The following is a 113,537-nucleotide window of genomic DNA, read 5'->3' as shown; positions in this document are numbered from 1 at the left end:
GTCGCCGGTGCGCGCCCGGGCGGGGCGTCTGGAGTGGTGACGGTTGCCACGGGTCCTCCGGGTCTAGCGGTTGCGGGCGGGGGATGGTGCGCGGGAGACGGTCGACGACCGGTGCGGGGGCTCGGGGGTCCGCGCCGGGGCGGCAGCCTGAGGTGCGGCGGGGGACCGCACCATGACGGGGCCCGGACGCGAGCACGCCGAGGCCGACGCCACGAACTCTAGGCACCGCCGGTGTCCGCGAGGGAGTCGCAAGGTGAACAGCGGGTGAACTGCGCCTGTCGTCTCGCTCACAGGCGTCCGCGATCGGGTACGTGACACTGTCCCCGGGCCTTCCTCAGGCCGCCCGGATCTGGTCGATCGCGGCCGTCACCCGGGTGCGCAGCGCGTCCGAGATGGGGGCCGAGCCGGCCACCCGCGGGTCGGCCACCCGCTCCTGGCCCTCCTCGGAGGCGATGTAGCTGAGCAGCGCCCTGACGTTCTCGGCGTCCTGCTCGGACTCGTAGACCGAGCAGGCCATCGTGTAGGAGATCAGCACGATCGGGTAGGTGCCGGCCTCGGTGGTGTCGCGGGCCAGGTCGATCGTCAGGCGCAGGTCGGTGGCGCCCTCGGCCGGCGGGGAGGCGTCGACGACGGCGGCCGCGGCCTCCGGCGAGAACGGCACGAACTCCTGCCCCACCCCGACGGCGACGGTCCCGAAGCTGTCCGGGACCTGGGCGGCGTCGAGGTAGCCGATGGTTCCCTCCGCGGCCTCCATCGTGGTCACGACACCGGAGGTCTGGGCACCGGACTGGGTTCCCGAGATCGGCCAGGTCTCGCTCGGCTCGTGCGGCCAGGCGTCCCCCGCCGCGGCGGCGAGGTACTCGGTGAAGTTCTCGGTGGTGCCGGAGTCGTCGGAGCGGTTCACCGGGATGATGTCGGCGTCCGGCAGCTCCACGTCGGGGTTCGTCGCGGCGATGGCCGGGTCGTCCCACCTGGTGATGTCGCCGTTGAAGATCGCGGCGAGGGTCTTCGGCTCGAGATCGAGGTGCTCGGCACCGAGGCCGGGCAGGTTGTACGCGACAGCGATCGGGGAGATGTACAGCGGCAGCTCGACCACCTCGCCGCCGTTGCAGCGCTCACGCCCCCGGGCGAGCTCCTCGGAGCTCATCGGGGCGTCGGAGCCGGCGAACGCCGTCGCCCCGTTGAGGAACATCTCACGTCCGCTGCCGGACCCCACCGGGTCGTAGGACACGAGGACGTGGGGGTGCAGGTCGTGCATCCCGGCGAGCCAGGCCGTCATCGCGATCTCCTGGGACGAGGCGCCGGCCCCGGGGAGCGGGCCGGAGAGCCCGTCACCGCCGTCGTCCGCCGAGCCACAACCCGCCAGGGTGAGCGCCAGGGCGAACGACGCCGCTGCGATCGTGGCCGTCCGGGATGGTGCCCGCACGTGGTCCCTCCTCCGGTCCAACCGCTTTGCCGCCCACACTCTAGGCGGACCGGAACCCCGCGACCATTCGGTGCCACGACGACGGACGGGGCCGTCCCACCGAGGAGTTACGGTGGCACGGCCCCGCCCGCGGCGGTCGCTTCGGAGCGTCAGGCGACGGAGATCTGCTCGATCGCGGCCTCGACCTTGGTGCGCAGGTCGTCGGAGATCGGGGCGGAGCCGGCGACCGACGGATCGGCCGCGCGCTGCTGCCCCTCCTCGGAGGCGATGTAGCTGAGCAGCGCCTTGACGTTCTCCGCGTCCTGCTCGGACTCGTAGACGGAGCAGGCCATCGTGTAGGAGACGAGGACGATCGGGTAGGCGCCCGACTCCTCGGTGTCGCGGGCCAGGTCGATCGTCAGGCGCAGGTCGGTGGCGTCCTCGGCGGCCGGGGAGGCGTCGACGACGGCCGCGGCGGCCTCCGGCGAGAACGGGACGAACTCCTCGCCCACGCCGACCGCGACGGTGCCGAAGCCGTCCGGCACCTGGGAGGCGTCGAGGTAGGCGATGGTGCCCTCGGCGGCCTGGAGCGTGGAGACGACGCCGGAGGTCTGCGCGCCGGACTGGGTGCCGGAGATCGGCCAGGTCTCGCTGGCCTCGTGCGGCCAGGCGTCGCCTGCCGCGGCGGCGAGGTACTCGGTGAAGTTCTCGGTGGTGCCGGAGTCGTCGGAGCGGTTCACCGGGACGATGTCGGTGTCGGGCAGCTCGATGTCCGGGTTGGCCTCGGCGATCGCCGGGTCGTTCCACTTCGTGATGTCGCCGTTGAAGATCGCGGCGAGCGTCTCGGGCTGGAGGTTGAGGTTCTCGGTGTCGAGGCCGGGCAGGTTGTAGGCCACGGCGATCGGGGAGATGTACAGCGGCAGCTCGACGACCTCACCGCCGTAGCAGCGCTCGGCGCCCGCCGTGAGCTCCTCCTCGTCGAACGTCGAGTCGGTGCCGCCGAAGAGCGTCGCCCCGTTGATGAACTGCTCACGGCCCGTGCCGGAGCCGACGGGGTCGTAGGAGGCCTGGACGTCGGGGTTCTGCTCGGTGAACCCGGCGAGCCAGCCGTTCATCGCGTTCTCCTGCGACGACGCGCCCGCGCCCGGAAGGGTGCCGGAGAGGGCCGCGCCCTCCTCGGTGGCCTCGGAGCCGCCGCCGCTCTCCTCCGCGTCAGTACCACCACAGGCCGCAAGGGTGAGCGCCAGGGCGCTGATCGCGGCGAGACCCGCCACACGGCGGTTAGCTGCAAGCTTCACGGTAGATCCATCCTCTTCTCGGGGGGCCGGGAGCTGGGGGCCCGACTAGAAGAGGACGCTAGGGAGCGCGGGTGTCGGCGATGCGGGCGGACGATGAACGCCCGGTGAACATGACTTGTTCTTTCGGTCACAGTTTCGCAACGCGGGTCCGGGCCTCACGGCCGAGGTCCCGGGCGTTCGGACCGCGGCGGTCGTCGCACCGGCCCGGCGGCTGCTGCCGGGCGGCGTCGACGACGGACGGTCAGGACGACACGCGGTGCTTCTCCAGCGCCGCCACCGCGGCGCTGCGTCCGGGCCGCTTGGCCACGTGGACGACGAGCATCTCGGCGGTCCTCAGCCACGGGTCGGACTCGGGCACCTGCTTCATGATCCGGTGCGGCGTACGGTCCGCGATCTCCGCCACGACGGTGGGCAGCACGGGGCGGTGGGTGCAGATGGCCACGGGAAGGTCCCGGGTGGTCAGCTCCCGCCGCACGAGGTTGCGCACCGGCTTCCAGCGGCGCTCGTGCGCCGCCTCGGTGAGCTCGGGACGAAGCTCGGCCCCGATGCCGGTGGCCTCGAGGTACGGGCGCACCGTGGCGGCGCAGCGCTCCCACGGCGACGTCATGATCTCCTCGACGCCGTACGCGGCCAGCAGCGGGACGAGGCGCTCCGACTGCACCTGCCCCACGGCCGTGAGCGGACGCGTGGCCTCCTCGCCGTTCCAGGCAGAGCGCTTCCGGGCGCGGGCGTGCCGCAGGACGACCATCGTCCACGTGCGCAGGCGCTCGTCCTTCCACTGGTCCACGAGCGCGCCGAGGGGGTCGCGGTCGTGGGGGTAGGTGAGCAGCTTCGCGGCCTTGCTCACCTCGACCCAGCGCACGTCGTCGATCTCCTGGGCGTCGGCGGGGCGGACGGCGTCGCGGCACGTCAGGGACTGGGCCGCGTCGTCGAGCGCCTGCGCCGCCCAGTAACGGGTGACCTTCACCCGCCCGTCCTTCAGCCGGTGCCGCACGGTGGGCAGCGGCTGGCCGAGCGCGACCGGCACGCCCGTCTCCTCCGCCGCCTCACGGGCGGCGCACTCGACGATGGTCTCCCCCTCCTCGAGCTTGCCCTTCGGCCAGGACCAGTCGTCGTACCGGGGGCGGTGGACCAGCAGCACCTCGAGCTTGCGCCCGCGCACGCGCCAGGTGAGCGTCCCCGCGGCCAGGACCTGTGGCCGCGACGTCACCGGGAGGCCGCCACGCGGCGCCGGGCGCGGGCCATGAGCATCTCCTGGATGTCCTCGAGCCGTTCGCCGTCCGGCCCCCGGTCCACCCGGTGCCAGCCGTCCCGCTCGAGGTGCCAGGTGGAGGTGGTGTCCGCCATCGAGACGTCGAGCAGCTCCACGAGGAAGTCGATCTGCCCCTGGTCCGCGATCCGGATGAGGGCCTCGACCCGGCGGTCCAGGTTGCGGTGCATGAGGTCCGCCGAGCCGATCCACACCTCGGGCTCCCCGCCGTTGCCGAAGGCGAACACCCGGGCGTGCTCGAGGAAGCGCCCGAGGATGGAGCGGACCCGGATGTTCTCGCTGAGCCCCGGCACCCCCGCCCGGAGCGCGCAGATCCCGCGGACGACGACGTCGACCGGCACCCCGGCCTGACTGGCCCGGTAGAGGGCGTCGATGACCTTCTCGTCGACGATCGAGTTCACCTTGAGCTTCACCCAGGCCGGCCGGCCCTCGCGGTGGTTGATGATCTCGCGCTCGATGCGCTCGATCAGGCCGGTGCGCACCGACCGCGGTGCGACGAGCAGCCGGTGGAAGCGCGTGCGCGGCGCGTAGCCGGAGAGCTGGTTGAACAGTCGGGTGAGGTCCTGGCCGACGTCGCGGTCGCAGGTGAGCAGCCCGAAGTCCTCGTAGCCACGGGCCGTCTTGGGGTGGTAGTTCCCGGTGCCGACGTGGCAGTAGCGGCGCAGGCCGTCCTGCTCCTGACGGACCACGAGGCAGAGCTTGGCGTGCGTCTTCAGCCCGACGATGCCGTAGACCACGTGCACACCGGCCTGCTCGAGCTTGCGTGCCCAGGTGATGTTGGCCTGCTCGTCGAACCGTGCCTTGATCTCCACGATGGCGAGGACCTGCTTGCCGGACTCCGCGGCGTCGATGAGGGCGTCGACGATCGGGGAGTCGCCCGAGGTGCGGTAGAGGGTCTGCTTGATCGCCAGCACCTTCGGGTCCGCGGCGGCCTGGGCGAGGAACTGCTGCACCGACGTCGAGAACGAGTCGTAGGGGTGGTGCAGGAGGATGTCGCGCTCGCGGATCGCGGCGAAGATGTCGGTCGGGCTGGCCGACTCCACCTCGGCCAGCCCCTGCGCCGTGACCGGCACGAACTTGGGGTACTTCAGGCCCGGGCGGTCGAGGTCGTGGATGACGTTCAGGCCCGTCAGGTCCAGCGGTGCCGGGAGGTGGAAGACCTCCTGGTCGACCACGCCGAGCTCGCGCTTGAGCAGGTCGAGCACGTGCGGGCTGATGCCCTCGGCGACCTCCAGCCGCACGGCGGGGCCGAAGCGGCGCCGCATGAGCTCCTTCTCGAGGGCCTTGAGGAGGTTCTCGGCGTCGTCCTCCTCGACCTCGACGTCCTCGTTGCGCGTGACCCGGAAGGTGTGGTGCTCGACGATCTCCATGCCGGGGAAGAGGGCGTCGAGGTGGTGGGCGATGATCTCCTCGAGCGGGACGAAGGAGGTCCGCCCGCCCGCGTCGGCGGGCACGTCCTCCGGGCGGTAGGGCCGCCCCTCGGAGTCGACGGCGATGAACCGGGGCAGCAGCGGCGGGACCTTGACCCGGGCGAAGTGCTCCTTGCCTGACACGGGGTTGCGCACCAGCACGGCGAGGTTCAGCGAGAGGCCGGAGATGTAGGGGAACGGGTGCGCCGGGTCCACCGCGAGGGGGGTCAGCACCGGGAAGATCTGCTTGCGGAAGAACTTGTGCAGACGTTCCTGCTCGCTCCCGCTCAGCGCCTCCCAGTGGAGCAGGTGGATGCCCTCGGCGGCGAGCTTGGGCTGGACGTCGTCGGCGAAGACGCGGGCGTGCCGCTCGGCGAGCTCCTTGGCGCGGTGGGAGATCGCCTCGAGCACCTGGCGCGGGGAGAGCCCGGACGCGGCCGTGACCGCCATCCCGGTGGCGATGCGCCGCTTCAGGCCGGCCACCCGGACCATGTAGAACTCGTCGAGGTTCGACGCGAAGATCGCCAGGAACCAGGCGCGCTCGAGGATCGGCACGTCCTGGTCCTCCGCCTGCTCGAGCACCCGCTCGTTGAAGGCGAGCCAGCTGAGCTCACGGTCGGCGAAGCGGCCCTCGGGCAGCTCGGCCTCCCACGGCGGTAGGTCCTCCTCCGCCGCCTCCGCCTCGGCCTCCTCGACCTGGCGGGTGAGCGACGCGGACGACGCCGAGACGCCGGAGAGGACCCTGGCCATGGAGCGCGCCTGCGCGGCCATCTCGTCCTCGTCGTCGTCCTCGAGGCGGGCGAGCTCGTCGTCGTCCTCGAGCTCGTCGAGGTCGGCCTCACGGGCCTCGCCGTCCGCCAGGCCGGCGAGGTTCGCCTCGCGGGCCACCTCGGCCGCCAGGGAGCTGGCCGGCGCTGCCGACACCGTGGTGGCAGGGCCGTCGGAGGCGGTGCCGGCGGGGTCGTCGGAGGCGGTGCCGGCGGGGTCGTCCGAGTCCGCGCCGTCCCGGGAGAGCAGCTCGGCGGCGTCCTCGGCGACGCTGCCGTCGCCGCGCTCGTCGTCGTCCACGTGGATCTCCTCCGTGTCGCTCATGAATGACATCGTTGCACCGGAAGGTGGCCGGCGGGTGACGGGCCCGCCGGTCGTCTCATCGGTACTGGACGTCGGTGGCGACGCGCCGGAACCCCTGCTTCTCGTAGGTCCGGCGGGCCGCCACGTTGTCGCCCTCGACGTACAGCGTGGCGCGGCGCAGGCCGCGGCGCGACATCTCGTCCAGCGCCCGGGTGGTGAGCGCGGAGCCGAGGCCGCGGCCCTGCGCCTCCGGGTCCACGCCGAGGACGTAGATCTCGCCGGAGTCCTCCCCGGGGACCACCTTGACCCACATGGACGCCAGGACGCGGGCGCCGTCGTCGGAGGGCACGAGCCACAGGAGGGACGGGTCGAACCAGTCCTCGGCCTCCCGGGCCCGCAGGTCCTCCACCGTCATGCGGCCCTGCTCGGGGTGGTCGGCGAAGGCGCGGGCGTTCTGGCGCACCCAGACCTCCTCGTCCTCCCCCACCCGGAACGTCCGCACCTGAGGACCGTCACCCCCGCCCACCGGGACGACGGCGGACCCGCCGCGACCAGCGTCGTGCTGCTCCGGCAGGTCGGCGTGCCGCTCCGGCAGGTCCAGGCCCAGCTGCAGCAGCTCGCGCACGCGATCCATCCCGGCCGCGGCCGCGAGCGCCCGGGCGGCCGGCAGGTCGCCGTGCGCCCACACCGCCACCCCGGGTGCGCCGGCTCGGACGGCGTCGAGCAGGGCGCGGCCGACTCCCCGGCGGCGGTGCTCGGGGTGGACGGCGAGCTCGGCGCTGGTGCCGTCCGCGTCGATCTGGGCGTACGCGCGCACGGGCCCCTCACCCCCGGGGCCGCGCACGAGCAGGTGACGGACCGGCCGCACCGGGCTGCGCAGGTCGAGCAGCGGCTGCTCGGACAGGGCCGCCACGCCGTCGGCGGCAGCCACCGCCTCGGCGAGGGCGAGCACCTGCTCGACCGTCCGGCTGTCCAGGTGGTCCGTGCCGATGACCGTTTCGTCCGCGAGTGCCATGGGCCCATCCTCGCCCGGGCCGCGCTTTCGCGCCTCGCTCGTCCGCCTGCCGCCGGTCCCGTGCTTGGTGCCGCCGAAGGGCCCCTTCGTCGCCGTCGGTGGGTCGCCGGGTCAGTCGCCCGGCGCGGTCGGGGGCAGCATCCGGCGGGAGACGTCGGGCGCGCGGGCCGGCCCGGCCGAGGAGTCCGCGATCCACGGGCCGGTGCCCTCGCTCAGGTCGATGACGCCCGCCTCCGCCCAGACGTGGTCGCCGTCGAGGACGTCCTTCGCCAGAGCCTCGTCGGCGGCGTCGGTGTTGGTCCACAGCGCGTCGAAGAGTCGCTCGACGGTCAGCCGCGAACGACGGCACGCGGCGTCGGCGAGCCGGACGGCCGCGCGGCCGGTGGCTGCGTCGTCGTCCTCGAGCTGCATCTGCGCACGGGCGCACATCGCGGCCATCGCGAAGAGCTCGGCGCCGATGTCGACCACGCGGCCGAGGAAGCCCTGCCGCTGCTCCAGGCCGCCCTGCCAACGCGCCATGCCGTAGAACGTCGCGCGGGCGAGCCGGCGCGAGCTGCGCTCGACGAAGCGCACGTGCGTGGCCAGCGGCCCGTACTCGCCGTAGGAGGTCGGGACCGCGCCAGGACCGGTGAGCAGCTGCGGCAACCACCTGGCGTAGAAGGCCCCCGCGCGTCCGGCGGCCCGAGCCTTGCCGACCATGCCGACGTCCGGGTCGATGATGTCGCCGGCGACGGCGAGGTGGGCGTCGACCGCCTCTCGGGCGATGAGCAGGTGCATGATCTCCGAGGAGCCCTCGAAGACCCGGTTGATCCGCAGGTCCCGCAGGATCTGCTCGGCCGGGACCGCCCGCTCGCCGCGGGCCGCGAGGGAGTCCGCCGTCTCGAAGCCGCGACCACCCCGGATCTGCAGAAGCTCGTCGGCCACCTGCCAGGCCCGCTCGGAGGCGAAGAGCTTGGCGAGGGCGGCCTCGATCCGGATGTCGGTGCGGCCGGCGTCGGCCAGGTGCCCGGCGAGCTCGACGACCGCCTCCTGCGCGTAGGTGGCCGTCGCCATGAAGGCGATCTTGTGGGCGACGGCGGCGTGCCGCCCGACCGGCCGACCCCACTGGACCCGTTCGCGCGCCCACTCGCGGGCGATCTTGAGGGACCACTTCGACGCCCCGACGCACAGTGCGGGGATGGAGAGCCGGCCCGTGTTGAGGGTGGTCAGGGCGATCTTTAGGCCCTGGCCCTCGCGGCCGAGCACGTTCGCGGCGGGGACGCGGACCTGGTCGAACCGGGTGACGCCGTTCTCCAGACCCCGCAGACCCATGAAGGCGTTGCGCCGCTCGACCGTGATGCCGGGCGAGTCCGCCTCGACGACGAAGGCCGTGATGCCGCCGCGGTGCCCCTCGGACTGCGGCACCCGGGCCATGACCACGAGGAGCTCGGCGACGACGCCGTTGGTGGACCACAGCTTGACGCCGTCGAGGAGGTAGTCGCCGTCGTCGGTGGGGGTCGCGGTCGCGTGCAGGCGGGCCGGGTCGGAACCGACGTCCGGCTCCGTGAGCAGGAAGGCCGAGATGGCGCCGGCGGCGCAGCGCGGCAGGTAGGCCCGCTTCTGCTCCTCGGTGCCGAACTGCTTGACCGGCTCCGGCACCCCGATCGACTGGTGCGCGGAGATCAGTGCCCCCATCGCCGGGTTGACGCTGCCGATCAGCATCAGCGCGCGGTTGTAGTGCACCTGGCCGAGCCCGAGGCCCCCGTACTCGGTGGGGATCTTGATGCCGAACGTGCCGATGCGCGCCAGCCCCGCGACCACCTCGTCCGGGATCCGGGCGTCCCGCTCGATGGCCTGGCCGTCGACCGTCCTGAGGAACTCGGTCAGCTGCCCCAGGTAGGCCTCACCGCGGGCGGCGAGCTCCGGCTCGGGCCGTGGGTGCGGGGTGATGAGCTCGGGCCGGAAGCGCCCGAGGTAGAGCTCCTTCGCGAAGGACGGCTGGGTCCAGCCGCTCTCCCGGGCGGCCTCGGCCACCCTCCGCGCCTCGCGCTCGGTGACCTCGTGAGTCCCGCTGGCGCGTACGTCGTCGGACTGCCTCGTCGCAGTCATGTCTGCCTCCCGCCGTCGTTGCCGGTACCGGCAGTATCACCTGTTTCGGCGCGCAGGCACAGACTTTCGGTTCGGTGCTGGCCGTTGACCTGCTGACCTCGGCCCGCGGCGGCACTTTTTGGGGGCGTCCGACGGCGCCCCCGCGGAGTCCGGTCAGTCCAGCCGGCCTCCGCGGTAGAGCCCCGCGGCCTCCTCGAGCTCCTCCGCCGTGGTGAGCAGCGCGCCGGCGCGGCGCGTGACGCGGAAGGCGAGGTCGTCGTCGTCCTCCTCGATCCAGTCGGCGTGCATGGCGGAGCCGGTGGCGAGCACGCGGAGGAAGGCTGCGGCGCGCTCGAGCGCGACGGCGAGGTCGCCGTCGTAGAGGCCGGAGAGCACCTTGTCGCAGACGGCGGAGACCTCCTCGGGCCCGGGCGGCTCCTCGACGCCGGCGACGGCGCCCGCGACCTCGGCCCGCTCGAGGCCGAGGCGGTACCGGTCGGACACCGCCGCGGGGTCGCGCCGCACCCACTCGCGCAGGAGGTAGAGGCGCCACAGCGTGCCCGGGAGGGTGGTGTGCGGGCTGCGGGACCACAGCGCGGCGATGGCGTCGAGCCCCTCCGTGTCGACGAGCTGGACGAGCCGCCTCACCAGCTCCGGGTCCTCGGCACCCTCGCGGCCCCCTCGCACCAGGGCCTGCGCGGAGGTGTGGGCGACCTCCGAGCGAAGGGCCGGGTCCTCGTCGCCCTGGATGGCCTCGGCCTGCGCCGGGTCCAGCATCGCCGGACGGCGGAAACGTCGTTCGCTCATGCCCCCTGCTCCCTCCCCCCTGGCGGGGCTCGGCCCGCACGGCGCCCTGCCGTCCGGTTCACGCTCAGACGCTACCCGCGTGCGGGAAGCCCGTGCAGTCCGAAGGTCACAGGTGCAGGTGGGCGGCTGGCGGCGCGGGTAACCTGATCCTCCGTCGTCCGGCAACGGACGGCCGGGGCCTCTAGCTCAATCGGCAGAGCAGCGGACTTTTAATCCGCGGGTTGTGGGTTCGATCCCCACGGGGCCCACTCTTCCTCCGCGCCTGCGGTGCCCGCCGTCAGCAGCAGTCTCCGGCGTTGGCGTGCCGCGTGGTCAGCACTCCGCCGAGCGCGTCGAGCGCAGCGGGGACGACCGCGTAGTAGGCCCATCTCCCGCGCTTCTCCCGGGTGACCAGGCCCGCTTCCACCAGCACCTTGAGGTGGTGGGAGACCGTCGGCTGGGAGAGGTCGAGGGGCTCGGTCAGGTCGCACACGCACGCCTCGCCGCCGTCGTGACTGGCGATGATCGACAGCAGCCGCAGTCGGGCCGGGTCGGCGACCGCCTTCAGGATGCCCGCCAGACGCTCGGCGTCCGCGATGCTCATCGGCTCGCGGGTGAGGGGGCTGCAGCACACCCCCGCCTCCGGGGACTGGGCGAGGGGAAGCGTGGCCATGGCACGAGTATGCCTCACTGATTGACAAACGTCGATGGGTAGCGCATGCTCCCAACGATCGACGTCAATCAATACGTTGTGCGTCATCCCGGGAGGCACCACCATGTCGAGAACACCCGCGTCGGACCTGCCGGTCGTCGTCATCGGCGCCGGTCCGGTCGGCCTGGCGGCCGCCGCGCACCTCCTCGAGCGGGGCCTGGACCCGCTCGTCCTCGAGGCGGGCCACGCCGTCGGCGCGGCGATCCGGGAGTGGGCGCACATCCGACTCTTCTCGCCGTGGCAGTACGACGTCGACGCCGCGGCCGCGCGCCTCCTCGAGCCCACCGGCTGGGAGCGACCGCGGGGGACGCGACTCCCCACGGGCGGGGACCTCGTGACGCAGTACCTCGAGCCCCTGGCCGCACACCCGCAGCTTCGCCACCGGATCGTCACCGGCGCGAAGGTGGTCGCGGTCAGCCGGGTCGGCATGGACAAGACCCAGGGCGCCGGCCGGGCGGATCGCCCCTTCCTGGTCCGCGCCGTCGTCGACGGCAGGGTCGTGGACCACCACGCCCGCGCGGTCGTGGACGCCTCGGGCATGTGGCCGCAGCGCAACCCGCTCGGTGTCTCCGGCCTGCCCGCGCCCGGCGAGGCGGAGGCGGCCCCGTTCCTCCTCGGCCCGCTCCCCGACGTGCTCGGCTCGGACCGCGAGCGCTGCGCCGGCAGGCACGTCCTCGTCGTCGGCGCCGGCCACTCCGCCGCCAACACGCTGCTGAACCTGGTCGAGCTCGCCCGCACCGAACCCGCCACGACCATCACCTGGGCGGTCCGCGGCGCGTCCGCGACCCGCACGTACGGCGGCGGGGACGCCGACGGGCTGCCCGCGCGCGGCCGGCTGGGCTCACACCTGCGCGAGGCCGTCGCGGCCGGGAAGATCCGGCTGCTCACCTCCGCCACCGTCGCCGCGCTCGCACCCGACGGCGACCAGGTCACCCTCACCCTCAACACCCCCACCGGCCCTCGGGAGCTGACCGTCGACGCCGTCGCCGCAGCGACGGGCTTCCGCCCCGACGTCGACATGCTGCGCGAGCTGCGCCTCGACCTCGACCCCGGCGTGGAGGCACCACGGGCGCTGGCGCCGCTCATCGACCCGGAGCACCACTCCTGCGGCACCGTGCCCGCGCACGGCGCCGAGACCCTGGCGCACCCGGAGCCCGGCTTCTTCATCGTCGGGATGAAGTCGTACGGCCGCGCGCCGACCTTCCTCCTCGCCACCGGCTACGAGCAGGTCCGCTCCGTCGCTGCCCACCTCGCCGGCGACGAGCGGGCCGCCCGCGAGCTGGAGCTCTCCCTGCCCGAGACCGGCGTGTGCTCGACCACGCTGCCCGTCCTCGACCTCGAGGGTCACGCTGTCGTCGCGCCCGACGACGCCGGCTGCTGCAGCGCACCGCGCCCCGAGCCGGCGTTCCTCGGCATCCCCACCGGGCTGAGACACGGCAGAGCCTGCGAGCCGGAGCCCATAGCCTCGGTCCAGCACACCCGCAGCACCCGTTCCGAGGAGTCCTCGTGCCAGTGACCGGCCGCCCCAGCGTCATGTTCGTCTGCGTCCACAACGCCGGCCGCTCCCAGATGGCCGCCGGCTACCTGACGGCGCTCTCGCACGGGGAGGTCGAGGTCCGCTCTGCCGGCTCGGCGCCCGCTGACCAGATCAACCCCGTCGCGGTGCAGGCGATGGCCGAGGAGGGCATCGACATCACCGCCGCCAGGCCGAAGATCCTCACCCCCGACGCCGTCCAGGCCTCCGACGTCGTCATCACCATGGGTTGCGGCGACGCCTGCCCGTTCTTCCCGGGCGTGCGCTACGAGGACTGGGAGCTCGAGGACCCCGCCGGCAAGGACCTCGGGACCGTACGACGGGTCCGCGACGACATCCGCGCCCGGGTCGAGACCCTGCTCGGGGAGCTGCTGCCCGGCCGGGCGTGACAGCTGCCCCGGGCACACCCCGCGGTCCCGCCGTTCGTAGGGGTCGCGGAGCGGGCACCCTTGCTGGCTGAGCGGACCGACAGGTCCGTTCAGGCTCCCTTCAGGTGGCCCCTCGCACAGTGGTGCGCGCAATGAGGCAACCACCATGAAGAGGGAGTCACCCGATGTCTCACAAGACCATTCTCGGCGGGTTCGCAGCTGCGGCCGTCGGCCTGTCGATGCTTGGCGGTGCGCTCCCGGCGTCCGCAGCCACCACGACCTCCTTCGCCCCGGCCGGGCAGAGCTCCTACGACCACAACCACCACCACAAGAACAAGTGTTGGGACGTGGACTTCTACCGGCACCACGGCCACTGGGACGTGACCTGGCGGGACCGTGACGGGTGGCACCGTGAGCACGCCCGCTCCTACCGCGACGCCGTGGACGAGCTGAAGGACCACTGCGACCGCTTCGACAACGGTCACCACTACGGCGACCGCAACCGTGACCGCGACCACGACAAGGACCACCGCGAGCACCACGGCGACCGCCACTACGGCGACAAGGACCGTGACCACCACGGCGACCGCCACCACGACTACAAGAAGGACCGTGACGACCACGGCGACCGCCACCACGACTACAAGAAGGACCGCGACGACCACGGCGACCGCCACCACGACTACAAGAAGGACCGCGACGACCACGGCGACCGCCACCACGACTACAAGAAGCACGACGACGACTAGCACGGCGCGGTAGCACCGCCACTTCAGCCGAGAGGACCTGAACGGATCCTCCTCGGAGCGGAGCACGTCCCCCCACGTTCGCTCGCCTCGGACGTGGGGGTCATCCCGCACCCAGCACGGGGGCGGCCGGGACTCCCGGCCGCCCCCGTCTCGTGCGTAGCCTGAAGACGCACACGAAGACCCATGAGGACGTGGGGAGAGCACGTGCGTGTTCTGGTTGTCGAGGACGAGCGCCCCCTGGCCACCGCGCTGCGGCGGACCCTCGAGGCCGAGGGCTTCAGCGTGGTGGTGGCGGACGACGGCATCGACGGCGAGTGGCACACCCGCGAGCAGGAGTTCGACGTCGTCGTCCTGGACGTGATGCTGCCGCACCTGTCCGGCTACGAGGTGTGCCGCCGGATGCGCGTACGCGGCGACAGCACCCCGGTGCTGTTCCTGACGGCCAAGAACGGCGAGTACGACGAGGCCGACGCCCTCGACATCGGGGGCGACGACTACATGTCCAAGCCGTTCTCGACGGTCGTCCTCTCGGCCCGGCTGCGGGCCCTGGCCCGTCGCGCGGCGACGAGCGACGGCCCGCCCCTCACCGTCGGGCCCCTCCGGCTCGACCCCGCCCTCCAGCGCGCCTGGTGCGGCGAGCGTGAGCTGCAGCTGACGGCCCGCGAGCTCGCGCTGCTGACCTTCCTCGTGCACCGCGCGGAGCACGTGGTCGGGAAGCACGAGATCCTCGAGCACGTGTGGGACCAGGCGTTCGACGGCGGTCCCAACGTGGTGGAGGTCTACATCGGCCGGCTCCGGCGCAAGCTCGGCCCCACACCTGGCATCTCGATCAGCACTGTGCGGGGACTGGGGTACCGCCTCAGCGGGAGGCACCCGTGACGGGCGGCCGGCTCAGCGTGCGGGCGACCACCACGCTCGCGGCGACGGCGGTGGTCGCCGTCATCCTGGCCGGGGCTGGCGCGGCACTGGTCCTGCTCGTGCGTCAGGAGCTCGTGGCCGGCGTCGACGCCATGGCCCAGGACCGCGCCCTCGACATCGCCGTCCTGCAGGACGGCCTGGTGACCACGCCGGGGGTCCGCCCGGTGCCGTACAGCGGCAGCCTCGTCCAGGTGCTGGACGACCAGGGCCACGTCATCGCCGCCAGCGAAGGACTGAAGATCGGCCCGATGTCGCGCCCGGTCGACGAGCCGCACGTCCGTACCCGCACGCTCCCCGTCACACCAGGCCGTCAGTACCGGGTGCTCGCGATGCCGGCCGGGACGTCGAACCACCCACGCACCGTCGTGGTCGCGCAGTCGCTCAGGGCCGCGAACCGGGCGGTCTCGGACACCGCCCGGATGGTGGCGGCCGTCTTCCCCGCCGTCCTGGTGCTGACGGGGCTCGTCACGTGGCTGAGCGTGGGCCGGGCCCTGGCCCCGGTGGAGGAGATCCGGCGCAAGGCGGCCACGATCGGCGCGGGTGACCTGTCGCAACGCGTGCCGCTGCCGCCCGCGCGCGATGAGCTCTACCGGCTCGCGGACACGATGAACTCGATGCTCGCCCGCATCCAGGCGGCGACCGAGCGGCGCCGCCACTTCGTCTCGGACGCCTCGCACGAGCTGCGCACGCCCCTGGCCAACATGCAGGCGATGCTGGAGGTCGCCGTCGCCCGGGACGAGCCTGACCTGTGGCAGGAGACCGCGGCTGCCCTGCACACCGAGCAGTCCCGCATGGCTCGGCTCGTCGACGACCTCCTGCTGCTCGCCCGGCTCGACGGCCGCGCCCCGCGGACGGAGCGGGAGGTCGACCTCGACGACGTGGTCCACGACGAGGCACAGTGGCTGCGCCGCACCACCGACCTGCAGGTCGAGGTCGAGCCTCTGCCGGCGCTCCGGGTGCTCGGGGACCCGTCACAGCTGGCGCGCGTCCTGCGGAACCTCACCGACAACGCCCGCCGCCACGCCCGCACGACCATCTCGTTGTCGTTGCGGCGGCATGGCGGCTCCGCCGTCGTCACGGTCCGGGACGACGGCGGGGGCATCGCCCCGGAGGACCGCGAGCGCGTCTTCGACCGCTTCGCCCGGCTCGACGAGGCCCGCGGCCGAGACCAGGGCGGCAGCGGGCTCGGCCTCGCCATCAGCCGCGAGATCGCCCGTGCTCACGGCGGGGAGCTCCTGGTCGCTGACGCCACGGGCCCGGGAGGGGCGGTTCTCGAGCTCCGGCTGCCGCTGCTCACCGAGGAGAGCGAGGCGGCGTCCGACGACGAGCACCAGGCCTCCCTGAGCTGACCGCTGGCCCTCGCCGCACAGACTAGCCGCGGTCTCGCGGCAGGACGTGTCAGCACACAGCAGAAGGGGCCGGCCGCACCGTGGTGCGACAGGCCACTTCTCGGCTCAGGCGTCAGCGCGTCGCGCGTCGACCCGTGGCAGCCATGTAGATCCCGATGAAGACCACCGCCGCGATGATCGAGATGATCCACCGGATCCAGTCGATCCCGCCCGTCTCACCGACCCCGAGGAGTCCCGAGAGCCAGTAGCCGACGGCGGCACCGAGGGCGCCGAGGACGATCGTCCAGATGACGCCGATGTTCTGGTCGCCCTTCATGACCAGACGGGCGAGGGCGCCGATCACGGCGCCGAAGATGATGAGACCGATGAGCTCACCAACCATGGGAGCACCTCCCTAATCTCGTCCGCACGGGCGTGCGGGCGTTGGTCCTACGAACAGAAGAAGCGTCGCAGGTACAGGGAGGACTCGCATCCTGAAACGAGTCACAGGTGCGTCACAAGTTGTTCAGCGCCCTGTGCGGCGGCCTCGACTCAGCGGTTCACGGCCCCGCGCGGCGGCCTCGACTCAGCGGTTCACGGCCCCGCGCGGCGCGCCCTGGGCGGCTCCTGCGCGACGACGACGTCCCGGCCGTGCCCGCCCGCCGGTCGACGCGGCCGGCGCGGCGGAGCCGGTGTTCACCGGGGCGCCGACCGATCGGCCGTTGACAGTGGTGCGGGCCGAGCCCGCCCCGCTCGTGCCGGTGCTCGCCCGTCCGGCGGCGGAGCCTCCGCGACGACGGCGCGAGCCCCCGGAGGCCCGTCCGGCCCCGGGCTGCTGCGGCGCTGGCTTGCGCGAGGCGGCCAGCGGCGCCCGCTGCGGGTCGACGACGGCGGCCACCTCGCCGACGAGCTCGGCCACCCGCGGGTCGTCCGCCGTCACGCTCACGGGCGCGGCGGAGATCTTCGCCGCCCGGGCCAGCGACCGGAAGTCGCTGCGCTGCTCGGGCAGGACGACGGTGACGACGTCGCCGCCGTGGCCGGCGCGCGCCGTGCGGCCGGAGCGGTGCAGGTACGCCTTGTGCTCGGCGGGCGGGTCCACGTGGACGACGAGGTCGACGTCGTCGACGTGGATGCCGCGGGCGGCGATGTCGGTGGCCACCATGACGCGCACCTCGCCGGACGAGAAGGCGTCGAGCCCGCGCTCGCGGGCGTTCTGCGAGAGGTTGCCGTGCAGCTCCACGGCGGGCACGCCGGACGAGGTGAGCTGGCGCGCGAGCTTCTTGGCCTGGTGCTTGGTGCGGGTGAACAGCAGCCGGCGGGCGCTGCCGGAGGCGAGCGTGCGGACGAGCTCGTTCTTCGCGTCGGTGGAGGGCACCAGGAAGACGTGGTGCTCCATGGCGGCGACGGGCGAGGACGCCGTGTCGACGCTGTGGTGCAGCGGGTTGTCGAGGAACTGGGTCACGAGCTTGTCAACGCCGTTGTCCAGGGTCGCCGAGAAGAGCAGACGCTGGGTGCCGCGCGGCGTCGCCCGCAGGATCCGGGTCACGCCGGGCAGGAAGCCGAGGTCGGCCATGTGGTCCGCCTCGTCCAGGACGGTGACGGCGATCCGGTCGAGGTGGATCAGGCGCTGGCCCATGAGGTCCTCGAGGCGGCCCGGGCAGGCCACGACGATGTCGACGCCGCGGTTGATGGCCTCGACCTGCCGGTTCTGGCTGACGCCGCCGAAGATCGTGGTCACGCTCAGGCCCGCGGCGGTTGCCAGCGGGGTGATCGTCTCGGCGATCTGGGTGGCGAGCTCGCGCGTCGGGGCCAGCACGAGCCCGCGCGGGTGCGCGGGCCTGGTGCGCCCGGCGATCGACTCGCCCGAGGGCACGAGGGCGGCGAGCCGGGCCACGAGGGGCAGCGAGAACGCGAGCGTCTTGCCGGAGCCCGTGCGGCCGCGGCCGAGCACGTCGCGGCCGGCGAGCGTGTCGGGCAGCGTCGCGGTCTGGATCGGGAAGGGCGCGGTGATGCCGCGCGTGGTCAGCGACCGCGACAGGAGGCCGGGGACGCCCAGGGCGTCGAACGAGGCGGTCGTGGGCGCAGGGGTGTTCTGGGGCACGAAGAGGTACTTCTCTCAGCAGAAGGTCACCGCAGGCATCTCCGCTCACTCGTCATCGGCGGGGCGAGTGCCCGCCGGCGCGGTGGCCGTGCAGTGCGATGTCGGGGCGCGGTTGACGCGCCACCTGCCGCCCAGTATCGCACGTGCCGGTCCGGAATGCCCAGGGTGCGCCCTCTGGGACATCGCTCACGGCCCGCTGGGATCCGGGACGCCCGGACCGCGCTGTGCTCCCCGGCTCAGCCGGGCGGAGGTGCGTCCGGCCGGTCCAGCCGCGGTTCGGGATCGCCCTCCCGGCTGGCCAGCAGCACCGCGACGGAGATGAGGACGAGGCCGACCGTCTCCCCCGCCGTCGGCACCTGCCCGAGGACCACCAGCCCGGCCGCGAGAGACGTCGCGGGCAGGAGCGAGGTCAGCAGCGCGAAGGTCGGTGCGGCGAGGCGGGTGAGGGCGACCTGCTCGATGGCGTACGGCACGAGCGAGGAGAGGATCCCCACGCCCACGACCGTGGCGAGGAGCGCGAGGTCCCTCAGCGCGATCCCGACGGTCGGCGCGGCGACCGGCGCGTAGACGACGGCGGCGACGGCCATCCCGGCGGCGAGGGACGTCAGGCCGTCCCGCCCGGCGGCGATCCGCCGCCCCAGCAGGATGTAGACCGCCCACGCGGCCCCCGCGAGGACCGCGAGCAGCACGCCGGGGGCGGTGCCCGGGTCCGACCAGTCCAGCCCGAGCCCGCTGATGGAGACCACGCCCAGCAGCGCCAGGCCGATCGCGACGCGCACCCGCAGGCCCCGTCCAGCGAGCGCCGCGACCGCCACCGGGCCGAGGTACTCCAGGGAGACCGCGGTCCCGAGCGGGAGGTAGTAGATGGCGCTGTAGAAGAGGAGGTTCATCGCCCCGAGGACGACCCCGAAGAGGGCGGAGGCCGCCAGCGTGCGACGGGTCCACGGCGCCCGCCACGGACGCCGCCAGACCAGCAGGAAGGCCCCCGCGACCAGCATCCGCCACCAGGCCACCGTCGTCGCCGGCATGTGGACGAAGAGGCCGACGGCCACGGCGGCGCCGAGGTACTGGCTGGCGCCGGAGACCATGAACATCGCCGGGGCCGGGACGGCAGGGCGGCGGCCCGGTCCGCGCGGCAGGCTCATCCCAGCACCCCCACGAGGGCCACCACGACCGGCACGCAGCCGATCGTGGTCACGAGGATGACGTCGCGCACCATCGGCACCGCCCGGCCGTACCGCATGGCGTAGACGAAGACGTTCTGCGCCGTCGGCAGGGCCGCGACGATCACGGGGGCGAGCAGCTCCTTCCCGGTCAGCCCGAACGCGTGGGCACCCAGGAGGTAGGCGAGCAGCGGCCCGCCGAGGTTCTTCAGCACGACGGCGGTCCACAGCGGCGCCCGCACCTCGCCGCGCCCGGGCAGGGGCGCGCCGTGCAGGGAGACGCCGAAGGTGATGAGCATGGCGGGGATCGCGAGGTCGGCGACCATGTCGACCGGCAGCGCGAGCACCTGCGGGACGCGCACGCCCGTGAGGGAGACGACGAGGCCCAGCAGCACCCCGATGACGAGCGGGTTGCGCACGGGCATGGTCACCGTCTGCGTGAGGGAGACGCCGCGCCGCCCCGTCTGGGCGTCGAGCAGGGAGAAGCTGACGGGCACCATGACGAGCAGCTGCAGCAGCAGCACGGGGGCGATCGCGGCGGCGTCACCGACGGCGAAGACGAGGAGCGGGATGCCGAGGTTGCCCGCGTTGACGTAGCTGGCCGTCAGGGCGCCCAGGGTCAGCTCCGCCCCCCGCTGCCGCAGCAGGACGGCGCAGACGAGCGTGTAGGCGGCCGCCAGGGCGAGCGCGGTGAGGACGTTGACCAGCGCGGCCGCCGAGAAGACGTCACCGACCTCCGCCGCCGCCACCGTGCGGAACATCAGCGCAGGTGTCGCCGCGAAGAACGTCAGGCGGCTCAGCACGGTGTCGGCGCCCTCGCCGAGGACTCCCCACCGGGCGAGCGCGTACCCGAGCGTCACGACGATCGCGAGGGTCGCGAAGCCGGTGAGCACACCTGCCACGCGTTCCCCCTCCTCCGGTCCGGTCCGGGCTCATCCTCCCACCGCCGGCCGGGGTGCCCGGCGCACGTCCAGGGGCGGGGCCGGCGCCGTCGCCGGCTCAGCTCCGGTGCACGTCCACGCTGAGCCCGGCGTGGTCGGAGACGGAGAGGTGGTGGACGACGGCGGGGCCCGTCGCCACGAGGCCGGAGGCGAGCAGGTGGTCGAGCTGGGTGCGCGGGCGGGCGTTGGTGAAGGTCAGGCCGGCCGCGAGCGGGGCCAGACGCCCGTCGGCGACCACCTCCGAGGACGCCACCGCGGCGGCGTCGAGGTTGAGGTCTCCGCCGAGCAGGTGCGGGCCGGGCAGGGTCAGCAGCGCTCCAGCCGCGGCGGTGAGCTGCCGGCGGGCGACGTCGGGCCTGACCGACAGGTGCGTGACGCCGACGCTCACCGGCCCCGCCCCCGTGCGCAGCACGGCGGCCAGGAGCACGCGCGTGGGGTCCCACGTCCAGCCGAGGGGCGACCAGGCCGGGCGCCCGGTGCGCCGTCGGGGGCCTCCACCGCGCAGCCGCATCACGTGCCAGGTGGCGACGGGCAGCCGCGTCAGCAGGGCCACGCCGTAGCCGCGCGCGGGCGTGGAGACACGGGCGGGCAGGGGGACGCCCACCCGCGTGCCGGCGATGTTCGCCGCGAACCGGTGGGCCATCCCCAACCGCTGCGCGAGGGTCGCGGCCTGGTCCAGGCCGCCGGAGCGGCGCAGGTTGCGGTCGACCTCCTGGAGCAGGACGACGTCGGCCCCCGTGGCCGCGATCTCCTCGGCCGCCCGGTCCAGCGTCGTCGCGCCGGCCGGGCCGCCGGCGTCGACTGCGGTCCGGGCGGGGGCGGCGTGCTGGAGGTTGAGGGTGAGGACGCGCACGGCGGGCGCCGTCAGGCCTGGCCCCCCTCGCCGTCGGCCTCGAAGGTGAGCGAGACCGAGTTCATGCAGAACCGGTCACCGGTGGGGGTCTGCGGCGCGTCGTCGAACACGTGACCCAGGTGGGAGCCGCAGCTGGCGCACAGGACCTCGGTGCGGACCATCCCGTGCGACCGGTCCTCGACGAGCTCGACGGCGTCGGACTCGGTCGGCGCGTAGAAGCTCGGCCACCCGCAGTGCGCCTCGAACTTGGTGTGCGAGCGGAACAGCTCGGCACCGCAGGCCCGGCACCGGTAGATGCCCTCACGGTCCTCGTTCAGGAGCTTGCCGGTGAACGGCCGCTCCGTGGCGGCCCGCCGCAGCACCTGGAACTCGAAGTCGTTGAGCTCTGCCCGCCACTCCTCGTCGGTCTTCTCGATCTTCGTCATGGCTCCATGGTGCGCCACCGAGGTCCGGACGCGCACGCGGCGGGGCCCGCACGCGCGGCATGGCGGCGCGCCCGTCGCCCCGGTCAGCCGTCGTCGGCGTCGTGCGTGGCGTCGCGGCCGAGGATCCGCGTGGGCGAGTCCTCCGCCGGCGCTCGCCGCTCCGCGTCGGCGGGGCGGCGCACCCGGTCGCCGTCGCCGTCACCGTCGTCGTCCGCGGCACGGCCCGCGTGCGTGGCGCGGTCGTCCGAGGCACGCTCGTCCGCGGCGCGACGCTCCGCCGTCTGCTCCCGCTCCTCGTAGACGTGCTCGCCGGGCCCGCTGAACGCCTGGGCGCGCTCCTCCGCCTCCGGCGAGCCGGTGAACAGCGACGACTCGTGGCCGGTGGTCGTCGTCGCACCGAGGACGGCGGTCCTCTCGCGGGCCTGCTCGGCCGAGGCCCGGCCGGTGCGCTCGCGCACCGGCGTCCGGCGCAGCGGGCGGCTGACCGGGATCTCGGGCTCCTCGGCCCCGTCCGGTCCGGCCACCCTGCCCTCGGACGCCTGCCGGGCGGCCTCGAGCTCCCCGAGGTCCATCACCTCGGTGGAGTCGCCGGAGGGCCGCGGCCGGTGGCCCGACGGCAGGCGGCCGCCGTGCTCGCGGGCGCGGCGACGGTCCTCGCGGTCCGCCCGGCGGCGGGCGCGGCGCGCGGCCACCGCCCGGGCCTTCCGGATGTCGGTGTCCTCGGGGAGCGGCGGGGCGAGCAGGGTGTCGTCCTGCGGGAGGTGCCCGGCGCCGTCGAGCGCGGCCAGCTCCGCGGCGTCCGAGGCGAGCTCGGCCACGTCGGAGGCCAGCTGCCCGCGGTCGAGCTCCGCCGCGTTGTCCATCAGCTCCACGACGTCGTGCTCGTAGCGGCTGCGCGGCAGGGCGTACGGGGCGTTCGTCTGGACCCAGTCCACGAGGGCCTCGCGCAGGTAGTACTTGAGGTCGGTGAGGCTCGTGGCGTCCTTGCCGGAGACGAGGGCGCGGATGCGGATGACGCCGTTGGTCGCGTCCTGCACCTGCAGGATGCCCACGCGGCCGTCCCACAGGTCGGTGGCGGCCAGGAGCCGGTCGAGCTCGGCGCGCATGGCCGGCACCGGGACGCGCCAGTCCAGGTCGAGCTCCACCCCGCCGAGCAGCGCGGGGGCGTGCCGGGTCCAGTTCTCGAACGGGTTCTCGGTGAAGTGCGTGGACGGCATGATCATGCGGCGGTCGTCCCAGAGCCGGACCACCACGTACGTCATGGTGATCTCCTCGATGTACCCGAACTCGCCCTCGACGATGACGATGTCGTCCACGCGGATGGCGTCGGTGAACGCGAGCTGCAGCCCGGCGAAGACGTTGCCGAGGGTGGTCTGGGCGGCCAGACCGGCGACGACGGAGATGACACCCGCGGAGGCCAGGATGGACGCGCCGGCCGCCCGGGCGCCGGGGAACGTCAGCAGGATGGCCGAGACGCCGAGGACGGCGACGACGGCGACCCCCACCCGGCGCATGACCTGGGACTGCGTCTGGACCCGGCGCGCGCGGGTGCTCACGGCCCCTTCGCCGACCTTGGCGAGGACCATGTCCTCCGCCACCCGGACCAGGCCCGCCACGAACCACGTCACGGCGGCGATCTCGACGATCAGCAGGCCGTGCTCGGCCACCCGGCGCCACAGCGGCGCCGCCGCCTCCTGCCCCTGGACCACCGGGTACGCGACGACCAGGCCGATCCAGGCCCCGACGGTGGCCAGCATGAGCTGCAGCGGCCGTCGGCAGCGCTGACGGATGAAGCCGGCGATGGGCCGGCCCCGCGCGACCACCCGGGTGACCGACGCCACCATGATGGCCGCGAGCAGGCCCGCGACGATCCCACCGCCGACCCACAGGACGATCGTCAGGAACTCGACGGTCTGCTCGACCGTCTCCCCCACCGTGTCACCAACCGTGTCCTGATCCATCCGACCAGGCTACGTTCGCAGCCTGGACGGTTCCTGGACGAAACCCGGGAGCGGTCGGCCGGGCCCCCGGGACGGCCCGGCGCGCGGCAGGAGCTAGAGCTCCTTGCCGAGGAAGAGATCGACGTACGGGTTCTCCTCGAAGGCGTCCACCGGCTCGTACCCGGCCGACTCGTACAGGGCGCGCGCCTCGGTGAGGGCGCGGTTGAGGCTGAGCACCACACGGCGCCCGCCGAGCGCCCGGGCACGGTTCTCGAGGGCGCGCAGCAGGAAGCGGCCGAGCCCCTGGCCGCGGACGTCCGGCACGAGCCACATGCGGCGCAGCTCCACGGTGCCCTCGTCGAGCACCCGCACCCCGCCGCAGCCGAGCACCTTGCCCGTGCCGAGCTCGGTGACGAGCAGGAAGTCCCCGTGCGGCGGGGTGACCTCCTCCGGCGGGACCCGCTCGAGGAGGTCCTGCTCGAACCCGCCCTCGAAGCGCTGGTCCAGCTCTGCGAAGTAGGCGGCCAGCGCACGCGCCGCCCGTTCGCTCGCCGCCTGCCCCTCGATGAGACGGACCGGCCGACCCGGGGCGCGGGTGCTCGACTCACTCGTCATCCCGTCATGGTGCACCGGGCGCCGCCTTCCTGCCAGACCCCGCCCGCCGGCACCGCTCGCCCCTCCCGCTCCGTCCGACGAACCCTCGCGCCCTGCGGCACCGACACCTAGGCTCGCCGCATGGACGTGACCAGCACCTTCGGGCCGGTCCCGGCAGGTGCCGACCCGGGCCGCGTGAGGTCCGCCGCGGAGGCTGCGTCGTCGTTCGTCCCCGACACCGTCCCCAGCGGCAGGCCCGCCCGGCCGCGGATCTGCGTCGTCGCGCCGACACCGCTGCTGGTGGTCGAGATCGCGTCCGCCCACGAGGAGTCCGGGCAGCCGAGCGACCATGCCGACATCCATCTCCACCCGGGCGGGCAGGGGCTGTGGGTGGCACGGATGGCGGTGTCGCTGGGGGCCGACGTGACGGTGTGCGCGCCCTTCGGCGGTGAGCTCGGCGCCGCCATCGCGCAGATGCTCAGCACCGACCAGCTCACGATCCACGGGGTCGCCTACAACGCGGGCAACGGCGCCTACGTGTTCGACCTGCGCGGGGAGGACCGCGAGACGGTGGCGCACATGCCGCCGCCGGCGCTGAACCGTCACGAGCTGGACGACCTGTACGGCACCGTGCTGGTGGACGCCCTCGAGTCCGACGTCCTGGTCGTCACCGGTGCGGAGCCGTCCTCCGTGGTGCCCTCGAACTTCTTCGGCCGGATCGTGCGCGACCTGCGCTCCGCGGGCAAGCCCGTGGTGGCCGACCTCTCCGCCTCCGCCGCCCGCGCGGCCGCCAGGGAGGGCCCCACCGTCCTGAAGATGAGCCACGAGGAGGTCGTCGCGGCCGGCTACGCCGAGCGGGACGACACCGCCTCTCTCCGCGCCGCGGCCGAGCACCTGGTGGCCGAGGGGGTGGGTGCGATGGTCGTCTCCCGCGCGGAGGCGCCCGCGCTCCTCGTCACGCCCGACGGCGCGAGCCGCGCCGTGGGACCGGTCGTCACCCCGCTCGACCACCGCGGCGCGGGCGACTCCATGACGGCCGGGATCGCCGTCGGCCTCGGCCGGGGCCTGGAGGTCATGGACGCCCTCCGGCTCGGTGCGGCGGCCGGTGCGCTCAACGTCACCCGGCGCGGGCTGGGGACCGGGCGACGGGACCAGATCGAACGTTTCGCAGGACGCATCACCATCGAGGAGCTGGACTGACGTGCGGGTACTGGTCACCAACGACGACGGGATCGAGTCGCCGGGCCTGACGGTCCTGGCGGAGGCGGCCCTGGACGCGGGGCACGAGGTCGTGGTGGCCGCCCCGCACCGGCAGTACTCCGGTGCGAGCGCCGCGCTGACCGCGCAGGAGTCGGACGGCCAGCTGGTCCTCGTGGACAAGCGCCCTCCCGGCCTTCCGGCGGAGGTGCGCGCTTTCGGCGTCAAGGCCGCACCCGGGCTTATCGGCTTCGTCGCCTCGTTCGGCGCGTTCGGGGACAAGCCCGACATCGTCATGAGCGGGATCAACCTCGGCGCCAACACCGGCAAGGCGATCCTGCACTCCGGCACGGTGGGGGCCGCGCTCTCCGCGTCCTCCCACGGCATCCGGGCGATGGCGGTCTCCATCGCCTCCGGCGACCCGCAGCACTGGGCCACCGCCCGCCGCGTCACGGACGAGGCGCTGGCCTGGCTGGTGGACCAGCCGGTCGGCGACCGGGTGCTCAACGTCAACGTGCCCGACATCGCCCCGGACCGTCTCCGCGGCATCCGGCCCGCAGGACTGGCCAGCTTCGGTGCGGTGCAGGCCCGCGTGAAGGAGCTCGGCACCGGCTACGTGCAGATGTCCTACACCGGCGTGGACGCGGAGGACGAGCCGGGCACCGACCACTATCTCCTGGCCCGCGGGTGGGCGACGCTGACGGTGCTGCGCGCACCGGTCGAGGACTCCTCCGGCCTCACGCTGCCCCGCATCGACGGCAGCCAGTCGGCCGCCGAGGGCCACGAGGGCGAGCCCCTGGTGGACGTCTCGACCGGGACGGTGATGTCGACCAGCACGGACCGCCCGTCGGGGGAGATCGACGACGGTGAGGGGGGCGCGCCGGTGTGACGGCGGCCGGGATGCGGGGCCCGGCCCCGTGCCCGACCTTGCCGCCCGCGCCCTCAGACCCAGGCGCCCCTCCGGCCCAGCCGCCCCTCAGGCCCAGCCGAGCTCGTGGAGCCGGGCGTCGTCGATGCCGAAGTGGTGGGCGATCTCGTGGACGACGGTCACGGCGACCTCCTCGACGACCTCCTCCTCGGTCTCGCACATGCGCAGGGTCGGCCCCCGGAAGATCGTGATCCGGTCCGGCAGGGAGCCGGCCGCCCACCACGAGTCCCGCTCGGTCAGCGGGGTGCCCTCGTAGATGCCGAGGAGGTCCTCCTCCCCCGCGAGCTGCTCGGCGGTGGGCTCGTCCTCGACGAGCACCACCACGTTGTCCATCTTCTCGGCCAGCTCCGGCGGGATGAGGTCGAGGGCCTCGGAGACGGCCTCCTCGAAGTCATCGCGCGACATGTCCACCACGGCTCCATCGTGCCCCGGCGGCGCCGTCGGCGGCGAGCGCGCCGAGTGACGAGCGGCACACCTCGCCGACTTTGCTCCGGAGCGCTTCTTCCCCGTATGCTGTCGGAGGTCTTGGGGCGCTCCGGCGTCACGGGCGTCCACAGCAGTAACGGGCCCCCATCGTCTAGTGGCCTAGGACCCCGCCCTTTCACGGCGGTAGCACGGGTTCGAATCCCGTTGGGGGTACGCACCACCAGCAGGACAAGCACCACAGCAGAACAGAACAGAGGTACCAGGCTCCACGCCTCACACGAGGCCCCGTAGCGCAGTTGGTTAGCGCGCCGCCCTGTCACGGCGGAGGTCGCGGGTTCAAGTCCCGTCGGGGTCGCCGGTACGGACGCCCGGTCGCAAGACCGGGCGTTCGTGTCAAGGCTCTGTAGCTCAGTTGGTAGAGCGTTCGACTGAAAATCGAAAGGTCACCGGATCGACGCCGGTCGGAGCCACATCGAGAAGGCCCCGCACCTGATGGTGCGGGGCCTTTGTCGTTCCCGCCGTCCACCGTGCGACGCGCGTCACCCACCGGCGGCGCCGGCCGGGCACGCCATGGGCGCCCCCGGTGCGACACAATCGGGGCCATGGGCAGGAACAGCGGCGACCTCCCCGTCGACCGCACCACAGTCGGCTCCGACGGCGCCGGGAGGTGGTGGAGGCGTGCGGGCACCTTGGTCAGCACGCGCGGCCGTGCGGCCGAGACCGTCTCCGAGGCGGGACCACGGCTGGTCGGTCCGGCAGACTTCTCGCCGGTCCCCGACCCGATCGTCACGGCCCGGGGTCTGAGCAAGGTCTACGGCTCGGGCAACACGCGCGTCCGCGCGCTCGACGGCGTGGACGTCGACCTCGCGCGCGGCGAGCTGACGGCGGTGATGGGCCCCTCGGGGTCCGGGAAGTCCACGCTCATGCACTGCCTCGCCGGCCTGGACTCCCCGAGCGAGGGCTCGATCGTCGTCGACGGCGTGGAGATCTCGCGGATGAGCCAGCGGCAGCTGACGAAGCTGCGCCGCACCCGCATCGGGTTCGTGTTCCAGGCGTACAACCTGGTGCCGACGCTGACGGCGGCGGAGAACATCACCCTGCCGATGGACATCGCCCGGCGTCCGGTGGACCGCGAACGGTTCGACACCATCGTCCGCACCCTCGAGCTCACCGACCGCCTCCACCACCGCCCGACCGAGCTCTCGGGCGGGCAGCAGCAGCGGGTGGCGTGCGCCCGCGCCCTGATCGCCGCGCCGTCCGTGGTGTTCGCCGACGAGCCGACCGGCAACCTCGACTCCACCGCCGCCGCCGAGGTGCTCGGGTTCCTGCGCACCAGCGTGGACGAGCTGGGTCAGTCCGTGGTCATGGTCACCCACGAGCCGACGGCGGCCGCGTACGCCCACCGGGTCCTCTTCCTCGCGGACGGTCGCCTCGAGGCGGAGCTGCGCGACCCCGACGCCGACTCCATCCTCGACGCCCTGCGCGAGCTCGGCGCCGCCCGGGAGGAACGCCGCGACCTCGCCCCGGCCGCGGCCCGGCGATGATCCGGGTCGCCCTCCGGGAGATCCGCGCGCACCTGGTGCGGTTCCTCCTGAGCGTGCTCGCGGTGACGCTCGGCATCGCGTTCGTCACCGGGACCTTCTCGCTGCGCGCGCTGCTCTCGGACACGTTCAGCTCGATCATCGCCTCGACCACCCAGGGCGACCTGTACGTGCGCGGACCGGTCGCCACGGCGGACCAGAGCGCCGACGAGCCCGCGCCGGGCAGCGCCGCCGAACCGACGGCGCAAGGACCGACGGCGCCTGAGCCGACAGCTGCCACGCCCACCGAGCCGGCCCAGACAACGCCGTCGGGCCAGACGGCGCCGTCGGGCGTGCCGACGGACGCGGTGCCGACGGCACCGGGCCAGGCAGCGCCGTCGGGCCTGCCGACGGACGCCACACCTCCCGCCGAGGCACCCACGGCCCCGCCGGACGAGACCGAGGGCGCGCGGGTGGAGACCCTCGGCCCGCAGCGCGACCCCGTCCCGCTCGACCTCGTCGACGAGATCCGGCCCGTCGAGGGCGTGGACCAGGCCGTCCCCGACCTGCTCGGCACCGTGGTGCTCATCGGGGCCGACGGGCAGGCGGTGGTCAACGGCCAGGCCCCGTCCCTCGGCAGCGTCCTCCGTGAGAACGACCCCTCCGGCACCCTCGTGCGCGGACGCGCGCCGCGCGACGCGAACGAGATCGCCCTCGAGACGACGGCGATGGAGACCTCGGGCCTCCACATCGGCGACCGCACCCAGGTGGTGGTGGGCGCCGGTGGGCTGACCGACGTGACGGTGGTCGGCGAGGCGACCTACGGCAACCCCATGGTCGGCACCACGCTCGTGCTGTTCGACGCCGCCACCGGCGAGGCGGCCTTCGCCCCCGACGGCCGCGTGCCGTCCATCGCCGTCTTTCTCAAGGACGGCGCCGACCGCGACGCCGTGGCTTCCGACATCAGGGCCGCCCTGGCCGACCACAAGGGCGTCTCCGTCGTCACGGGCGAGAAGGTGCGGCAGGAGGCCAACGAGGCGATCAACCAGCTGCTCGGCTTCCTCGGCACGTTCCTCCTCGTCTTCGCGCTCATCTCCCTGTTCGTCGGGGCCTTCATCATCAGCAACACGTTCGCCATGTCGGTGCGCCAGCGCCAGCGCGAGTTCGCGCTGCTGCGCGCCGTCGGCGCCTCGCCCGGCCAGGTCATGGTGACGGTGCTCGGCCAGGCCGCCGTCGTCGGGCTCCTGGGCTCCGCGGCGGGCATCGCGGGCGGCATCGGGCTCATCGCCGTCGTGCGGGCCTGGCTCGCACGGATGGGGATGGAGCTCGGCGGGCAGGTGGTCATCGGGCCGGCGCAGGCCGCCGCCGCCGTGGCCCTCGGCACCGGCATCTCGCTGGTGGCGGCCGCGATCCCGGCACGCCGCGCCGCGACCACCCCGCCGGTGGAGGCCATGCGCGACGACGTGGTGGTCGTCGAGCGGACGCTGCACGTGCGCGCCGCCGTCGGTGCGGTCCTGCTCCTCGGCGGGGTCGCCGCCGTCGTGCACTCCGTCCAGGAGGGCACGGACCGGGCCGGCACGTGGCTCGGGGTCGGCGCCGGGGCGGTCCTCCTCGGCGCGCTGGCCGTCTCCCCCGTGATCGCGCGCGCCGTGGTGCGCGTGCTCGCGTGGCCTTTCGTCGTGCTGCTGCGGCCGGTGGGCCGGCTGGCCCGCGGCAACGTCATGCGCAACCCGCGGCGCACCGCGAACACTGCCGGGGCGCTGATGATCGGGATGGCGCTGGTCGGGGCGTGCGCGGTGCTCGCCGAGTCCGCGCAGGCCTCCACCACCTCGATCGTCCGGTCCGAGTCCCGGGCGGACTTCTGGGTGCAGTCCGCCACCCGCGCCGTGCCGCCCGGGGCCGTGTCCCAGATCGAGCAGCTGGACGAGGTCGGCCGCGTGGACACCGTCACCGTCGGCCGCGCCCCGGTGACGGGACCGGACGGCACCGACGACACCTACCGGGTGGTCGGCCTGCCGTCCGACGCGTTCGGGCGGACGATCGAGGTCGACGTCGTCGACGGCTCGCTCGCGTCGCTGGCCGACGGCGACGTCGCCGTGAGCCGCACGTCCGCCGTCGAGCAGGGCTGGGCGGTGGGCGACAAGCTCACGATCAACGGCCCGGACGGGTCCCGCATCGCCCGGATCGCCGCCGTCGTGGCGTCGCAGCTGCTGGCGGCGCCGGTGATCATGGACGACGACACGTTCGCCACCGCCGTCCCCGACGGGCAGACCTCGGTGCTGGCCGTGCTCGTGAACGCCGCTCCCGGGGTTCCGGTGGACGAGCTGCGGGCTGCGCTCGACGAGACGGTGAAGCCTTACGTGGTGCTGACCGTCCAGGACGCCGAGGAGCTCACCGGCGCGCTGGCCGAGCAGGTGGACCAGGCCATGGTCATCCTCTACGCGCTGCTGGGCCTGAGCGTGATCATCGCGGTGCTCGGCATCGTCAACACCCTGGCGCTGGCCGTCATCGAGCGGACGCGGGAGATCGGCCTCATGCGTGCGGTGGGGCTTGGCCGGTTGCAGCTCGCGGCGACGATCACCGTCGAGTCGGTGCTCACCGCCGTCTTCGGCACCATCCTCGGCGTGCTGGTCGGCGTGGGCCTCGCGTCCGCCCTGCCGAGCGTCTTCGCCGACAAGGGGCTGACCGAGCTCGCGATCCCCTGGGACCTCCTCGGCGCGATGGTGCTGCTCTCGGGCGCCGTCGGGGTCCTGGCCGCCCTGTGGCCCGCCACGCGGGCCGCGTACCTGCCGGTGCTGGACGCCGTCACCCACGAGTGACGGAGCGGCTCCCCCGGGCCGTCGGACCGGTCGGGCACGAGATCGGCCCCGTCCGTAGGAACGGGGCCGATCTCAGGTCAGTCGGGCGTGCCGGGCGTGCCCGGCCCGAGCTCAGCGCCCGGCGTGGGCGGGACGCCCCTGCTGGTAGGAGTGGGCGGGACGGCCCTGCTCGTAGGAGTGGTCCGGCCGGTCGCCCGGCTTGCCGGACAGGTCCAGCCCGACCAGGACCGGGTCGTGGTCGGACGAGCGGTAGGCGTCGCCCGTCCAGTAGCCGGCCGAGCGGCCGAAGTCCAGGTTGTAGTCGAGGATGTCCGGCTCGTCGGCGTTGATGTGCCACTCGGCCGTACCCGTGACCTGGGCGGTGAGGGACTCGTTCGACAGCGCGTGGTCGAGGTAGCCGACCATGCCGTCGAAGACGTAGCCGTAGGCCTCGTCGCCGCCGAACTTCTTCACCAGGTCGGTGTACCCGGCGCTGGTGAAGGCGCGGATCGGGTCCTCGTGGTCGTAGGAGTTGAGGTCGCCGAGCACCAGGTGGTCGGGGTCCCCGCTGCCGGTGGGGTCACCGGCGAGGAAGTCGGCGACGGCCTCGGCGGCCGCGGTGCGGGTGAGGTTGCAGTTGCCCTGCCCGTCACCGGTGTCCGGGTCGCCCGTGCAGGCCGAGCCCTTGGACTTGAGGTGGTTGATCGACACGGTGAACACCTCGCCGGAGCCGATCTCGCGGAACGTCTGGGTGATCATCGGGCGGTTCTTGGTGTCGTCGAACCTGGGGTCCACCGAGGCGTCCAGCACGGCGAAGTCGCCGACCGGCGTCACCTCGCCGGGCTGGTAGAGGAAGCCGAGGCGGATGGCGTCGGTGCCGACCACGCCGGTGTCGATGAAGTCGTAGGTACCCGCGCCGAGGCGGTCGTTCAGGCCGGCGGCCAGGTCTGCGGCCGGCTCGACGCCCGGGGTGTTCTCCATCTCCATGAGTCCGACGACGTCGGCGTCGAGCTGGGCGATCGCCGTCACCGTCTTCTCGCGCTGGCGCTCGAGCTCCTCGGCGGAGTTGGCGCCGCGGCAGTCGACGTTGCGCTCCGGGCCGCAGATCGCCTCGCCCTCGTCGAGCGTGAGGAAGTAGTTGAGGACGTTGAAGCTCGCCACCTGCACCCGGCCGCCGACCTCGGGCGCCTCGGGCCGCGGGTTGACGGCTGCGTAGTCGCCGTACGTCGTCGGCTGGAGGCGGTAGACGCCGTGGGAGTTGTCGATGACGCCCTGGACCCCCGTGATGGTGTCGCCGCCGCGGAAGGTGTTCTCGGCGCTGAAAGGCTCACCGTTGCCGGGGTGCGGCACGGTCTGCGGGTTCTGCGCGCTGACGGCGTCGTCGAGCGTGATCGTGCGGCGGTCGTACTCCGCCAGCAGCGCCTGGGCCTCGGGGCCGGGCTCGACGACGGCGGTGGGCGTGTGGAGCCTGTCCTGCCCGTCGAGCGGCTTGGCCAGGACGATCTCGCCGAAGCGGTCGTAGTTGAAGTACTCGCTGACCACCAGGGTGTCGGTCAGCTCGACGAGCATGCCCTCGTACTGCTCCAGCGTCTCGGGCGTGGCGACGGGGAACGTCACGTCTGTGGGCACGATCGCCGCCGCGTCCCCGAGGACCTCGACGCGCGGACCGGTGAGCTGGGTCTGGGAGCTGCCGGAGCTGGTGTACTCGCTGACGGTGCCGGTCACGCGGACGAGCTTGCCGACCTCGACGCCGGCGGGGATCGACCGCGAGAAGACGAAGATGCCCTCGGACGTGGCGTCGTCGCCGTCGCTGTCCTCGGGCTCCTCCTGGACGTAGAAGCCGGACAGGCCCGGGGTGACGGCCGTGACGACCGCCTCGACGGTCTGCTCGCCCGAGCAGGCGGGGTCGAAGCGGGCACCCGCGCCCTGGATGTCGGAGACGAGCGCGACAGCCTCGTCAGGGTCCCCGCAGGTGTCCGTCCTCGGCGGGTCGACCTGGGTGCCCGAGTTCTGGGGGGTCACGACGGTGACGAACGTGAAGTCTGCGCTGTTGTCGTCGGTGTCCACGAATGTCGTGCGGGCCAGCGAGCCGACGGTGCCGGTGCCCCGCCCGGCGGGGGCGGCCGCGGTCTCGAACGTGTTCCCCGCGCCGTAGCCCAGGAGGTCGACCACTCGCTCGTCGCCGGCGACGTCGCCGACGGGCAGGGTCAGAGCCGCGGTTCCTTCGGCCAGAGCGAGCACCCCGTCGGTACCTCCGGGGTTGATGCCACCGGCGACCAGGTCGGGCGTCGGGAGGGCCGCGCCGTTGGACGCGTTGGAGCCGCCCTGGACCAGGTAGTACCCGCGCGCCGGGATCGTCCCGGTGAGCGGCGCCACTCCCGTGAAGCTGGCGCCCTTGGCCGACTTGTACTGCAGGCTCATGCCGGTGAGGTCCACGGGCTTGTCGGTGGGGTTGTAAAGCTCGACGAACTTGTGGGTGTACGGCTGGCTCGAGCTGCCTCCGACGAGATAGGCCTCGTTGATGATGACGCCGCTGCCGTCCGGGGCTGCGTGGGCCGGCACGACGGCGACCAGCGGGGCGAGGAGGACAGCGCCGACGGCCGCGGCAGCCACCTCCGCCTTCCTGGCCCTCGCACGACGGGGTGACGATTTCACGGTCGAACCTCCTGGATCCTCGCGGCACCGACCGAGGGTCGTTCCCGGACGGCAGTTTCCGCCTGACGTCGTCGTCATGGCGGGGACATCATCACAGGTCCCGCCGACACCGGGGTGACGAACCACGCACAGTTCACCGAGCATTCACCCGGGAGGTCGCCGCCCGCCTGCGCTCCCGCGGCCCGGGGACGTGGCACCCTTGGGCCTGAACGTGCACGTCAGGGTGAGGATCGAGATCATGGTCCGGACCCGGGCCGCTGCCCGTCAGTCGAACGAGGCGCCGAGGCGCCAGAGGAGGCGATAGCGGTGAGCACTGCCGCCGACAGCACCACCACGCCCGTCGTCGAGACGACGCGCGTCCCCGGTCCCGGCAAGGGCCGCAGCATCGGCGAGCTTGTGGCCTCGCTGTCCGAGCAGTTCTCCACGCTGGTGCGGGACGAGCTCCAGCTCGCGCAGGCGCAGCTCGCGGAGAAGGGCAAGCGCCTCGGGGCCGGCGCCGGTTTCCTGGGCGCCGCGGCGCTCGTGGCCTTCTACGGCGGCGGCGTCCTCCTGGCCGCGGCCGTGCTCGGCCTCGCGACGGTGCTGCCCGCCTGGCTCTCCGCCCTGATCGTCGGTGTGGTCCTGATGATCGTCGCCGGCATCGCCGCCCTGCTGGGCAAGAAGAAGATCGACGCCTCGAAGGAGTTCGCGCCGAAGCCTCAGGAGGGCTTCAAGGAGGACGTGGACGCGGTCAAGAAGGGGATCCAGAAGTGAGCGAGGACGCGAAGGAACGCAACGGGACCGCGCGGAAGCGCACCCCGGCGGAGATCGAGGCGGACCTCGCCAAGACCCGGATCGACCTGACCAACACCGTCAACGAGCTGAGCGACCGCCTGGACCCGCGGGCGCAGGTGGACGCCGCGAAGGAGAGCGCCAAGGCCGCGGCGAACGCCGCCTCCGCGCGTGCGAAGGGGTTCAAGGACGACGTCGCCGCCGGCGACCCGAAGACCCTCGGCGTCCTCGCCGCCGGGCTCGCCACCGCGGGCATCGCGATCCTGCTCAGACTGCGGGGACGCTGACCCCGACGGCTGGCACAGCACGGCTCGGCCGTCCGCACCGCTCCGGTGCGGACGGCCGAGCCGTTTCGTGCCCTGGCCGCTGCGGGACGGCCGGGGGGTGCGTCGGGTCAGCTGGCCGCGACGTGCCGGTGGGAGGCGTGCTCGGCGCTCCCGCTGGCGGCGAGCAGCTCCTCCACCTCCTCGCGGCGGAAGCGGCGGTGCCCGCCGAGCGTCCGGATCGACGAGAGCTTGCCGGCGTTCGCCCAGCGGGTCACCGTCTTGGGGTCGACCCGGAACCTGGCCGCCACCTCCGACGGCGTCAACAGCTGTTCATCGGCCCTTTCTGTCATCGCCATGAGTCCTCCTCGAGATGCGGCTTTCCGGCGCCTGCGTGGTGTGCGTCGTCCTTGTTGCAAGACAACCACCTCGAGGGCGCCGGAACCCGGGCCGATGGTCCCGACAATCTGGACGTAAGCGGCTTAAGGTGCCCACATCGAGGAGATGCTTCACACAGCCCCGTACGTGGTACGGAATGGCTGTGGAAGCCCTCGACCATGTACCGTGGGCGCACGACACAGATGACCACACACACGGGGCCGCACCGCACGGTGCCTGCCCCGGTTCTATTGGAGGGGGTCGACGCCATGGGGCGCGGCCGTCAAAAGGCCAAGCAGACGAAGGTCGCTCGCAAGCTGAAGTACTTCAGCCCCGAGACCGACTACCGGGCTCTCGAACGAGAGCTCGCGTCGCGTACTGACGACGTAGACGGAGACGACTACGACGACCAGATCCCTCCTGCTACGGACGACTGGGGCGACATCCGTTCGACCCGCTGATCCGTCGCGCCGGTCCTGGTGACCGGCGGGCTGTTCGTGTCATCTCTCCTGAAGGTCCGAGAGTTTCGCCGTGCCGTCATCTCGGTGACGGCACGGCGATGAGCTGCCGGCGCCGGACCGGCCCTGCCGACGGCGCTCCGAGCGTTGCCGGCAGGCACCTCCGGTGCCTGCGGGTCCCGAGCCTGCGCGCTCAGGACGTCCGGTAGGCCCCGTGGAGGCGGACGGCTCCGCCGTCGACCCCCTTGGTCCCGCGGACGGCCTCGCCGTCGGCGCCGGGGGCGCCGTCGTCCTCCTTCACGGTGCCCAGCACCCAGGAGTCGAACCCGTGCGCGCGCACGGCGGCGAGCGTGGCGTCGGCCGAGCCCGCCGGGACCACGGCGACCATGCCTACACCGAGGTTGAGCGTGCCCTGCAGGTCCGACCACGGCACCTGGCCGAGCTCGCGGACCATCTCGAAGACGGGCGGGACGGTCCAGCTGCTCCGGTCGACGTCGGCCACGAGCCCCTTGGGGAGCACCCGGGCGAGGTTGGCCGCGAGGCCGCCGCCGGTGACGTGGGTGAACGCGTGGACGTCGACGGCGGGGTCGTCGATGAGGTCGAGGCACGCGGGCGTGTACAGGCGCGTGGGCTCGAGCAGCTCCTCCCCCACCGTGCGGCCCAGCTCGGGCACGTGCCGCTCGAGGGACCAGCCCGCGACCTGGAGCACGCGGCGCACGAGCGAGTAGCCGTTGGAGTGCAGGCCGGACGCCGCCATGGCGACCAGCACGTCACCGGACCGGACGCGCTCGGGCCCGAGGACGGCGTCCGCCTCGACGACGCCGGTGGCGGCGCCGGCGACGTCGTACTCGTCCTCCGCGATGAGGCCCGGGTGCTCGGCGGTCTCGCCGCCGAGCAGCGGGGCGCCGACGATGGAGCAGGCCTCGGCGATGCCCCGGACGATGTCCGCCACGCGCTCGGGGACGACCTTGCCGGTGGCGATGTAGTCGGTCATGAGGAGCGGGCGGGCGCCCACGACGACGATGTCGTCGACGACCATGCCGACCAGGTCGTGGCCGATCGTGTCGTGGACGTCCATGGCCTGCGCGATGGCGACCTTCGTGCCGACGCCGTCGGTGGAGGTGGCCAGCAGGGGCCGGCGGTAGTCCTTGAGGGCGGAGACGTCGACCATGCCGGCGAAGCCCCCGAAACCGCCGACGACGGCGGAGGTGTGGGTGCCGCGGACGGCCGCCTTCATGAGCTCGACCGCGCGGTCCCCCGCCTCGGTGTCCACGCCGGCGTCGGCGTAGGTGATCGGCTGGTCGGGCGTGTCGGTCACGGGGCTGCTCCGGTCTGGGTCGCGGGACGGTAGGTGGCCGCGGCCTCGGCAGGCACACCCGGGATCTCTGGCCCGGCGACCGGCGAGTCGCCGGCGTCGGGGATGCTGGGGGCGTCGGCCCCCGAGACGGTGGCTCCGCCGCGGATGCGGATCGGGTAGTCGCCGGTGAAGCAGGCGGTGCACAGCCGCTGCTGGGGGAGCGTGGTGGCGGCGACCATGCCCTCCAGGGAGATGTACCCGAGGGAGTCCGCGCCCAGGTTGTCCCGGACCTCGTCCGTGGTCAGGCCGTTCGCGATGAGCTCGGCCCGGGTGGCGAAGTCGATGCCGTAGAAGCAGGGCCACTTCACCGGCGGGGACGAGATCCGCACGTGCACCTCGGCCGCCCCGGCCTCGCGGAGCATGCGCACGAGGGCCCGCTGGGTGTTGCCGCGGACGATGGAGTCGTCGACCACCACGAGGCGCTTGCCGGCGATGACCTCGCGCAGGGGGTTGAGCTTGAGGCGGATGCCGAGCTGCCGGATGGTGTCGGTGGGCTGGATGAAGGTCCGGCCCACGTAGGAGTTCTTGACCAGGCCCTGGGCGAACGGGATCCCGGACTCCTGGGCGTACCCGATCGCGGCCGGGGTCCCCGACTCGGGGGTGGGGATCACGAGGTCCGCCGCCACGGGGGTCTCGCGGGCGAGCATCCGGCCCATCTCGGTGCGGGCGGCGTTGACCGGCACGCCCGCGATCTTGGTGTCGGGGCGGGCCAGGTAGACGTACTCGAAGACGCAGCCGTGCGGCGTGGCCTCGGCGAAGCGGCGGGAACGCAGCCCGTCGGCGTCGATGATGATCAGCTCGCCCGGCTCGACCTCGCGGACGACGGAGGCGCCGACGATGTCGAGGGCGGCGGTCTCGGAGGCGACCGCCCAGCCGCGCTCCAGCCGCCCGAGGACGAGGGGGCGCACCCCGTGGGCGTCCCGTGCGGCGTAGAGCGTGTGCTCGTCCATGAATGCCAGGGAGAAGGCCCCCTCGAGGAGCGGCATCACGTCCATGGCGACGTCCTCGAGCCGGTCCCCGTCGGTGCTGGTGCCGCCGAGCAGCGCGGTGATGACGGCCGTGTCGGTGGAGGAGCCACGGCCGAGCTCGCCGCGCAGGTCCTTGCCGAACCGCTCCTGGACGATCTCCATCAGCTCGCGGGTGTTCGTGAGGTTGCCGTTGTGGCCGAGGGCGACGGTGCCGGAGGCCGTCGGCCCGAGGGTGGGCTGGGCGTTCTCCCACTCGGAGGCCCCGGTGGTGGAGTAACGGGTGTGGCCGATGGCGATGTGGCCCTTGAGGGGCTGGAGCGCCTGGTCGTCGAAGACCTGGGAGACCAGTCCCATGTCCTTGTAGACGAGGATCTGCTGACCGTTCGACGTGGCGATGCCCGCCGACTCCTGGCCGCGGTGCTGCAGCGCGTAGATGCCGAAGTACGTCAGTCGGGCGACGTCCTCGCCAGGGGCCCAGACACCGAAGACGCCGCACTCGTCCTGCGGCCCCTTCTCGCCCGGCAGCAGGTCATGGGAAAGCCGTCCGTCTCCGCGCGCCACCGGCCCATGGTCGCACACCGCGACAAGGCCCCGGGCGTGGCGTCCACGGGGCCGCGGCCCCGGAAGAACGGCCCGGGACGGCGGATCCGCGAGGTCGAGGCGGCGTCGACCGGCCTGTGTGAGCCCTCTCTCAGGCCAGCTCGAACCGCACCCGGCGCTCCGGCACGTCCACGTCCACGAGGCGTACCTGGACGGACGTACCCACCGGCAGGTCCGCGCCCTCCACCCGGCCCTCGACGGCGGGCGAGCTCAGGACCACGGTGCCGCGCTCGCGCCCGCCGTCCTTGCCGCCGTCGTCGCTCTCGACGATCACGCCGGCGAAGGTCTCGCCGACCCGGCCCTGCAGCACCAGCGCCTCGAGGGCGTCGACGGCTCCGCGCTCGTAGGCGCCTGCCCGTCGGGTGCTGCGGGCCATGGTCGCCGGCAGCCCGGGCAGCGCCGCGAGGACCCAGTCCGGCACCTCCTCGCCGGCACAGTGGGCGAGGCAGATCTCGAGCCCGTACCGGTCCACCAGCCGCCGGAGCGGCGCGGTGACGTGCGCGTACTCGGACGCGATGGCGGCATGCCGGGTGATCGTGCCGTCGTCGTCCGCGTCCTCGTCCGCTTCCTCGACGCCGAGCGCGAGGTAGCCGGCGCCGCGGAACAGGGCCGTGGCCTCGTTGAGGAACGCCGCGTGGGCCGGCACGGCGGAGTCGAGGGTGCGCAGCAGCTCCGCGTAGGACGTCCCGTCCGGCCAGTCCACCCCCAGTGCGGCACCGGCCCGGCGGAGGCGGCGCACGTCCCGGGGATCCGCGTCGGGCAGGGTGCGCAGGATGCCGACGCCCGCCTCGCGCATGAGGCCGGCGGCCGCGATGCCGGTGAGCAGCGAGATCTGCGCGTTCCAGCCCTCGACCGGCAGCGTCGCCCGGTACGACAGCGCGTAGCCGTGGCGGTTCCGCTCGACGTGCTGCTCGGGGATGTCGAGGGAGACGCCGCCCCGCTGCCGCTCGAGGTCCTGCCGCAGCTCACCGACCGTGCGCAGCAGCGCGGGCAGGTCGGCCGGGGTGCCGGCCGGCAGGGGACGTCCGCCGTCGGCGGCCGCCTGGACCTGCTCGTAGGTGAGCTGCGCGCGCGAGCGCACGACCGCCCGCTCCACGCGCACGTCCCGCAGCTCGCCGGCGCCGTCCAGGCGCAGGTGCCACAGGCACGCCGGGCGGTCCTCGCCCGGGAGCAGGCTCGCGATGCCGGCGCTCAGGACCGGGGGATGCAGCGGGATGGAGCCGGTCGGGCCGTAGACCGTCACGCCCCGCTCGTGGACCTCGCGGTCCAGCGCGCCGCCGGGCTCGACGAACGTCCCGAGCGACGCGATGGCGTAGCGCACGAGGTAGCCCTCGCCGTCGCGCTCGATGTGGAGGGCCTGGTCGAGGTCCCGCGAGCCGGGCGGGTCGACGGTGACGAACGGGACGTCCGTGGCGTCGGCGCCGGACAGCGGCACGTCGACCGCGGCCTCCGCCTCGGCGAGCGCCGCGGGCGGAAAGTCGGACTCGATCTCGAGCTCGTCCCGCAGGCGGGCGAGCGCGACGTAGAACTCGTCGGGCGCGGCGGTGTCGAGCGCGAACTGACGGCTGGGCACGGGTGCACCCTATGCCCCGTTACCGACGGTCGCCCCCTCGCGGACGGACGGGGCTCCGTGCGCGGTCCGGCGCACGGGGTGGCGGCTTCGCCGGACGGTCACGCCTCGGGCGGCGGGGTGCCCTCGGACGGCGGCGTACGACGTTCCGCGGCGCGGGCGTCACGCCGCTGGAGGGAGCGCCGGTCGAGCACGACGGCGAGCCCGGCCGCTGCGAGGCCGAGCACGAAGCCCAGGAGCAGGAAGAGGATCCAGAAGAGGTCGCCCGGCGAGTACTGGCTCGCCGGCGTCAGCAGGGCGAGGAGTCCCGCGACCACGGCGCCCAGGAGGACGCCCGCGAGGATGAAGCGGCCGTAGCGGGGGGCGTGGCGGACGGTGCTGCGGTCGACGACGTCGGCGACGCGGACCTCGGGCTCGGCCGGGGTGGCCTCGGACGCAGCAGGGACTGGCTCCTCAGCGGCGGCGGGCTCGATCGACGCCGGCTCGCTCGCAGCGGGCTCCACCGACGCCGGCTCAGTTGCAGTTGGCTCGACCGATGCAGGCGGGGCGTCGGCAGCGGGTGCAGGAGCCGCCACGGCTTGGGGTTCAGGCGCGGGTCCCGCCGTCGGCGGTTCCACCTCGGGCGTGCGGGGGGCGCGGGAGTCGTCGGGAGATGAGCCGGTCACGACGTGAACCTACCTGCCCGGGTGACGAGCGGGAGAACCGGGCTCAGGTCCGCGCGGGTGCCCGACGCGGTGACCTTGCCGGAGGCGACCGCCTCGTCCCACGTGAGGCGTCCGGTGGCGAGACCGAGCCACGTCGTCGTGTCGGTCTCGACGACGTTGGGCGGGGTGCCGCGGGTGTGCCGAGGGCCGGCGATCGCCTGGACGGCGCCGGCGGGCGGCACACGCACCTCGACCGAGTTCCCGGGCGAGCTCACGGCGAGCTCCTCGAGGGTGAAGCGCACCGCGGTCCGGACGACGGCGGCCGACGAGGCTGCGCCGTCGTCCTGAGAGCGCAGCCAGGTGCTGAGGGCTCTCATGCCGTCGGTGGGGTCGATTCGTCGGCGGGGTGGCACCCGTACACGGTATCCCCGCGCACCGGCAGCACACGCAGCGGGGCCCCGCCCACCGGCGGGTGGACGGGGCCCGGGAACTGCTGGCCTGCCCGGTCAGCCGATCGTGGCTCGGCGACGGGCCACTGCGATTGTCAGACCGCCGAGGAGCATCAGCGCCGCAGCGCCGAAGAGCGCGGCGTTGACGTCGGCGCCGGTGTTCGGCAGCGAGCCGGTGGCCGGGGCGGCCGCCGGGGTCACGACCGGAGCCTTCCCCGGGGCGGGCTGGGGAGCCGGCTGGGGCGTGACCTCCCCGTCGGTCGGCGGGAGAACGACGCCCGACTCGGTGACCTCGAACGCGAGCACGATGGACTGCTCACTCTCGGGCGTGGCACCGAAGGCCATCTCGAAGAAGATCACGTCACCCGCCTCGTAATCAGCGAGATCCGGGATGGTGAACGTCACCGTGGCCCGGCCGGTCTCGTCGGTCCCGGGGGTGATCGTGTTGTCGACCGCGAACTGCCCGGCCTCCTCGCCGTCGATGAACAGCGTGACGAACCCGGGCTTCGGCTCGTTGGTGGTGAAGGACAGCGAGGACAGCTCGATGACGACCTCCTCACCGCCGACGTACTCGACGGTCGTGTCGCTGACGAACGTCAGGCCGATGGAGCGCTGGGTGTAGTCGGGCGCCACGTCGGGGTTGGCCTGGAGGAAGTTGACCAGTCCCTGGAGGTCGACGATGCCGGTCTCCGTGAAATTGGTACCCGAGCCGAAGACGCTGAATCCATCCTGAACTTCCCCGTTGATGAGGAATGTGTTCGACGCGACGGTGTAGGTGGCCCCGAGGTCGATGGGCTCGCCCCCGATCAGCACGTCGGTGATGTGCGCGCCCTGGGGAGCGGTGGGGTCGTAGGTGTAGTCGACGTCGGCCGACAGGCCGAGACGCAGGACGGGTCGGCTCTTACCGGGCTGGAACTGCTGCTCCAGCATGGTGACGACCTGCTCGCCGGTGAGGTCGATGGTCCCGATCGTGTTGCCGAACGGCTGGACGGCGAAGGCCTCCGCATAGGTCACGACCCCGTTAGCGTTCGGATCAAGGTCGGCGCGGATACCGCCCGGGTTTATGATGCCGAAGTCCGGCGTGAGGCCGACGGACTCAGCCGTCCACTTTGCAACCTCTCCGAGCAGGTTGCCGAGCGGCGACTCGACACCCCGGTTGGATCCGTCGGACGTCCCCGTGTTGGTGCCGCGGTTGAAGGGCGCAGTGACGCTGCCGACCTGCTCCTCGCCGATCACCTTGGCCTGGGCGAGCGCGTCGACGACGATCTGCTGGACCTTGGGGTCGCGGGTGCCATCAGCCGGAACCGCGACGTTGGTGCCGGTGGCGGTCACCTCGCCGTCGGGTGCCACGGTCAGGGTGATGCGGCCGAGGTGCGAGCCGGAGGCGCCCGCCTGGACCACCGGCGCGCCGGAGGGCGTCTGGGCGGTCGTGGCGACGTGCGTGTGACCGGTGAACGCCGCGTCGACGTCCGCGCTCAGCGCGCTAGCGACGAGGTTTGTGCCCTCGTGGACAAGTGCCACGACGACGTCCGCCTCACCGTTGCCTGCGTCGCCGTCCGAGAGCTGGGCGGCGATCGCGTTGGTGCGGGCGACCGGGTCGGCGAATGTGATGCCGGCGATGCCGTCAGCGGAGACGATGCGCGGCGTCTCCTCGGTCACGGTGCCGACGAAGGCGACCTCGAGACCGGCGACCGTCTCGAAGTGGACGTCCTCGAGCTCCGGGTTCTCGTCGTCCACGTTCGCACCGAGGTACTGCCAGTCCGCGCGGTCGGCCACGCGGCCGGAGAGGTCGGCGTAGCCCTGGTCGAACTCGTGGTTCCCGACGGCGGAAGCCGCGAGGCCCATGGCGTTGAGGACGTCGATCGTGGGCGCGTCCTCCTGGATGGCGGACGCGTAGGTCGACCCGCCGATGTTGTCGCCGGCGGAGACGAAAACCGTGTCGACGTTCTCTTCGACACGGATCTGGTTGATCATTCCGGCGAGGATGGGCGCCTTCTCCAGCGCACCGTGGAAGTCCGTGATGCCGAGGAGGTCGATCGTGACCGTCCCGTCCGGGTTCACGCTCGTCGGGGCGACCGGCTCGGCAGTGTCTGCTTCGGTCCCACCTGCAGCCGGGTCCGCGGGGTTCTCCGCCGGCGCGGCGGGGGTCTCGGTCGCCGGCGCCTCGGGCGTCCCGACGACGGGAGCGTCCTCGGGCACCGGCGTCTCGGCGGGCGCCTCGCTCGGGGCGTCAGCCGTCGGCCCGGCTCCCTCGGAGACCGGGGCTGTCGGCTCGGCCCCGGGAGCGGCCGGTGCAGTGGTCGCCGTCTGGTCGTCGACGGGCGTCGTGACCTCGGCGGATGCCGGGACCGCGGTCAGCCCGAGGGCGGACAACGAAAGAACGCCCAGCGCTGCGGCTGGACGGGTGAGTCTGGACGCGCGACGACGCGCTGTGTCGTGGGACATCGGATCCTCATGCTTCCGGAAGGGACGGAACAGCCGAAGCGTAGCGACGGAACCCGTCTCGAACCGCGTTTCCGGACCAACACGCTCCAGATGTTCACGGACAGTTCTCGGCGCCGACACCTCGCGCGTGGCCGACGCCCGGCCGCTCGTCCGCCGGGGCGTCTGGAAGCCTGTGCGGGAAGCGCGCGGAACAGGGATGAGCCCGGCTGACATCGTCGGCCGGGCCCACCTCCTTGTGGCGCTTCGTCCCACTTGCTCGCTGCAGGCCCCGCGTCAGCCGGCGGCGACGAGGGCCAGCTCGTTGACGCGGTCCGTCCCCGGAGGTGCGAGGTTCGGCTGCGCACCCAGATAGGCGATGAGGGCGTCGAGGTCCTCGCCGGCGCCGATGCGCGCGCTCGCCGGGACCTCGCGGAACACGGTGAAGTTGTCTCCGCCGTCGGCGAGGAAGTTGTTCACGGTCACCATGTACGTGGCGTTCATGTCGATCGGGACGCCGTCGAGCTGCATGTTCGTCACCTCGATGCTGCCCGGGGTGCACACACGGCCATTGAGCTCACGAACGATGTCGTAGGTGAAGCCTTCCGACACCCCCAGGTGCAGGTACCGCGACTGGCACTGCTGCTCCAGCACCCGGCGGAGCTGGTCACCTGTCATCGGGATGGTGCTCAGCAGGTTCCCGAAGGGCTGGACGTCGAACGCCTCCCGGTAGGTGACGACCCCGTCGCCCTCCTCCCGGGACTGGGCGTAGAGCAGGTCCGCCCGCAGGCCGCCGGGGTTCATCAGCGCGAGCTGCGCGCCGTTGACTCGTGTGGCCGCCAGCTGGGCGTCGGCGATCATGTTCCCGAGGTCGGACTCGGCCCCGCGGTTGTCGGAGCCGCCCGCCTCGTACTGGCGCCTGATGTCGGCTGCGATCGTCCCGACCTGCCGGTTACCCACCTCGTCCGCGAGCGCGCTCCACCTCTCGATGATCGCGGTCTGCGCGGCCGCCTTGGGCACGTCCTGCGTGACGACGTGGTTCGTCGCGCTGACGGCGTCGCGGCGCACGTCCTTGGTGGTCCGGTCGATGGTCAGGTTGATCTCCGAGATGACCCGGCCGAACGAGAACGCGCTGGTGACCCGGCGCGGTTCGCCCGCCGGGTCGTCGATGACGCAGTTGTAGGCCTGGTGCGTGTGCCCGGTGATGACGGCGTCGATCTCGGGGTCCAGCTTCTGGGCGATCTCGACCACGGGTCCGGAGATGCCCTTGCACTCGTTGAAGGTGCCGGTCTGGGCGCCGCCCTCGTGGAGGAGGACGACCATCGCCTCGACGCCCTTGCGCCTCAGCTCGGGCACGAGCGCGTTGGCGGTCTCGACCTCGTCGTCGAAACGCCAGCCTTCGATGCCGGACTGCGCGACCAGGGCGGCGGTGCCCTCGAGGGTCATGCCGATGAAGGCGACCTCCGCGCCCTGGAACTTCTTGATCTCGTACGGCGGCAGCGGCGTCTCGTTCTGCGCGTTCTTGACGTTGGCCGCCAGCCACTGGAAGTCCGCGCCCGGGTACGGCTGGCCCTCGAAGTAGCACCCCTCGGCGTGACAGCCACCGTTCTGCATCCGGAGCAACTCGGTCACGCCCTCGTCGAACTCGTGGTTCCCGACGCTCGCGACATCGAGCTTCATCGCGTTGAGCGACTCCACCGACGGCTCGTCGTGGAAGAGCCCCGACAGGAAGGGCGTCCCGCCGATGAGGTCGCCCGCCGCGACGGTGACGCTGTTGCGGTGGCCCACCCTCAGGCGCTCGAGGTGGGTGGCGAGATACTCGCTGCCTCCGGCGGCCACTTCGCCCACCTTGCCCGGCGTCGTCGCCTCGAGGTGGCCGTGGTAGTCGTTGACGGCCAGGAGCTGGATCTCGACGTCGCCCGGTCGGGGCTTGCTCGCCGGTGACGCCGCCGTCGCGGACGAGGCGACCAGGCCGAGGCCGGCCAGCGCCGCAGCGGTCAGGACGGCCGTCCTCCTGACCGGGCGCACACTCCTAGGTACTGACATGACACTCCTTCGGGTCAGTCGTGCTCGGTAGCGCCGAACCTAGCGCTACGGACCGACGCCGTCTGCGGCTCGGCGCCCCGAGCGGCCGCAACTCGTCACAGATGTCGCCGACCCCCGCGTGCTGCTAGACCTGTAGCGGTGACCTCCCCCGCGGGTGCCGGAGCCGCCGACGCAGACCGGGCGCGGTGGCGTGCCTTCGCGGTGTGCCTCGGGGCCGGCTTCATGACGCTGCTCGACGTCTCGATCGTCAACGTCGCGCTGCCGTCCATCGAGGCCTCGCTCGGCGCGCGCCCGAGCGACCTGCAGTGGATCGTCGCCGGGTACACCCTCGCCTTCGGGCTCGCGCTCGTCCCGGCCGGCCGCGTGGGCGACGTGCTCGGCCGCCGGGGAGCCTTCGTCGCCGGACTCTGCGGGTTCGTCGTCTTCTCCGCGGCGTGCGGCCTGGCGACGTCCGCCGAGATGCTCGCGGTCATGCGCCTCCTCCAGGGGATCAGCGCCGGTGTGCTCAACCCTCAGGTGATCGGCCTGATCCAGCACCTGTTCCGCGGTCCCGAGCGCGGCCGCGCCTTCGGGTTCTACGGGGCCACGGTGGGGATCTCCACGGCCGCCGGGCCCCTGATCGGCGGGGTCCTCATCGCCCTGTTCGGGCCGGCGGAGGGCTGGCGCGCCGTCTTCCTCGTCAACGTCCCCATCGGGGCGGCGCTCGTGCCGCTGGCGCTGCGGTACCTGCCCCGGTCCGAACGCGGGCGTGGCGGCCGGCTCGCGATCGACGCCGTCGGCCTGGGGCTGATCGGCGCGAGCGTGCTCTGCGTCATGCTGCCCTTCATCTCCGCCGCCGGCGGTCCGGACGGGACGCCGTGGTGGCTGTTCGCCGTGGGCGCGCTGGTCCTGGTCCTCCTGGTGGCGTGGGAGCGCAGGACGGAGCGTGCCGGCGGCTCGCCCGTGGTGCCGTCCTCGCTGGTGCGGCCCCCGTCGTTCAGCTTCGGCGCGGTGGTCGGCACGGCGTACTTCGCCGGGTTCACCGGCATCTTCCTCGCCGGGACGCTGTACCTGCAGGCGGGCCTCGGGCTCACCGCCCTGCAGGCCGGCCTCGTCCAGACGCCGTTCGCGCTGCTCGGCGCGGTCTCCGCCGCCCGCAGCGGGCACCTGGTGCATCGGTTCGGCCGCTGGACCGTCGTGGCCGGGGTCGTCGTCATGGCCGTCGGGATCGTGGGGGTCGACGTGACCGTCGGCTCGGTGGAGGGACCGCACGCCGCCGTCCTGATGGCCGGCTGGATGGCGCTCGCCGGTGTGGGCAACGGCGTGGTCATCTCCCCCAACCAGACGCTCACGCTCGCGGACGTGCCGGTGGCCCAGGGCGGCACCGCGGGCGGGTTGCTGCAGACCACGCAGCGCATCGGCGCCTCGGTGGGGGTCGCCGTCGTCACGTCCGTCTTCTTCGCCACCCTGGCGGGCAGTCCCGGCGGTCTGGCGGGCGGCTACGGGCCCGCGCTGAGCGTCGGCCTGCGGGTGACGCTCGGGCTCCTGGCCGTGGCGTTCGTCGTGTCCGTGGTCGACGCCCTGCGACGGCGGCAGGAGGGTGTCAGCGCAGCCGGTCCTCCACCCGCCTGACCTTCTCCGCCAGCTGGCCGGTGAAGCCGGGTCGGATGTCCGCCTTGATCACCAGGCTCACCCGCGGACTGGTGGCCGCGACGGCGTCGGTGGCCCGCCTGATGACGTCCATGCACTCGTCCCAGTCACCCTCGATCGTGGTGAACATGGCGGTGGTCTCGTTCGGCAGCCCGGACTCGCGGACGATGCGCACGGCCTCGGCGACGGCGGCGCTCAGGGAGCCGTCCGGGGTGTCGGCGGTGGTGGGGGCGACGGAGAAGGCGAAGAGCATGCGCCCAGACTAGGACGTCGTCAGCCGGCCGCCGGGCCGCGCCTCAGTCCCCCAGGCCGGCGACGGCGGAGCGGACCGCTGCCACGAGGCTGGCGTCGGTCTGCGCGTAGCCGTCGGGCCCACCGCCCGGACCTGCCGGCCCGGCGTCGGTGACGACGGTCCGGGCGGAGAGGTGAACGGCGTCGACGCCGGCGGCGGCGAGGGCCGGCAGGTGCTCCGGCCGTACCCCTCCCCCGGCGGTGATCTCGATCCGGCCGTCCGCCGCGCGGGCGAGCGCGGCCAGCACGTCGAGGCCCTCCAGCGCGCGCGGGGCACCGCCGGAGGTCAGGATCCGGCCGACGCCGAGGCTCCCCAGCTCGTCCACCAGCGCGGCCGGGTCGCGGCGGTAGACCCCGAGCAGCACGTCCACGCACCGGTGCACCGTCACCGGCCGCCCCTCGGCCGCACGCACGAGGGCTTTCATCGCGTGCCGGTCCAGCGCGTCGCCGTCCACCTCGAGCGCCCCGATCACGACCCCGGCGGCGCCGGCGTCGACCAGCGCCTCGACGTCCCTCACCATGACGGAGACCTCCGTCGCGGAGAAGGAGAAGCCACCTTCCCGAGGGCGGACGAGCACGTGCACCTCCGGCCCCACCGCCGTCGCCAGCTCCGTGAGGCCGACGCTGGGCGTCAGGCCGCCCAGGCCCAGGGCCTGGCACAGCTCCACGCGCTGGGCCCCGCCCGTGTGCGCGACGCGCACGCCCTCGACGTCCTGCGCGGTGATCTCGAGTTTCATCGATGCCATGGTGGCTCAGCACCGCGCCCGAGGCGCTCCGGCGCGCCCGGGGGACGGCGAGGGGCGACCCTGGTCACGGGCCGCCCCTCGCTGCTGTCATGCGTTCCCGGCAGCGCCGGGCGTGCTCATGCTGCGGTCGTCAGTCGCGGGCTCCTGCGGTGACCGCGTCGAGGGCGTTGACGATGCCCTCGCCGTAGAACCCGTTGTCCTGCGCGTCCCCGACGCACAGGGCCACCCCTGCGGGGCAGTCCGTGTCGTCAGCCTGCTGCTCGAGCAGGGCGATGAGCTCGTCCGGGCCGGCGTCCGGGTGCGCGGACTTCAGCAGGGCGAGCACCCCGGCCACGTGCGGGGAGGCCATCGAGGTGCCGCTGGCGGTGGCGTAGCGACCGCCGGGCCAGGTGGAGAGGATCCGCGCTCCCGGCGCGGAGACGTCGATGACGCCGGCGCCGAAGTTGGAGAAGCCCGCCTTGTTGCCGTCCTGGCCGAGTGCTGACACGGTCACCACGCCGTCGAGCTCGGTGGGGATGTCCTTGCAGGTGCTGTTGATCTGACGCTCGACCGCGGTGCCGTCGTTGGGGCTGGAGGCGTTGGTCGTCTTGTTCGCCAGGTCGTAGGCCGAGTTGCCGGCTGCGGCCGCGTGGACCACCCCTCGCCCGGTGGCGTACTCCACCGCGCGGCGGACGGCCTCCATGGCGGGTGCCTGGAGCGGCTGGTCGCCGCACCAGAACTCGAACGGGTCGACGTAGTAGCTGTTGTTCGTCACGTCCATGCCGTGGTCGGCCGCCCAGACGAACCCGCAGATCGCGTACTCGGGGTAGATGTAGCCGTCCTCGTTGACCACCTTCACCGAGGCCATGCGGACGTTCGGCGCGACACCGACCACGCCGGCGCCGTTGCGTGCGGCGGCGATCGTGCCGGCCACGTGGGTGCCGTGGCCGCTGGTGGTGGCGGCCCACGCCTCCGGCGACGTGTCGGGCCGGCCGGCGGCGGTGCACCCCACCGAGGTGGCGGCGTCGACCTGCGGAGCGAGGTCGGGGTGGGCGGCGTCGATGCCGGAGTCGAGCACGCCGACCAGCACGCCGCTGCTGCCCTCGCTGATCTCGTGCGCCTCGTAGGCGTGGATCATGTCGAGGTTCCACAGGCCGCCCTCGCGGGCCTCCGTGGCGTTCGCGGCACTGGTCACGTCGCCCGCGTCGAAGCCGTTCACACGGATCTGACGCTTGTAGGGCGCGGCCCCCCGGTCACCGGGCGCCGTCTCGTCCTCGAGGCCCGGCGTCCCCTCGGACACCTCGGCCGTGCGGGTCGGACCAGCCGACTCGATCGGTGAGCCCTTGCCGGTGGGCAGGTCGGCCAGGAAGTCGGCGCGGCTCGAGTGCGCGACCACCACGCCGATCTGCGGCCAGGACTGGACGACGACGCCGCCCGCGTTCTCGACGGCACGCTCGGCGAGCCGGGTCTGGCCGGGGTTCGCCACCTTCAGGTTGACGACGTAGCTCATCAGCCTGCCGTCCGAGAGGTCGATCGGGACGGTGGTCGACGGCGGCTCGCCGGTGTCGGCCGCCTGAGCAAGCCCCATGGTCGAGGCGAGCAGCGCGGCCGAGGCCGCCAGTGTCACGCCGAGGCGCGACGGTGCGGAAAAGCGCATGGAATCCCCCTTGCATCCGGCCGGGACCCCCTGTCCCGATCCGTGCGCGAGACTCTAACGGCAGCCGCCCACATGGCAGGGGGAAAACGGACCGCCGTCATCGCACGGTGCCGCCGTCGCGCCGCCGTCGTCGGCACTGCGAGGGTTGCCCCCGCCCGCCGCCGCGCGGAGACTCGGGATGTCGAGCACGGACGCTCGACCCGTCCGAGCCGCACCTGGAGGACCGACCATGAGCAGCCCCAACCCCGACGAGGCCGTGGGCATGTCGGACGAGCCGGAGCAGGCGCAGAGCACCCGGGGGAGCACGCCCGAGGGCAAGGCCCCGAACCCGGAGACCGGCGTCGGCCTGGGGGCCGGCGAGCCGAACACCTTCGAGCCCGAGGAAGACCCCGAGGCCTAGCGTCCGGCACAGGCCGCCGGGACCTCAGACGACGCCCTGCTCCAGCATCGCGTCGGCGACCTTGCGGAACCCGGCGATGTTGGCGCCGAGGACGTAGTCGCCCGGGCAGCCGTACTCCTCGGCGGTGGTGGCGCACTTGAAGTGGATACGCTCCATGATGCCCTCGAGCTTGCTGGTCACCTCCGAGAAGGTGAGCGGCTCGCGCGAGGCGTTCTGCGCCATCTCCAGGGCCGAGGTGGCCACGCCGCCGGCGTTCGCGGCCTTGCCGGGGCCGAAGAGCACGTGCGAGTCCCGGAACACCTCGACCGCGTCGGGGGTGCTGGGCATGTTCGCGCCCTCGGCCACCACCGCGACCCCGTTCTTCACGAGCGTCTCGGCGGCGTGGTGGTCGAGCTCGTTCTGGGTCGCGCACGGCAGCGCGACCGTGCACGGCACGTCCCAGACGCGTCCGCCCTGCACGAGGCGTGAACCCGGGCGGCGCGCGACGTAGTCGGACACCCGGCCGCGCTCGACCTCCTTGACCTGCTTGAGCAGCTCGAGGTCGATGCCCGCCTCGTCGACGACGTAGCCGGAGGAGTCCGAGACGGTCAGCACGGTGGCGCCGAGCTCCTGGGCCTTCTCGACGGCGTAGATGGCCACGTTCCCGCTGCCGGAGATGACGACGCGCTGGCCCTCCATGGCCTGCCCGACGGTCTGCAGCATCCGGTCCGCGAAGATCACGACGCCGTAGCCGGTGGCCTCCGTGCGGCCGCGCGAACCGCCCCACGGCACACCCTTGCCGGTGAGCACGCCCATCTCGGCGCGGTCGGTGAGGCGCTTGTACTGGCCGTAGAGGTACCCGATCTCGCGGCCGCCGACGCCGATGTCACCGGCGGGGACGTCGGTGTGCTCGCCGATGTGGCGGTGCAGCTCGGTCATGAACGACTGGCAGAACCGCATGATCTCGCCGTCGCTGCGCCCGTGCGGGTCGAAGTCCGAGCCGCCCTTGCCGCCGCCGATGCCCCGGCCGGTGAGGGAGTTCTTGAAGATCTGCTCGAAGCCCAGGAACTTGATGATCCCGAGGTTCACGCTGGGGTGGAAGCGCAGGCCGCCCTTGTAGGGGCCGAGCGCGGAGTTGAACTGCACCCGGAAACCGCGGTTGACCTGGACCTTGCCGGAGTCGTCGACCCACGGCACCCGGAACATGATCTGGCGCTCGGGCTCGACGATCCGGCTGATGATCGCGTGCTCGCGGTACTCGGGGTGCTTCGCGATGACCGGGTCGAGAGACTCGAAGACCTCGCGGACGGCCTGGTGGAACTCCGGCTCGCCGTGGTTGCGGCGGATCACCTGGTCGTAGACATCCTGAAGATCGGACAGCATGGGGCGCTCTCTCTCGTGGCGACCGGCGGTCAGCCGAAGTACGCGGGCAGGGTGGCGGACGAGGCCTGCCGGAGCTCGTCCACGGGCAGGGTGAAGGTACCGGCGACGGCCAGCGCGGCCGAGCCCGTGGTGCCGATCCGGGCGGCCGGCACGCCGTGGCCGGCGGCGAGCGCCTCCAGGCGTCCCGCGTCCTCGGGGGCGACGGCGACGAGCGCCCTTGCCCCCGACTCGGCGAACAGCAGGGCGGCGAGGTCGACGCCGTCGCGCTCGGCGACCTCGGTCAGGTCGATCTCCGCGCCGACGCCGAAGCGCAGGACCGAGTCGACGAGGGCCTGCGCCAGCCCGCCGGTGGACAGGTCGTGCGCGGCGCGGGCGGTGCCGTCGGCCACCCCGACCAGCACCTCGCCGAGGGCGCGCTCGGCGTCGAGGTCCACCCGCGGCGGCAGGCCGCCGAGGTGGCCGTGGACGACGTCGGCCCACGCCGAGCCGTCCAGCTCGAGCGCCGTCGTGCCCAGCAGGTAGACGGCGAGCCCGTCCTCGGTCCAGCCCGACGGCGTGGCGCGGGCGACGTCGTCGAGGACCCCGAGCACCCCGACGACGGGGGTGGGGTTGATCGAGGAGTCGATCCTGCCCGGCTCGCCGGTGCCGTTGTACAGGGAGACGTTGCCGCCGGTGACCGGCACGCCGAGCTCCTGGCAGGCGTCCGCGAGGCCGGTGATGGCCTCGACGAGCTGCCACATGGCGTCCGGGTCCTCGGGTGAGCCGAAGTTGAGGCAGTCGGTCACCGCGAGCGGACGGGCGCCGACAGTGGCGACGTTGCGGTACGCCTCCGCGAGCGCCTGGCGGGCGCCGGTGCGCGGGTCCAGCTTGGTGAAGCGGCCGTTGGCGTCCGTGGCGAGCGCGACCCCGAGGCCGGTGGTCTCGTCGACGCGGACCACGCCCGCGTCGTCGGGCTGGGCGAGGGCGGTGTTGCCCTGGACGTACCGGTCGTACTGGTCGGTGACCCAGGACTTCGACGCCAGGTTCGGGGAGGCGACGAGGGCGAGGACCTGCTCGCGCAGGGTGGCGCCGTCGGAGGAGCGCGGCAGGTGGCGGGCGGAGGCGCCGTCGGCGTTGAGCTCGTCCTGCCAGGCGGGGCGCGCGTACGGACGGTCGTAGACCGGGCCGTCGTGGGCGACGGTGCGCGGGTCGACGTCGACGATGCGGTGCCCGTGGTGGTCGATGGTGAGCCGGCCGGTGCCGGTGACCTCGCCGATGACGGCGGTCTCGACCTCCCACCTCGCGGTGATCTCGAGGAAGCGGTCGAGCTTGTCGGGGGCGACGACGGCCATCATCCGCTCCTGCGACTCGCTCATGAGGATCTCGCCGGCGGTAAGGCTCGGGTCGCGCAGGAGCACGTTCTCGAGGTCGACGTGCATGCCGCCGTCCCCGTTGGAGGCGAGCTCGGAGGTGGCGCAGGAGATACCGGCGGCACCGAGGTCCTGGATGCCCTCGACGACGCCGGCGGCGAAGAGCTCGAGGCAGCACTCGATGAGCACCTTCTCCATGAAGGGGTCGCCCACCTGCACGCTCGGCCGCTTGCTGGGCATGCCGCCCTCGAAGGTCTCCGAGGCGAGGATGGAGGCACCGCCGATGCCGTCGCCGCCGGTGCGGGCGCCGAAGAGGACGACCTTGTTGCCGGCGCCGGAGGCGTTGGCGAGGTGGATGTCCTCGTGCCGCAGCACCCCCAGGCACAGCGCGTTGACGAGCGGGTTGCCCTGGTAGGAGGGGTCGAACTCGGTCTCGCCGCCGATGTTGGGCAGGCCCAGGCAGTTGCCGTAGCCGCCGACGCCCGCGACGACGCCGTGCACCACGCGGGCGGTGTCGGGGTGGTCGACCGCGCCGAAGCGGAGCTGGTCCATGACGGCGACCGGCCGGGCGCCCATCGAGATGATGTCGCGGACGATGCCGCCGACGCCGGTGGCGGCGCCCTGGTACGGCTCGACGTAGCTGGGGTGGTTGTGGGACTCCACCTTGAAAGTCACGGCCCAGCCCTGGCCGATGTCGACGACGCCGGCGTTCTCCCCGATGCCGACGAGCAGGTGCTCGCGCATCGCGTCGGTGGTCTTCTCCCCGAACTGGCGGAGGTGGACCTTGGACGACTTGTAGGAGCAGTGCTCCGACCACATGACGGAGTACATCGCCAGCTCGGCGGCCGTGGGACGGCGCCCGAGGAGGTCCACGATGCGCCGGTACTCGTCGGGCTTGAGCCCGAGCTCACGGAAGGGCAGATCGACGTCGGGGGTCGATGCCGCGTGCTCGACGGTGTCCGGCAGCTGCTCGGCCACGTCAGTCATGATTCCTCCGCGTTCTCGTCCGGCGTCTGCCCGCACAGGTTACCTACGTCGGGGACACGGCCATCCCGGCGTCCCCCCTGCTGGACGGACGGTGCCGACGGCGCACGGCCCGGTCGCAGCCGTTGCCAGCGGCTCCGTCGTCCGCGCGGGCGTCCGTGCGGAGTTGGTCACGTCGCCCGCGTCCTCCCGGAACTGTGGGCGACGTATCCGCCCAACCCGAACGCGATCTCGGACATGATGACGGGGTGCTGGCCGAGATCACCGACCCGGTGGACCTGTGCCTCCCGTCGGGGGCCCTCAACCCTGCGGCGGTGGGCTGGACGCGGACCCCGCTGCACCGGGCGAACCTGCGGGTCCTGGCGGACAAGCACGCGTTGCTGGGCGACCCGCTGGGCCGCGCGGCGATGTGGAGCCGCACCAAACGCTGGGAGTACTGGTGCGTCATCACCCCGACGCACATCGTCAGCCTCACCGTCTCGTCGTTGAACTACGCAGGCGTGCACCAGGTCTGGGCGCTGGACCGCGCCACCGGCGAGGAGGTCGACTGCTCGGCCACCGCGCCGCTGGGGCGCGACGTGCGCATGCCCAGCCGGTGCGGGGGCGGCCCGGTCCGCGCACGCGCCGGGCGTCTCGCGATCGCCGTCGACCCGGACTCCGGGGAAGGCCCGCGCCCCGGCGCCCGGCTGCGGGGCATCACCCCCCGGGTGCGGTTCGACCTCACCGTCGAGGTGCCGCCGGGCCACGAGTCCCTCGGCGTCGTCGTGCCGTGGAACGAGCGCCAGTTCCAGTACACCGTCAAGGACGTGGCGCTGCCCGTGTCCGGGTCGCTGTGGATCGACGGCGAGGAGATCGCCGTCGACGCGGACGCCCCCTCCTGGGCGGTGCAGGACTTCGGTCGCGGGCGCTGGCCCTACTCGGTGGTGTGGAACTGGGGCACGGGCTCGGGCGTCGTCGACGGTGTGGTCACCGGGCTCCAGCTCGGCGGGAAGTGGACGGACGGCACCGGGGCGACCGAGAACGCGCTCACCGTGGACGGCCGGGTCCACTACCTCGGCGAGGACCTCTCCTGGGCCTACGACGTCACCGACCGCAGCGCGCCGTGGTTCGTGACCGGCCCGCGGGTCCAGGTGCGGCTCGAGCCGTTCCACGAGCGCGTCTCGAGCATGCGGCTGGGCGTGATCTCGTCCCAGAACCACCAGTGCTTCGGGACCTGGTCGGGATGGGTGGTCGACGACGACGGCGCCCGCCGGTCCGTCGACGGCCTGGTCGGCTTCGCGGAGGACGTCGTCAACCGCTGGTGAGGTGCGTCGGGCTTCCGCGCGACGCCCCGGCGGGGTTGGATCGGGGCATGAGGACGATCGACGTCGATCCGACCCCGCTCGCGACGCTCGCCGGCGCGCTGGACGAGGTGTCCGCCCGCCGCCTGGAGAGCGGTGCCCAGCGCGCCCGCCGGGTGCTCGGCGGACGCACCGTGTGGAACGTCTCCGCGACGGACACGGGCGGTGTCGGGGTGCTGCTCCACGGCCTGCTCCCCTACGCCGCCGGGGCCGGGGTGCGGGTCGGGTGGTTCACGCTCGACGGCGACACCGACTTCTTCACCCTCGCGACCCGGCTGAACCACGCGCTGCACGGCCGCGCCCACGACGGCGACGGGATCGGGCCGGACGAGCGGGCCGACTACGAACGGTGCCTGGCGCTCAACCTCGCGGAGGTGGCGGAGCAGATCAGGCCCGGCGACGTCGTCGTCCTCCACGACCCCGCCGCCGCCGGTCTGGCGCCCGAGCTGCGGCGTCGCGGCGTGTACGTGGTCTGGCGCTGCCACGTCGGCGCGGACGTGCCGGACGAGGTGTCGGAGCGCGCGTGGGCGTTCGTCGAGCCGTACCTGGACGCCGTCGACCGTGTGGTCCTGACGCGGGCGGTCTACCGGCCGGGCTTCCTCGAGCCCGACGGCGTCCGGGTGATCGCGCCGTCGATCGACCCGCTCTCGCCGAAGAACCGCCCCCTCGAGCCGCAGGAGGTCGAGGACATCCTCCGCGCCTGCGGGATCGAGGCCGGCGGGGTAGAGGCGGCGGGCGGGCGACACGCCGCCGCGCGCCTGCCGGGGGACGGCGCACCGCAGCCGGACCCGGTCGTGCCCGGCCCGGGCCCCGTGCGCGTCGGCAGCGCCGGTTCGGACCCGGAGAGCGGCGTGATGCTGGCCGGCGGCCCGGTGCCGGCAGGGGCGCGCGTGATCCTCCAGCTCTCGCGGTGGGACCGCCTCAAGGACATGAACGGCCTGCTCGTGGCGTTCAGCGAGGCGTTCGACGAGCTTCCCCCGGACACGCACCTGCTCCTGGCCGGCGCGCAGGTGGACGAGCACGACGCCGAGGGCGCCGAGGTGCTCAGCCACTGCCTCCAGATCTGGCACGGCCTGGCGGACGAGGTGCGCGACCGCACGCACGTCGCGTGCCTGCCGACCCGGCTGCGGGACGACGCGCTGCTCGTGAACGCGGTGCAGCGCCGCGCGACGGTCGTGGTGCAGAAGAGCCTCGCGGAGGGCTTCGGGCTCAGCGTCGCCGAGGCGCTGTGGAAGGGTCGCCCGGTGGTGGCCACCGCCGTCGGTGGCATCCAGGACCAGATCACCCACGAGGAGAACGGGCTGCTGGTCGACGACCCCGCGGACCTCGAGGGGCTCATGCGGCACGTGGCGCGCCTGCTCGCGGAGCCCGCGTTCGCGGAGCAGCTGGGCACGGAGGCGCACGACCGGGTGCGCCGCGAGGGCCTGTCCGACCGTCACCTGCTCGACTGGGTGGACCTGCTCGCGGAGCTGCTGGGCTGAGTCCCGCGAGCTCGCTCGGCGCCCCCGGTCGGCAGGCGAGCGCTACCCGCGGAACAGGCGCGCTCGCGGTTTCGTGCAGCGGTCGCAGGAGGGCGAGGTGCGGGAGGACGGGGTCAGGCGCCGCTGGGCAGCTCCTCGCGCGCCGGCCCCGCCTGCCGGGCACGCTCGCTGCGGCGCGCCCGCTCGTTGATGACCAGCACGGAGACGAAGGGGACCACGCACCCGACGAGCATCGACAGCACCATGCCGACCGTGTCCGTGGCGACGAAGGGGGCGACGACGGCGGGCAGGTACGCGGTGGCCTCGGCGCCCGTGGCCCCCACCACCAGGCCGCCGAGGGTGGCGGAGCCCAGCGCGACGGCGAACACCTTCCGGTCCGCGAACATGAAGGGGTACGACGCCTCCACGAACGTGCCGAACCCGAAGTTCACCGCGGCCCCGGACGCCGCGAGCGCCCGCTCTCCCGAGGTCCGCGGGCGCACCACGTTGGCGAGGGTGATGCCCAGGCTCACCATCACCAGCGAGACCATGTCCACCGCACCGAAGAAGCTGTGCCCCTTCTCGCCCATCTCCAGCAGCACCAGCGGCAGGATCGCCGCGTGGTAGACGCCGCCCATGATCGCCGGCCACATCACCAGGCCGGCCAGGGCGCCGGCCAGCAGCGGGTTGAACGCCACGAGGGCCTCGATCGCGCTCTTGACGCCCTCACCGACGGCGTTCGTCACCGGCGCCAGCAGGAGGAAGACCACCAGGCCGCCGACGAGGCCGGAGATCCCGCCCGCCACGATGTTCGCCGTCGTGACGGGGAAGCGGTGCGCGAGCGTCCACCGCAGCAGGTAGGCCACCACGACGCCGGCGAGGATGCCGCCGACGAGGCCCCCGACGATCCCGCCCTCCGCGGAGAGCACGCCGGCGACGACGCCGGCCACGATCCCGACCTCGCCGAGACCGGAGACGCGCCGGGCGGCGACGGCGGCCACCACGACCGGCAGCCCGGCGATGAGCGCGTCGAAGACGGGTCCGAGCGCGTCGAGGCCGGGGATCTTCCCGACGGCGAGGACGAGCGCCAGCGCGATGAACGCCGGCAGGGAGCCGACCATGATGCCGCGCAGGGAGATGCGCCGCCAGGGTGAGCCTCCGCCGTCGGACGCCTCGGCGGTGCCCAGCACCGGCCGGTACCTCGTGCCCCAGTGGCGTGCGAGCCCGGCGACGTAGGACACCGCGCGCGTGGTGCTCGTGGAACCGGTCGTCCCGGAGGCCGCGACGAGGTTGAGGCCCTTGGCCTGGGCCGCCGCGATGGACGTGCCGCCCGTGCCGGCGGCGGGAAGCCCGGCGTCGACCGCGGCGCGCACGACGGCGGAGTTGACGCCGTCGGGGTCGGCGCTGACGAGGACCAGCCCGTCCACCTCGCCGGCCGCCACGGCGCGCGCGAGGTCGGCGTCCCGCTCCCCGGCCACCTTGTTCACGTCTGCGAGGGTCCCGGAGACGACCACGGCGACGTCCCCGTCGACGAGGGAGTACAGGCGGGCGGGGGTGTCGTCCCGGGCGGCGTCCATCGACGAGTCGACCGCCACCAGCTGGACGGCGGTCACCTCCATCCCGGCGGCGGCGGCCTGCCGGCGGATGTGCCCGACGAGACCGACCGGGTCGTCACCGCCGTGGCTGTAGAGGTTGCCGCCGGAGGATCCGACGACGGCGAGGCGCCGGGTCGTCGTGGGGGCGTTGACGGGTCGGGGACGCATGGGGACTCCGGATGTCGGGGACAGACCCGCGTAGGGTAGGCGCCCCTCCCACCCCCCGCGGCGGCCGTCCACGCTGAGGGTGATGGGGGCCACGTCCCTCGCGATGCCCCCCATTCCCGGTGACTGCGTTGACCCCCGTTCGGCGCCCCCAGGAAACTGGTCTGGCCGCAGGCCGCATCGACGCGCGCCTCCCATCCCTCCTGACCCGCCCGGCGCGCCAGCCAGGGTCGACCCGCGGCCCGGAGGTGCAACGTCGTGAGACCCACCCGACTGGTGCTGCCAGGCGCCGCGGCGGCACTGCTGCTCGTCCCCCTCGTGGGCGTCGCCCCGGGCGTCGCGCACGACCGCGGCGGTTCCGACGAGGTCACCCTCACGGACCGGACCGTGCTGACGAAGAACCTCGACAACCCGCGCGGGCTGACGGTCGACGACGACGGAGACGTCTTCGTCACGCAGGCCGGCGAGGGTCGCGGCGGCGACCGCCGTGCCCCGTGCTTCCCGGGCCCTGAGGGCGGCGACGTCTGTCTCGGCGCCACGGGAAAGATCACCGAGCTCCACATGCGAGGCGGCTCCGGGCACCTGAAGAGCGTCACCGACGTCGTCAAAGGCCTGCCCTCCATCGGGGCCAAGGCCGACGGGAGCGGCGCGATCGGCCCCTCCGACGTCGCGTTCGACGGGCACGGCCGCCTCTACGCCACCATCGGGCTCGGGGCGGACCCGGCCGTGCGCAACAAGATGCCTGCCGGCAAGTACCGCACCCTCGCGTCCACGCTGGCCACGGTGCAAAAGGTGGACACCCGGCACGGCACCGTGAAGAAGGTCGCCGACATCGGGAACTACGAGCGGAAGGTCAACCCCGAGAAGGACGACTTCGACACCAACCCGAACTCGCTCGTCGCCGACCGCGGCGGCCAGGTCGTGGCCGACGCCGGCGGGAACTCGCTGCTGCGGGTGGACCGGAACGGCAAGGTCTCCACGATCTTCGTCTTCCCGCACGAGGCCCCGGTGAAGACGCCGCAGGGGCAGGTGCGCCCCGACGCCGTGCCGACCACGGTCGTGCGCGGGCCGGACGGTGCCCTCTACGTCGGCCAGCTCACCGGCTTCCCGTTCCCCAAGGGCAAGGCGACGGTCTGGCGCTTCGAGCGCGGTGAGAAGCCGGAGGTCTTCGCCGACGGCTTCACCAACATCATCGACCTCGCCTTCACCGACGACGGCGACCTGCTGGTTCTCGAGATCGCCACGAACGGGCTGCTGTCCGGCAACCCGACCGGAGCGCTGCACTGGGTGGACGCCCACAACACGCGCCACCACAAGGTGCTCACCACCAAGCTCACCATGCCCGGCGGGCTGGTGGTCGACGGGGACCACGTGTACGTGTCGAACAACTCCGCCATGGCGAACAAGGGCGAGGTGCTCCGCTTCACCCTCAAGCACTGACCCCGCTCCAGCCCCCGCTCGCACGCCCCCACCCCCCCGCACACGCGGTGAGACGTCAACTTCTCCGTGAGAGGTCAGGAATTCCTGACCTCTCACGGAGCAAGTGACCTCTCGGGGAGCACGTGACCTCTCGGCGAGCAGGTGACGTCTCGGCGAGCAAGTGACATCTCGGCGAGCAAGTGACGTCTCGCCGCTGGGGAAGGGGCGTGTCAGCGGGAGCGGTCGGTCTCGAGCAGCCGCAGCCACACCTCGCTGGTCGTCGGGTAGGCGGGCACCGCGTGCCACAGCCGCGCGAGCGGCACCTGCCCGACGACGGCGATCGTGGCGGCGTGCAGCAGCTCGGACACGCCCTGGCCGACGAACGTGGCGCCCAGGACCACGTCGCGCTCGTCGTCGACGACCAGCTCGGCCCACCCGGCGTAGTCGTCGGCGAGGAGCGACGCGCCCGCGATCTGACCGAGGTCCTGGTGGACCGTGCGCACCGGGCGGCCGCGGTCCCGGGCCTGGTCGGCGCGCAGCCCCACCTGCGCCACCTGGGGGTCGGTGAACACGACCTGCGGGACGGCCACGTGGTCGGCGGTCGACGCGTACCGGCTCCACGGCTCCGCCGGCCCCGGCAGGTGGCCGGCCGCGCGGGCGGCGAGCGCGTCTCCGACCACCCGGCCCGCGTACTTGCCCTGGTGCGTCAGCGGCGCCCGGCCGGTGACGTCGCCCGCGGCGTAGAGCCAGCCCCCGGCGACGGCGAGCACGCGGCCGGAGTCGTCGACCTCCAGCGCCTCGCCGTCGGCGATCCCCAGCGTGGTCAGGCCGAGCCCGGCGGTGCGCGGGCGGCGGCCGGTGGCGACCAGGAGCTCGTCGGCGGTGAGGGTGCTGCCGTCGTCGAGCCGGACGCGTACCTCGCCGTCGGGCCCGTCCGGCCGCTCGACGCCGACGGCGCCGACCCCGGTGCGCACGTCCACCCCGGCCACGGCGAGCCCGGCGCCGACGAGCCCGGCCACCGGCTCCGGGAACGAGCCGAGCACGCGGCTGCGCGCCAGAAGCGTGACCTCGGCCCCGAGCCGCGCGTACGCCTGCGCCAGCTCGGACCCGGCGACCCCGGCGCCCAGCACGACCAGCCGTCCGGGCACCTCCTGGGCGCTCGTCGCGTCGCGCGTCGTCCAGTACCGGGCGGTGTCCAGCCCGTCGACCGGCGGGCGGGCCGGCTCCGAGCCGGTCGCGACGACGACGCCGTGACGGGCCGCCAGCACCTGCTCACCGCCGTCGGGAAGAGCGACGGTGACCTGCCGCTCGCCGGAGATCCGCCCGCTCCCCCGGACGAGCTCCAGGCCGGCGCCCTCGGCCCACGCGACCTGGCTGGAGTCGTCCCAGTCGTGGGTGAAGGTGGTCCGACGGCGCAGCACCGCCGCAGGGTCGAGCGTGCCGGTCACCGCCTGGGCGGCGCCGTCGACGCGGCGGGCGGCGGCGACCGCCTGCCCCGGCCGCAGCAGCGCCTTGGACGGCATGCAGGCGTAGTACGAGCACTCCCCGCCGACCAGACCGGACTCGACCAGGACCACCTCCAGCCCGCCCCGGTGCGCGTAGTCGGCGACGTTCTCCCCGGTGGAGCCGCCCCCGACCACGACGACGTCCACCTCACGCGTGGTTGCCATGGGCCGAGCCTCCCACCGGGGGCGGCTCACCGACAGCGGAGTGCCCGGAGCAGGCGGACCCCCGGCCTGGGCGGCCGCAGGACTCCCCTGGTCACCTGCCCGGGAGCGAGCCTGCCGGCGCCCCGGACCGTCCGCCGCGGCGCGGGCGTGAGCTCCTGGGCGAGGTGGCGCAGCGGCTCACCGGTGCCGAGGACGAGGGGGCGGCCGTGCCCGGGCGCGAGGATCCTGGGCCGCAGTGCGGCGAGCGCGTTCACCGACCGGCGCGCCGCCTCACGGTCCCACGTGGTCAGCCAGGGCGGTCCGGCGAGCCGCTGGCGCCCGGAGAGCGCACCCACCAGCGAGTTCAGGTTCACGGTCAGGACCGCGTCCCCCGAGAGCACGACGCCGTCGGACCGGCGCCGGTACGCGACGTGCCCGGGGGTGTGACCGGGCGTGAGGACGTACTCCCAGTCGGGGAGCCCGGGCACGACGCCGGTCGGGTCGAGCGGGCGCACGACGTCGGTGATGTCCCCGGCCGCCTCGACCGCCTCCCGGCGGCGGGCCGGCAGCAGTCCCATGAGCGGCGCCACGACCCACCTGTCGAGCGGCATGGAGCGGTCCGGCAGGTACCGCCCCGCCGCCATCACGACCTCGTCGGCATGGACGTGGACGGGGACCTCCCACGCGCGGGCGAGGGTCCCGGCCGCGCCGGAGTGGTCGGGGTGGATGTGGGTCAGGAGGATCGCCGCGGGCCGCACGCCGGGCCCGAGCAGCAGCTCGGCGGCCGCCTCGATCCGCGGTGCGCTGCTGCCCCACCCGGCGTCCACGAGCACCCACGGGCCGCCGGCCGACCGTACGAGGTAGACGTTCGAGGCCGCGACGCCTCGTCCGACGGTGAGCAGGTGGACGCCTGGCGCGATCCTCTCCGGGTAGGGCCCGGCCATGACACCACCTCCACGACCATCGTCCGCCGGTCAGTGCTCCTGCGCAGGAGAAGTCGGCCCGGGCCGACTTCTCCTGCGCGGGAGCACTGACGCCCGAGCAGGGTGCCGGCCCGGTACCGCGTCAGTCCGCCGACGAGGGCTGCGCGACGCCCGCCCGCTGCTGCCCGGCGTGCAGGACCTTCTCGTTCACCGGCTCCTGGCCCGCCGCCCGGAGGCGCCGGAAGTACTCCCGCGCCTCGTCCTGCCGCTCCTTCTCCACCCCGGTGGCGATGGTCGCGCGCAGGTGGCCGGCCGTGTAGCCGAAGGCGTCCACCAGGTCCAGGGCGTGGGGCCGCAGGCGCACCAGCAGGCGGTCGACGTAGCTCGTGACCGTCTTGGCCCGCTGGGCGGAGATGCGCCCGTTCACCAGGTACCAGGCGAGGTTCTTCTCGATCAGCGTCAGCCCGAAGAGGTCGCGCAGGGTGGTGAGCACCTCGCGGGTCCGCTCGTCCCGCACCTTCGGCAGCGCGGCGGTGAAGGCCTCCCACTGGAGCAGCTCGGCGTGGGCGCGGGCCGCCTCGATGAGCTGGTGCTGGTGGGCGTTGAACAGGGCCGCGGCCTCCACGGGCGAGGCCTTGCGCGCCGGGCGCAGGGCCCCGGCGATCTCCTCGACCATGGCCTCGACCCGGTCCTCGAGCAGCTCGCGCTGGGTGTCGGCCTCGCGCAGGTGCCCGGCGGAGCGGGCGCGTGACCCGGAGTCGAGGATCGACTGCGCGGCGCGGCGCAGCGGGGTGCGGTGCAGCGTCATGTCCGCCGCGCGGGCCGCCACGTACCGGGCGGCCCCGGCGATGTCGACCTTCGCCATCTCCTTGCCGTAGTCGGTGAGCAGTCGCTTGCCGACCAGCTGGAGCAGGACGTTGTTGTCCCCCTCGAAGGTGACGTAGACGTCCATGTCCTGGCGCAGCCCGACCAGACGGTTCTCTGCCATGAACCCCGCCCCGCCGCAGGCCTCGCGGGCCTCCTGCAGCGCCTCCAGCGCCAGCCAGGTGGTCAGCGGCTTGGCCGCGGCGGCGAGGGTCTCGAGGTCCTGCCGGTCCGCGTCGGTGTCGTGCTCGCCGGAGAAGACGCCGTGGAAGCGCTCGAGCAGCTCGGCCTGCGCGAACGTCGCGGCGTAGGTGCGCGCCAGGAGCGGCAGCAGGCGGCGCTGGTGCTGCTGGTAGTCGAGGAGGACGACCTCGCTGTGCTCGTCCGCGCCGGTGAACTGGCGGCGTTCGGAGCCGTAGCGGACGGCGATGGCGAGCGCCATCTTGGACACGCTGACCGCGGCGCCGGAGAGCGACACCCGGCCCTGCACCAGGGTGCCGAGCATGGTGAAGAACCGGCGCCCGGGGCTCGCGATGGGCGAGGAGTACGTGCCGTCCGGGGCCACGTCGCCGTAGCGGTTGAGCAGGTTCGTGCGCGGCACGCGGACGTGGTCGAACCACAGCCGGCCGTTGTCGACGCCGTTGAGCCCGCCCTTGTGACCGTCGTCCTCCCCCGCGACCCCGGGCAGGAACCGCAGCCCGCCGTCGCCGTCGTCCTCGCGCAGGGGGACGTAGAAGGCGTGCACCCCGTGGTTGACGCCGCGGGTGACGAGCTGGGCGAACACGACGGCGGCGCGTCCGTGCAGGGCCGCGTTGCCGATGTACTCCTTGCGTGCCGCCGTGATCGGGGTGTGGATCACGAACTCCTCGGCGTCGGCGTCGTAGGTGGCCGTCGTGGCGATCGAGGAGACGTCGGAGCCGTGGCCGATCTCGGTCATGGCGAAGCAGCCGGGCACCGACAGGTCCATGATCCCGGGCAGGAAGCGCCGGTGGTGCTCCTCGCTCCCCAGGTGCAGCACCGCGGAGCCGAACAGTCCCCACTGCACGCCGCCCTTGATCTGCAGGGACGGGTCGGCGACCGCCAGCTCCTCGAACCCGGCGATGTTGCCGCCCGGGTCGTCCTGCCCGCCGAGCTCGACCGGGAAGGCACGCAGCACCTCGCCGGTCCCCACCAGGTCCCGCAGCTGGGCGAGCACGCGCTCGCGGTGCTCCGCCGTCGGCAGGCCCTCGATCTTCTGGAGCTCGGGGCGCAGGGCGAGGTCGCGGGCCCTGCGGCGCAGCTCCCACCAGCGCCCGTCGAGCAGGCGGCCCAGGGCGGTCACGTCGAGCCGGTCGGCCTGGGGGCGGGGAGCGCCGGGGCTGGGCGGCGTGGGCGCGGACGGCGCGAGCGTGCCCGCGGCGGCGGTGCGGGGGTGGTGGACGGGTGAGGTGGTCGTCATCGGGGTCTCCGGTTCACGTCGTCGTGGTTTCCGAGGTGCTGGACTGGTTGCTGCGGGTCGGGTGCTGCGGACGGGGCCGGTCGTGGCGAGCGGCTCACGGGCGGGGACGTCCGGCACGTCAGCCGCCCCGGTTCTGGCGGGCCCTGCGCAGGACGCCGACGGCGCCGTCCCAGAGCCAGTCGGACAGGTGGGCGGCGAGCGTCTCGCGGGGCAGGCCGCCGACGTCCGGCGGGCCGGGTGCTGCCGGCGACCCCGGTGCCGCCGGCGAACCGGGCCGGCCCGGGCCGGCGAGGGCGGGCGCCGGCTGCTGCTCCGCCGTCGGCTCGGCCCGGTCACCGAGCCAGAGGTCGACGGCGCCGCGCACCAGGCCGACGACGCCCGCGGCCCACAGCCGGGCCGCCACCAGGGTCGCCTCGCCGACGTCGGCGCGGGCGTCCGCCCCGGCGTCGTCGTCGCCGCGCAGTGCGGGCAGGACGGCGTCGGTGACGAGGTCCGCGACCTCGGCGACGAAGCCGCGCACCTGCCCCGCGGTGGCCTCCGGGCGGGTGACGAAGGCGTAGACGTGGGGCGAGCCGTCGACCATCTCGAGGTACACGCCGACCATGGCGGAGATCCGCTCCCGCGGTCCGCCGGCCCGGGCGGCGGCCTCCTCGAGCGCCTCGCGCATGCGGCCGAGCACCGCCTGGCCGACCGCCACCTGCAGACCGGTCTTGTCGGTGAAGTACCGGTAGAGGATCGACTTCGAGGTGCCGATCTCCGTGGCGATGTCGTCCATCGACAGGTCGGGGCCGCGGTGGTGGACCGCCCGGCGGGCGGCGCGCACGAGCTCGGCCCGGCGGGCGGCACGGTGGTCGGCCCACCGGGTGGCGCGCCCGTCGGGGGCGGTCGTGAGGTCCGGAAGCTGCCCGGACGGCGTGACTGACATCACGCTACCGACGGTATCAGGTACTGTGAGTACCGCAATCACCGTTCCGCCCACGGACCTTGGTCCTGGGCCGTGCCATCGTCGGCCGTGCGGCCGAGCAGGAAGAGGACGACGACGTGACCTCCACCCCCTCCACCCAGGCCCCCCGGGCCGCGATCATCGGGTCCAACCGGATCCCGTTCGCGAAGGCCGGCAGCGCCTACGCCGGCGCCTCCAACCAGGACATGCTCACCGCCGCGCTCGAGGGTCTGGTGGCCCGCTTCGGGCTGGCCGGCGAGCGGCTGGACGAGGTGGCGGCCGGCGCCGTGCTCAAGCACTCCCGGGACTTCAACCTCGCCCGCGAGACCGTCCTCGGCTCCTCGCTCGACCCGCGCACCCCCGCCTACGACGTCCAGCGCGCCTGCGGCACCGGCCTCGAGGCGATCATCGGCGTGGCGAACAAGATCGCGCTGGGGCAGGCGAGCGTCGGCGTCGGCGGCGGCGTGGACTCCACGTCCGACGCCCCGATCGTCGTCTCCGACCGGCTGCGCAAGGCGCTGCTGAGGGCGAGTCGCGCAAAGACGCTGCCGGACCGACTCAAGGCCTTCGCCTCCCTGCGTCCGCGCGACCTGGCCCCGGTCGCCCCCGACGTCGCCGAGCCGCGCACCGGGCTGAGCATGGGCGAGCACCAGGCCCTGACGACGGCGCGGTGGGGCATCACCCGGGAGGACCAGGACGCCCTGGCGCTCGCCTCCCACCAGAACCTCGCCGCGGCGTACGAGCGCGGGTTCTTCGAGGACCTCCTGACGCCGTACCGGCGCCTGACGCGCGACGAGTCCCTGCGCGCCGACACCTCGCCGGAGAAGCTCGCCAAGCTCAAGCCGGTGTTCGGGAAGAACGGCACCACCGGTGGCCCCGCCGCCTCGATGACGGCCGGCAACTCCACCCCGCTCTCCGACGGCGCCTCCACCGTGCTCCTCTCCTCCGACGAGTGGGCGGCCGAGCGGGGCCTGCCCGTGCTCGCGCACGTCGTCGACGCCCAGGTGGCGGCCACCGACTTCGTCGGCGGGCAGGAGGGCCTGCTCATGGCGGGCGCCTACGCCATCCCGGCGCTCCTGGAGCGCAACGGCATGACGCTCGAGGACTTCGACCTGGTCGAGATCCACGAGGCGTTCGCCTCCACCGTGCTCGCCACGCTCGCCGCGCTCGAGGACGAGGACTTCTGCCGCACCCGGCTCGGGCTGGACGGCGCGTTCGGCAAGGTCGACCGGTCGCGGCTGAACGTCACCGGCTCGTCCCTGGCCGCGGGCCACCCGTTCGCGGCGACCGGCGGCCGGATCGTCGGCACCCTCGCCAAGCTCCTGCGCGAGCAGGGCGAGTCCGAGGTGCGGCCCGGGCAGCGCGCCCGCGGGCTCATCTCGGTCTGCGCGGCCGGCGGCCAGGCGGTCACGATGATCCTGGAGGCGGCGTGAGCGACACCTACCTCGAGCTGGTGAACTCCGGCGTCACCGCCTCCCTCGCGAAGAAGCTCGGGCTGCCTCGGCCGGCGCGGCTGCGGCGCACGGACCCGTCCTCGGTGGACAGGCCGCTCACGCCCGGTCCGGTGCTCGTCCTCTCCGACGCCCGTGCCACGACCGAGGCGGACACCCTGGCCCAGGGCCTGCTCGACTGGGACCTGGACGTGCGGCGGGACAGCCGGCTGAGCGACCACGAGCGCTGGGGCGCCGTCGTGGTGGTGCTCACGGGGCTGGAGCACCCGCGTGACCTCGCCGCTCCGGCGCTCGAGCTGGGCTCGGTCCTGCGCGGCCTCGCCCCGGGCGGGCGGGTGGTGACGCTGTCGCGCACCTCCCCCGCCGTTGTCGCGGACCCCTCCGGGACCGACGGCTCCGGCGACGGCGCCGCCCCGGCCGTCGCCGCGGCGCGGCACGGCGTGGACGGCTTCCTCCGTTCGGTGGCCAAGGAGCTGCGCGCCGGGGCGACCGCCAACGGGCTCGTCCTCGCCGACGGCGTCGCCGTCGACGCCCCGTCCGTGCGCGGCGGGCTGCGCTTCCTCCTCTCGGCGCGCTCGGCGTTCGTCGACGGCCAGCTGCTGCAGGTCGGGACCGACGGCGGGACCGAGCCGGCCGACTGGGCGCGCCCGCTCGCGGGCACGGTCGCCGTCGTCACGGGCGCGGCCCGTGGCATCGGCGCGGCCGTGGCCCGGGTGCTGGCCCGCGACGGCGCCCACGTGATCGGCGTGGACGTCCCGGCCGCCGGTGACTCGCTCAGCGCGGTCATGAACGAGGTGGCCGGCGTCGCGCTCCAGCTGGACATCACCGCCGAGGACGCCGCCGAGCGGATCCTTGCGGTCGCCCGCAGCCGCTACGGGCACCTGGACGTCGTCGTGCACAACGCCGGCATCCTGCGGGACAAGCTGCTCGCCAACATGACGCCGGACAGGTTCGAGGACCTGCTGGCCGTCAACATCACCGCGCCCCTGCGGATGAACGAGACGTTCGCCCGGCCCGGGGTCCTCGGCGGCGGGGCAGGCGCGCCGCGGATCATCTCGCTGGCCTCGACGTCGGGCATCGCCGGCAACCGCGGCCAGACGAACTACGGCGCCGCGAAGGCCGGGATCATCGGGATGACGCGGGCGCTCGCCGGACCCGTGGGTCGCGCGGGCGGAACGGTGAACGCCGTCGCCCCCGGCTTCATCGAGACGGACATGACGGCGAGGATCCCGCCGCTGCCGCGCCAGATCGCCCGCTGGGGCAGCTCGCTGCAGCAGGGTGGCCGGCCCGTGGACGTCGCCGAGGCGATCGCGTTCCTCGCCTCCCCGCAGGCGGGCGGCATCAACGGTCAGACGCTGCGCGTGTGCGGCCAGATGCTGGTGGGCCAGTGATGGCGGAGCTGCGCAAGGGGCCGAGGTTCGTCCGCACGTCGGGCACCTCGGGCCCGGCGGCCGGTCCGCCGTCGGGCTACCGGGAGCAGGTGCTCCGGGAGATGCCGTCGCTCGGGCGTCTCTACGCCAAGGCGCTGGGGCGTATGCGCCAGCTGGTGCTCGCCCGGCCCGTGGCCGGCGAGCTGCCCGCGGTCGTGCTGCGGGTCGACGGCGTGCGGCCCGACGTCGCGGCGCTGTCCGAGTACCAGCACCTGATCGGCGAGCCGGGCACCGACGTCCTCCCCGCCGGGTACGTGCACGTGATGGCGTTCCCGCTGGCGATGGCCGTCATGGTGCGCGAGGACTTCCCCCTGCAGGTGCTGGGCCTGGTCCACGTGTCGAACCGCGTGGAGGTCCACCGCCGGCTCGGGTTGGACGACGTCGTCACCGTGCGGGCGTGGGCGCAGGACGCCCGCGAGCACGCGCGCGGCGCCACGGTGGACCTGGTGGTCGAGGTGGCCGACGAGCGCGGACTCGCCTGGCGCGGGGTCTCCACCTATCTCGCCAAGGGCCGCCCCCCGCAGGGCCTGACGCTGGCCCCGGCCCTCGAGCGGGGCGGACGGCCGGCACCTCCGGAGGTCCCGACGGCGGTGTGGCGCCTCGGTCCCGACGTCGCGGCGCGCTACGCGGAGGTCTCCGGGGACCGCAACCCCATCCACGTCTCGCGCCTGGGCGCCCGACTGTTCGGCTTCCCCCGGCCCATCGCCCACGGGATGTACACGGCAGCGCGCGCCCTGGCCTCGACGCCGCCGGCGCTGCGCCGCGGACCGTTCACGTGGTCGGTGGACTTTGCCAAGCCGGTGCTCCTGCCGGCGACAGTCGCGTTCGGGACGGAGCCGGCCGGCACCGGTGCGCTCGACGACGGCGCGACCGCCGGTAGTGCGCCCGCCGACGGTCCGGCCGCAGGCGGTGCGACCGCCGACGGCGGGGTGCGGTTCGCGCTGTGGGGTAGGCGTTCCGGGTCCGTGCACCTGACCGGCGAGGTTCTCCCCGGCTGACCGAGGAGAAGACAAGGAGCCTTCCGGCTGCGAGCCGGGCCCCTTCCCCAGCCGCGGCGGTCTCGCTGGCGCCCTCCGGAGCGAGACCGCCGCCGTCGTGCGTCAACATCCACGAATGTTTTCCACCGTGCCTGTCCACAGGGTTGTGCACATACACACACACCTGCGCCCGAACCTGTGGACGGACAGTAAGCGGCCGGACATGTCCTGTTCATCCCAGTTGGCCGGGATCCTCCCCGCCGGCCCGGGACGCCCGCTCCCACTGGTCCGAGCCCTTGCGGTTGACGCAGCGTCAACTGCCATCCTGGCTCTCGTCGAGGGACGGAGGAGCAGTGGAGTGGTCGATCCACGAGGTGACCAGGGCGACCGGCACCACGAGCCGCGCGCTGCGCCACTACGGGCAGATCGGGCTGCTCGAGCCGTCCCGCACGGGCCACGCCGGCCTGCGGTACTACGACGAGGACGCGCTCGTGCGTCTGCAGCGGATCCTGCTGCTGCGCGAGCTCGGCCTGTCGCTGACCGCGATCGCCGACGTGCTCGACGGCGGGCAGGACGTCACCGACGCGCTGCGCACCCACCTCGCACTCCTCGAGCAGGAGCGCGAGCGGGTGGACCGGCAGATCGCCTCGGTACGTCGCACGATCGAGAAGCGGGAAGGAGGTGAACAGCTCGTGGCAGAGGAGATGTTCGACGGTTTCGACCACACGCAGTACAAGGACGAGGTCGAGCAGCGCTGGGGCAGGGACGCCTACGCCGCCGGTGACCGGTGGTGGCGCAGCCTGGGCGCGGACGAGAAGAAGTCCTGGCAGGAGCGGGCGGCGCAGCTCGGCACCGACTGGGTCGCGGCGGCCGAGCGGCACGTCGCCCCGGACAGCGAGGAGGCGCAGGCTCTCGCGCAGCGGCACTTCGACTGGCTCCGAGGCATCCCGGGCACGCCCGGAGGCGCGACGGGCCCGACGAGGGAGTACTTCGTCGGCCTGGCGGAGATGTACGTCGCCGATCCCCGGTTCGCGGAGAACTACGGCGGGGCGGACGGTGCCGCGTTCGTCCGCGACGCGATGACGGTCTACGCCGACCGTCACCTGTGACGGACGGTGTGTCCGCGGGGGCGTGAGCACCCGCACGTACGCCGGGCCGGGGCTGCAGACCCGGCCGACGACGTAACCTCTGTCCATGCCGGCCACCCTCCACGTGACGGACTTCGGCGCGTCCCACGGGGCCCGCCGGCTGTTCTCCGACCTCACCCTCACCGTCGCCCCGGGCGACGTGTGGGGCCTCGTCGGCGCCAACGGCGCCGGAAAGTCCACCCTGCTCGCGGCGCTCGCCGGACTCCCCTCGCGGGCCGACCTCGAGGGCCGCACCACCCTGGCCCCGCCGCACGCCACGGTGGGCTACCTCGCCCAGGAGCCCGAGCGCCGCCCGGGCGAGACGGTCCTCGACCTCCTTCGGCGCCGCACCGGCGTCACCGAGGCCGCGGAGGCCATGGACGCGGCCGCCCAGGCAATGTCCGAGATGCCCGACGACGGCGAAGCGGCCGACGCCTACGCCGTCGCCCTGGAGCGGTGGCTGGCCCTGGGCGGCGCCGACCTCGACGAGCGGGCCGCGGCCGCGGCGGCCGACGTCGGCCTCGACGTCCCGCTCGACGCGCCGACCACCACCCTCTCCGGCGGCCAGGCCGCCCGCGCGGGGCTGGCCGCGCTGCTGCTGTCCCGCTACGACGTCCTGCTCCTGGACGAACCCACCAACGACCTGGACCTCGCCGGGCTGGACCGCCTGGAGCGGTTCGTCGCCGAGACGCGCTCCCCGCTCGTGGTCGTCAGCCACGACCGCGAGTTCCTCGCCCGCACCGTCACCGGCATCGTCGAGCTGGACCTGGCCCAGCAGCAGGTCTCCGTCTACGACGGCGGCTACGAGGCCTACCTCGCCGAGCGCGAGCTCGCCCGCACCCGCGCGCGGGACGCCTACGAGGAGTACGCGGGGAGGATGGCGGGCCTGAAGGACCGGATCCAGACCCAGAAGACGTGGGTCGAGAAGGGCGTCCGCACCGCCCGCAAGAAGGCCAAGGACCCGGACAAGCACATCAAGGCCCGCGCCCTCGCCCGGACCGAGAAGCAGGCCGCCAAGGTCAGTCAGTCCGAGCGCGCCATCGAGCGCCTGGAGAAGGAGCGTGTCGAGGAGCCGCGCAAGGAGTGGGAGCTGCGCATGTCGATCGCGCAGGCCCCCCGCAGCGGGAGCGTCGTGGCGGTGCTCGACGGCGCCGTCGTCCGGCGGGGCGGGTTCCTCCTCGGGCCGGTGACCACCCAGGTCAACCACGCCGACAGGATCGTCGTCACGGGCGCCAACGGCTCGGGCAAGTCCACGCTCCTCGCGCTCCTGCTCGGCCGCCTCGCCCCCGACGAGGGGAGGGCCGCACTGGGGGCCGGGGTCGCCGTCGGCGAGGTGGACCAGGCCCGCGCCATGTTCACGCGGGAGGAGCCGGTGGCCCGGACGTTCGGCGAGCTGCTGCCGGAGTGGGCGGAGGCGGACGTGCGCACGCTGCTGGCCAAGTTCGGGCTCGGCGGCGAGCACGCCACCCGCGCGGCTGCGTCCCTCTCCCCCGGCGAGCGCACCCGCGCCGCCCTCGCCCTGCTGCAGGCGCGCGGCACCAATTTGCTGGTGCTCGACGAGCCGACGAACCACCTCGACCTGCCCGCGATCGTCCAGCTCGAGCAGGCGATCGAGTCCTTCCCGGGCACCGTCCTGCTCGTCACGCACGACCGGCGGATGCTCGGCCACGTGCGGGCGACCCGCCGGTGGCAGCTCGACGCGGGCCGGCTCGCCGAGCTGGCGGTGTGACCGGCCGTGCCCGGCCCGGCGTGAGCGCCGCGGTCAGTCCTCGACCTTCACGGCCGAGATCTCGAACTCGAGGTTGATCTTCTCGGAGACCAGGACGCCGCCGGTGTCGAGGGCCACCTGCCACTCCAGCCCCCAGTCCCGCCGGTTGACCCGCCGGGTGGCCTCGAAGCCCGCGCGGAGCCTGCCCTCCGCGTCGCGGTGGATGCCGGTGGACTCGAGCGGGATCGCGACCTGCTTGGTGACGTCGCGGATCGTCAGGTCGCCGACGACCATGTAGGCGTTGTCCTCCACCTCGTCCACCGTGGTGCTGCGGAACACGATCTCCGGGAAGCGCTCGACGTCGAAGAAGTCCGCGCTGCGCAGGTGCTCGTCACGCTGGGCGTTGCGGGTGTCCACGCTCGCCGCCCTGATGGTCACCACGACGGACGACTTCGACGGGTCGCCCTCCTCGACGTGGATGTGTCCCTCGACGTCGTTGAAGGCGCCCCGCACCTTCGTCACCATGGCGTGGCGGGCCGAGAAGCCCACGCGGGTGTGGGCCGGGTCGAAGACCCACTCGCCGCTGAGGGACGAGTCGAGATCGGTCATCATGACTCCCTTGTCTGGGCTCCGTCGTTGCCCGAATGACCGGAATTCTCGCACCAGATCACCAGCGCGAGGGACGGATTGCGACCGTAGACTTCGCAGCGCAGGGGGCGACGGCCGGCCGCCCCGCCATCCACGAGGACGTGGTCACATGCGGATCTCCGTGCCGCGCGAGGTCAAGAACACCGAGCTGCGCGTGGCGATCACCCCGTCCGGGGTCGACCAGCTCGTCCGGGCCGGGCACGAGCTCTACGTCGAGACGGGGGCGGGCACGGGCTCCTCCATCGCCGACGACGACTACGCCGCGGCCGGTGCCACCGTGCTGCCCGGCCCCGACGAGACCTGGGCGGCCGGGGACCTGGTGCTCAAGGTCAAGGAGCCGGTGGCCGAGGAGTACCACCGGATGCAGGAGGGGCAGACCCTCTTCACGTTCCTCCACCTGGCTGCCGACCGTCGGCTCACCGAGGAGCTCCTGGCCCGGAAGGTCACGGCCGTCGCCTACGAGACGGTCGAGCTGGACGACGGCAGCCTGCCGCTGCTGGCGCCGATGAGCGAGGTCGCCGGCCGGCTGGCGCCGATGGTGGGCTCGCACACGCTGCTCAGCTCCGAGGGCGGGCGCGGCGTGCTGCTGGGCGGGGTCTCAGGGGTGTACGCGGCGAAGGTCGTGGTCATCGGCGCCGGTGTGGCCGGGATGAACGCCGCCGCGATCGCGCTCGGGATGCAGGCGGAGGTGCTGCTCCTGGACAAGGACCTCGGCAAGCTGCGCCACGCCGACGCGATCTACCAGGGCCACTGCCAGACCGTCGCCTCCAACGCGTACGAGATCGACCGGGCGATCGCCGACGCGGACCTCGTCATCGGGGCGGTCCTCGTGCGCGGGGCGCGGGCACCGAAGCTCGTCAGCGACGAGCAGGTCGCCCGGATGAGGCCCGGCTCCGTCGTCGTCGACATCGCCATCGACCAGGGCGGCTGCTTCGAGGGTGCCCGGCCCACCACCCACAGCGACCCCACGTACCGGGTGCACGACACCGTCTACTACTGCGTGGCGAACATGCCCGGCGCGGTGCCGCACACCTCGACCTACGCCCTGACGAACGTGACGGTGCCGTACGCGCTCGAGCTGGCGGGGCGGGGGTGGCGCGAGGCGATGCGGGCCGACCCGGCGCTCGCCAAGGGGCTGAACACCCACGACGGCGCGCTCGTGTGCGCGCCGGTCGCCGCCGCGCACGGGATGGCGGCGACCCCGCTGGATGACGTGCTGGACGGTCGGACGGTCAGGCGCTGACGGTCAGGCGCTGACGAGCGAGCCCAGCACCGAGGTGAAGAGCTTCAGCCCGTCGGTGCCGCTGCGTGGGGCGCCGCCCATGTCGGGGCCGAACCCGGCCTCGACGGCGTGCTCGGGGTGCGGCATGAGGCCGACGACGTTGCCGCGCTCGTTGCTCACGCCGGCGATGTCGCGCAGGGAGCCGTTGGGGTTGCCGCCCTCGTAGCGGAAGACGACCTGGCCCTCGCCCTCGAGCCGGTCGAGCGTGGCGTCGTCGGCGACGAAGCCGCCCTCACCGTTCTTCAGCGGGATGGTGATGACCTGGCCGGCCTCGAGGTCGGACGTCCACGCGGTGGAGTCGTTGACCACGCGCAGCTGCTGGTCGCGGCAGATGAAGCGCTGGTGGTCGTTGCGGATGAGCGCGCCCGGGAGGAGGTGCGCCTCGCAGAGGATCTGGAAGCCGTTGCAGATCCCGAGGACGGGCAGGCCGCCGCGGGCGGCCTCCACCACCTCGGTCATGACGGGGGCGAACCGGGCGATGGCGCCGCAGCGCAGGTAGTCGCCGTAGGAGAAGCCGCCGGGCAGGACGACGGCGTCGACGCCCTGAAGGTCCGCGTCGGCGTGCCAGAGCGCCACGGGCTCGGCGCCGGCGAGACGCACCGCGCGGGCGGCGTCGCGGTCGTCGAGGGAGCCGGGGAAGGTGACGACGCCGATGCGCGCACCGGAGGCGGTGGCCATCAGCGGGCCCCGTCCGCGTCGTACACGCCGACGACGTCCTCGATGATCGGGTTCGACAGGGCGGTCTCGGCGGCCTGGCGGGCGGCGGCGAGCAGCTCGTCGGTGACCTCGCCCTCGACGCTCAGCTCGAAGCGCTTGCCCTGTCGCACCCCGGTGAACTGGTCGAGTCCCAGGCGGGGCAGCGCCCCGGCGACGGCCTTGCCCTGGGGGTCGAGGATCTCGGGCTTCGGCATGACCTCGACGACGATGCGTCCCATGTGTGTGCGCTCCTTGGGATGGACGACGGCGAGGCCAGGGTAGCCGCTGCGCACGGGCGGGAGCCGGGGCGTCCGCCGTCGGCCGAGCGGCCGGGCCGCCGAGGTCGCGGCGTGCGGCGACCGCCGCGCCGGGCGTCCGGGGGGCGTCGCACGGCGCGGAGGCGCGGCGTCCCGCGGCGTCAGGGCAGGCGGGCGACGGCGCCGGTGACGAGGTCCCAGAACCGCGGGACGTCGAGGTCGGTGGCGACGAGGTGGTCGAGATCACGCCCCTCCCGGCCGCGCAGGTCCGTGACCGTCATGCCGCGCGTGTGCTGACCGTGCAGCTCGACGTCCACATGCCCGGGGCGCACCCGGACGATGTCGGGGACGACGGCACGGACGAGCGCGCAGACGTCGTGCACGGGCGGGGAGGCGAACCCCTGCTTGGCCAGGTAGGCGGGCCCGAAGAAGTCCAGCATGTCGACGACGAAGTCGCCGGCCCGGGTGCCCATCCCGGCGAACCGCTCGCGCACCTCCGGGGTGGCCAGCGCCTGGTGGGTGAGGTCGAGGCCGACCATCGTCACGCGCCACGGCGCCGTGAAGACGATGTGGGCGGCCTCGGGGTCGGTGTAGATGTTGAACTCGGCGGCCGGGGTGACGTTGCCCTTGGTGTAGCCACCGCCCATGAGGACCACCTCGGCGACGCGCCCGGCGATCGCCGGCTCCCGGCGGACGGCGGCGGCGACGTTGGTCAGCGGCCCGGTGGGCACGAGGGTCAGGGTGCCGGGCTCGGCGGCCATGACCGTCTCGACGATGACGTCGACGCCGTGGCGCGGGTCCAGCGCCACCGTGGGCTCGGGCAGCACCGGGCCGTCGAGCCCGCTCGCGCCGTGGGTCTCGGAGTCGGTCAGGACGGCACCGGAGACGAGCGGCCGGTCGCAGCCGGCCGCCACCACGACCCCCTCCAGCCCGGCGACGGTCGCGACGGCGAGCGCGTTGCGGGTGACCTTCTCCAGGGTCTGGTTGCCGCCCACCGTGGTGATCCCGGCGATCTCGACGCCGGGCAGGCCGGCGGCGGTGAGGATGGCGAGCGCGTCGTCGTGCCCGGGGTCGACGTCCAGGAGGAGGCGCACCGGCGTCACGTCGCCGGCGCCTGCGCCCGGCGCGCTCACGCGAGCACGTCCGCGCTGGTCACGACCGTGATCTGCGGGGCGTAGAGCGCCATCGCGCCCAGCGCCCGCCGGTGGTTGTCCTCGCTGGACCCGGCGCAGGCGTCGGCGACGACGTCGACCTGGGCGCCGCCGTCGGCCGCGGCGAGGGCGGTCGACAGGACGCAGCAGTCCGTGGCGGCGCCGGTCAGGCGCAGGTGCGGCGTCGGGCCGGTGAGGGCCCGCAGGGCCGGGGTCCACTTGCCGAAGGTCGGTTCGGTGACGACGGCGGCCGGCAGGTCCCGCAGGGTGGGCACGACCTCGTAGAGGGGGTCGCCGTCGGGCACCTGCGCGAAGGACCACTCGCGGTAGTACGGCTCCCAGGAGCCGGTCGGCCGCTGCGGGGCGACGAACCGGGTGACGACCACCCGGCCGGGGTGGACCTCGGCGAGCCGGCGGACCGGCTCGACGATGGCGTCGAAGTCGGGCGCCGCCCACGGGCTGGGCGGCTCGGCGAAGATGCGCTGCGGGTCGATCACGACCAGCCAGGGGGCGTCGGCGTCGTCTGCGGTCACGGCCGAGACGCTACCGTGCGGCGCGCGCCGGGCGTGGGCGCCGAGCGCGGCCCCCGGACCGGTGCTCAGACGCGGTACTGCGCCGCCAGCGGGCAGGCCCACACGTCGAGACCGCCGCGCCCGACCTGGTTGATGTACCGGGTGACGGCCACGTAGGACTGCCCGATCGACGTCTCGGTGTAGCGCACGCCGAGCTTCTCGCAGTACTCGCGCACGATCGGGGCCACCTTGCGCAGGTGGGGGCGCGCCATCGAGGGGAACAGGTGGTGCTCCACCTGGAAGTTGAGCCCGCCCATGAACGTGTCGACCCAGCGGCCGCCGGTGATGTTGCGGCTCATGAGGACCTGGCGGCGCAGGAAGTCGATCTTGACGTCCGGCGGCACGATCGGCATGCCGATGTGGTTGGGGGCGAACGACAGTCCCATGTAGAGGCCGAAGACGGCGAGCTGGATACCGATGAACGCCAGTGCCTTGCCGGGGGGCAGGACGATGAAGACGAACGCGAAGAACGTCACCAGCCGCACACCGATGAACGCGGCCTCGACACCACGTCGCTTGACCTCTCCGCGGGAGAACAGCCGCTTGACGCCCTGCACGTGGAGGTTGACGCCCTCGAGGAGCAGCAGCGGGTAGAAGAACCAGCCCTGCTTGCTGGCCAGCCAGCGCGTCAGCGGGGTCTTGCGCGCCTCGGCGGCCTGCGGGGTGAACGCGAGCACGCCGGAGGCGATGTCGGGGTCGGCGTCGAGCTTGTTCGGCGCGGCGTGGTGCTTGTTGTGCTTGCGCTGCCACCAGCCGTGGCCCATGCCGGCGAAGAGGTTGATGACGACGAGGGAGACCCACTCGTTCCACTTGCCGGAGACGAAGATCTGCCGGTGCGCGGCGTCGTGCCCGAGGAAGGCGATCTGCGTCATGAGGAGCGCGAGGACGACGGCGGTGACCATCTGCCACCAGCTGTCCCCGACCAGCACGAAGACGACCGCGAGCGCCAGGCCCGCCGCGGGCAGCCCGAGGAGCTTGGACCAGTAGTAGCCGTACCGGCGTCTCATCAGGCCGGCCTTCTGGACGACGGCGGTGAGCGCGGTGAAGTCGCTCAGCTGCCGTTCGCGCGCGGCGCCGCGACGGGGCCGCACGGGCTGGTCGGGCCCGTCCGTGCCGGTGTGGGTGAGCGTCTGGGTCATCGGTACCGCCTGTGGTCGCACGTGAACGCGACCTGCGGCCGCCCGGTGACCGGTTCCGGCCTCCTGGGCCGAGTCTGGCACCTCCGCGCGGATCGCGACACCCCTACCTACGGAGGCGTAGGTCCGAGCGGCGTGTCCGGTCGGCCGGGCGTGTCGTCGTGACGCCCGCCACGGCCCGGCCCGAGCCGCCGTCCGACGTCCCTACGGCGTCTGCGCGGAGGTGCAGAGCCTCACGGCGGCGCCGCTGCCGACCCGGTAGTCGTACTGCTCGCCGCTGACGTCCAGGACCACGTGGTAGCCGTCGACCAGCGCCTGGGTGTAGACCATGCCGGGCTCCGGGCAGCCGAGCGAGCCGTCGTTCCACGTCACAGCCTCGGCGCGGACGACGGTGACCGACTGCGGCGGACCCCCCGTGCGGGTCGTCAGGTCCGCCAGCACCGCGTCCCACACCGGCTGCGGGACCGCCGGCGGGCGGGCGACCTCCCCCTCCGGCGCGGAGCCGGCGCCCGACGGCGGACCCGGGGAGCCGGACGGCGCCACCTCGGACGGGGCGGAGCCGGCGCCCGACGGCGGACCCGGGGAGCCGGACGGCGCCACCTCGGACGGGGTGGAGCCGGACGGCGCCGGAGAGCCGGTCCCACCGGGAGGCGCCGGGGAGCCGCACGCCGCCAGCACCAGGACGGCAACCAGCAGCGGCAGCAGACGGCCGTGCACCGCTGTTCGTCTCATGCCTCCTCCTTCCGTGCGGACCGGTCGTTCACGGCTTGTTCGTCCCTACCGTCCGAGCGGGGCCGTGGGGCGTCAGGCGCCTGGTGGCTCAGCCCGCGAACCTCGTCCCGGTCAGCTGCTCGAACGCCTCGACGTAACGGTCGCGGGTCCGCTCGACGACGTCGTCCGGCAGCGGCGGCGGCGCCTGGTCGGCGCCGCGGTCCCAGCCGGCCGCGGGCGACGTGAGCCAGTCGCGGACGAACTGCTTGTCGTAGCTGGCCTGCGCGCGTCCGGGCTGCCAGTCGTCGGCCGGCCAGAAGCGCGAGGAGTCGGGCGTGAGGACCTCGTCGCCCAGCACGACCTCGGGGCCGCCCGGCAGGGGCGAGGCGCCGAACTCCAGCTTCGTGTCGGCGATGATGATGCCGCGCTCCGCGGCGATGGCCGCGGCCCGCGCGTAGACCTCCAGCGTGCGGTCGCGCAGACGGCCGGCGAGGTCCTGCCCCACCCGGGACGCCATCTCCTCGAAGGTGATGTTCTCGTCGTGCTCACCCACCTCGGCCTTGGCGGCCGGGGTGAACAGCGGCTCGGGCAGGCGGTCGCCGTCGCGCAGCCCCGCGGGCAGCGGCAGCCCGGCGACGGCGGAGGTGGCCCGGTACTCCTGGAGCCCCGAGCCGGTGAGGTAGCCCCGCACCACGCACTCGACGGGGTACATCCGCAGCCGCCGGCACACCATGGCCCGGCCGGCCACCGCGGCCGGGACGTCGGTGGAGACCACGTGGTTCGGCACGACGTCGGCGAGCCGGTCGAACCACCACAGGCTCAGGGCGGTGAGGATCTTGCCCTTGTCCGGGATCGTCGTCGGCAGCACGTGGTCGTAGGCGCTGATGCGGTCGGACGCGACGACGAGGACGACGTCGCCGTCGGCCGGGGCGTCCTCGGGGACGTAGAGGTCGCGGACCTTGCCGGAGTAGGTGTGCGTCCAGCCCTCCAGACGGGGGGCGGAGCTTCCGTCGGTGCTCATGGCCACCATCCTCGCAGGGCCTTGCACGTGCCACGCCGACGTCCTGGCGCACGGGCGGGGCGCACTCACGGATCTCCGTGCCGGGGTACCTCGCTGAGCTGGCCGCCGGCGGCGTGGCGGTCGTGCCGACCGCCCTCGTGCCCCACGGTGCGCCGGAGCCCGAGCGGGAGGCCGCTCTCGCGGGTCGCCGAGGTGAGGTGGTCGTCAGGCCGGGCGTCGGCGCCGGCTCGTCCGGGGCGCTGAGGGCCGCTGCGTCGGCGGCGGAGATGGTCGACCACCTGGCGGTCGACCGCCGCGCCGACCACCTGCTCGCGCTCCACGGCTGAGCGTCCGGACCGCGGGCACGCCCCGCCTCCCCCGGGCGCCACGGGCGACAATTCCCCGGGACCGGGCAACTTCCGGCACGGTGCTGTGGTCCGCACCGCGACCGCGTACCGTTCCAGGGGCAACGCGCGACGCGCGACACGGCAACAGGAGGAAAGACGCAAATGGCATCGGAGAAGCCCGTCGGCACCGCCGACATCGGTGTGACCGGACTGGCGGTCATGGGCTCCAACCTCGCCCGCAACTTCGCCCGCCACGGGCACAAGGTGGCGGTGCACAACCGCTCCTGGGCCAAGACGGAGAGGCTCGTCACCGACCACGGCGAGGACGGGGTCTTCATCCCCTCGGAGTCCGTCGAGGACTTCGTCGCCTCGCTGTCCAAGCCGCGCGTCGCGGTGATCATGGTCAAGGCCGGTGCCCCCACCGACGCCGTGATCGACGAGCTCGCCCAGCACATGGAGCCGGGCGACATCATCGTCGACGCCGGCAACGCCCACTTCCCCGACACGATCCGGCGCGAGAACGCCCTGCGCGAGAAGGGCCTGCACTTCGTCGGCTCCGGCGTCTCCGGCGGCGAGGAGGGCGCGCTGAACGGCCCGTCCATCATGCCCGGCGGCACGAAGGAGTCCTACGAGCGCCTCGGCCCCATGCTCGAGGACATCTCCGCCAAGGTCGACGGTGTGCCGTGCTGCACCTACGTCGGGCCCGACGGTGCCGGCCACTTCGTCAAGATGGTCCACAACGGCATCGAGTACGCGGACATGCAGCTCATCGCCGAGGCGTACGACCTGCTGCGCCAGGGTCTGGGCGCCTCGGCGGCCGAGATCGGCGAGATCTTCGAGGAGTGGAACTCCGGGGACCTCGAGTCCTTCCTCATCGAGATCTCCGCGGAGGTCCTCAAGCACACCGACCCGCAGACCGGCAAGGCGTTCGTGGACATCGTCCTCGACCGCGCCGAGCAGAAGGGCACCGGTCGCTGGACCGTGCAGAACGCCCTCGACCTGGGCGTGCCCGTGACCGGCATCGCCGAGGCGACGTTCGCCCGCGCGCTGTCCGGCTCCGTCCCCCAGCGTGAGGCCGCCCGCGGCGTCCTGCCCGCCCACGCCGGCAGCTGGGACGTGCAGGACCGTGACGCCTTCGTCGAGGACGTGCGCCAGGCGCTGTACGCCTCGAAGGTGGTCGCCTACTCCCAGGGCTTCGACCAGATCACCGCCGCCTCGGAGGAGAACGGCTGGGGCATCGACCGCGGCGCCATGGCCCGCATCTGGCGCGGCGGCTGCATCATCCGCGCCCGGTTCCTCAACCGGATCACGGAGGCCTACGAGCGCACGCCCGACCTGCCGCTGCTGCTCGCCGACCCGTACTTCACCGACGCCGTGGGCAACGGCGTGGCGGCGTGGCGCCGGATCGTCTCCCAGGCGGCGCTCAACGGCGTGCCGACGCCGGTGTTCGCCTCGTCCCTGAGCTACTACGACGCCCTGCGCGCCGAGCGGCTCCCGGCGGCCCTGATCCAGGGCCAGCGCGACTACTTCGGCGCGCACACCTACCAGCGCGTCGACGCCGAGGGCGTCTTCCACACGCTCTGGTCGGGCGACCGCTCGGAGGAGAAGCAGTCCTGACGCAGGGCTCGACGCCCCACGCACGACGACGGCCGGTCACCCTCGAGGTGACCGGCCGCCGTCGTCTCTCTCCGGGCCGTCGCGGTAACGGGTCAGCGCCCCGCGGCGATGTCCGTCCGGTGCTGTGATCCCGGCAGGTCGATGCGGTCGACCCCGGCGTATGCGGCGTCCCGGGCGGCGGCCAGGTCCGGCCCGACCCCGACGACGCTCAGCACGCGCCCGCCCGCGCTGACGAGCTCGCCGTCGCCGTCCAGCGTGGTGCCGGCGTGCAGCACGTGGACGCCGTCGAGCTCCTCGGCGGCGTCGACGCCGGAGATCGGGTCGCCCTTGCGGACCGGTCCGGGGTAGCCGTGGGCGGCGAGGACGACGGTGACGGCCGCGTCCGGGCTCCAGCGCGGCGGCTCCACCTCGCCGAGCCGCCCGGTGGCCGCCGCGTGGAGGAGCTCCCCGAGCGGGGACTCCAGCCGGGCGAGCACGACCTGGGTCTCCGGGTCGCCGAACCGGACGTTGAACTCCACCACGCGCAGCCCGCGCGAGGTCAGCGCCAGCCCGCAGTACAGCAGGCCGGTGAAGGGGGTGCCGCGCCGGGCCATCTCACGCACCACCGGCCGCGCGACCCGCTCGAGCACCTGCTCGGTCAGGTCCTGCGGCGCCCACGGGAGCGGTGAGTAGGCGCCCATGCCGCCGGTGTTGGGGCCGGCGTCGCCGTCGGCCAGGCGCTTGAAGTCCTGCGCCGGCTCGAGCGCCACCACGTCGGTGCCGTCGGAGAGGCAGAAGAGGGAGACCTCGGGTCCGTCGAGGAACTCCTCGACGACGACGGCGGGCGCGCCGTCCGTGGCGACGTCGCCGTCGGCCTTCGCGAGGCAGGCGCGCGCGTGGGCGAGGGCGGCGTCGCGGTCGTCCGTCACGACGACGCCCTTGCCGGCCGCAAGTCCGTCGTCCTTGATGACGTAGGGGGCGCCGAAGGCGTCGACCGCCTCGACCACCTGCTCCATCGTCGTGCAGACGTGGGCCATCGCCGTGGGCACCTCGGCCGCGGCCATGACCTCCTTGGCGAACGCCTTGGAGCCCTCGAGGCGCGCCGCCGCCTGGTCCGGCCCGAAGCACGGCACGCCGGCCGCGCGCACGACGTCGACCACCCCTGCGACCAGCGGCGCCTCGGGCCCGACGACGACGAGGTCGGCGCCGCACTCGCGTGCGGCGTCGGCGACCGCGCGGCCGTCGAGGATGTCGAGCGGGAGGGAGCGGCCGAGCGCCGCCGTCCCGGGGTTGCCGGGGGCGACCACCAGGTCCGTCGTCGCCGGGTCCAGGGAAAGGGCGCGGGCCAGAGCGTGCTCGCGCGCGCCCGACCCGATCAGCAGGATCCTCACGCGCACGAGGGTAACCGCCGCGGCCGCCGCGGCAGCGACGGCGCCCAGCCGCCGGGCACCCGGCGCAGGTGCCCGACGCAGCATCCGGCACGAGCGCGCGCGGGCACCGGCGCCCACCCATCCCCGTCGACCAGCCGACCACGCCGACCCCGCCGACCCCGCCGACCACGCCGACCACGCGACCACGCCGACCCCGCCGACCCCGCCCTAAGTGTCCGTTTCCGGACCTCGATGAGCACTTAGGGCGTGCTCGGCACAGAGCGGTCGGAGTTCGTACCGCAGAGCGTCACGGACCCGAGGGTTTTTCACGGAATACTCCTGCTCTAACGTGGTGCTCAACCGACTGGCACCGACCGAGGGAAACGACCATGGCCATCGAGGACGTCACGATCACGAGCAGGGACGAGCGCACGGCCGGCTGCGGGTGCGGGTGCGGGCACGACGACTCGGTCCCGGCGCTGGACGTGCGCGCTGTTCCGCACGCGATCCGCCACGCCACCGTCTTCGGGGCGCTCGGTGCGATCGCTCCTGGCCTCGCGCTCGACCTCGTGGCTCCCCACGACCCCAAGCCGCTGCTGGCCCAGATCGAGCAGCGCGAGCCCGGCGCCTTCGACGTTCGCTACCTCCAGAGCGGGCCGGAGGCCTGGACGCTGCGCCTGACCCGGCGCTGACTCCGACCGGCGGGACCCGGCCCCGCAGACGAGTTCGAGGAAATGGTTCGCTGCCGAACCATTTCCTCGAACTCGTCACTGCCCCAACCGGCCAAGGAGCCGCCGGGAAGCCCTGCTGGTCGCGGTGCGCCGCCGGCCGGACCGCCGGTCAGCGACCGAGACGCTCGCGCAGGTTGGCGAGCTGGTCGGTCATCGCGTCGGGCAGGCGCGCGCCGAACTGGGCGAAGTACTCCTCCGTGAGGTCCGCCTCCGCGGCCCAGCTCTCCGGGTCCACGGCGAACAGCTCATGCAGCTGACCCTCGGTGATCTCGACCCCGTCGAGGTTGAGATCCTCGGGGCGGGGCAGGCGACCGGTCGGTGCGTCCACGGCGCCGACCTCGCCGTTGACCCGGCGCAGCGCCCACTCGAGCACGCGGGAGTTCTCCCCGAACCCGGGCCAGAGGTAGGAGCCGTCGGAGCCCTTGCGGAACCAGTTCACCTGGAAGATGCGGGGCGCCTTGTCGCCCAGCTTCTCCCCCATCTCGAGCCAGTGGCCCCAGTAGTCGGCCATGTTGTAGCCGCAGAAGGGCAGCATCGCGAAGGGGTCCCGTCGCAGCGCGCCGACCGCCCCCTCGGCGGCCGCCGTCTGCTCGGAGGAGACCGTCGCGCCGATGAACACGCCGTGCTCCCAGTCGTACGCCTCCGACACCAGCGGCACGTTGGAGGCCCGGCGCCCGCCGAAGAGGATGACGTCGATCGGCACGCCACCCAGAGCCTCCCACTCGGGGGCGATCGACGGTGCCTGGTCGGCCCGCACCGTGAAGCGCGAGTTCGGGTGGGCGGCCGGCGTGCCGCTGTCCGGCGTCCAGTCGTCGCCCCGCCAGTCCACGAGGTGCTCGGGCACCTCGTCGGTCAGCCCCTCCCACCACACGTCGCCGTCGTCGGTCAGGGCGACGTTGGTGAAGATGACGTCGCGGCCCAGGGCGGCGATCGCCGTCGGGTTGGTGGACTCACCGGTGCCGGGGGCGACACCGAAGAAGCCGGCCTCGGGGTTGATGGCGTACAGGCGCCCGTCGGGGCCAGGGCGCATCCACGCGATGTCGTCGCCGATCGTCTCGACCTTCCAGCCCGGGATGGTCGGCCGGAGCATCGCGAGGTTCGTCTTGCCGCAGGCCGAGGGGAAGGCGGCGGCGAGGTGGTAGACCCGCCCGTCCGGGCCGGTGATCTTCAGGACGAGCATGTGCTCGGCCATCCAGCCCTCGTCACGGCCGAGGACCGAGGCGATGCGCAGCGCGTAGCACTTCTTGCCCAGCAGCGCGTTGCCGCCGTAGCCCGACCCGTAGGACCAGATCTCTCGGGTCTCGGGGAAGTGGACGATGTACTTGGTGTCGTTGCAGGGCCAGGCGACGTCCTCACGGACGTTCCCCTCGGCGTCGGCGAGCGGGTAGCCCACGGAGTGCACGGCGGGCACCCAGTCGGCGCCGGCGTCGATCTGGGCGAGCGCCTCGGCCCCCATGCGCGTCATGATCCGCATCGACGTCACGACGTACGGGGAGTCGGTCAGCTCGACCCCCACACGGGAGATCGGACCGCCGACCGGCCCCATGGAGAACGGGACGACGTACATGGTCCGCCCCCGCATCGAGCCCTCGAAGACGCCACGCAGCTCCTCGCGCATGGCTCGCGGCTCGGCCCAGTTGTTGGTCGGGCCGGCGTCGATCTCCTTCTCCGAGCAGATGAACGTGCGGGACTCCACCCGGGCCACGTCCGAGGGCTCGGAGCGGGCGAGGTAGCTGCCCGGGCGCTTCTCCTCGTTGAGCCTGATGAACGTGCCGGCCTCGACGAGCTCGGCCGCGAACCGGTCATACTCCTCCTGCGAACCGTCGCAGACGTAGACGCGGTCCGGCCTGGTGAGCGCCGCGATCTCCTGCACCCAGCTGTACAGCGCCGGGTCGTTGATCTCCAGGCCGCTCATCTCCACGGCGGTACTGGGTGCAGCGTCCGTCATCGTCATCCTGCCGTCCTCCGAAGTGTCTCCCGGGCGCTGTTCTACGCCCTGTTTCCACTGTCCGCTCACCGGAGGACCCCTTTCAACCGAAGCCGGGTATAAAAACTGCAGAAGTTTCGCTACCGTCAACTCATGTCCGTCGAAAGCTCGTCCGACAAGACAACCAGACCCGCAGCGGATCCGCTCGTCCTCGGTCGCCGCATCCGCCACGCCCGCACGGCGCGCGGCATGACGCTGCGCGAGCTCGCCTCCGCCGTCGGCTCGACGACGAGTCAGCTCTCGCTGGTCGAGAACGGCCGGCGCGAGCCGCGGCTGTCGTTGCTGACGGCGATCGCGGAGACGCTCGGGACGACGGCGGGCGACCTGCTGACCGCCGCCCCGCCGCCGGACCGTCGGGCCGCGCTCGAGATCGCCCTCGAGCAGGCGCAGCGCAGCCCGCTGTTCGCCTCGCTGGGCGTACCGGCGGTGCGGCCGGGCCGCCGGCTGCCGATGGACGCCCTGGAGTCGCTCGTGGCGCTGCACGGCGAGCTCGAGCGGCGCGCCCGTGCCACGATCGCCACGCCCGAGGAGGCGCGGCGCATCAACACCGAGCTGCGCCTGGAGATGCAGGCCCACGACAACTACCTGCCCGACATCGAGGCCCTGGCCGAGGAGCAGGTCCGCGCCGTGGGCTACACCGGCGGTGCGCTCACCCACCACATGGTCGACCGGATGGCGGACCGGCTGGGCTTCGCGATCATCCACGTGGATGACCTGCCGCACTCCACACGCACGGTCACCGACCTGGAGAACGGACGGATCTACCTGCCGCCGGCGTCGATCCCCGGCGGCTACGGCCTGCGCTCCCTCGCGCTGCAGGCGATGGCGCACCGTCTCTTCGGCCACGAGCGTCCCGCCTCCTACGGCGACTTCCTGCGCCAGCGCCAGCAGATCGCCTACTTCACCGCCTGCTGCCTGATGCCACGGTTCGCGGCCAAGACCTTCCTCGAGGACAAGAAGGCCAGGAAGGACCTGGCGATGGAGGACTTCCGCGACGCGTTCGGTGTCACCCACCACTCGGCGGCCCAGCGCTTCACCAACCTCGCCACGGCCCTGCTCGGCATCCCGACCCACTTCATCCGCGCGAACGACGACGGCGCGATGTACCGCGGCTACGCCAACGACGGCGTTCCCCTGCCCGCCGACCCCGGCGGCGCCATCGAGGGCCAGCCCCTGTGCCGGCGGTGGGCGGCCCGCTCGGCGTTCGACCGGCGCAACCGGACCACGGAGTACTTCCAGTACACGGACACCCCGGCCGGGACGTACTGGTGCAGCACGCAGACCGGCACCGGACGGGAGAGCGAGTTCTCGATCACGCTCGGCGTGCCGTTCGCGCACGCGAAGTGGTTCCGGGGGCGCGAGACGACGCGACGGGCGATGTCCACCTGCCCGGACGAGTCGTGCTGCCGACGGCCCGAGGAGAACATGGCGGAGCGGTGGCGGGACCGGTCGTGGCCGAGCGCGGCGATGCACAACCACGTCCTGAGCCCGTTGCCGACCGGGACGTTCCCCGGGGTGGACGACGTCGAGCTCTACGAGTTCCTGGAGCGGCACGCGCCCGGCGCCGAGTGAGCCGGCCTCACCGGCGGCGCGCGGGGAGGTGCCGTCGCCGGGGCGCCGCGGAGGGTGCCGTGCTCACCGGAGCTGACGCTCGATGCGGTCGATGAGCTCCTCGAGCGAGATCTCGAACTCCTCGTCCGAGCGGTCCTCGGAGAGGAACGGCTCGAGCCGCTGGATGGTGGGGAAGTCGTCGAGGGCGAGGGCCGACGTCGACCGTTCGTCGCCCTCGTCGAGCGGCTCGTCGGGCACCATCGGTGCGCCCATCTGACTGGCCTCGAGGAGGAGGTGGCCGACCAGGAAGCTGGTGAAGGCCCGGTACGTCGCCGCGGCCGCCTCGTCGCCGAACCCCTGGTCCGTGAGCACGGAGAGGAAGTCCTCCACCACCTCGAGGCTGCGCAGCGGCGGCCGCAGCCACGGAGCCGCCGGGTGTCGGGTGGCGACCAGCGGGAAGAGCTGCGGGTGGTCGTGGGCGACGGCGCGCACCTCGTGAGCGAGCCACTGGATGTAGGCCTGCCACCCGTCCTCGGCGCTGACGGGGGTCTGCGCCGTGCGCCGCAGCCCGTCGGTGAGGTGGCTGACAAGGGCCTCGAGCAGGTCCTCGCGGCCCGAGACGTAGCGGTAGAGGGACATCGCCTCGACGCCCAGCTCGGAGCCGAGCCGCCGCATGCTGAGGGCCTGGAGCCCCTCCTCGTCGACCACCCGCAGCGCCTCGAGCACGATGCGCTCACGGCTCAGGGGAACGCGAGCCTCGTTCGTCCCGCGGGCGCGAGCCTCGGGTCCAGCAGGGTGAGTCATCGCTACGTCCTCGGAAGGGGGTGGACGTCGGACGGCCAGTCTAGGCGGCTGGCTCCGGCGCGCACAGTGACCGACACCTCGCCGGCACCGCGACACTCCTCGCTTACGCTGTAAGCACTGCCTGCGCACCGCGGGCACGGAGCGCCGGGGCGTGTCCGGTGCAGCTGAAGCAGGGAGAACCTTGGACGACCGAACTGGGAGCACCGGCTCCGCAGCCACCGTGCCGCCCGTAGGCACGCCCACCGGCGTGCCACCTGGGAGCGGCAGCGCCGACAACGCCGCCCCCTGGTCCGGCTCCACCGCCGTCCTGACGGCCGGTGACAGGACACGCCTGGTGCTGGCGGGCGAGGTGGACGCGAGCATGAACGAGGAGCTCGCCACCTGCACCACCGAGATCACGCGTCTCGGCCAGCCGCTCGACGTCGACGTCCGCAACGTCACGTTCATGGACTCGTCCGTGCTGGCGGTCATCGCCCGCCTGACGCAGCGGCTGTCCGGCCCGGTGCGGGTCATCGGCCCGTCCGAGTCCGTGCGCTTCCTGCTCGAGCTGACCCACCTGGTCGACGTGATCGAGATCCTCGACGAGGACCCGGACGCCTAACCCCGTCGCCGAGAGGTCAAGTCCTCCGCGACAGGTCAAGTCCTCCCTGACAGGTCAAGTCCTCCGCGACACGTCAAGTCCTCCGCGACAGGTCAACTTCTCCTAGGCAGTGCAGGTCTCCACGAGATGTCGGCGGCCCCGTCTCGTAAGGGAGCATCAGCGAAGGAGATGACTCCCCGCGGAGGAAGTGACATCTCGCGGAGAACTTGACGACTCGGGGAGGAGTTGACGACTCGCGGAGGAGTTGACGACTCGCCGGCGAGGGGCGGGAGTCAGTCGAGGAGGTCGTGGCGCACGATCGTGGCCTCGCGGTCGGGCCCCACCCCGATCGAGGAGATCCGCGTGCCGCTCATCTCCTCGACGGCGAGGACGTACCGCTGCGCCGCCTCCGGCAGGTCCTCGAAGGTGCGCGCACCCGAGATGTCCTCGGCCCACCCGTCGAGCTCCTCGTACACCGGCACGGCGTGGTGGAAGGAGGACTGGTCCGCCGGCATCTCGTCGTGGCGGACGCCGTCGACGTCGTAGGCCACGCAGACCGGGATCCTCTCCAGGCCGGTCAGCACGTCGAGCTTGGTCAGGACGAGGTCGGTGAGCCCGTTGATCCGGGAGGCGTACCGGGCCACGACGGCGTCGTACCAGCCCGTCCGGCGCGGCCGGCCGGTGGTGGTGCCGTACTCACCACCGACCCTCCGGAGCCGCTCGCCCATGTCGTCGTCCAGCTCCGTGGGGAAGGGGCCCTCGCCCACGCGGGTGGTGTAGGCCTTGATGACCCCGACCACCCGGTCGATCCGGGTGGGTCCGATCCCGGAGCCGGTGCAGGCCCCTGCCGCCGTCGCCGAGGACGAGGTGACGAACGGGTAGGTGCCGTGATCGACGTCGAGCATCGTGGCCTGGCCCGCCTCGAAGACGATCGTCCGGCCCTCGTCGAGGGCACTGTTGAGCACGAGGGAGGTGTCGGCCACCATCGGCCGGACCCGCTCGGCGTAGGCGAGCAGCCCGTCGGTGATCTCGTCGACGTCGAAGGCGCGCCGGTTGAAGACCTTCACGAGCATCTGGTTCTTCTGCGCGAGCGCCCCCTCGACCTTCTGGCGCAGGATCGAGGCGTCGAACAGGTCCTGGATCCGCAGCCCGACGCGGCTCATCTTGTCGGCGTAGGTGGGGCCGATCCCGCGGCCGGTGGTGCCGATCTGCCGCTTGCCCAGGAAGCGCTCGGTGACCTTGTCCAGCGTGCGGTTGTAGGTCGGGATGATGTGCGCGTTGGCGGAGACCAGCAGCTTCGAGGTGTCCACGCCGCGCGCCTCGAGCCCCTCGATCTCCTCGAAGAGCACCTCGAGGTCGACGACGACGCCGTTGCCGATCACGGGGACGCACCCGGGCGAGAGGATGCCGGAGGGGAGCAGGTGCAGCGCGTACTTCTCGTCGCCCACGACCACCGTGTGGCCGGCGTTGTTGCCGCCGTTGAACTTCACGACGTAGTCGACCCGCGAGCCGAGCTGGTCGGTCGCCTTGCCCTTGCCCTCGTCGCCCCACTGCGCACCGACGACCACCACGGCTGGCATCTGTCTGGATTCCTCTCGGCTGCTCCCGGCGCCGGTCGGCGCCCCCACGAGGTTACAGGCCGCCCCGCGGGAGGGTCGCGTGGGGCCAGGATGCATCTGGGCGCGCCAGGGGTTAGCGTCGTGCTCGTCCGTTGTCGCCGCCTTCTCCGGCTGCGGCGCCCGCTCGGAAGGTGACACGCACGCATGATCGAGATCTCGGCATCCGCTACCTCGGCGGCCGTGACGATAGCCGGAGACCTCGATCTTGCTGAGCGGGACCGATTCCCCGAGGTGACCGCCCGTGTCAGCGGCCTGCGGCGTCAGCTGCTCGTCCTCGACCTGTGCCGGGTGACGTTCATGGACTCCACCGGTGCCGCGTTCCTCATGGCCCTGGCCGACGCCTCCGCCCGCCGGGGTGGCGCCACGGTGCTGCGCGGCGCGAGTGAGCGGGAGCTGTTCGTGCTCGAGGTCTGCGGGGCGCTGGACATGTTCCGGATCGACGACCAGCACCGCTGCGACGAGGCCGAGGAGCTCTCCGCCTGAAGCTCGCGGGAGCGACGGCCCGCTCCCGCGATGTCCGCGGGAGCGAGCCCCGCCCGGGCGGCAAACCCGTCTGACCCCACTCGGGCGGCGAACGTATCGCCGCTTCTGCCCCTGCAGACCTGCCCAGACCGGCTCGGCGCGCCACCCTGGGAGGCGGGCTCGGGCGCGCACGGCCCCGCCCTGTCGGGCCGGCCTCGCCCTCTCAGGCCTGTGCCGCTCAGGCCGGCTCCGCCCTGGCGCCGAGCGTGCGGTTGTTGTCGGTGCGCACCCGGGCCCACACGACCTTCCCGCCCGTCGTCGGTCGCCAGCCCCAGTCGGCAAGCCGGTCGACGATGTGCATGCCGAACCCGCCCACGCGCGAGGCGTGGTGCTCGCGGGTCACCGGCGGCGCCGGGTTGGCGTCCTCGACCTCCATGCGCAGGCCGTCACCCGTGTCCTGCAGGCGCAGCCCGATCCGGCCCCAGCCGTGCATGACGGCGTTGGCCATCAGCTCGGAGATGACGAGCTCCGCCGCGCCGACCTGAGGGATGCCCCAGGCGTCGCACGCGCGGCGCACCGCGTGGCGGGCCCGCCCGATCGACGCGGCGTCGGAGGGCAGCTGCCAGCGACGACGGCGCAGCACGGCACCGTCCTGGCCGGTCCCGCTGCCGCCGGGCACGCGGATGACGACGACGGCGACGTCGTCCTCGGGCGCGTCCGCGAGCTGCAGGAGCTCCTCCCCCACGCCGGCGGCGTCGGGGGCGCGCACGGACGCGGCGAGGTCCATGAGGGCCTCGAGACCCTCGCGCATGCCGCGGTCCCGGCGTTCCACCAGCCCGTCCGTGTAGAGGACGAGCACGTCGCCGGGGAGGACCTCGGCCCGGGCGGTGCCGCGCGGGCCGGTCCCGAAGCCGATGAGCGCCCCGCCCGCGCCGTCGAGCGTGGTGACCTCGCCGTCGCGGACGAGCAGCGCCGGCAGGTGACCGGCGCGCGAGTACGCCAGGTGCCAGGCGTCCTCGCCACGCCGGGACAGGGTGGCGTAGACGAGGGACGCGTTGCGCGGGATGTTCATGCTCGTCACGAGCGTGTCCACGCGGCTGAGCACGGTGCCGGGGTCCACCAGCTCCTGGGCGTAGGCACGCACGACCGAGCGCAGCTGCCCCATGGCGGCGGCCGCCTCGACGTCGTGGCCCACGACGTCGCCGATGACCACGGCCACCGTGTCGTCGTCGAGGTGGACCACGTCGTACCAGTCGCCGCCCACCTGGGCGTGCTCGACGTTCGGCGAGTAGTACGTCCACACGTCCAGGCCCTGCACGTCCGCCTGCTCCGGCAGCATCGCGCGCTGGAGCGTCTCCGCGAGCACGTGCTCCCGCACGTACAGCTGGGCGTTGTCCATCGCCATGCCCACCCGGCGGGCCACCAGCTCGAGCACCGTCCCGACCTCGTCGGGAAGGATCGCGATGGCCTCCTCGGCACCGTCGAGGTTCAGCACCCCCGCGATCTTCGCCGACGTCGGCCCGCGGTGCGGGAGCGCGACGAAGAGGGCCAGGGTCCGCTGCCGGCCGAGCACCGGCAGGACGAGCACGCTGCCCTCGGCCCCGGGCATCGCGTCGAGCCTGGGCCGCACGAGGCGGAGAAGCTCAGCGGTGACGCTCCCGGGCACCCCCTGCTCGCCCGGCTCGAGCCGCACGGTGCGCATGGTGGTGCCCTCGAAGAGCTCCAGCACCGGGTCCTGCCCGAGGTCCTCGACGTCGAACCGCCGACGCCGGGGGTCGGGATGGTCGACGATCCCGTCGACCTCCGCCAGCTCCCGCCCGAGGACGAAGAACCCGCTCCAGGCCACCACCTGGCGGGTGACGAGGTCGGCGATGTGGCGCAGCACGTCCGCGGAGTCGGCGTCCTGGAGGAGGTCCGACACCCGGGCGACGATGCTCAGCGCCAGGCGTGCGCGGCGCTCGATGTCGAGGCGGACCTGCTCCAGCTTGGCCGTCTCCACCTGTGCCGAGACGTCCCGGACGACGGCGGCCCACAGCTTCGCCCCCGCGTCGGGCAGGTCGAGCGGGGCGAGGTCGAGCGCGGCCCACAGCCGGGTCCCGTCGGCGCGTCCCACGAGCGTCGTCACCCGGGTGGGGCGCCCCGCCGCGAACGCCGCAGCGATCTCGCGGGCGCCCTGCTCGTCGATGCCCGTCAGGCGGAGGAGGTCCCTGCCGCCGTGGAGCAGTCGTTCGCGGCTGATGCCCGAGATCTCGACGGCGGCGTCGTTGGCCATGACGACGTCCCAGGAACCGTCGGGGTGCTGCGCCAGGACCACGACGCCGTCGGGCAGCTGCCGCAGCACGGTCAGGGCCGCGCTCGCGGCGAGCCGGTCGCCGGCAAGGGTCGGCGAAGGCAGGACGAGGCGGTCGTCCTCCCGCCCTACTCCCGTGGTTCCGGGAGCGGATTTGCCCATCAACGTCTCCGATCGTCTAGCGTTCCCTACGATGCCCCGTGAACCAGCGGGTCACACACATTCTGTATGTCCAGCGGCGAGAGGATGCGCGGTGCACGAGGTGACGCAGGGACCGCCCCGGCCGGAGGAGGGTGCCGGCACCACGCCGGCGACCTCGGAGACCGGGTCGGTCCACGTGATGGTCTCACGTGAACGGACACGGCTCGTCCTCTCGGGCGAGGTCGACGTGGCGCTGGGGGCGGACCTGTCGGAGGCCGTCACGGAGGCGGAGCGCGTCGGCCTGCCGGTCGAGATCGACGCCCGGCACGTGACGTTCATGGACTCCTCCGGGGTCTCGATGCTCGCACGCCTCGCCCACCGCACCCCGGGCAGGCTCACCCTCATCCAGCCGCCCGACGTGGTGCGCTTCCTCCTCGAGGTGACCAGGATCGGCGAGGTCGTCGACGTCCTCGACGCCGACCCCGGCTTCCCGTCGGACTCGGGCCCGCTGCCTGACGACGCAGCCTGAGCCGGCCGGCGCCGCCCACCCTCACGGACCACGGGCCCGGCATCCGCTCGGATGCCGGGCCCGTCGTCGCCGGGATGCGGCTCAGGCCATCTTCGTGCCGGCCGAGCGCAGCTGCTGGCACGCCTCGACGATGCGCTGGGCCATGCCGGCCTCGGCGAGCTTGCCCCAGGCGCGCGGGTCGTACATCTTCTTGTTGCCGACCTCGCCGTCGATCTTCAGGACGCCGTCGTAGTTCTTGAACATGTGCTCCACGACGGGGCGGGTGAAGGCGTACTGCGTGTCGGTGTCGATGTTCATCTTGATGACACCGTTGTCCACCGCGGTGGCGATCTCCTCGGCGCTGGAGCCGGAGCCGCCGTGGAAGACGAGGTCGAACGGCTTCTCCTTGCCGACCTCCTTGCCGACGACCTCCTGGATCTGGCCGAGCAGCTCCGGGCGCAGCTTCACGGCGCCGGGCTTGTACACGCCGTGGACGTTGCCGAAGGTCAGCGCGGTGAGGTAGCGCCCCTTCTCGCCGGTGCCGAGCGCGCGCACGGTTGCCAGGCCGTCCTCGGGGGTGGTGTAGAGCTTCTCGTTGATCTCGGCCTCGTGGCCGTCCTCCTCGCCGCCGACGACGCCGATCTCGATCTCGAGGATCGTGCGCGCCTTCTGGGAGAGCTCGAGGAGCTCCTCGGCGATGACGAGGTTCTCCTCCAGCGGGACGGTGGAACCGTCGAACATGTGCGACTGGAAGGTCGGGAGCTGACCGTTGGCGACCTCCTCGGCCTCGAGGGCGAGCAGCGGCCGCACCCACGAGTCGAGGTTCTCCTTGGTGCAGTGGTCGGTGTGGAGCGCCACGGTGATGCCGTAGCCGTTCGCGACCTCCTTGGCGTACGCGGCGAGCGCCCGGGTGCCGGCGACGCGATCCTTCACGGTGGCGCCGGAGGCGTACTCGCCACCGCCGACGGAGACCTGGAGGATGCCGTCGCTCTCGGCCTCGGCGAAGCCGCGCAGCGCCGCGGTCACCGTCTGGGAGGAGGTGACGTTGATGGCGGGGTACGCGAAGCGGCCGGCCTTCGCGCGGTCGATCATCTCGGCGTAGGACTCGGGAGTTGCGATGGGCACGTGGGTCTCCTGTGCTCGGCGAATCGGTACGGCCCGATCATTCCACCTCTGCGGGGCCGTTACCTAAGCCAGGCGTCCCGGGTGAGGCCCCTCACGCCCCCGTTCCGCGCCGCTCACAGCGGGGTCCCGTCGTAGCCGGTCGGCCGGGCGTGCTGGAGCATCCAGGCGTGCATGGCGACCGCGGCCGCAGCGCCCGCGTTGATCGACCGGGTCGACCCGTGCTGGCTGATGTGCAGGATCGCCTCGCAGCCCGCGCGGGCCTCGGCCGACAGGCCGACGGACTCCGAGCCGAACACCATCACCGCCTCGCGGGGCAGCGCCCGCCCCTCGATCGGCTCCGAGCCCGGGACGTTGTCGACGCCGATGACCGGCAGGCCGCGCCCGGCGGCCCAAGCGAGCAGGTCGCAGACGTCTGCGTGGTGGCGCAGGTGCTGGTACCTGTCGGTGACCATCGCTCCCCGGCGGTTCCAGCGGCGCCTGCCGACGATGTGCACCTCCGCGACGGCGAAGGCGTTCGCCGTACGGACCACCGAGCCGATGTTCATGTCCCGTGAGAAGTTCTCGATCGCCACGTGCAGGGGGTGCCTGCGGGTGTCGATGTCCGCGACGATCGCCTCGACGCTCCAGTACCGGTAGCGGTCGACGACGTTGCGCCTGTCGCCCTCGCGCAGCAGCTCCGGGTCGTACCGGGGGTCGTCCGGCCAGGCGTCGGGTCCGCCCGGCCACGGGCCGACGCCGACCGTCCCGGCGTCGTCGGGGTTCTCAACACTCACGGGTGCACGGTACGGGCCCGCCCGCCCGTCACTGGTTGGCGAGCACCACGCCGGCGGCGACGGCGACGACGATCACGACCGTGACGAGGATGGCGACGACCATCGGGTTGCGCTGGATGTACGGGACGGTGCCGGGGAAGGCGGCCTCGAGCTCACGCGGGGTGAAGACCTTCTCGAGCTGCGTCGGGGCGACACCGAGCGAGCCGGCGAGCGCACGGATCTCCTCCGGGTCCCAGACGTCGGAGCGGACCGTGAGGAGCTTGCGGCCCGACCGGTCGCGCACCAGCGCGGTGAGGTAGGTGCTGCGGTCGGCCCCGCGCTCGGCCCGGAACGGGAAGAGCAGGACCTGCCCGACGTCCGCGAGGGGGAACGTGGTCCTGCCGAGGATGCGGACGCGTTCGAGGCCGAGCGGTGTCACGACGATCCGCGACCGGCGCAGCTCCAGGACCACGTAGAGGGCGACGAGCACCACCGTGGCCCCGGCGAGCAGCAGGGCCGGCTCCGTGCCGCGTCGGACGGCGGTGAGGACGACCGCGCCGACGACCACGGGCGCGATCGCGCCGATCGAACGCCGGATCTGTGCGCGGCTGGGCCGCATGACCGCCGCGCCGTCCGGCCCGCGGCGCAGCTGAGGCAGGTGCGGAGCGCGAGACGCACCCGCGAAAGAGGCGGCAGGGGCGTACGCCGCGGAGTGCCCGTACGGGGCAGACGGCGTGTACGGAGGAGTCGGAGCGTACGGAGCAGACGGCGTGTACGGAGTCGGAGCGTACGGGGCCGCTCGGTCGGCCGCCGGGGTCTGCCACCCCGTGTGGGCCCCGGGCGCTGCGGGCGGGCTCTGCTCATGGGCAGGCCGACCGCTCCGGCCGGGGACGTACGCGCCGTACCCGGACGTCGGCTCCGTCGTCGGATCGGGCGCTCCCGCAACGCTCATGACATTTCCTCCCTCGGCAGTCCGGTGAAAGGTAGCGCGCCCGCGGCATCCGGCGGGGGCGAATCGGACTCGGCATCGGGACGACGGCGCCGTGCCCGCGCCGGCCGGCTGGGTAAGGTCGGGCCGTGAGAGGCCCCGGCGTCACGCCCGGGCCCACGGCGGGAGGTGCGATGAGCGGCGAGATCGAGAACTGGCTGACAGACATGGACGGAGTTCTCGTCCACGAGGGGATCGCCCTGCCCGGTGCCGCGGACTTCATCGCGCGGCTGACCGAGCTCGACCGTCCCTACCTCGTGCTGACCAACAACTCGATCTACACCCCGAGGGATCTCTCCGCGCGCATGGCGACCTCCGGCTTCACGGTCCCGGAGGAGCGCATCTGGACCTCCGCGCTCGCGACCGCCACGTTCGTCTCCCAGCAGATGCCCGGCGGGAGCGCCTACGTGATCGGCGAGGCCGGCCTGACGACGGCGCTGCACGAGCGGGGGTACATCCTCACCGACACGGACCCGGACTACGTCATCCTCGGGGAGACCCGCACGTACTCCTTCTCCGCGATCACCCGCGCGATCCGCCTCATCCGGGACGGCGCGCGCTTCATCGCCACCAACCCGGACCCGACCGGCCCCTCCAGCGAGGGCCCGCTCCCGGCGACCGGCGCCGTCGCCGCCATGATCACCAAGGCGACCGGCCGCAACCCGTACTTCATCGGCAAGCCGAACCCGGTGATGATCCGGGCGGCGCTCAACCGCATCAACGCCCACTCCGAGAACACCGCGATGGTCGGGGACCGGATGGACACCGACATCCTCGCCGGGATGGAGGCGGGGCTGCGGACCTACCTGGTGCTCACGGGCTCGACGACGGAGGCCGAGGTCGAGAAGTACCCGTTCCGTCCCAGCGAGGTCCGGGCCTCGATCGCGGACCTGGTCGACCTCGTCTGACTGCCGCCGCCCACGCGGGCGGCGGGCCCACCTCACCGCGGGAGCGGTCACCGACAGGGCCTTCGGTCCCTTCCCGCCCGGGCCCCGGCGGGCGGACGCTCGTGACATGAGCGGTGACGCCGTCATCCGGACGAGCGGGCTGACCAAGCACTACGGCCGCACCGTCGCCCTGCGCGACGTGGACCTGGAGGTCCGGCGCGGTGAGGTGTTCGGGTTCCTGGGCCCCAACGGGGCGGGGAAGACGACGACGCTGCGCATCCTGATGGGCCTTCTGCGACCGACCGCCGGGAAGGCGGAGGTGCTGGGCGAGGACCCGTGGCGCGGCGCCGTCGCGCTGCACCGCCGGGTCGGCTACGTCTCGGGCGAGACGGCCCTGTACGACCGGCTCACCGGGCGTCAGCACGTCGAGCTGCTCACCCACCTGCGCGGTTCCGCCGGCCAGGCGCGGGACCTGGCGGGCCGTCTGGGGGTCGAGCTGGACCGGCGTACCCGCGAGCTGTCCAAGGGGAACCGGCAGAAGCTGGCGATCCTGCTCGGGCTCATGTCCGGGCCCGAGCTGCTCGTCCTCGACGAGCCGACGTCCGGCCTCGACCCGCTGGCCCAGAACACGTTCCACGACCTGCTGCGCCAGCACGTCGCCGCCGGAGGTTCCGTGCTGCTGAGCTCGCACGTGCTCGGCGAGGTCGAGGAGGTGGCGGACCGCGTCGGCGTCCTGCGCGCCGGCGAGCTCATCGCCGTCGAGAGCCTCGCGGAGATGCGTGCCAAGGCGCTGCACCACGTCCGGGTCACGTTCGACCACTCCGTGCCGGCCGCCGCGCTCACGTCCGTCCCGGGCGTGCACGACGTCGCCGCCGAGGGCGCACGGCTGACGTGCAGCGCCCCGCAGATCGCCCTGGACGGGCTGCTCAAGACGGTCGCCAGGTACGGCGTCGTCGACTTCGAGTGCGCCGAGGCGGGGCTGGAGGAGACGTTCCTCGCCTACTACGGCGCCGCACGGGACGACCGGCAGGGCGGTCCGGCGTCCCCGCGGAGGGAGGGAGCGGGCCGTGCTGCGTGACGTCCTCACCAAGACCCTCTACGACGAGCGGCGGGCGCTGCTGGCGTTCGCGGTCAGCCTCGTCCTGCTCGAGCTCATGTACCTGTCCTTCTGGCCGTCCATCCAGGGCCAGCCCTCGATCGGGGACTTCCTCGACCAGATGCCGGAGGCGATGCGCAACCTCTTCGCCATGGCGGGGGCGGACATGTCGACGCCGGTCGGCTACGTCCAGATCGAGCTCTTCGCGTTCATGGGCCCGATCGTCTTCCTGCTCTTCACGATCACGGCCGGGGCCGCCGCCGTCGCCGGCGAGGAGGAGCGGCACACGCTCGACCTGCTGCTCACCCAGCCGGTCTCCCGCCGTCGGGTCGTCGCCGACAAGCTCGGCGCGATGGTGCTCGGCACGATCGGCCTCGGGGTCGTGGCCGGTGCGGCCTTCCTGGCGATCGGGCCGCTCTTCGACGTCACGGTCCCGGCGGGGAACCTGCTCGCTGCGCTGGTCCACCTGGTGCTGCTGGGACTCGTCTTCGGTGCCGTGGCCCTCGCGGTCGGTGCCGCCACGGGGCGCCCGGGGCTCGCCAAGGGTGTCGCGGCGGTCCTCGCAGTGGTCGCCTACGTCGTCAACGGGCTCGCCCCGATGGTCTCGTGGCTGGAGCCCGTGCAGCGGTTCTCGCCGTTCTACCAGTACGCCGCGCACGACCCTCTGCGCAACGGGCTCTCCGGCTCCGGCGTCGTGGTGGCCCTGGCCACCGTGGTGGTGCTCGGCGTGGTGGCGGCCGTGACGTTCGAGCGGCGCGACGTCTCGGGCTGAGCCGGGCGGTCAGCCCGGGCCCGAGGTCGGGCGGTCAGCCCAGGCCGAGGTCGGGCGGTCAGCCCAGGCCGAGGTCGGACAGCCCGAGCGCCGCGAGGTAGGGCACGCCCGTCTCGCTGATCCGCTCGCGGGCGCCGGTGTCCCGGTCGACGACGACGGCGACGGCCGCGACCTCGGCCCCGGCCTCGCGCAGCGCCTCGATCGCCGTGAGCGGGCTGCCGCCGGTGGTGGAGGTGTCCTCGAGGACGACGACGCGGCGTCCGGCGACGTCGGGGCCCTCGATCCGGCGCTGCATGCCGTGGGACTTGGCCTCCTTGCGAACCACGAACGCGTCCAGGTCCAGCCCGCGGGAGGCGGCGGCGTGCAGGATCGCCGTCGCCACCGGGTCCGCGCCCATCGTCAGCCCACCGACGGCGTCGATCTCGTCCGGGCCGAAGCCCGCCTCCTCGAGCATGTCGAGCATGACGTGCCCGATGAGCGGGGCGGCCGCGTGGTGCAGGGTGGCGCGGCGCATGTCGACGTAGAAGTCCGACGTCAGGCCGGAGGCCAGGGTGACCTCGCCGCGCACGACGGCGAGCTCGCGGACCAGCTCGGCCAGCCGGGCCCGTGGGGTGTCGTTGGGGGTGTTCACGGCCGCCAGCCTAACGGCGGGCGGCCGGCACCTCAGGCGCGCGCCCGGCCCCGCCGCCGACCTGCCCGTCAGGTGATCGCCCGGCCGCTCGTGGCGGGCCCGGCCATCCGGCGCACCAGCGAGCGTGGGGCGAGGCGCAGCACCGCGCCCGCGGCGGCGTAGCGCAGCGACGGCGTGACGAGGACCTTCCCGCGGCGCACGGCCCGCAGGGCGTCGGCGGCCACCTTCTCCACGCTCACCCAGGCGGCGTCGGGCCAGGCCGTGGCGTCGAGGCCCGCGCTGGCGTGGAACTCGGTGCGCACCAGCCCGGGGCACAGCACCGTGGCCGTGACACCGGTGCCCTCCAGCTCGCCCGCGAGCGCCTCGGTGAAGGTCACCACCCACGCCTTGTGCGCCGCGTAGGTGCCCATCGTGGTGAACGCGGACATCGACGAGACGTTGAGGACGGCGCCGCGGCCGCGGGCCACCATCGCCTCGGCGGCCACCTTGGAGAGCACGAGGACGGAACGAACCATGACCTCCAGCGCCCGCTCCTCGCGTGCGAGGTCGCCGCCCACGAGGTGCTGCCCCAGCCCGAAGCCGGCGTTGTTGACCAGCAGTCCGACGGGCCGCCCGCCGCCCCGCAGGCGGGCTGCGACGACCTCCCGTCCCTCCGCCGTCGCCAGGTCCGCGGGCAGCACCTCGACCTCCACGCCGGCCGCCGAGCGGATCTGGTGGGCGATCTTCTCGAGGCGGTCCGCCGTGCGGGCGACGAGCACGAGGTGGTGGCGCGCCGCGGCGAGCTGCCAGGCGATCTCGAGTCCGATCCCGGAGGTCGCACCGGTGACGAGGGCTGTTCCCATGCGGCCAGCGTATGGGTGGGGGCCGGTAGCGTTCTCGTCCATGAGGCTGGCGACGTGGAACGTGAACTCCATCCGGACGCGGGTCGACCGGGTGGTGGCGTTCCTCGAGCGGTCGGGCACCGACGTGCTGGCCATGCAGGAGACCAAGTGCCGGGAGGACCAGTTCCCCCACCTGGCGTTCCAGGCGGCCGGCTATGACGTGGTGCACCACGGGTTCAACCAGTGGAACGGCGTCGCGGTCGCCTCGCGGGTGGGGATCTCCGACGTCGAGACGGCCTTCACCGGCATGCCCACCTGGGCCGACCCGCCCGGCGCGGAGGCGCGGGCCCTGGGCGTGACGTGTGACGGCGTGCGGGTGTGGAGCCTGTACGTGCCGAACGGGCGGGTGCTGCACGACCCGCACTACGAGTACAAGCTGCAGTGGCTGTCCGCGCTGCGCGGGGCCGCCGCCGGGTGGCTCGAGGGCGACCCGGACGCGCAGATCGCGCTCGTCGGCGACTGGAACATCGCCCCGCGCGACGAGGACGTGTGGGACGTGTCCCTCTTCGAGGGCGCCACGCACGTCTCCCCTGCCGAGCGCGAGGCGTTCCGGGCGTTCGCGGACGTGGGGTTCACGGAGGTCACGCGCCCGCACGTCGACCAGTACACGTACTGGGACTACCAGCGGCTGCGCTTCCCCCGGAACGAGGGCATGCGCATCGACTTCGTGCAGGCGTCCCCGGCGCTGGCCGCGCGGGTGGTCGGCGCGGAGATCGACCGGAACGAGCGCAAGGGCAAGGGCGCCTCCGACCACGTGCCCGTCATCGTGGACCTGGAGAGCTCATGAGCGACGCTCCGCCGCCGGACTCCCCCTGGGCCGCCCCGTCGGAGCGGCGGCCTGCGCCGTCGGCCTCGTGGGGCGGGACGCAGGGGCACGGCCGGCCGCCCGCCCCCGGCGGCACCGTGCCAGGCGGGCCCGCCGGGAACCGGTCCGCGGGCAGCCGTGAGGTCGACCGTACGGACCCGGTGTCCGTGGCGGCGCTCGTCACCGGCGTCCTGCCGACCGGTCCGGTGGCCGCCGCGCTCGGCGTCCTAGGCGTCCGGCGCACCGGGCGGGGCCGCCGCCCGGGCCGCGCGCTCGCCGTCACAGGCCTCGTGCTGGGGCTGGCGTGGACGGGGGTGGGTGTCGCGGCCGGCGTGAGCCTGCTGCAGGGACCGGGGGTCGACGGCGACGTGCCCGACCCGCGGGGCATGGCGTCGGCGCACCTGCGGGTGGGCAACTGCGTGCGCAACCTCCCGGCGCACGGCGAGGTGGGCCGGGTCAGCCTGGTGCCGTGCGCGGAGCCGCACACGGCGCAGGTGGTCCACGTCGGCGCTCTGGAGCGGACCCCCGAGCGTCCCGAGGACGCCCAGGACGAGGGTCGGGAGCTGTGCGAGGAGGCCGCCGCCGCGACGGACACGCGCGGCGAGACGGTCGACGTCGTCACGCTCGTGCCGACGTCCGGCACGGCGCCCGTGGTGTGCCTGCTGGAGTGGCCGACGCCGGTGAGCACCGACCTCGTCAACTGATCCGCGTCGTCGGCCCACCGGCGACCTCTGCCCGGGCGTCGGTAGGGTTGCCGGCATGACGTCAGCGTGGGGCACGGCTCCCGGCGGGCCGGGCCCGGGGCACGACCAGGCGGCGCCGGCTCCGCGCCCCTACGGGCAGTCCTTCAGCTCGTGGCAACCGCACAACACCCCGCCGCCGCGCCCCGCATCCACCACGGCCGGGCGCGCCGTGGGGATCGCCGGCGTCGCGGTCGGCGTGCTGCTCGGCCCGCTGGGCGTGGCCCTCGGGATCATCTCCTACCTCCAGGCGCGCCGCGGCAACGGCCCGGCCGGCTACGGCATCGCGGCGATGATCGTCGGTGCGCTGTCAACCCTGATGCTCACGCTGTTCATCCTCGCGGCCACGGCGGCGTCGCTGTCGACCGTCTCCCCGGACCAGCGCCCGGAGGGTGCGGGCAGCGGCAGCCAGGTGCCGATCGGCTCCATGACGGTCGGCGAGTGCGCGCTCGAGGTCACCGGCGGGGAGCCCGTGGTCACGCTCATCGACTGCGCCGAGTGGCACCAGGCCGAGGTCTACAGCCAGGCGGACCTGGGGGACGGTCCGTACCCGGGCGAGGACGCCGTGGCCCGGGCGTCGGAGGCGGTGTGCGTGGACGCGGCGAACGAGCTGATCCCGCCGGGCGTGGACGTCTCGGACCTCGCCGTCGCCACGGTGGTCCCGGACGCTGCCGCCTGGGACCAGGGCGTCACCTACGCCCGCTGCGTGGCCCTGGACGTCACCGGCCGCAACATGGCGGGCAGCCTCGTCGAGGGCACGCTCCACACCCGCTGATCCCCCCTCGCGAGTCGTCACGAACTCGCCGAGACGTCACGAACTCGCCGAGATGTCACGGCGGGTTCTGGTGGTCCTCCCGCGCCGACCATCTGAATCATTGCCGTACGGCGTTCGGCGAGTCGGTCTCTCCCGCCGTCCCCGGCATCCAGCTCGTCCCGGTTGAAGCGGTGCTGCCGCCTGTCCGGCCGGCCGCGGTGAGGCCGGTCAGTCGCGCCGCTCGCGGCGGCGGCGGAGGGAGGTCGGTGCGTCAATCTTGAACCGCAGGCCGAGCATGCGGATCAGGAAGCACACCGCGGCGCCGGCCACCGCACCGGAGACCCCCGGGATCGCGATCTGTGCCGCCGCCACGGTGATGGCGGCACCGACAAGTGCCGGGATGGCGTACAGGCCGCTGGTCATGACGGAAGGGATCTCGCGGATGATCACATCGCGGATCGTTCCGCCGCCCACGGCCGTGACGGCGCCGAGGAGGATGGCCGGTGCGGGATCGAGCCCGAACGCGAGGGCCTTCTGCGCGCCCGACACGGCGAACACGCTCAGGCCGACGGCGTCGAGCACGAGGATGGAGTGGTGGAGCAGCCGCGGGACCCCGCTGACGAAGAAGGCGATGAGGGCGCCCCCGGCGGCGAGGGTGAGGTAGTACGGGTCGGTGAAGGCCGCGGGGGGCACGGCCCCGATGCACAGATCCCGGATGATGCCCCCGCCAAGGGCGGTGATGACGCCCAGCGCAAGGATGCCGACGATGTCGACCCTGGTCTTCGCCACCGCGGTGAAAGCACCGTTGACGGCGAAGGCGAAGACCCCGAGCAGGTCCAGCGCCCGGGCGACGTCGGCGACGTGCACATGACCTCCATCTCCTACGACGACGAAACTGCCACGCGGCGACGGCCGCGGCACCCTCAGGGCAGGTCCCGCTGCTGAGCGCTGAGCCGTCGCTCAACGCTCCATTGTCCCCGGACAGAGGCCGCCGCCGTAGCCTCGCACGGTGCCGCAGGCCGCCGCGCCACGCGATGGCGCTACCGCACCTCGAACCCGAGCTCGGCAAGCACGTCTGCCCCCGGACCCTCGCGCAGGAAATCGACGAAGGCGGCAGCCTCCTCGCCGTCGGCGACCGCAAGGACAGCGCGCTGGCCCGAGCTCGGCGGGAGGTCGGCGAAGTCCTTGGCCTGCACGCGACCGCGGTGGTCGGCGACATCGTCCTCGCAGGCGGGCAGGAGGGTGATCCTGCTCGAGTCGACCGACTCCGCGGTGCTGATCCACTCGTCGGCCAACTCACCGCAGTACGACCCGCACAGGGCGACGCGCCCCTGGAACAGCTCGGGCAGAACCTGCTCCGCCTTGTCCGGGTTCTCGCCCAGCTCGTGCCCGGTATCGCCGAGCGGGTGGTCGCTGGGCACGACCAGCACGAGCTCGGTGGTGGCGACAACGCCGTGATCCGTCCACAACGGCGCGTCCGCGGAGTCGACCGTCCTCGGGTTCTCGGTGAGCACCACGTCGGAGGCGATTGGCTCCGGCATCGCAGCGGGCATCGCTGCCGCCAGGTGGTTCCCGCGGTTCATGTCCGCGGGACCGAAGTCGACCCGCAGCGGGCGGTTGCCCTCCGCCGTCCACATCCGGTCGATCGTCTCGAGCGCGTCCCTGAGCGCCGGTGACGCCGCGACGGTGAGCAGTCCCTCGGGATCGTCGGTCACGATCGGCAGGGGGTCCTCCGCGCCGTCGGCGCTGCATCCGGCCACGACGACAGCGACAGCACCGAGGAGGCATCCGGCAGCAAGACTCGTTCTTCGCACACGGCAACTCTAGGAACGGGGTCAAATGCGCTCAGCCGTCCATCTCACCGGTGAGCGATGCGATCGTGCCGCCGACGAGGTGGAAGGCCAGCGCGAACCCGGCCAACACTCCTTCGCCGTCCGGCGTCCCTTCCCACGCCCGGGACAGCCCCCACCAGATCGCGGCGACCATGAACATCGGAAGGCTGAGCACGTACAGCACCGCCCCGAACGCGCCGACCGCTGCGGCGACCCGGTTGCTCCCGCGTTGGCGGCGTCGACTCAGCCGCCGAGTCCGCCGTTCTGAGTGTCCCTGCGTCGTCTGGCCATTGACGATGTCGTCTCGGGTCCGGTCTTGGCGCACACGACACACTGTGCCAAATGCCTCGCGACGTCCACGACGCCGCTCGCACTCGCCATGCGGCCACGGGTACCGTGCTGAGCGGACTCCGACACCGACGCACTGTGAGCAGCACGAGAGATCCCTCATGCCCGAGCTCGGGTGCGCCGGACCCGTCGACGTCGAACGACTCGCGCAGCAAGAACGACGCCCGAAGCCGGTCCGGCCGGGGCGAGGCCAATGCACATGGAGGTTCATCGGCAGTGTCTGAGAACGACGAGGTCGTCGAGGTGGTCTCGGTCAGGCGCAGGCCACCTCGCGAGGGGGCCGAGCGCCACTTCTGGACCTTCGACGAGACCTACCAGGACCGGCTCACGTCATTCGTCAGTGAGATCGCACCAACACTCGGGGCGCAGCCGTACACGCCTGAGTCCCTCGGAGCGGTCGAGGCGTTGTTCCTCGGTCGCGTCCAGGCCCCGGAAGACCTAGACGACGGCGGAAATCGGGCGTTCTTCCTCGACGTGCTCCGTTACGTCGGTGAGACTCTGCTGCGCACCTGCGGCGGCGAGTGGGAGTGGGAAGAGCTGTGGGAGAGCGGCGGACCCGGGGCGGGCCTGCCGTTCGTCCGCGTCGACGCCCCCACGGGCTACCTCCAGGGCGGGACCGTCGACATGTACGCCACCCTCACCGGCGCTGCAGCGGCTCGTACCGGCCACTACTTCCGTGACCTCGTCACGGCCGTCCTCGCGAGCTTCGGAGACGCCGGTCCGCTGCGGAGGTCGTCCGGCTGGCAAGCCATGGGCGTGGACGATCCGACGGCCACCAACCCCGCCCTGCGCGAGTACCTCGCGGACCACCAGGCCAGGCTCGATGCGTTCACCACCGACGCCGCAGCCGGCAACCTGCGTCTCGACTACACGGAGGAGTCCCTCCACCGCCTCGAGGCAGTTCTCCTCGAGGCGTACCCAGATCGGCCGGAGCTGGAGGCGGACTTCGACACGCCGTTCGTCCAGGGTGCCGCACGCTACGTCGCCGAGACGTTCACCCGGATCGCCGGCGGACGGATCGACATCGTCGACCCCTCCGTGCTGACCCGACCGCCCCACCCGAACGACAAGCTTCCCTACGTGCAGCGGGTCCACGACGACGGAGAGGCGTCCTCGATCCACTGGGTCGGGGCCGTCCTGACCGCTGCCGTGCGAGCCAACACCGTCGGCAAAGGACCGCGCGCCGTCCTGCCGCGCACCGGAGACACGCTGCGCAAGCGCCTTCACCGGTACGCACAAGACAGGCACTGAGTGCTCTGCCACCGGCGCGGACCACCAGCACCGCGGAGCAGGATGTACGCGAGCGGTGCGGAGGAGTTGACATCTCGCCCGACGAGCTCGCGGAGGAAATGACCACTCGGGGAGGAGTTGACGTCTCGCGCGCTGGGGCGGGTCAGGGGCGGGCGTGCGCGGCGAGGACGTCGTCGGTCAGCCTCGGCCACACCTGGGCCGCCCACTCCCCGAACGGCTTCGCGCCCAGGAACGCGGTGGCGAGCCCGGCGTCCGGGTCCACCCACAGGAAGCTGCCGCGCTGACCGAAGTGCCCGAAGGTGCGCGGGGAGGAGCTCGCCCCCGTCCAGTGCGGCGACTTGTGGTCCCGGATCTCGAACCCGAGCCCCCAGTCGTTGTTCTCCTGGCGGCCGAAGCCGGGGAGCACGCCGGACAGGCCGGGGAAGACGACGTTCGTGGCCTCTGCGAACAGCTCGGGGCCGAGCAGGGTGGGACGCAGAAGCTCCCGGCCGAGCGCGCCGAGGTCCTCGACCGACCCCGTGGCCCCGGCCGCCGGGGAGCCTTCCATCAGCACGGTCGACATGCCGAGCGGGTGGATCACCGTCTCCTCGACCCAGACGTCGAAGTCCCTCCCGACCGCCTCGGCGACGTGCTCGGCGAGCAGCTCGATGCCGAGGTTGGAGTAGATCCGGCGCCGGCCGGGCGCGGACAGCGTGGCGCCGGAGTCGAACGGCACGCCGGACGCGTGCGCGAGCAGGTGGCGCACGGTGGAGCCCTCGGGGCCGGCCGCGTCGTCCAGGCTGAGCATGCCCCGCTCGACGGCGACCAGCGTGGCCGTGGCCGAGAGCAGCTTCGTCACCGACGCCCAGGCGAACGATGTCGTGGTGTCGCCGTAGGTGTCGAGGACGCCGTCCGCGTCGCTCACCACCACGCCGACGGGGAAGTCCAGGTCCTGCAGCGATCCGAAGGTGTCCACCGGTCCAGCCTGCCACGACGACGGCGCCCGGCCGGCTCTGGGCCGGCCGGGCGCAGTCCGGTGGGGTCCGTCAGGCGACGGGGGCCTCCTCCCGCACGCTCAGGACGAGACCCGGCCCCTTGGCGAGGGTCCCCGTCTCGGCGAGCGCCGCCGCCGCGTCGATCTCGGCCCGGTCGACGACGACAGTGTCGCCGTCGTGCACCTCGCCGCCGAGCAGCATCTTCGCGAGCCGGTCGCCGATCTCGCGCTGGACCAGGCGGCGCAGCGGCCGGGCGCCGTACGCCGGGTCGTACCCCTCGAGGGCGAGCCACTCGCGTGCGGCCTCGGTGACCTCCAGGCGCATGCGCCGGTCGGAGAGCCGGTGGGCGAGCCGGTCGACCTGCAGGTCCACGATCGCCCCGAGCTCCTGGAGCGTGAGCGCGTCGAAGATGACGATGTCGTCCAGGCGGTTGAGGAACTCCGGCTTGAACGCGACCCGGACCGCCTGCATGACACCTTCCCGCCTGGCCTCCTCGGACATGGTCTGGTCCACGAGGAACTGCGACCCGAGGTTCGAGGTGAGCACCAGGATCGTGTTGCGGAAGTCGACCGTGCGGCCCTGGCCGTCGGTGAGGCGGCCGTCGTCGAGCACCTGGAGCAGGATGTCGAAGACCTCCGGGTGAGCCTTCTCGACCTCGTCCAGCAGCACCACCGAGTAGGGCCGGCGGCGCACCGCCTCGGTCAGCTGGCCGCCCTCCTCGTAGCCGACGTACCCCGGAGGGGCGCCGACGAGCCGGGCGACGGAGTGCTTCTCCGAGTACTCCGACATGTCGATGCGGATCATCGCCCGCTCGTCGTCGAAGAGGAAGTCCGCCAGGGACTTCGCCAGCTCCGTCTTGCCGACGCCGGTGGGACCGAGGAAGAGGAAGGACCCGGTCGGCCGGTCGGGGTCGGAGACCCCGGCGCGGGTGCGGCGGACGGCGTCGGAGACCGACCGCACGGCGTCCCGCTGGCCGATGAGGCGCTGACCGATGACGTCCTCCATGTGCAGCAGCTTCTCGGTCTCGCCCTGGAGGAGGCGCCCCACGGGGATGCCGGTCCAGGAGGCGACGACCTCGGCCACCTCGTCGGCGGAGACGCGGTCGGCGATCATCGGGGCCCGTTCGTCCGCGTTGGCCTTCGACTCCGCCTCGGCCGCCTCGGCCGCGGCGATCTCGCGCTCGACACCGGGGATCTCGCCGTAGAGCAGGCGCGACGCCTTCTCGAGGTCGCCCTCGCGCTGGGCCTTCTCGGCCTCGGTGCGCAGGGCGTCCAGCCGCTGCTTGAGGTCACCGACACGGTTGTGGCCGGCCTTCTCGGCCTCCCAGCGGGCGGTGAGCGAGGCCAGCTCCTCCGAGCGGTCGGCGAGCTCGGCGCGCAGGCGCTCCAGCCGCTCCTGGACGGCCTCGTCGTCGATGTCGTCGGACTCGGTGAGGTAGGCCTCCTCCATCTTCAGCCGGTCCACCTGCCGGCGGAGCGCGTCGATCTCCTCCGGGGAGGAGTCGAGCTCCATACGCAGGCGGGACGCGGCCTCGTCGACGAGGTCGATGGCCTTGTCGGGCAGCTGCCGGCCGGCGATGTACCGGTCGGAGAGCGTGGCGGCCGCGACGAGGGCGCCGTCGGAGATGGTGACCTGGTGGTGCGCCTCGTACTTCGGGGCGATGCCACGCAGGATCGTCACGGTGTCCTCCACGGAGGGCTCGCCGACGAACACCTGCTGGAAGCGGCGCTCCAGCGCCGGGTCCTTCTCGATGCGCTCGCGGTACTCGTCGAGCGTGGTCGCGCCGACGAGCCGGAGCTCGCCGCGCGCGAGCATCGGCTTGAGCATGTTGCCGGCGTCCATGGACCCCTCGGCCGCGCCTGCGCCGACGACGGTGTGGAGCTCGTCGATGAAGGTGACGATCTCGCCCTCGGAGTCCTTGATCTCCTGCAGGACGGCCTTGAGCCGCTCCTCGAACTCGCCGCGGTACTTCGCGCCGGCCACCATGCTGGCGAGGTCGAGCGCGATGAGCCGCTTGCCACGCAGGGACTCGGGGACGTCGCCGTCGACGATGCGCTGGGCCAGGCCCTCGACGACGGCGGTCTTGCCGACGCCGGGCTCGCCGATGAGGACGGGGTTGTTCTTGGTGCGCCGGGAGAGCACCTGCACCACGCGCCGGATCTCCGAGTCGCGGCCGATGACGGGGTCGAGCTTTCCCTCGCGCGCCGCGGCGGTGAGGTCGTTGCCGTACTTCTCGAGCGCCTTGAAGGTGCCCTCCGGGTCCGGCGTGGTCACCTTGGCGGAGCCGCGCACGGTCGGCAGCGCGGCGAGCAGCCCCTCCCGGTCGGCGCCGGCGGCGCGCAGGATCTCGCCGGCCGGGCTGGTCGAGGAGGCCAGCGCGACGAGCAGGTGCTCGGTGGAGACGTACTCGTCGCCGAGCGTCTTCGCCTCGTTGCCGGCGTCGGTGATCATCGTCATCGTCGAGCGCGACGTCTGCGGCTGGGCCACCGACGTTCCCGAGGCGCCGGGCAGCGTCGTCAGGGCGGCGCGGACGCGCTGGCCGATGGCGGCGCGGTCGGCGCCCACGGCGTCGAGCAGGGCGACGGCGACGCCGCCCTCCTGCTCGAGCAGCGCGTTCAGGACGTGGACGGGCTCCAGCTGAGGGTTGCCCGCGGCCGAGGCCGCCTGGAGCGCGGAGGCGATCGCCTCCTGCGACTTGGTGGTGAGCTTGGTGTCCATGGGACCTCCGGTGCGTGGTTCAGGGATGCTGCTCTTCTCAACCTCGACAAAGTTGAGTCTATTCCGCTCAAGGTTGCTGTCCAGTCGCCCAGCGGCGCTCGGCACCCTCCGTGAGGACCGGAGCTGACGCCGCCCGACTGGTGCCGTCGTGGACGACGGCGTCCGGGCCGGGGAAGAGGAGCGAGATCCTGCCCGTGTCCGACCACCGCACGAGGTAGGGCGGCGTCCCGCCCGGCCCGCGGGCCTCGAGCACCTCGCCGTCGCGCACGCGCCCGCCGACCGGGCCGGGCTGCACGATGATCCTGTCGCCGGGGTGCGCCGCGCCCATGCCAGCCATCTCCACCACGCTCGTCGCGACCGCGGGCCGGTCGCACCGCCCATGCTGCCCCGGCGCCCCGCACCGGGGAAGGGGCCGGCAGCGGCGACGTCGCAGGTGCGTCACCCACCGGCGCCGGAGTGTGATCTTGGCGACTTTATGTCCAGGTTGCTTGCCCTTTATGCCTGCTTTGCGAGAATGGGAAGTGGCGAAGCCACCGGACCGGAACCTCCGGCCACGCGCTTCCGCACGAGGAGGCGTTCTTCGATGAAGACGTCGACACAGGCAGGTCTGTTCGTCGTCCCGAGCAGCCCCGGCTCCCCGCCCCCGGGCGCGGTGTACTCCCGCGCGGTGCCGAAGAGCCCCGGCAACCCCACACCCGGCTGGCGGCCGACGGGTGCGGTGCCCAAGAGCCCCGGACCGCCACCGCCCGGCGCGCCCGAGCCCCACGTGGTGCCGATGAGTCCCGGCCCCTCCCCCGAGAGCTACCGGGCCGCCTGAAGTGGGCACCGAACGTCCCGACCCCGCGGGTCGGGACGTTCGTCTCTGTCGCGACGGCGCCGGCGCGTGGTCCACTGTTGACCGGAGGCCTGGGCGATGGTGGTCGGCACACGTCCCGAGCGGCGGGAGCAGCGGCCCCGCCGGGTGCCCCGCGACGCCTGGGCGGACAACCTCAGGACGCTGCTCGTGGCCGGCGTCGTGCTCGCCCACGCGGTCATCGCCTGGACCGGCGTGGGCAACTGGGTGCTGACGACGACACCCGTGCGTGACCCGCTGCTCACGTTCCTGCTGCTGCTCTCGCTCGTCGGCAGCTTCTTCGGGATGGCGCTGTTCTTCTGGATCGCCGGCCTGTACTCCGCCCCCTCGCTGCGCCGGAAGGGGCCTCGGGCGTTCTTCCGCGACCGGCTGGTCCGGCTCGGTGTCCCGCTGCTGCTCTTCGTCCTCCTCCTCGCGCCCTTCGTCGAGTACGTCGACTCCTCGAACGCCGGCTGGGACCAGGGCTTCTGGGCGCTCACCCTCACGGTGGTGTGGGTGCCGCCGCTCAGCGGCCTGATGCTGCCGCCGGCGTGGGGGCCGACGTGGTTCCTCGCCGTGCTCCTCGTGCTCTCGGCCGGGTACGCGACGGTGCGCGCCGTGCTCCCCCGCCCGGAGCGGGTGAGCACGCTCCGGGGCCGGCACCTGGCCGGCGTCGGCGTCCTCGTGGCCGGGGCGAGCTTCCTGGTGCGCCTGGGCGTCCCGCTCGGCGACGAGTGGCTGCGGCTGCCCCTCCCGCAGGCGCCCGCCTGGGTGGCGGGCTTCACCCTCGGCGTGGTCGGCGCCGAGCGCGGCTGGTTCCACGACCCGGTGCTCGCCCGTCGCGCCGGCCGCGTCGCCTGCGTCGCGGCCGGGGCGACGGCGATCGTCATCGCCGTCAGCTCCCGGACCGGCACGGACATCGCCCTCTTCGCCGGCGGCGGCACGTGGCAGTCGCTGGTGGCCGCGGCCCTCGAGGCGGTCCTCGTCGTCACCGTGCCGGTCTGGCTCATCGATGTCTTCCGGCGGCGCGCCGACCACCAGGGCCCGCTGGCCCGGGAGGCCGGACGGGCCGCGTACGCGGCGTTCCTCCTCCACCAGCCCGTCCTCGTCGGCCTGGTGCTCGCCTCTCAGCACGTGGCCTGGCCGCCCGAGGTGTCCTTCCTGGTGGTGAGCGCGGCAGCGGTGGCCGGGTCCTTCGCGCTCGGTGCGCTGGTGGTGCGCCTCCCCGGCGCGTCCCGGGTGATCTGACCGCCCGGTGCGCGCGGCCGCCCACGCGACGCGAGCCGCCGTGCCGCCGGACGTGTCCGGTGGGCCCTCCGGCCCATGACGGCGGCCGCACCACGGTGGGACGTTGGAGGGGAGGACGTCGACGCGGACGCCGTCGGCCGAGGGCGGCGCACCCGTCGACCCTGACGAGGAGGACTCCGATGACCCACACCTGGAAGATCGCGATCGACCTGTTCTCGACGGGTGACGTCCGGTCCGACGGGCACATGACCACCGCGCACGCCGTGCTGAGGACGTCCGCCGGCACCAGGCTGGAGGGCTACGGGCGCGCCCGCCGCAACCCCGAGGACCCGGAGGTGCCGGAGATCGGCGAGGAGCTCGCCGCCGCCCGCGCCCTGCGCGACCTCGCCGACAGGCTGCTGCGGGCGACGTCGGACGACCTCTCGGCGATGGAGCACGAGAGGATCCGCCTCGCGCGCTGAGCACGCCGTGGGGCTCACGCTGACGCAGGCGGTCGGGCGAGCCCGCGACGACGACGGGCCCGGGCGGCCTTGTCGAGAGCGTCGACGCCGAGCGTCGCCGCCGCCGTCGCCAGGGCCACCAGCACGCCGACCGGGCCCGGCCAGGTGTGCCCCATCTCCCGTGCCACCGCGGGCCAGCCGAGCAGGACGAGCGAGAGGACGAGGGACGCCGCCACCGCCGGCGGCAGCCACCGGTTGGTGCCCCAGCCCAGCCTGAACGGTGTGACGGTGAAGCTGCGGCACACGAACGCGTTCGCCGCCTGGGAGACGACGACGGTGAGGAACGCCGCCCCGGACGCGGCCGCGAGCGCCGCCGGGTCCGCCTGCCCGCCGAACCGCCAGCCGGAGCCGAGCAGCGACAGCACGAACGCCGTCATCGATCCCAGCGCGACCACCGGCCCCAGCACCCCGAAGGCCCGGCGCGCCACCGAGCCGTTGAACAGGGCGCCGGTCACGGGCGGGCCGGCGAGCAGCCCGCGGGAGGGCGGCTCGGCACCGAGGGCGACCGCGGAGATCGTGTCCGTGCCGACGTCGATGGCGAGGATCTGCAGCACCCCGAGCGCCAGCGGCAGGTTGCCCGCGGTCAGCGCCCAGGCGACGAAGGGCGCGAGCTCGGCGACGTTGTCGGTGAGGTGGTAGGTGAGGAACCGGCGGATGTTGACGTAGGTGGCGCGTCCCTGCT

At 73.3% G+C, this 113,537-nt stretch carries 102 protein-coding genes and 4 tRNA genes (2 of these 106 cut by a window edge); 44 read left to right on the top strand and 62 right to left on the bottom strand.

The genetic code is table 11. The annotated features are described in order from the left end of the window. From pstC to ATJ97_RS13625, 8 genes are all read right to left on the bottom strand, one after another. On the bottom strand, positions 1-50 hold the 5' end (the start) of the coding sequence (gene pstC / locus ATJ97_RS13660; RefSeq protein ID WP_098484217.1) for a phosphate ABC transporter permease subunit PstC. 934 nt of this gene lie to the left of the window's left edge; 50 of the gene's 984 nt are visible here — the first part of the coding sequence; it begins with the start codon at positions 48-50; the stop codon falls past the left edge of the window. 284 nt (positions 51-334) lie between these two features. Then, on the bottom strand, positions 335-1,426 hold the full coding sequence (locus tag ATJ97_RS13655; protein WP_098484216.1) for a phosphate ABC transporter substrate-binding protein PstS: 1,092 nt from the start codon (positions 1,424-1,426) through the stop codon (positions 335-337). 149 nt (positions 1,427-1,575) lie between these two features. Then, positions 1,576-2,703 carry a phosphate ABC transporter substrate-binding protein PstS gene (gene pstS, locus ATJ97_RS13650; protein ID WP_098484215.1) on the bottom strand — a complete coding sequence of 376 codons (1,128 nt, stop codon included), beginning with the start codon at positions 2,701-2,703 and terminating at the stop codon, positions 1,576-1,578. Positions 2,704-2,944: 241 nt separating this feature from the next. Then, positions 2,945-3,913 carry an NUDIX hydrolase gene (locus tag ATJ97_RS13645; RefSeq protein WP_098484214.1) on the bottom strand — a complete coding sequence of 323 codons (969 nt, stop codon included), beginning with the start codon at positions 3,911-3,913 and terminating at the stop codon, positions 2,945-2,947. Beyond that, entirely contained in the window at positions 3,910-6,474 is a 2,565-nt protein-coding gene (locus ATJ97_RS13640; RefSeq protein WP_098484213.1) for an RNA degradosome polyphosphate kinase, read from the bottom strand. Before ATJ97_RS13640 ends, ATJ97_RS13645 begins: the two co-directional genes overlap by 4 nt. 55 nt (positions 6,475-6,529) lie before the next feature. Next, the gene (mshD, locus tag ATJ97_RS13635) at positions 6,530-7,468 is read right to left on the bottom strand and encodes a mycothiol synthase (RefSeq protein WP_098484212.1); all 939 of its coding nucleotides are present in this window, start codon (positions 7,466-7,468) and stop codon (positions 6,530-6,532) included. Positions 7,469-7,579: 111 nt separating this feature from the next. Further along, positions 7,580-9,556 carry an acyl-CoA dehydrogenase family protein gene (locus tag ATJ97_RS13630; RefSeq protein WP_098484211.1) on the bottom strand — a complete coding sequence of 659 codons (1,977 nt, stop codon included), beginning with the start codon at positions 9,554-9,556 and terminating at the stop codon, positions 7,580-7,582. A gap of 153 nt (positions 9,557-9,709) precedes the next feature. Beyond that, the gene (locus tag ATJ97_RS13625) at positions 9,710-10,342 is read right to left on the bottom strand and encodes a hypothetical protein (protein ID WP_245862512.1); all 633 of its coding nucleotides are present in this window, start codon (positions 10,340-10,342) and stop codon (positions 9,710-9,712) included. A 175-nt stretch (positions 10,343-10,517) separates the two neighbouring features. On the opposite strand from ATJ97_RS13625, the gene ATJ97_RS13620 reads away from it, so the two are divergent. Then, a tRNA-Lys gene (locus ATJ97_RS13620) sits at positions 10,518-10,590 on the top strand. A gap of 29 nt (positions 10,591-10,619) precedes the next feature. On the opposite strand, the gene ATJ97_RS13615 is transcribed toward ATJ97_RS13620, so the two are convergent. Then, positions 10,620-10,994 (bottom strand): ArsR/SmtB family transcription factor, encoded by a 375-nt coding sequence (locus ATJ97_RS13615; protein ID WP_098484209.1) that lies wholly within the window; start codon positions 10,992-10,994, stop codon positions 10,620-10,622. A gap of 103 nt (positions 10,995-11,097) precedes the next feature. Here ATJ97_RS13615 and ATJ97_RS13610 point away from each other — a divergent pair, with 103 nt between their 5' ends. The 5 genes from ATJ97_RS13610 (at position 11,098) to ATJ97_RS13590 (ending at position 15,951) form a co-directional block, all read left to right on the top strand. Then, positions 11,098-12,549, top strand: coding sequence for an NAD(P)-binding domain-containing protein (locus ATJ97_RS13610; protein WP_098485468.1), 1,452 nt, complete (start codon positions 11,098-11,100; stop codon positions 12,547-12,549). Beyond that, a complete protein-coding gene (locus tag ATJ97_RS13605; RefSeq protein WP_483866854.1) occupies positions 12,546-12,956 on the top strand; it encodes an arsenate reductase ArsC in 411 nt (136 codons plus the stop codon). The genes ATJ97_RS13610 and ATJ97_RS13605 overlap by 4 nt, the downstream gene beginning before the upstream one ends. Before the next feature lie 164 nt (positions 12,957-13,120). Further along, a complete protein-coding gene (locus tag ATJ97_RS13600) occupies positions 13,121-13,684 on the top strand; it encodes a hypothetical protein (protein WP_098484208.1) in 564 nt (187 codons plus the stop codon). Positions 13,685-13,888: 204 nt separating this feature from the next. Further along, entirely contained in the window at positions 13,889-14,563 is a 675-nt protein-coding gene (locus tag ATJ97_RS13595; protein ID WP_098484207.1) for a response regulator transcription factor, read from the top strand. Beyond that, positions 14,560-15,951 (top strand): sensor histidine kinase, encoded by a 1,392-nt coding sequence (locus ATJ97_RS13590; RefSeq protein ID WP_098484206.1) that lies wholly within the window; start codon positions 14,560-14,562, stop codon positions 15,949-15,951. The genes ATJ97_RS13595 and ATJ97_RS13590 overlap by 4 nt, the downstream gene beginning before the upstream one ends. Before the next feature lie 112 nt (positions 15,952-16,063). Here ATJ97_RS13590 and ATJ97_RS13585 read toward each other — a convergent pair whose 3' ends face one another. The 8 genes from ATJ97_RS13585 to ATJ97_RS13550 all read right to left on the bottom strand — a co-directional run bounded on the left by ATJ97_RS13585 (position 16,064) and on the right by ATJ97_RS13550 (position 23,968). Then, on the bottom strand, positions 16,064-16,333 hold the full coding sequence (locus ATJ97_RS13585; RefSeq protein ID WP_098484205.1) for a GlsB/YeaQ/YmgE family stress response membrane protein: 270 nt from the start codon (positions 16,331-16,333) through the stop codon (positions 16,064-16,066). A 183-nt stretch (positions 16,334-16,516) separates the two neighbouring features. Beyond that, positions 16,517-18,031: a DEAD/DEAH box helicase gene (locus ATJ97_RS13580; RefSeq protein WP_098484204.1), complete on the bottom strand. Its 1,515-nt coding sequence runs from the start codon at positions 18,029-18,031 to the stop codon at positions 16,517-16,519. A 236-nt stretch (positions 18,032-18,267) separates the two neighbouring features. Next, positions 18,268-19,176, bottom strand: a complete 909-nt coding sequence (locus ATJ97_RS13575; RefSeq protein WP_098484203.1) for an EamA family transporter — start codon at positions 19,174-19,176, stop codon at positions 18,268-18,270. Beyond that, positions 19,173-20,096: an AEC family transporter gene (locus ATJ97_RS13570; RefSeq protein WP_098484202.1), complete on the bottom strand. Its 924-nt coding sequence runs from the start codon at positions 20,094-20,096 to the stop codon at positions 19,173-19,175. The genes ATJ97_RS13575 and ATJ97_RS13570 overlap by 4 nt, the downstream gene beginning before the upstream one ends. Positions 20,097-20,193: 97 nt before the next feature. Continuing rightward, entirely contained in the window at positions 20,194-20,988 is a 795-nt protein-coding gene (locus tag ATJ97_RS13565) for an endonuclease/exonuclease/phosphatase family protein (RefSeq protein ID WP_170037463.1), read from the bottom strand. 11 nt (positions 20,989-20,999) lie between these two features. After that, positions 21,000-21,413: a peptide-methionine (R)-S-oxide reductase MsrB gene (msrB, locus tag ATJ97_RS13560; RefSeq protein ID WP_098484200.1), complete on the bottom strand. Its 414-nt coding sequence runs from the start codon at positions 21,411-21,413 to the stop codon at positions 21,000-21,002. 83 nt (positions 21,414-21,496) lie between these two features. Continuing rightward, the gene (locus ATJ97_RS20080; RefSeq protein WP_211287236.1) at positions 21,497-23,374 is read right to left on the bottom strand and encodes a mechanosensitive ion channel family protein; all 1,878 of its coding nucleotides are present in this window, start codon (positions 23,372-23,374) and stop codon (positions 21,497-21,499) included. A gap of 93 nt (positions 23,375-23,467) precedes the next feature. Beyond that, on the bottom strand, positions 23,468-23,968 hold the full coding sequence (locus ATJ97_RS13550) for a GNAT family N-acetyltransferase (protein ID WP_098484199.1): 501 nt from the start codon (positions 23,966-23,968) through the stop codon (positions 23,468-23,470). A 120-nt stretch (positions 23,969-24,088) separates the two neighbouring features. Here ATJ97_RS13550 and ATJ97_RS13545 point away from each other — a divergent pair, with 120 nt between their 5' ends. Then, entirely contained in the window at positions 24,089-25,147 is a 1,059-nt protein-coding gene (locus ATJ97_RS13545; RefSeq protein WP_098484198.1) for a PfkB family carbohydrate kinase, read from the top strand. A 1-nt stretch (position 25,148) separates the two neighbouring features. Continuing rightward, positions 25,149-26,033: a 5'/3'-nucleotidase SurE gene (gene surE, locus ATJ97_RS13540; protein WP_098484197.1), complete on the top strand. Its 885-nt coding sequence runs from the start codon at positions 25,149-25,151 to the stop codon at positions 26,031-26,033. Positions 26,034-26,120: 87 nt separating this feature from the next. On the opposite strand, the gene ATJ97_RS13535 is transcribed toward surE, so the two are convergent. Then, complete coding sequence (locus ATJ97_RS13535) at positions 26,121-26,477, bottom strand: metallopeptidase family protein (RefSeq protein ID WP_098485466.1); 357 nt, start codon at positions 26,475-26,477, stop codon at positions 26,121-26,123. 161 nt (positions 26,478-26,638) lie between these two features. Here ATJ97_RS13535 and ATJ97_RS13530 point away from each other — a divergent pair. The 5 genes from ATJ97_RS13530 (at position 26,639) to ATJ97_RS13510 (ending at position 30,837) form a co-directional block, all read left to right on the top strand. Further along, positions 26,639-26,711: transfer RNA gene (locus ATJ97_RS13530), tRNA-Glu, on the top strand. Between the two features lie 68 nt (positions 26,712-26,779). Beyond that, positions 26,780-26,853 (top strand) — tRNA-Asp (locus ATJ97_RS13525). A gap of 42 nt (positions 26,854-26,895) precedes the next feature. Next, positions 26,896-26,968: transfer RNA gene (locus ATJ97_RS13520), tRNA-Phe, on the top strand. Positions 26,969-27,100: 132 nt separating this feature from the next. Continuing rightward, positions 27,101-28,042 carry an ABC transporter ATP-binding protein gene (locus ATJ97_RS13515; protein ID WP_098484196.1) on the top strand — a complete coding sequence of 314 codons (942 nt, stop codon included), beginning with the start codon at positions 27,101-27,103 and terminating at the stop codon, positions 28,040-28,042. Then, on the top strand, positions 28,039-30,837 hold the full coding sequence (locus ATJ97_RS13510) for an ABC transporter permease (protein WP_098484195.1): 2,799 nt from the start codon (positions 28,039-28,041) through the stop codon (positions 30,835-30,837). Before ATJ97_RS13515 ends, ATJ97_RS13510 begins: the two co-directional genes overlap by 4 nt. 111 nt (positions 30,838-30,948) lie before the next feature. On the opposite strand, the gene ATJ97_RS13505 is transcribed toward ATJ97_RS13510, so the two are convergent. Continuing rightward, positions 30,949-33,429 carry an ExeM/NucH family extracellular endonuclease gene (locus tag ATJ97_RS13505; RefSeq protein WP_170037459.1) on the bottom strand — a complete coding sequence of 827 codons (2,481 nt, stop codon included), beginning with the start codon at positions 33,427-33,429 and terminating at the stop codon, positions 30,949-30,951. A gap of 348 nt (positions 33,430-33,777) precedes the next feature. On the opposite strand from ATJ97_RS13505, the gene ATJ97_RS13500 reads away from it, so the two are divergent. After that, a complete protein-coding gene (locus ATJ97_RS13500; protein ID WP_098484193.1) occupies positions 33,778-34,224 on the top strand; it encodes a phage holin family protein in 447 nt (148 codons plus the stop codon). Next, complete coding sequence (locus ATJ97_RS13495; protein WP_098484192.1) at positions 34,221-34,529, top strand: DUF3618 domain-containing protein; 309 nt, start codon at positions 34,221-34,223, stop codon at positions 34,527-34,529. The genes ATJ97_RS13500 and ATJ97_RS13495 overlap by 4 nt, the downstream gene beginning before the upstream one ends. Before the next feature lie 107 nt (positions 34,530-34,636). Here ATJ97_RS13495 and ATJ97_RS13490 read toward each other — a convergent pair whose 3' ends face one another. Continuing rightward, on the bottom strand, positions 34,637-34,864 hold the full coding sequence (locus tag ATJ97_RS13490; RefSeq protein WP_098484191.1) for a BldC family transcriptional regulator: 228 nt from the start codon (positions 34,862-34,864) through the stop codon (positions 34,637-34,639). A 288-nt stretch (positions 34,865-35,152) separates the two neighbouring features. Between ATJ97_RS13490 and ATJ97_RS13485 the strand changes: the two genes are divergently transcribed. Further along, positions 35,153-35,344: a DUF3073 domain-containing protein gene (locus ATJ97_RS13485; protein WP_098485465.1), complete on the top strand. Its 192-nt coding sequence runs from the start codon at positions 35,153-35,155 to the stop codon at positions 35,342-35,344. A gap of 190 nt (positions 35,345-35,534) precedes the next feature. Here the strand turns inward: ATJ97_RS13485 and purM are convergent, their stop codons facing one another. The 7 genes from purM to ATJ97_RS13450 form a co-directional block, all read right to left on the bottom strand. Beyond that, positions 35,535-36,659: a phosphoribosylformylglycinamidine cyclo-ligase gene (gene purM, locus ATJ97_RS13480; RefSeq protein WP_098484190.1), complete on the bottom strand. Its 1,125-nt coding sequence runs from the start codon at positions 36,657-36,659 to the stop codon at positions 35,535-35,537. After that, the gene (purF, locus tag ATJ97_RS13475; RefSeq protein ID WP_098484189.1) at positions 36,656-38,227 is read right to left on the bottom strand and encodes an amidophosphoribosyltransferase; all 1,572 of its coding nucleotides are present in this window, start codon (positions 38,225-38,227) and stop codon (positions 36,656-36,658) included. Before purF ends, purM begins: the two co-directional genes overlap by 4 nt. Before the next feature lie 130 nt (positions 38,228-38,357). Beyond that, positions 38,358-39,839, bottom strand: coding sequence for an RNB domain-containing ribonuclease (locus tag ATJ97_RS13470; protein WP_098484188.1), 1,482 nt, complete (start codon positions 39,837-39,839; stop codon positions 38,358-38,360). A gap of 98 nt (positions 39,840-39,937) precedes the next feature. Continuing rightward, on the bottom strand, positions 39,938-40,339 hold the full coding sequence (locus ATJ97_RS19530; protein ID WP_143427031.1) for a hypothetical protein: 402 nt from the start codon (positions 40,337-40,339) through the stop codon (positions 39,938-39,940). 158 nt (positions 40,340-40,497) lie between these two features. Further along, positions 40,498-40,857, bottom strand: coding sequence for a sterol carrier family protein (locus tag ATJ97_RS13460; RefSeq protein ID WP_098484187.1), 360 nt, complete (start codon positions 40,855-40,857; stop codon positions 40,498-40,500). 129 nt (positions 40,858-40,986) lie between these two features. Next, positions 40,987-43,374 (bottom strand): 5'-nucleotidase C-terminal domain-containing protein, encoded by a 2,388-nt coding sequence (locus ATJ97_RS13455; protein ID WP_143427030.1) that lies wholly within the window; start codon positions 43,372-43,374, stop codon positions 40,987-40,989. A gap of 273 nt (positions 43,375-43,647) precedes the next feature. Further along, positions 43,648-45,396 carry a bifunctional metallophosphatase/5'-nucleotidase gene (locus ATJ97_RS13450; RefSeq protein ID WP_098484185.1) on the bottom strand — a complete coding sequence of 583 codons (1,749 nt, stop codon included), beginning with the start codon at positions 45,394-45,396 and terminating at the stop codon, positions 43,648-43,650. Between the two features lie 138 nt (positions 45,397-45,534). Here ATJ97_RS13450 and ATJ97_RS13445 point away from each other — a divergent pair, with 138 nt between their 5' ends. Next, a complete protein-coding gene (locus tag ATJ97_RS13445) occupies positions 45,535-47,007 on the top strand; it encodes an MFS transporter (RefSeq protein ID WP_245862508.1) in 1,473 nt (490 codons plus the stop codon). Here the strand turns inward: ATJ97_RS13445 and ATJ97_RS13440 are convergent. From ATJ97_RS13440 to ATJ97_RS13430, 3 genes are all read right to left on the bottom strand, one after another. Next, the gene (locus tag ATJ97_RS13440; protein ID WP_098484184.1) at positions 46,979-47,278 is read right to left on the bottom strand and encodes a thiamine-binding protein; all 300 of its coding nucleotides are present in this window, start codon (positions 47,276-47,278) and stop codon (positions 46,979-46,981) included. The two genes, ATJ97_RS13445 and ATJ97_RS13440, sit on opposite strands and share 29 nt — an antisense overlap. Positions 47,279-47,321: 43 nt before the next feature. Then, the gene (locus ATJ97_RS13435; protein ID WP_098484183.1) at positions 47,322-48,053 is read right to left on the bottom strand and encodes a copper homeostasis protein CutC; all 732 of its coding nucleotides are present in this window, start codon (positions 48,051-48,053) and stop codon (positions 47,322-47,324) included. A gap of 139 nt (positions 48,054-48,192) precedes the next feature. Next, positions 48,193-49,698 (bottom strand): S8 family peptidase, encoded by a 1,506-nt coding sequence (locus ATJ97_RS13430; protein WP_098484182.1) that lies wholly within the window; start codon positions 49,696-49,698, stop codon positions 48,193-48,195. Between the two features lie 229 nt (positions 49,699-49,927). Between ATJ97_RS13430 and ATJ97_RS19860 the strand changes: the two genes are divergently transcribed. Continuing rightward, positions 49,928-50,098 (top strand): hypothetical protein, encoded by a 171-nt coding sequence (locus ATJ97_RS19860; RefSeq protein ID WP_170037456.1) that lies wholly within the window; start codon positions 49,928-49,930, stop codon positions 50,096-50,098. A 24-nt stretch (positions 50,099-50,122) separates the two neighbouring features. Here the strand turns inward: ATJ97_RS19860 and gdhA are convergent, their stop codons facing one another. Both gdhA and purL read right to left on the bottom strand, forming a co-directional pair. Then, positions 50,123-51,460, bottom strand: coding sequence for an NADP-specific glutamate dehydrogenase (gene gdhA, locus ATJ97_RS13425; protein WP_098484181.1), 1,338 nt, complete (start codon positions 51,458-51,460; stop codon positions 50,123-50,125). A gap of 29 nt (positions 51,461-51,489) precedes the next feature. Next, positions 51,490-53,796 (bottom strand): phosphoribosylformylglycinamidine synthase subunit PurL, encoded by a 2,307-nt coding sequence (gene purL / locus ATJ97_RS13420; RefSeq protein ID WP_098484180.1) that lies wholly within the window; start codon positions 53,794-53,796, stop codon positions 51,490-51,492. Between the two features lie 245 nt (positions 53,797-54,041). Between purL and ATJ97_RS13415 the strand changes: the two genes are divergently transcribed. Together ATJ97_RS13415 and ATJ97_RS13410 are read left to right on the top strand one after the other, a co-directional pair. After that, entirely contained in the window at positions 54,042-55,097 is a 1,056-nt protein-coding gene (locus tag ATJ97_RS13415) for a DUF2804 domain-containing protein (protein ID WP_098484179.1), read from the top strand. 47 nt (positions 55,098-55,144) lie between these two features. Then, entirely contained in the window at positions 55,145-56,614 is a 1,470-nt protein-coding gene (locus ATJ97_RS13410; protein ID WP_143427029.1) for a glycosyltransferase, read from the top strand. 113 nt (positions 56,615-56,727) lie between these two features. Here ATJ97_RS13410 and ATJ97_RS13405 read toward each other — a convergent pair whose 3' ends face one another. Further along, entirely contained in the window at positions 56,728-58,356 is a 1,629-nt protein-coding gene (locus ATJ97_RS13405) for a hypothetical protein (RefSeq protein ID WP_211287233.1), read from the bottom strand. A gap of 255 nt (positions 58,357-58,611) precedes the next feature. On the opposite strand from ATJ97_RS13405, the gene ATJ97_RS13400 reads away from it, so the two are divergent. Beyond that, positions 58,612-59,793, top strand: a complete 1,182-nt coding sequence (locus ATJ97_RS13400) for a ScyD/ScyE family protein (protein ID WP_098484177.1) — start codon at positions 58,612-58,614, stop codon at positions 59,791-59,793. A gap of 209 nt (positions 59,794-60,002) precedes the next feature. Here ATJ97_RS13400 and ATJ97_RS13395 read toward each other — a convergent pair whose 3' ends face one another. From ATJ97_RS13395 to ATJ97_RS13380, 4 genes are all read right to left on the bottom strand, one after another. After that, the gene (locus ATJ97_RS13395; RefSeq protein ID WP_098484176.1) at positions 60,003-61,442 is read right to left on the bottom strand and encodes a dihydrolipoyl dehydrogenase family protein; all 1,440 of its coding nucleotides are present in this window, start codon (positions 61,440-61,442) and stop codon (positions 60,003-60,005) included. A 26-nt stretch (positions 61,443-61,468) separates the two neighbouring features. Continuing rightward, positions 61,469-62,365: an MBL fold metallo-hydrolase gene (locus ATJ97_RS13390; RefSeq protein ID WP_098484175.1), complete on the bottom strand. Its 897-nt coding sequence runs from the start codon at positions 62,363-62,365 to the stop codon at positions 61,469-61,471. Positions 62,366-62,486: 121 nt separating this feature from the next. After that, positions 62,487-64,646: an acyl-CoA dehydrogenase family protein gene (locus ATJ97_RS13385; protein ID WP_098484174.1), complete on the bottom strand. Its 2,160-nt coding sequence runs from the start codon at positions 64,644-64,646 to the stop codon at positions 62,487-62,489. 118 nt (positions 64,647-64,764) lie between these two features. Then, positions 64,765-65,571 (bottom strand): TetR/AcrR family transcriptional regulator, encoded by an 807-nt coding sequence (locus tag ATJ97_RS13380; protein ID WP_098484173.1) that lies wholly within the window; start codon positions 65,569-65,571, stop codon positions 64,765-64,767. 116 nt (positions 65,572-65,687) lie between these two features. Between ATJ97_RS13380 and ATJ97_RS13375 the strand changes: the two genes are divergently transcribed. The 5 genes from ATJ97_RS13375 (at position 65,688) to ATJ97_RS13355 (ending at position 72,303) form a co-directional block, all read left to right on the top strand. After that, positions 65,688-67,022, top strand: coding sequence for an acetyl-CoA C-acetyltransferase (locus ATJ97_RS13375; RefSeq protein ID WP_245862505.1), 1,335 nt, complete (start codon positions 65,688-65,690; stop codon positions 67,020-67,022). Continuing rightward, positions 67,019-68,431 carry a 3-oxoacyl-ACP reductase gene (locus ATJ97_RS13370; protein ID WP_098484172.1) on the top strand — a complete coding sequence of 471 codons (1,413 nt, stop codon included), beginning with the start codon at positions 67,019-67,021 and terminating at the stop codon, positions 68,429-68,431. The genes ATJ97_RS13375 and ATJ97_RS13370 overlap by 4 nt, the downstream gene beginning before the upstream one ends. After that, positions 68,431-69,468 (top strand): MaoC/PaaZ C-terminal domain-containing protein, encoded by a 1,038-nt coding sequence (locus tag ATJ97_RS13365; protein WP_098484171.1) that lies wholly within the window; start codon positions 68,431-68,433, stop codon positions 69,466-69,468. The genes ATJ97_RS13370 and ATJ97_RS13365 overlap by 1 nt, the downstream gene beginning before the upstream one ends. Before the next feature lie 332 nt (positions 69,469-69,800). Next, on the top strand, positions 69,801-70,556 hold the full coding sequence (locus ATJ97_RS13360; RefSeq protein ID WP_098484170.1) for a MerR family transcriptional regulator: 756 nt from the start codon (positions 69,801-69,803) through the stop codon (positions 70,554-70,556). 85 nt (positions 70,557-70,641) lie between these two features. After that, positions 70,642-72,303: an ABC-F family ATP-binding cassette domain-containing protein gene (locus ATJ97_RS13355; RefSeq protein WP_098484169.1), complete on the top strand. Its 1,662-nt coding sequence runs from the start codon at positions 70,642-70,644 to the stop codon at positions 72,301-72,303. 33 nt (positions 72,304-72,336) lie between these two features. On the opposite strand, the gene ATJ97_RS13350 is transcribed toward ATJ97_RS13355, so the two are convergent. After that, positions 72,337-72,891 carry a YceI family protein gene (locus tag ATJ97_RS13350; RefSeq protein WP_098485462.1) on the bottom strand — a complete coding sequence of 185 codons (555 nt, stop codon included), beginning with the start codon at positions 72,889-72,891 and terminating at the stop codon, positions 72,337-72,339. A 148-nt stretch (positions 72,892-73,039) separates the two neighbouring features. On the opposite strand from ATJ97_RS13350, the gene ald reads away from it, so the two are divergent. Continuing rightward, complete coding sequence (ald, locus tag ATJ97_RS13345) at positions 73,040-74,173, top strand: alanine dehydrogenase (protein WP_098484168.1); 1,134 nt, start codon at positions 73,040-73,042, stop codon at positions 74,171-74,173. Between the two features lie 3 nt (positions 74,174-74,176). On the opposite strand, the gene purQ is transcribed toward ald, so the two are convergent. The 7 genes from purQ to ATJ97_RS13310 form a co-directional block, all read right to left on the bottom strand. Beyond that, positions 74,177-74,890, bottom strand: coding sequence for a phosphoribosylformylglycinamidine synthase subunit PurQ (gene purQ, locus ATJ97_RS13340; RefSeq protein WP_098484167.1), 714 nt, complete (start codon positions 74,888-74,890; stop codon positions 74,177-74,179). Further along, the gene (locus ATJ97_RS13335; RefSeq protein WP_098484166.1) at positions 74,890-75,147 is read right to left on the bottom strand and encodes a phosphoribosylformylglycinamidine synthase subunit PurS; all 258 of its coding nucleotides are present in this window, start codon (positions 75,145-75,147) and stop codon (positions 74,890-74,892) included. The genes purQ and ATJ97_RS13335 overlap by 1 nt, the downstream gene beginning before the upstream one ends. A gap of 179 nt (positions 75,148-75,326) precedes the next feature. Further along, positions 75,327-76,298, bottom strand: a complete 972-nt coding sequence (locus ATJ97_RS13330) for a nucleoside hydrolase (RefSeq protein WP_245862502.1) — start codon at positions 76,296-76,298, stop codon at positions 75,327-75,329. Then, positions 76,295-76,849 (bottom strand): cysteine hydrolase family protein, encoded by a 555-nt coding sequence (locus ATJ97_RS13325; RefSeq protein ID WP_098485460.1) that lies wholly within the window; start codon positions 76,847-76,849, stop codon positions 76,295-76,297. Before ATJ97_RS13325 ends, ATJ97_RS13330 begins: the two co-directional genes overlap by 4 nt. A gap of 65 nt (positions 76,850-76,914) precedes the next feature. Further along, positions 76,915-78,027 (bottom strand): fatty acid desaturase family protein, encoded by a 1,113-nt coding sequence (locus ATJ97_RS13320; protein WP_098484165.1) that lies wholly within the window; start codon positions 78,025-78,027, stop codon positions 76,915-76,917. A gap of 201 nt (positions 78,028-78,228) precedes the next feature. Next, positions 78,229-78,756: a hypothetical protein gene (locus ATJ97_RS13315; protein WP_143427028.1), complete on the bottom strand. Its 528-nt coding sequence runs from the start codon at positions 78,754-78,756 to the stop codon at positions 78,229-78,231. A gap of 88 nt (positions 78,757-78,844) precedes the next feature. After that, positions 78,845-79,756 carry a phosphoribosylaminoimidazolesuccinocarboxamide synthase gene (locus tag ATJ97_RS13310; protein ID WP_098485459.1) on the bottom strand — a complete coding sequence of 304 codons (912 nt, stop codon included), beginning with the start codon at positions 79,754-79,756 and terminating at the stop codon, positions 78,845-78,847. A 77-nt stretch (positions 79,757-79,833) separates the two neighbouring features. On the opposite strand from ATJ97_RS13310, the gene ATJ97_RS13305 reads away from it, so the two are divergent. Next, positions 79,834-80,082, top strand: a complete 249-nt coding sequence (locus ATJ97_RS13305) for a hypothetical protein (protein ID WP_098484163.1) — start codon at positions 79,834-79,836, stop codon at positions 80,080-80,082. 162 nt (positions 80,083-80,244) lie between these two features. Beyond that, entirely contained in the window at positions 80,245-81,699 is a 1,455-nt protein-coding gene (gndA, locus tag ATJ97_RS13300) for an NADP-dependent phosphogluconate dehydrogenase (protein ID WP_098484162.1), read from the top strand. Positions 81,700-81,791: 92 nt separating this feature from the next. Here the strand turns inward: gndA and purD are convergent, their stop codons facing one another. Beyond that, positions 81,792-83,069, bottom strand: a complete 1,278-nt coding sequence (purD, locus tag ATJ97_RS13295; RefSeq protein ID WP_098485458.1) for a phosphoribosylamine--glycine ligase — start codon at positions 83,067-83,069, stop codon at positions 81,792-81,794. A gap of 368 nt (positions 83,070-83,437) precedes the next feature. Here purD and ATJ97_RS13290 point away from each other — a divergent pair, with 368 nt between their 5' ends. Further along, complete coding sequence (locus ATJ97_RS13290; RefSeq protein ID WP_098484161.1) at positions 83,438-83,740, top strand: DUF2249 domain-containing protein; 303 nt, start codon at positions 83,438-83,440, stop codon at positions 83,738-83,740. Positions 83,741-83,888: 148 nt separating this feature from the next. Here ATJ97_RS13290 and ATJ97_RS13285 read toward each other — a convergent pair whose 3' ends face one another. After that, the gene (locus ATJ97_RS13285) at positions 83,889-85,727 is read right to left on the bottom strand and encodes a phosphoenolpyruvate carboxykinase (GTP) (protein ID WP_098485457.1); all 1,839 of its coding nucleotides are present in this window, start codon (positions 85,725-85,727) and stop codon (positions 83,889-83,891) included. A 132-nt stretch (positions 85,728-85,859) separates the two neighbouring features. Here ATJ97_RS13285 and ATJ97_RS13280 point away from each other — a divergent pair, with 132 nt between their 5' ends. Next, a complete protein-coding gene (locus tag ATJ97_RS13280) occupies positions 85,860-87,338 on the top strand; it encodes a helix-turn-helix transcriptional regulator (protein WP_098484160.1) in 1,479 nt (492 codons plus the stop codon). A 63-nt stretch (positions 87,339-87,401) separates the two neighbouring features. Here ATJ97_RS13280 and ATJ97_RS13275 read toward each other — a convergent pair whose 3' ends face one another. Then, a complete protein-coding gene (locus ATJ97_RS13275) occupies positions 87,402-88,121 on the bottom strand; it encodes a TetR/AcrR family transcriptional regulator (RefSeq protein ID WP_098484159.1) in 720 nt (239 codons plus the stop codon). A gap of 181 nt (positions 88,122-88,302) precedes the next feature. Here ATJ97_RS13275 and ATJ97_RS13270 point away from each other — a divergent pair, with 181 nt between their 5' ends. Further along, positions 88,303-88,722: an STAS domain-containing protein gene (locus ATJ97_RS13270; RefSeq protein ID WP_143427027.1), complete on the top strand. Its 420-nt coding sequence runs from the start codon at positions 88,303-88,305 to the stop codon at positions 88,720-88,722. Positions 88,723-88,994: 272 nt separating this feature from the next. On the opposite strand, the gene ATJ97_RS13265 is transcribed toward ATJ97_RS13270, so the two are convergent. After that, a complete protein-coding gene (locus ATJ97_RS13265; RefSeq protein WP_098484157.1) occupies positions 88,995-90,281 on the bottom strand; it encodes an adenylosuccinate synthase in 1,287 nt (428 codons plus the stop codon). A gap of 219 nt (positions 90,282-90,500) precedes the next feature. Here ATJ97_RS13265 and ATJ97_RS13260 point away from each other — a divergent pair, with 219 nt between their 5' ends. Next, the gene (locus ATJ97_RS13260; RefSeq protein ID WP_425432760.1) at positions 90,501-90,803 is read left to right on the top strand and encodes an STAS domain-containing protein; all 303 of its coding nucleotides are present in this window, start codon (positions 90,501-90,503) and stop codon (positions 90,801-90,803) included. 217 nt (positions 90,804-91,020) lie between these two features. Here ATJ97_RS13260 and ATJ97_RS13255 read toward each other — a convergent pair whose 3' ends face one another. Beyond that, the gene (locus tag ATJ97_RS13255; protein ID WP_098484155.1) at positions 91,021-93,234 is read right to left on the bottom strand and encodes an ATP-binding SpoIIE family protein phosphatase; all 2,214 of its coding nucleotides are present in this window, start codon (positions 93,232-93,234) and stop codon (positions 91,021-91,023) included. Between the two features lie 91 nt (positions 93,235-93,325). Here ATJ97_RS13255 and ATJ97_RS13250 point away from each other — a divergent pair, with 91 nt between their 5' ends. After that, positions 93,326-93,742: an STAS domain-containing protein gene (locus ATJ97_RS13250; RefSeq protein WP_245862498.1), complete on the top strand. Its 417-nt coding sequence runs from the start codon at positions 93,326-93,328 to the stop codon at positions 93,740-93,742. Positions 93,743-93,823: 81 nt separating this feature from the next. Here the strand turns inward: ATJ97_RS13250 and fbaA are convergent, their stop codons facing one another. The 3 genes from fbaA to ATJ97_RS13235 all read right to left on the bottom strand — a co-directional run bounded on the left by fbaA (position 93,824) and on the right by ATJ97_RS13235 (position 96,217). Then, positions 93,824-94,846 (bottom strand): class II fructose-bisphosphate aldolase, encoded by a 1,023-nt coding sequence (gene fbaA / locus ATJ97_RS13245; RefSeq protein WP_098484153.1) that lies wholly within the window; start codon positions 94,844-94,846, stop codon positions 93,824-93,826. A gap of 113 nt (positions 94,847-94,959) precedes the next feature. Continuing rightward, the gene (locus ATJ97_RS13240; RefSeq protein WP_098484152.1) at positions 94,960-95,619 is read right to left on the bottom strand and encodes a TrmH family RNA methyltransferase; all 660 of its coding nucleotides are present in this window, start codon (positions 95,617-95,619) and stop codon (positions 94,960-94,962) included. Between the two features lie 28 nt (positions 95,620-95,647). Beyond that, positions 95,648-96,217: a hypothetical protein gene (locus ATJ97_RS13235; RefSeq protein ID WP_098484151.1), complete on the bottom strand. Its 570-nt coding sequence runs from the start codon at positions 96,215-96,217 to the stop codon at positions 95,648-95,650. A 503-nt stretch (positions 96,218-96,720) separates the two neighbouring features. Between ATJ97_RS13235 and ATJ97_RS13230 the strand changes: the two genes are divergently transcribed. From ATJ97_RS13230 to ATJ97_RS13220, 3 genes are all read left to right on the top strand, one after another. After that, positions 96,721-97,494 carry an HAD-IIA family hydrolase gene (locus tag ATJ97_RS13230; protein WP_098484150.1) on the top strand — a complete coding sequence of 258 codons (774 nt, stop codon included), beginning with the start codon at positions 96,721-96,723 and terminating at the stop codon, positions 97,492-97,494. A gap of 106 nt (positions 97,495-97,600) precedes the next feature. After that, positions 97,601-98,551, top strand: coding sequence for an ABC transporter ATP-binding protein (locus tag ATJ97_RS13225; protein WP_098484149.1), 951 nt, complete (start codon positions 97,601-97,603; stop codon positions 98,549-98,551). After that, a complete protein-coding gene (locus ATJ97_RS13220) occupies positions 98,541-99,341 on the top strand; it encodes an ABC transporter permease subunit (protein ID WP_098484148.1) in 801 nt (266 codons plus the stop codon). The genes ATJ97_RS13225 and ATJ97_RS13220 overlap by 11 nt, the downstream gene beginning before the upstream one ends. A 58-nt stretch (positions 99,342-99,399) precedes the next feature. Here the strand turns inward: ATJ97_RS13220 and pyrE are convergent, their stop codons facing one another. Continuing rightward, a complete protein-coding gene (pyrE, locus tag ATJ97_RS13215) occupies positions 99,400-99,972 on the bottom strand; it encodes an orotate phosphoribosyltransferase (protein ID WP_098484147.1) in 573 nt (190 codons plus the stop codon). Between the two features lie 68 nt (positions 99,973-100,040). Then, positions 100,041-100,814, bottom strand: coding sequence for an SDR family NAD(P)-dependent oxidoreductase (locus ATJ97_RS13210; protein ID WP_098484146.1), 774 nt, complete (start codon positions 100,812-100,814; stop codon positions 100,041-100,043). A gap of 40 nt (positions 100,815-100,854) precedes the next feature. Between ATJ97_RS13210 and ATJ97_RS13205 the strand changes: the two genes are divergently transcribed. The 3 genes from ATJ97_RS13205 to ATJ97_RS13195 are packed head-to-tail and all read left to right on the top strand — an operon-like array spanning position 100,855 to position 103,173. Then, positions 100,855-101,640 (top strand): exodeoxyribonuclease III, encoded by a 786-nt coding sequence (locus ATJ97_RS13205; protein WP_098484145.1) that lies wholly within the window; start codon positions 100,855-100,857, stop codon positions 101,638-101,640. Further along, entirely contained in the window at positions 101,637-102,362 is a 726-nt protein-coding gene (locus ATJ97_RS13200; RefSeq protein ID WP_098484144.1) for a hypothetical protein, read from the top strand. Before ATJ97_RS13205 ends, ATJ97_RS13200 begins: the two co-directional genes overlap by 4 nt. A 55-nt stretch (positions 102,363-102,417) precedes the next feature. After that, positions 102,418-103,173, top strand: a complete 756-nt coding sequence (locus ATJ97_RS13195; protein WP_098484143.1) for a DUF4190 domain-containing protein — start codon at positions 102,418-102,420, stop codon at positions 103,171-103,173. Positions 103,174-103,380: 207 nt separating this feature from the next. Here ATJ97_RS13195 and ATJ97_RS13190 read toward each other — a convergent pair whose 3' ends face one another. The 3 genes from ATJ97_RS13190 to ATJ97_RS19525 all read right to left on the bottom strand — a co-directional run bounded on the left by ATJ97_RS13190 (position 103,381) and on the right by ATJ97_RS19525 (position 105,309). Continuing rightward, complete coding sequence (locus ATJ97_RS13190; RefSeq protein ID WP_098484142.1) at positions 103,381-104,019, bottom strand: trimeric intracellular cation channel family protein; 639 nt, start codon at positions 104,017-104,019, stop codon at positions 103,381-103,383. Between the two features lie 173 nt (positions 104,020-104,192). Then, positions 104,193-104,966 (bottom strand): type 2 periplasmic-binding domain-containing protein, encoded by a 774-nt coding sequence (locus ATJ97_RS13185; protein WP_143427026.1) that lies wholly within the window; start codon positions 104,964-104,966, stop codon positions 104,193-104,195. Positions 104,967-104,997: 31 nt separating this feature from the next. Further along, a complete protein-coding gene (locus tag ATJ97_RS19525; protein ID WP_143427025.1) occupies positions 104,998-105,309 on the bottom strand; it encodes a hypothetical protein in 312 nt (103 codons plus the stop codon). A gap of 239 nt (positions 105,310-105,548) precedes the next feature. Between ATJ97_RS19525 and ATJ97_RS13180 the strand changes: the two genes are divergently transcribed. Next, positions 105,549-106,583 carry a hypothetical protein gene (locus ATJ97_RS13180; protein WP_098484140.1) on the top strand — a complete coding sequence of 345 codons (1,035 nt, stop codon included), beginning with the start codon at positions 105,549-105,551 and terminating at the stop codon, positions 106,581-106,583. 142 nt (positions 106,584-106,725) lie between these two features. On the opposite strand, the gene ATJ97_RS13175 is transcribed toward ATJ97_RS13180, so the two are convergent. The 3 genes from ATJ97_RS13175 to ATJ97_RS20700 all read right to left on the bottom strand — a co-directional run bounded on the left by ATJ97_RS13175 (position 106,726) and on the right by ATJ97_RS20700 (position 110,612). Further along, complete coding sequence (locus tag ATJ97_RS13175) at positions 106,726-107,538, bottom strand: serine hydrolase domain-containing protein (RefSeq protein ID WP_098484139.1); 813 nt, start codon at positions 107,536-107,538, stop codon at positions 106,726-106,728. 70 nt (positions 107,539-107,608) lie between these two features. Then, the gene (gene clpB / locus ATJ97_RS13170; protein WP_098484138.1) at positions 107,609-110,275 is read right to left on the bottom strand and encodes an ATP-dependent chaperone ClpB; all 2,667 of its coding nucleotides are present in this window, start codon (positions 110,273-110,275) and stop codon (positions 107,609-107,611) included. Between the two features lie 67 nt (positions 110,276-110,342). After that, positions 110,343-110,612 carry a DUF1918 domain-containing protein gene (locus tag ATJ97_RS20700; RefSeq protein WP_342746903.1) on the bottom strand — a complete coding sequence of 90 codons (270 nt, stop codon included), beginning with the start codon at positions 110,610-110,612 and terminating at the stop codon, positions 110,343-110,345. 246 nt (positions 110,613-110,858) lie between these two features. Here ATJ97_RS20700 and ATJ97_RS19520 point away from each other — a divergent pair, with 246 nt between their 5' ends. The 3 genes from ATJ97_RS19520 to ATJ97_RS13155 all read left to right on the top strand — a co-directional run bounded on the left by ATJ97_RS19520 (position 110,859) and on the right by ATJ97_RS13155 (position 112,816). Then, positions 110,859-111,092, top strand: a complete 234-nt coding sequence (locus ATJ97_RS19520) for a hypothetical protein (RefSeq protein ID WP_143427024.1) — start codon at positions 110,859-110,861, stop codon at positions 111,090-111,092. A 96-nt stretch (positions 111,093-111,188) separates the two neighbouring features. Beyond that, a complete protein-coding gene (locus tag ATJ97_RS13160; protein WP_098484137.1) occupies positions 111,189-112,355 on the top strand; it encodes an acyltransferase family protein in 1,167 nt (388 codons plus the stop codon). A gap of 179 nt (positions 112,356-112,534) precedes the next feature. Beyond that, entirely contained in the window at positions 112,535-112,816 is a 282-nt protein-coding gene (locus ATJ97_RS13155) for a dsRBD fold-containing protein (protein WP_098484136.1), read from the top strand. Between the two features lie 14 nt (positions 112,817-112,830). Here the strand turns inward: ATJ97_RS13155 and ATJ97_RS13150 are convergent, their stop codons facing one another. Next, positions 112,831-113,537, bottom strand: partial view of a cation-translocating P-type ATPase gene (locus ATJ97_RS13150; RefSeq protein WP_098484135.1) — the 3' portion only. The gene runs 1,885 nt beyond the window's last position; 707 of the gene's 2,592 nt are visible here — the last part of the coding sequence; its start codon lies off the right edge, out of view; the stop codon is at positions 112,831-112,833.

Origin of the sequence: Georgenia soli, from assembly GCF_002563695.1 — a bacterium.
GTDB lineage: Bacteria > Actinomycetota > Actinomycetes > Actinomycetales > Actinomycetaceae > Georgenia > Georgenia soli.
The sequence above is the reverse complement of the archived record's forward strand: the minus strand, read 5'-3'. Positions and strand labels throughout refer to the sequence as shown.

Coding starts and splice junctions, on each gene's coding strand:
- ATJ97_RS13640 (WP_098484213.1), bottom strand. CDS start 6,474: ATGAGCGACACGGAGGAGATCCACGTGGACGACGACGAGCGCGGCGAC.
- mshD (WP_098484212.1), bottom strand. CDS start 7,468: ATGGCACTCGCGGACGAAACGGTCATCGGCACGGACCACCTGGACAGC.
- ATJ97_RS13630 (WP_098484211.1), bottom strand. CDS start 9,556: ATGACTGCGACGAGGCAGTCCGACGACGTACGCGCCAGCGGGACTCAC.
- ATJ97_RS13625 (WP_245862512.1), bottom strand. CDS start 10,342: ATGAGCGAACGACGTTTCCGCCGTCCGGCGATGCTGGACCCGGCGCAG.
- ATJ97_RS13615 (WP_098484209.1), bottom strand. CDS start 10,994: ATGGCCACGCTTCCCCTCGCCCAGTCCCCGGAGGCGGGGGTGTGCTGC.
- ATJ97_RS13610 (WP_098485468.1), top strand. CDS start 11,098: ATGTCGAGAACACCCGCGTCGGACCTGCCGGTCGTCGTCATCGGCGCC.
- ATJ97_RS13600 (WP_098484208.1), top strand. CDS start 13,121: ATGTCTCACAAGACCATTCTCGGCGGGTTCGCAGCTGCGGCCGTCGGC.
- ATJ97_RS13585 (WP_098484205.1), bottom strand. CDS start 16,333: ATGGTTGGTGAGCTCATCGGTCTCATCATCTTCGGCGCCGTGATCGGC.
- ATJ97_RS13575 (WP_098484203.1), bottom strand. CDS start 19,176: ATGAGCCTGCCGCGCGGACCGGGCCGCCGCCCTGCCGTCCCGGCCCCG.
- msrB (WP_098484200.1), bottom strand. CDS start 21,413: ATGACGAAGATCGAGAAGACCGACGAGGAGTGGCGGGCAGAGCTCAAC.
- ATJ97_RS20080 (WP_211287236.1), bottom strand. CDS start 23,374: ATGGATCAGGACACGGTTGGTGACACGGTGGGGGAGACGGTCGAGCAG.
- ATJ97_RS13550 (WP_098484199.1), bottom strand. CDS start 23,968: ATGACGAGTGAGTCGAGCACCCGCGCCCCGGGTCGGCCGGTCCGTCTC.
- ATJ97_RS13545 (WP_098484198.1), top strand. CDS start 24,089: ATGGACGTGACCAGCACCTTCGGGCCGGTCCCGGCAGGTGCCGACCCG.
- ATJ97_RS13535 (WP_098485466.1), bottom strand. CDS start 26,477: ATGTCGCGCGATGACTTCGAGGAGGCCGTCTCCGAGGCCCTCGACCTC.
- ATJ97_RS13515 (WP_098484196.1), top strand. CDS start 27,101: ATGGGCAGGAACAGCGGCGACCTCCCCGTCGACCGCACCACAGTCGGC.
- ATJ97_RS13510 (WP_098484195.1), top strand. CDS start 28,039: ATGATCCGGGTCGCCCTCCGGGAGATCCGCGCGCACCTGGTGCGGTTC.
- ATJ97_RS13490 (WP_098484191.1), bottom strand. CDS start 34,864: ATGGCGATGACAGAAAGGGCCGATGAACAGCTGTTGACGCCGTCGGAG.
- ATJ97_RS13485 (WP_098485465.1), top strand. CDS start 35,153: ATGGGGCGCGGCCGTCAAAAGGCCAAGCAGACGAAGGTCGCTCGCAAG.
- ATJ97_RS13460 (WP_098484187.1), bottom strand. CDS start 40,857: ATGAGAGCCCTCAGCACCTGGCTGCGCTCTCAGGACGACGGCGCAGCC.
- ATJ97_RS13455 (WP_143427030.1), bottom strand. CDS start 43,374: ATGTCCCACGACACAGCGCGTCGTCGCGCGTCCAGACTCACCCGTCCA.
- ATJ97_RS13450 (WP_098484185.1), bottom strand. CDS start 45,396: ATGTCAGTACCTAGGAGTGTGCGCCCGGTCAGGAGGACGGCCGTCCTG.
- ATJ97_RS13440 (WP_098484184.1), bottom strand. CDS start 47,278: ATGCTCTTCGCCTTCTCCGTCGCCCCCACCACCGCCGACACCCCGGAC.
- ATJ97_RS13435 (WP_098484183.1), bottom strand. CDS start 48,053: ATGAAACTCGAGATCACCGCGCAGGACGTCGAGGGCGTGCGCGTCGCG.
- ATJ97_RS13430 (WP_098484182.1), bottom strand. CDS start 49,698: ATGCGCTTTTCCGCACCGTCGCGCCTCGGCGTGACACTGGCGGCCTCG.
- ATJ97_RS19860 (WP_170037456.1), top strand. CDS start 49,928: ATGAGCAGCCCCAACCCCGACGAGGCCGTGGGCATGTCGGACGAGCCG.
- gdhA (WP_098484181.1), bottom strand. CDS start 51,460: ATGCTGTCCGATCTTCAGGATGTCTACGACCAGGTGATCCGCCGCAAC.
- purL (WP_098484180.1), bottom strand. CDS start 53,796: ATGACTGACGTGGCCGAGCAGCTGCCGGACACCGTCGAGCACGCGGCA.
- ATJ97_RS13410 (WP_143427029.1), top strand. CDS start 55,145: ATGAGGACGATCGACGTCGATCCGACCCCGCTCGCGACGCTCGCCGGC.
- ATJ97_RS13405 (WP_211287233.1), bottom strand. CDS start 58,356: ATGCGTCCCCGACCCGTCAACGCCCCCACGACGACCCGGCGCCTCGCC.
- ATJ97_RS13395 (WP_098484176.1), bottom strand. CDS start 61,442: ATGGCAACCACGCGTGAGGTGGACGTCGTCGTGGTCGGGGGCGGCTCC.
- ATJ97_RS13390 (WP_098484175.1), bottom strand. CDS start 62,365: ATGGCCGGGCCCTACCCGGAGAGGATCGCGCCAGGCGTCCACCTGCTC.
- ATJ97_RS13385 (WP_098484174.1), bottom strand. CDS start 64,646: ATGACGACCACCTCACCCGTCCACCACCCCCGCACCGCCGCCGCGGGC.
- ATJ97_RS13380 (WP_098484173.1), bottom strand. CDS start 65,571: ATGTCAGTCACGCCGTCCGGGCAGCTTCCGGACCTCACGACCGCCCCC.
- ATJ97_RS13365 (WP_098484171.1), top strand. CDS start 68,431: ATGGCGGAGCTGCGCAAGGGGCCGAGGTTCGTCCGCACGTCGGGCACC.
- ATJ97_RS13355 (WP_098484169.1), top strand. CDS start 70,642: ATGCCGGCCACCCTCCACGTGACGGACTTCGGCGCGTCCCACGGGGCC.
- ATJ97_RS13350 (WP_098485462.1), bottom strand. CDS start 72,891: ATGACCGATCTCGACTCGTCCCTCAGCGGCGAGTGGGTCTTCGACCCG.
- ald (WP_098484168.1), top strand. CDS start 73,040: ATGCGGATCTCCGTGCCGCGCGAGGTCAAGAACACCGAGCTGCGCGTG.
- purQ (WP_098484167.1), bottom strand. CDS start 74,890: ATGGCCACCGCCTCCGGTGCGCGCATCGGCGTCGTCACCTTCCCCGGC.
- ATJ97_RS13335 (WP_098484166.1), bottom strand. CDS start 75,147: ATGGGACGCATCGTCGTCGAGGTCATGCCGAAGCCCGAGATCCTCGAC.
- ATJ97_RS13320 (WP_098484165.1), bottom strand. CDS start 78,027: ATGACCCAGACGCTCACCCACACCGGCACGGACGGGCCCGACCAGCCC.
- ATJ97_RS13315 (WP_143427028.1), bottom strand. CDS start 78,756: ATGAGACGAACAGCGGTGCACGGCCGTCTGCTGCCGCTGCTGGTTGCC.
- ATJ97_RS13310 (WP_098485459.1), bottom strand. CDS start 79,756: ATGAGCACCGACGGAAGCTCCGCCCCCCGTCTGGAGGGCTGGACGCAC.
- gndA (WP_098484162.1), top strand. CDS start 80,245: ATGGCATCGGAGAAGCCCGTCGGCACCGCCGACATCGGTGTGACCGGA.
- ATJ97_RS13290 (WP_098484161.1), top strand. CDS start 83,438: ATGGCCATCGAGGACGTCACGATCACGAGCAGGGACGAGCGCACGGCC.
- ATJ97_RS13285 (WP_098485457.1), bottom strand. CDS start 85,727: ATGACGGACGCTGCACCCAGTACCGCCGTGGAGATGAGCGGCCTGGAG.
- ATJ97_RS13280 (WP_098484160.1), top strand. CDS start 85,860: ATGTCCGTCGAAAGCTCGTCCGACAAGACAACCAGACCCGCAGCGGAT.
- ATJ97_RS13275 (WP_098484159.1), bottom strand. CDS start 88,121: ATGACTCACCCTGCTGGACCCGAGGCTCGCGCCCGCGGGACGAACGAG.
- ATJ97_RS13265 (WP_098484157.1), bottom strand. CDS start 90,281: ATGCCAGCCGTGGTGGTCGTCGGTGCGCAGTGGGGCGACGAGGGCAAG.
- ATJ97_RS13255 (WP_098484155.1), bottom strand. CDS start 93,234: ATGGGCAAATCCGCTCCCGGAACCACGGGAGTAGGGCGGGAGGACGAC.
- ATJ97_RS13235 (WP_098484151.1), bottom strand. CDS start 96,217: ATGCGGCCCAGCCGCGCACAGATCCGGCGTTCGATCGGCGCGATCGCG.
- ATJ97_RS13230 (WP_098484150.1), top strand. CDS start 96,721: ATGAGCGGCGAGATCGAGAACTGGCTGACAGACATGGACGGAGTTCTC.
- ATJ97_RS13225 (WP_098484149.1), top strand. CDS start 97,601: ATGAGCGGTGACGCCGTCATCCGGACGAGCGGGCTGACCAAGCACTAC.
- ATJ97_RS13210 (WP_098484146.1), bottom strand. CDS start 100,814: ATGGGAACAGCCCTCGTCACCGGTGCGACCTCCGGGATCGGACTCGAG.
- ATJ97_RS13205 (WP_098484145.1), top strand. CDS start 100,855: ATGAGGCTGGCGACGTGGAACGTGAACTCCATCCGGACGCGGGTCGAC.
- ATJ97_RS13200 (WP_098484144.1), top strand. CDS start 101,637: ATGAGCGACGCTCCGCCGCCGGACTCCCCCTGGGCCGCCCCGTCGGAG.
- ATJ97_RS13195 (WP_098484143.1), top strand. CDS start 102,418: ATGACGTCAGCGTGGGGCACGGCTCCCGGCGGGCCGGGCCCGGGGCAC.
- clpB (WP_098484138.1), bottom strand. CDS start 110,275: ATGGACACCAAGCTCACCACCAAGTCGCAGGAGGCGATCGCCTCCGCG.
- ATJ97_RS20700 (WP_342746903.1), bottom strand. CDS start 110,612: ATGGCTGGCATGGGCGCGGCGCACCCCGGCGACAGGATCATCGTGCAG.
- ATJ97_RS19520 (WP_143427024.1), top strand. CDS start 110,859: ATGAAGACGTCGACACAGGCAGGTCTGTTCGTCGTCCCGAGCAGCCCC.
- ATJ97_RS13160 (WP_098484137.1), top strand. CDS start 111,189: ATGGTGGTCGGCACACGTCCCGAGCGGCGGGAGCAGCGGCCCCGCCGG.
- ATJ97_RS13155 (WP_098484136.1), top strand. CDS start 112,535: ATGACCCACACCTGGAAGATCGCGATCGACCTGTTCTCGACGGGTGAC.